The 115,343-nt window shown below is 67.6% G+C and carries 90 protein-coding genes and 11 pseudogenes (1 of these 101 running past the window's edge); 64 read left to right on the top strand and 37 right to left on the bottom strand.

Going from position 1 to position 115,343, the window contains the following annotated elements:
• Positions 1–874, bottom strand: partial view of a tyrosine-type recombinase/integrase gene (locus ACFY4A_RS23695; protein ID WP_390831338.1) — the start only. Its footprint begins 929 nt before the window's first position; only the first 874 of its 1,803 coding nucleotides appear in the window; it begins with the start codon at positions 872–874; its stop codon lies beyond the left edge, outside the window.
• Between the two features lie 330 nt (positions 875–1,204).
• On the bottom strand, positions 1,205–4,621 hold the full coding sequence (locus ACFY4A_RS23690) for a PQQ-binding-like beta-propeller repeat protein (RefSeq protein WP_390831337.1): 3,417 nt from the start codon (positions 4,619–4,621) through the stop codon (positions 1,205–1,207).
• 234 nt (positions 4,622–4,855) lie between these two features.
• Here ACFY4A_RS23690 and ACFY4A_RS23685 point away from each other — a divergent pair, with 234 nt between their 5' ends.
• On the top strand, positions 4,856–5,569 hold the full coding sequence (locus tag ACFY4A_RS23685; protein ID WP_390831336.1) for an IS6 family transposase: 714 nt from the start codon (positions 4,856–4,858) through the stop codon (positions 5,567–5,569).
• A gap of 443 nt (positions 5,570–6,012) precedes the next feature.
• Positions 6,013–6,621: a hypothetical protein gene (locus ACFY4A_RS23680; RefSeq protein WP_365429824.1), complete on the top strand. Its 609-nt coding sequence runs from the start codon at positions 6,013–6,015 to the stop codon at positions 6,619–6,621.
• A gap of 97 nt (positions 6,622–6,718) precedes the next feature.
• Here ACFY4A_RS23680 and ACFY4A_RS23675 read toward each other — a convergent pair.
• From ACFY4A_RS23675 to tap, 5 genes and pseudogenes are all read right to left on the bottom strand, one after another.
• Positions 6,719–7,956: pseudogene (locus tag ACFY4A_RS23675) on the bottom strand (IS701 family transposase).
• Between the two features lie 144 nt (positions 7,957–8,100).
• Positions 8,101–9,033: an aminoglycoside phosphotransferase family protein gene (locus ACFY4A_RS23670; protein ID WP_390831335.1), complete on the bottom strand. Its 933-nt coding sequence runs from the start codon at positions 9,031–9,033 to the stop codon at positions 8,101–8,103.
• A gap of 372 nt (positions 9,034–9,405) precedes the next feature.
• A complete protein-coding gene (locus ACFY4A_RS23665) occupies positions 9,406–9,699 on the bottom strand; it encodes a hypothetical protein (protein ID WP_390831334.1) in 294 nt (97 codons plus the stop codon).
• Between the two features lie 250 nt (positions 9,700–9,949).
• On the bottom strand, positions 9,950–10,483 hold the full coding sequence (gene tpg / locus ACFY4A_RS23660) for a telomere-protecting terminal protein Tpg (protein WP_390831333.1): 534 nt from the start codon (positions 10,481–10,483) through the stop codon (positions 9,950–9,952).
• Between the two features lie 12 nt (positions 10,484–10,495).
• Positions 10,496–12,733 (bottom strand): annotated as a pseudogene (tap, locus tag ACFY4A_RS23655) (telomere-associated protein Tap).
• A gap of 117 nt (positions 12,734–12,850) precedes the next feature.
• On the opposite strand from tap, the gene ACFY4A_RS23650 reads away from it, so the two are divergent.
• The 5 genes from ACFY4A_RS23650 (at position 12,851) to ACFY4A_RS23630 (ending at position 17,339) form a co-directional block, all read left to right on the top strand.
• Positions 12,851–13,111: a type II toxin-antitoxin system Phd/YefM family antitoxin gene (locus ACFY4A_RS23650; protein ID WP_390831332.1), complete on the top strand. Its 261-nt coding sequence runs from the start codon at positions 12,851–12,853 to the stop codon at positions 13,109–13,111.
• A complete protein-coding gene (locus ACFY4A_RS23645; protein ID WP_390831331.1) occupies positions 13,108–13,353 on the top strand; it encodes a type II toxin-antitoxin system RelE/ParE family toxin in 246 nt (81 codons plus the stop codon). Before ACFY4A_RS23650 ends, ACFY4A_RS23645 begins: the two co-directional genes overlap by 4 nt.
• Before the next feature lie 191 nt (positions 13,354–13,544).
• The gene (locus tag ACFY4A_RS23640) at positions 13,545–14,174 is read left to right on the top strand and encodes a hypothetical protein (RefSeq protein WP_390831330.1); all 630 of its coding nucleotides are present in this window, start codon (positions 13,545–13,547) and stop codon (positions 14,172–14,174) included.
• A gap of 547 nt (positions 14,175–14,721) precedes the next feature.
• Positions 14,722–16,284 carry a SpoIIE family protein phosphatase gene (locus tag ACFY4A_RS23635; RefSeq protein ID WP_390831356.1) on the top strand — a complete coding sequence of 521 codons (1,563 nt, stop codon included), beginning with the start codon at positions 14,722–14,724 and terminating at the stop codon, positions 16,282–16,284.
• Positions 16,285–16,811: 527 nt separating this feature from the next.
• A complete protein-coding gene (locus ACFY4A_RS23630) occupies positions 16,812–17,339 on the top strand; it encodes a DinB family protein (protein ID WP_390831329.1) in 528 nt (175 codons plus the stop codon).
• A 68-nt stretch (positions 17,340–17,407) separates the two neighbouring features.
• Here ACFY4A_RS23630 and ACFY4A_RS23625 read toward each other — a convergent pair.
• The 5 genes and pseudogenes from ACFY4A_RS23625 to ACFY4A_RS23605 all read right to left on the bottom strand — a co-directional run.
• Positions 17,408–17,608, bottom strand: a pseudogene (locus ACFY4A_RS23625) (sensor histidine kinase); the annotation flags it as partial.
• Positions 17,609–17,641: 33 nt separating this feature from the next.
• Positions 17,642–18,490 (bottom strand): ABC transporter permease, encoded by an 849-nt coding sequence (locus tag ACFY4A_RS23620; RefSeq protein WP_390831328.1) that lies wholly within the window; start codon positions 18,488–18,490, stop codon positions 17,642–17,644.
• Complete coding sequence (locus tag ACFY4A_RS23615) at positions 18,487–19,458, bottom strand: ATP-binding cassette domain-containing protein (protein WP_390831327.1); 972 nt, start codon at positions 19,456–19,458, stop codon at positions 18,487–18,489. Before ACFY4A_RS23615 ends, ACFY4A_RS23620 begins: the two co-directional genes overlap by 4 nt.
• A gap of 503 nt (positions 19,459–19,961) precedes the next feature.
• Positions 19,962–20,090: pseudogene (locus tag ACFY4A_RS23610) on the bottom strand (IS6 family transposase); the annotation flags it as partial.
• Between the two features lie 88 nt (positions 20,091–20,178).
• Positions 20,179–21,267, bottom strand: a complete 1,089-nt coding sequence (locus ACFY4A_RS23605) for an enoyl-CoA hydratase/isomerase family protein (RefSeq protein WP_390831326.1) — start codon at positions 21,265–21,267, stop codon at positions 20,179–20,181.
• Between the two features lie 22 nt (positions 21,268–21,289).
• Between ACFY4A_RS23605 and ACFY4A_RS23600 the strand changes: the two genes are divergently transcribed.
• The 3 genes from ACFY4A_RS23600 to ACFY4A_RS23590 all read left to right on the top strand — a co-directional run bounded on the left by ACFY4A_RS23600 (position 21,290) and on the right by ACFY4A_RS23590 (position 24,196).
• The gene (locus tag ACFY4A_RS23600) at positions 21,290–22,555 is read left to right on the top strand and encodes a CoA transferase (RefSeq protein ID WP_390831325.1); all 1,266 of its coding nucleotides are present in this window, start codon (positions 21,290–21,292) and stop codon (positions 22,553–22,555) included.
• 35 nt (positions 22,556–22,590) lie between these two features.
• Positions 22,591–23,970, top strand: a complete 1,380-nt coding sequence (locus tag ACFY4A_RS23595) for an amidohydrolase family protein (RefSeq protein WP_390831355.1) — start codon at positions 22,591–22,593, stop codon at positions 23,968–23,970.
• A gap of 82 nt (positions 23,971–24,052) precedes the next feature.
• Complete coding sequence (locus ACFY4A_RS23590) at positions 24,053–24,196, top strand: hypothetical protein (protein WP_390831324.1); 144 nt, start codon at positions 24,053–24,055, stop codon at positions 24,194–24,196.
• Positions 24,197–24,628: 432 nt separating this feature from the next.
• Here ACFY4A_RS23590 and ACFY4A_RS23585 read toward each other — a convergent pair whose 3' ends face one another.
• Together ACFY4A_RS23585 and ACFY4A_RS23580 are read right to left on the bottom strand one after the other, a co-directional pair.
• Entirely contained in the window at positions 24,629–25,483 is an 855-nt protein-coding gene (locus ACFY4A_RS23585) for an enoyl-CoA hydratase/isomerase family protein (protein WP_390831323.1), read from the bottom strand.
• An 80-nt stretch (positions 25,484–25,563) separates the two neighbouring features.
• A complete protein-coding gene (locus ACFY4A_RS23580; RefSeq protein WP_390831322.1) occupies positions 25,564–27,147 on the bottom strand; it encodes an AMP-binding protein in 1,584 nt (527 codons plus the stop codon).
• Positions 27,148–27,276: 129 nt separating this feature from the next.
• On the opposite strand from ACFY4A_RS23580, the gene ACFY4A_RS23575 reads away from it, so the two are divergent.
• Positions 27,277–28,830, top strand: coding sequence for an AMP-binding protein (locus ACFY4A_RS23575; RefSeq protein ID WP_390831321.1), 1,554 nt, complete (start codon positions 27,277–27,279; stop codon positions 28,828–28,830).
• A 21-nt stretch (positions 28,831–28,851) separates the two neighbouring features.
• Here ACFY4A_RS23575 and ACFY4A_RS23570 read toward each other — a convergent pair whose 3' ends face one another.
• Entirely contained in the window at positions 28,852–29,823 is a 972-nt protein-coding gene (locus ACFY4A_RS23570; protein WP_390831320.1) for an NADPH:quinone oxidoreductase family protein, read from the bottom strand.
• A gap of 202 nt (positions 29,824–30,025) precedes the next feature.
• On the opposite strand from ACFY4A_RS23570, the gene ACFY4A_RS23565 reads away from it, so the two are divergent.
• The 6 genes and pseudogenes from ACFY4A_RS23565 (at position 30,026) to folE (ending at position 37,119) form a co-directional block, all read left to right on the top strand.
• A complete protein-coding gene (locus tag ACFY4A_RS23565; protein ID WP_390831319.1) occupies positions 30,026–31,108 on the top strand; it encodes a Zn-dependent alcohol dehydrogenase in 1,083 nt (360 codons plus the stop codon).
• Positions 31,109–31,354: 246 nt separating this feature from the next.
• Positions 31,355–31,543, top strand: a pseudogene (locus ACFY4A_RS23560) (transposase); the annotation flags it as partial.
• Between the two features lie 336 nt (positions 31,544–31,879).
• A complete protein-coding gene (locus ACFY4A_RS23555; RefSeq protein ID WP_390831318.1) occupies positions 31,880–32,107 on the top strand; it encodes a hypothetical protein in 228 nt (75 codons plus the stop codon).
• A gap of 195 nt (positions 32,108–32,302) precedes the next feature.
• The gene (locus tag ACFY4A_RS23550; RefSeq protein ID WP_390831317.1) at positions 32,303–34,051 is read left to right on the top strand and encodes an amidohydrolase family protein; all 1,749 of its coding nucleotides are present in this window, start codon (positions 32,303–32,305) and stop codon (positions 34,049–34,051) included.
• Between the two features lie 157 nt (positions 34,052–34,208).
• Positions 34,209–35,708: an aldehyde dehydrogenase gene (locus ACFY4A_RS23545; RefSeq protein WP_390831316.1), complete on the top strand. Its 1,500-nt coding sequence runs from the start codon at positions 34,209–34,211 to the stop codon at positions 35,706–35,708.
• A gap of 766 nt (positions 35,709–36,474) precedes the next feature.
• Positions 36,475–37,119: a GTP cyclohydrolase I FolE gene (gene folE, locus ACFY4A_RS23540; protein ID WP_390831315.1), complete on the top strand. Its 645-nt coding sequence runs from the start codon at positions 36,475–36,477 to the stop codon at positions 37,117–37,119.
• Positions 37,120–37,603: 484 nt separating this feature from the next.
• Here the strand turns inward: folE and ACFY4A_RS23535 are convergent, their stop codons facing one another.
• On the bottom strand, positions 37,604–38,245 hold the full coding sequence (locus ACFY4A_RS23535; RefSeq protein WP_390831314.1) for a hypothetical protein: 642 nt from the start codon (positions 38,243–38,245) through the stop codon (positions 37,604–37,606).
• A gap of 924 nt (positions 38,246–39,169) precedes the next feature.
• On the opposite strand from ACFY4A_RS23535, the gene ACFY4A_RS23530 reads away from it, so the two are divergent.
• The 5 genes and pseudogenes from ACFY4A_RS23530 (at position 39,170) to ACFY4A_RS23510 (ending at position 46,328) form a co-directional block, all read left to right on the top strand.
• Entirely contained in the window at positions 39,170–40,861 is a 1,692-nt protein-coding gene (locus ACFY4A_RS23530; RefSeq protein ID WP_390831313.1) for a hypothetical protein, read from the top strand.
• 513 nt (positions 40,862–41,374) lie between these two features.
• Positions 41,375–42,589 (top strand): acetyl-CoA C-acetyltransferase, encoded by a 1,215-nt coding sequence (locus tag ACFY4A_RS23525; RefSeq protein WP_390831312.1) that lies wholly within the window; start codon positions 41,375–41,377, stop codon positions 42,587–42,589.
• A gap of 31 nt (positions 42,590–42,620) precedes the next feature.
• A complete protein-coding gene (locus ACFY4A_RS23520; protein WP_390831311.1) occupies positions 42,621–44,783 on the top strand; it encodes a 3-hydroxyacyl-CoA dehydrogenase NAD-binding domain-containing protein in 2,163 nt (720 codons plus the stop codon).
• A 75-nt stretch (positions 44,784–44,858) separates the two neighbouring features.
• Positions 44,859–45,997: pseudogene (locus ACFY4A_RS23515) on the top strand (CaiB/BaiF CoA transferase family protein).
• A gap of 166 nt (positions 45,998–46,163) precedes the next feature.
• The gene (locus ACFY4A_RS23510) at positions 46,164–46,328 is read left to right on the top strand and encodes a hypothetical protein (RefSeq protein ID WP_390831310.1); all 165 of its coding nucleotides are present in this window, start codon (positions 46,164–46,166) and stop codon (positions 46,326–46,328) included.
• Between the two features lie 54 nt (positions 46,329–46,382).
• Here the strand turns inward: ACFY4A_RS23510 and ACFY4A_RS23505 are convergent, their stop codons facing one another.
• Positions 46,383–46,898 carry an Lrp/AsnC family transcriptional regulator gene (locus ACFY4A_RS23505; protein WP_390831309.1) on the bottom strand — a complete coding sequence of 172 codons (516 nt, stop codon included), beginning with the start codon at positions 46,896–46,898 and terminating at the stop codon, positions 46,383–46,385.
• A gap of 183 nt (positions 46,899–47,081) precedes the next feature.
• Between ACFY4A_RS23505 and ACFY4A_RS23500 the strand changes: the two genes are divergently transcribed.
• Entirely contained in the window at positions 47,082–49,409 is a 2,328-nt protein-coding gene (locus tag ACFY4A_RS23500; protein WP_390831308.1) for a pyruvate dehydrogenase, read from the top strand.
• Positions 49,410–49,852: 443 nt separating this feature from the next.
• A pseudogene (locus ACFY4A_RS23495) lies at positions 49,853–49,951 on the top strand (transposase domain-containing protein); the annotation flags it as partial.
• A gap of 648 nt (positions 49,952–50,599) precedes the next feature.
• Here the strand turns inward: ACFY4A_RS23495 and ACFY4A_RS23490 are convergent.
• The gene (locus ACFY4A_RS23490; protein ID WP_390831307.1) at positions 50,600–51,397 is read right to left on the bottom strand and encodes a GntR family transcriptional regulator; all 798 of its coding nucleotides are present in this window, start codon (positions 51,395–51,397) and stop codon (positions 50,600–50,602) included.
• Positions 51,398–51,841: 444 nt separating this feature from the next.
• Here ACFY4A_RS23490 and ACFY4A_RS23485 point away from each other — a divergent pair, with 444 nt between their 5' ends.
• The 5 genes from ACFY4A_RS23485 (at position 51,842) to ACFY4A_RS23465 (ending at position 57,679) form a co-directional block, all read left to right on the top strand.
• On the top strand, positions 51,842–54,280 hold the full coding sequence (locus ACFY4A_RS23485) for a CaiB/BaiF CoA transferase family protein (RefSeq protein WP_390831306.1): 2,439 nt from the start codon (positions 51,842–51,844) through the stop codon (positions 54,278–54,280).
• A 260-nt stretch (positions 54,281–54,540) separates the two neighbouring features.
• Complete coding sequence (locus ACFY4A_RS23480; RefSeq protein ID WP_390831354.1) at positions 54,541–54,783, top strand: winged helix-turn-helix domain-containing protein; 243 nt, start codon at positions 54,541–54,543, stop codon at positions 54,781–54,783.
• A 918-nt stretch (positions 54,784–55,701) separates the two neighbouring features.
• Complete coding sequence (locus ACFY4A_RS23475; protein WP_390831305.1) at positions 55,702–56,661, top strand: alpha/beta hydrolase; 960 nt, start codon at positions 55,702–55,704, stop codon at positions 56,659–56,661.
• A 53-nt stretch (positions 56,662–56,714) separates the two neighbouring features.
• Positions 56,715–57,218: a DoxX family protein gene (locus ACFY4A_RS23470; protein ID WP_390831304.1), complete on the top strand. Its 504-nt coding sequence runs from the start codon at positions 56,715–56,717 to the stop codon at positions 57,216–57,218.
• On the top strand, positions 57,197–57,679 hold the full coding sequence (locus ACFY4A_RS23465) for a VOC family protein (RefSeq protein WP_390831303.1): 483 nt from the start codon (positions 57,197–57,199) through the stop codon (positions 57,677–57,679). Before ACFY4A_RS23470 ends, ACFY4A_RS23465 begins: the two co-directional genes overlap by 22 nt.
• A gap of 25 nt (positions 57,680–57,704) precedes the next feature.
• On the opposite strand, the gene ACFY4A_RS23460 is transcribed toward ACFY4A_RS23465, so the two are convergent.
• From ACFY4A_RS23460 to ACFY4A_RS23435, 6 genes are all read right to left on the bottom strand, one after another.
• On the bottom strand, positions 57,705–58,766 hold the full coding sequence (locus tag ACFY4A_RS23460; RefSeq protein WP_390831302.1) for a branched-chain amino acid ABC transporter permease: 1,062 nt from the start codon (positions 58,764–58,766) through the stop codon (positions 57,705–57,707).
• Positions 58,767–58,770: 4 nt separating this feature from the next.
• Complete coding sequence (locus tag ACFY4A_RS23455) at positions 58,771–59,646, bottom strand: branched-chain amino acid ABC transporter permease (protein ID WP_390831301.1); 876 nt, start codon at positions 59,644–59,646, stop codon at positions 58,771–58,773.
• Positions 59,631–60,518, bottom strand: coding sequence for an ABC transporter ATP-binding protein (locus ACFY4A_RS23450; RefSeq protein ID WP_390831300.1), 888 nt, complete (start codon positions 60,516–60,518; stop codon positions 59,631–59,633). The genes ACFY4A_RS23455 and ACFY4A_RS23450 overlap by 16 nt, the downstream gene beginning before the upstream one ends.
• Entirely contained in the window at positions 60,515–61,237 is a 723-nt protein-coding gene (locus ACFY4A_RS23445) for an ABC transporter ATP-binding protein (RefSeq protein ID WP_390831299.1), read from the bottom strand. Before ACFY4A_RS23445 ends, ACFY4A_RS23450 begins: the two co-directional genes overlap by 4 nt.
• A gap of 33 nt (positions 61,238–61,270) precedes the next feature.
• Positions 61,271–62,494 (bottom strand): ABC transporter substrate-binding protein, encoded by a 1,224-nt coding sequence (locus ACFY4A_RS23440; RefSeq protein WP_390831298.1) that lies wholly within the window; start codon positions 62,492–62,494, stop codon positions 61,271–61,273.
• Between the two features lie 597 nt (positions 62,495–63,091).
• A complete protein-coding gene (locus ACFY4A_RS23435) occupies positions 63,092–63,829 on the bottom strand; it encodes a TetR/AcrR family transcriptional regulator (RefSeq protein ID WP_390831297.1) in 738 nt (245 codons plus the stop codon).
• 143 nt (positions 63,830–63,972) lie between these two features.
• Here ACFY4A_RS23435 and ACFY4A_RS23430 point away from each other — a divergent pair, with 143 nt between their 5' ends.
• The 7 genes and pseudogenes from ACFY4A_RS23430 to ACFY4A_RS23400 all read left to right on the top strand — a co-directional run bounded on the left by ACFY4A_RS23430 (position 63,973) and on the right by ACFY4A_RS23400 (position 72,025).
• Entirely contained in the window at positions 63,973–65,316 is a 1,344-nt protein-coding gene (locus tag ACFY4A_RS23430; protein WP_390831296.1) for an amidohydrolase family protein, read from the top strand.
• Positions 65,313–65,624 (top strand): hypothetical protein, encoded by a 312-nt coding sequence (locus ACFY4A_RS23425; RefSeq protein ID WP_390729720.1) that lies wholly within the window; start codon positions 65,313–65,315, stop codon positions 65,622–65,624. Before ACFY4A_RS23430 ends, ACFY4A_RS23425 begins: the two co-directional genes overlap by 4 nt.
• 76 nt (positions 65,625–65,700) lie before the next feature.
• Positions 65,701–66,252: a hypothetical protein gene (locus ACFY4A_RS23420; protein ID WP_390729721.1), complete on the top strand. Its 552-nt coding sequence runs from the start codon at positions 65,701–65,703 to the stop codon at positions 66,250–66,252.
• Between the two features lie 86 nt (positions 66,253–66,338).
• Positions 66,339–67,889: an aldehyde dehydrogenase family protein gene (locus ACFY4A_RS23415; RefSeq protein ID WP_390831295.1), complete on the top strand. Its 1,551-nt coding sequence runs from the start codon at positions 66,339–66,341 to the stop codon at positions 67,887–67,889.
• A gap of 48 nt (positions 67,890–67,937) precedes the next feature.
• A pseudogene (locus tag ACFY4A_RS23410) lies at positions 67,938–68,357 on the top strand (SDR family NAD(P)-dependent oxidoreductase); the annotation flags it as partial.
• Between the two features lie 85 nt (positions 68,358–68,442).
• Positions 68,443–69,285, top strand: a complete 843-nt coding sequence (locus ACFY4A_RS23405) for an IS5 family transposase (RefSeq protein WP_390831294.1) — start codon at positions 68,443–68,445, stop codon at positions 69,283–69,285.
• Between the two features lie 604 nt (positions 69,286–69,889).
• Complete coding sequence (locus tag ACFY4A_RS23400; protein ID WP_390831293.1) at positions 69,890–72,025, top strand: SpoIIE family protein phosphatase; 2,136 nt, start codon at positions 69,890–69,892, stop codon at positions 72,023–72,025.
• Between the two features lie 134 nt (positions 72,026–72,159).
• On the opposite strand, the pseudogene ACFY4A_RS23395 reads toward ACFY4A_RS23400, so the two are convergent.
• Positions 72,160–72,429 (bottom strand): annotated as a pseudogene (locus ACFY4A_RS23395) (transposase); the annotation flags it as partial.
• A 60-nt stretch (positions 72,430–72,489) separates the two neighbouring features.
• On the opposite strand from ACFY4A_RS23395, the gene ACFY4A_RS23390 reads away from it, so the two are divergent.
• Positions 72,490–72,777 carry an SDR family oxidoreductase gene (locus tag ACFY4A_RS23390; protein WP_390831292.1) on the top strand — a complete coding sequence of 96 codons (288 nt, stop codon included), beginning with the start codon at positions 72,490–72,492 and terminating at the stop codon, positions 72,775–72,777.
• 434 nt (positions 72,778–73,211) lie between these two features.
• On the opposite strand, the gene ACFY4A_RS23385 is transcribed toward ACFY4A_RS23390, so the two are convergent.
• Positions 73,212–74,243 (bottom strand): 2Fe-2S iron-sulfur cluster-binding protein, encoded by a 1,032-nt coding sequence (locus ACFY4A_RS23385; protein ID WP_390831291.1) that lies wholly within the window; start codon positions 74,241–74,243, stop codon positions 73,212–73,214.
• 243 nt (positions 74,244–74,486) lie between these two features.
• Here ACFY4A_RS23385 and ACFY4A_RS23380 point away from each other — a divergent pair, with 243 nt between their 5' ends.
• Complete coding sequence (locus ACFY4A_RS23380) at positions 74,487–75,110, top strand: TetR/AcrR family transcriptional regulator (protein ID WP_390831290.1); 624 nt, start codon at positions 74,487–74,489, stop codon at positions 75,108–75,110.
• A gap of 26 nt (positions 75,111–75,136) precedes the next feature.
• Here ACFY4A_RS23380 and ACFY4A_RS23375 read toward each other — a convergent pair whose 3' ends face one another.
• Positions 75,137–75,880 (bottom strand): SDR family oxidoreductase, encoded by a 744-nt coding sequence (locus tag ACFY4A_RS23375; RefSeq protein WP_390730106.1) that lies wholly within the window; start codon positions 75,878–75,880, stop codon positions 75,137–75,139.
• Positions 75,881–75,978: 98 nt separating this feature from the next.
• Between ACFY4A_RS23375 and ACFY4A_RS23370 the strand changes: the two genes are divergently transcribed.
• The 11 genes from ACFY4A_RS23370 to ACFY4A_RS23320 all read left to right on the top strand — a co-directional run bounded on the left by ACFY4A_RS23370 (position 75,979) and on the right by ACFY4A_RS23320 (position 86,805).
• Entirely contained in the window at positions 75,979–77,181 is a 1,203-nt protein-coding gene (locus ACFY4A_RS23370) for an acyl-CoA dehydrogenase family protein (RefSeq protein WP_390831289.1), read from the top strand.
• Between the two features lie 62 nt (positions 77,182–77,243).
• Positions 77,244–78,215 (top strand): phosphotransferase family protein, encoded by a 972-nt coding sequence (locus ACFY4A_RS23365; RefSeq protein ID WP_390831353.1) that lies wholly within the window; start codon positions 77,244–77,246, stop codon positions 78,213–78,215.
• Between the two features lie 407 nt (positions 78,216–78,622).
• Entirely contained in the window at positions 78,623–79,375 is a 753-nt protein-coding gene (locus ACFY4A_RS23360; protein WP_390831288.1) for an SDR family NAD(P)-dependent oxidoreductase, read from the top strand.
• Between the two features lie 169 nt (positions 79,376–79,544).
• Positions 79,545–79,970, top strand: coding sequence for a carboxymuconolactone decarboxylase family protein (locus tag ACFY4A_RS23355; RefSeq protein WP_390726896.1), 426 nt, complete (start codon positions 79,545–79,547; stop codon positions 79,968–79,970).
• 15 nt (positions 79,971–79,985) lie between these two features.
• Complete coding sequence (locus tag ACFY4A_RS23350) at positions 79,986–80,897, top strand: fumarylacetoacetate hydrolase family protein (RefSeq protein WP_390831287.1); 912 nt, start codon at positions 79,986–79,988, stop codon at positions 80,895–80,897.
• A 5-nt stretch (positions 80,898–80,902) separates the two neighbouring features.
• Positions 80,903–81,532 (top strand): carboxymuconolactone decarboxylase family protein, encoded by a 630-nt coding sequence (locus tag ACFY4A_RS23345; RefSeq protein ID WP_390726898.1) that lies wholly within the window; start codon positions 80,903–80,905, stop codon positions 81,530–81,532.
• Positions 81,529–83,859: a CaiB/BaiF CoA transferase family protein gene (locus ACFY4A_RS23340; RefSeq protein WP_390831286.1), complete on the top strand. Its 2,331-nt coding sequence runs from the start codon at positions 81,529–81,531 to the stop codon at positions 83,857–83,859. Before ACFY4A_RS23345 ends, ACFY4A_RS23340 begins: the two co-directional genes overlap by 4 nt.
• A complete protein-coding gene (locus ACFY4A_RS23335; RefSeq protein WP_390831285.1) occupies positions 83,856–84,344 on the top strand; it encodes a nuclear transport factor 2 family protein in 489 nt (162 codons plus the stop codon). Before ACFY4A_RS23340 ends, ACFY4A_RS23335 begins: the two co-directional genes overlap by 4 nt.
• A 46-nt stretch (positions 84,345–84,390) precedes the next feature.
• Positions 84,391–84,936, top strand: coding sequence for a chromate resistance protein ChrB domain-containing protein (locus ACFY4A_RS23330; protein ID WP_390831284.1), 546 nt, complete (start codon positions 84,391–84,393; stop codon positions 84,934–84,936).
• A 62-nt stretch (positions 84,937–84,998) separates the two neighbouring features.
• A complete protein-coding gene (locus tag ACFY4A_RS23325; RefSeq protein ID WP_390831283.1) occupies positions 84,999–86,231 on the top strand; it encodes a cytochrome P450 in 1,233 nt (410 codons plus the stop codon).
• A 40-nt stretch (positions 86,232–86,271) separates the two neighbouring features.
• The gene (locus tag ACFY4A_RS23320) at positions 86,272–86,805 is read left to right on the top strand and encodes a VOC family protein (RefSeq protein ID WP_390831282.1); all 534 of its coding nucleotides are present in this window, start codon (positions 86,272–86,274) and stop codon (positions 86,803–86,805) included.
• A gap of 71 nt (positions 86,806–86,876) precedes the next feature.
• Here ACFY4A_RS23320 and ACFY4A_RS23315 read toward each other — a convergent pair whose 3' ends face one another.
• The gene (locus ACFY4A_RS23315; protein ID WP_390831281.1) at positions 86,877–87,008 is read right to left on the bottom strand and encodes a hypothetical protein; all 132 of its coding nucleotides are present in this window, start codon (positions 87,006–87,008) and stop codon (positions 86,877–86,879) included.
• 94 nt (positions 87,009–87,102) lie between these two features.
• On the opposite strand from ACFY4A_RS23315, the gene ACFY4A_RS23310 reads away from it, so the two are divergent.
• Complete coding sequence (locus ACFY4A_RS23310; protein WP_390831280.1) at positions 87,103–88,572, top strand: class I adenylate-forming enzyme family protein; 1,470 nt, start codon at positions 87,103–87,105, stop codon at positions 88,570–88,572.
• A 442-nt stretch (positions 88,573–89,014) separates the two neighbouring features.
• Here the strand turns inward: ACFY4A_RS23310 and ACFY4A_RS23305 are convergent, their stop codons facing one another.
• A complete protein-coding gene (locus tag ACFY4A_RS23305) occupies positions 89,015–90,007 on the bottom strand; it encodes a glucosyl-3-phosphoglycerate synthase (RefSeq protein ID WP_390831352.1) in 993 nt (330 codons plus the stop codon).
• Between the two features lie 122 nt (positions 90,008–90,129).
• On the opposite strand from ACFY4A_RS23305, the pseudogene ACFY4A_RS23300 reads away from it, so the two are divergent.
• Positions 90,130–90,330 (top strand): annotated as a pseudogene (locus ACFY4A_RS23300) (transposase); the annotation flags it as partial.
• A gap of 62 nt (positions 90,331–90,392) precedes the next feature.
• Here ACFY4A_RS23300 and ACFY4A_RS23295 read toward each other — a convergent pair.
• Entirely contained in the window at positions 90,393–90,815 is a 423-nt protein-coding gene (locus ACFY4A_RS23295) for an amidohydrolase family protein (RefSeq protein WP_390831279.1), read from the bottom strand.
• Here ACFY4A_RS23295 and ACFY4A_RS23290 point away from each other — a divergent pair.
• A complete protein-coding gene (locus ACFY4A_RS23290) occupies positions 90,765–90,995 on the top strand; it encodes a hypothetical protein (protein WP_390726966.1) in 231 nt (76 codons plus the stop codon). The genes ACFY4A_RS23295 and ACFY4A_RS23290 overlap by 51 nt on opposite strands.
• Before the next feature lie 1,218 nt (positions 90,996–92,213).
• On the top strand, positions 92,214–92,615 hold the full coding sequence (locus tag ACFY4A_RS23285; protein WP_390831277.1) for a Zn-ribbon domain-containing OB-fold protein: 402 nt from the start codon (positions 92,214–92,216) through the stop codon (positions 92,613–92,615).
• Positions 92,616–93,376: 761 nt separating this feature from the next.
• Here the strand turns inward: ACFY4A_RS23285 and ACFY4A_RS23280 are convergent.
• The gene (locus ACFY4A_RS23280; RefSeq protein WP_390831276.1) at positions 93,377–95,536 is read right to left on the bottom strand and encodes an alpha-galactosidase; all 2,160 of its coding nucleotides are present in this window, start codon (positions 95,534–95,536) and stop codon (positions 93,377–93,379) included.
• A 181-nt stretch (positions 95,537–95,717) separates the two neighbouring features.
• Between ACFY4A_RS23280 and ACFY4A_RS23275 the strand changes: the two genes are divergently transcribed.
• The 6 genes from ACFY4A_RS23275 (at position 95,718) to ACFY4A_RS23250 (ending at position 104,792) form a co-directional block, all read left to right on the top strand.
• A complete protein-coding gene (locus ACFY4A_RS23275; RefSeq protein WP_390831275.1) occupies positions 95,718–96,899 on the top strand; it encodes an ROK family protein in 1,182 nt (393 codons plus the stop codon).
• A gap of 2 nt (positions 96,900–96,901) precedes the next feature.
• On the top strand, positions 96,902–98,215 hold the full coding sequence (locus ACFY4A_RS23270; protein WP_390831274.1) for an ABC transporter substrate-binding protein: 1,314 nt from the start codon (positions 96,902–96,904) through the stop codon (positions 98,213–98,215).
• A gap of 20 nt (positions 98,216–98,235) precedes the next feature.
• Entirely contained in the window at positions 98,236–99,165 is a 930-nt protein-coding gene (locus ACFY4A_RS23265) for a carbohydrate ABC transporter permease (protein ID WP_390831273.1), read from the top strand.
• Positions 99,162–100,085: a carbohydrate ABC transporter permease gene (locus tag ACFY4A_RS23260; protein ID WP_390726913.1), complete on the top strand. Its 924-nt coding sequence runs from the start codon at positions 99,162–99,164 to the stop codon at positions 100,083–100,085. The genes ACFY4A_RS23265 and ACFY4A_RS23260 overlap by 4 nt, the downstream gene beginning before the upstream one ends.
• A 235-nt stretch (positions 100,086–100,320) precedes the next feature.
• Positions 100,321–102,192, top strand: a complete 1,872-nt coding sequence (locus ACFY4A_RS23255; protein WP_390831272.1) for an alpha-galactosidase D — start codon at positions 100,321–100,323, stop codon at positions 102,190–102,192.
• 182 nt (positions 102,193–102,374) lie between these two features.
• Positions 102,375–104,792 carry a glycoside hydrolase N-terminal domain-containing protein gene (locus ACFY4A_RS23250; RefSeq protein ID WP_390831271.1) on the top strand — a complete coding sequence of 806 codons (2,418 nt, stop codon included), beginning with the start codon at positions 102,375–102,377 and terminating at the stop codon, positions 104,790–104,792.
• 443 nt (positions 104,793–105,235) lie between these two features.
• Here ACFY4A_RS23250 and ACFY4A_RS23245 read toward each other — a convergent pair whose 3' ends face one another.
• From ACFY4A_RS23245 to ACFY4A_RS23235, 3 genes are all read right to left on the bottom strand, one after another.
• Complete coding sequence (locus tag ACFY4A_RS23245; RefSeq protein WP_390831270.1) at positions 105,236–105,502, bottom strand: hypothetical protein; 267 nt, start codon at positions 105,500–105,502, stop codon at positions 105,236–105,238.
• Complete coding sequence (locus ACFY4A_RS23240; protein WP_390831269.1) at positions 105,499–105,792, bottom strand: hypothetical protein; 294 nt, start codon at positions 105,790–105,792, stop codon at positions 105,499–105,501. The genes ACFY4A_RS23245 and ACFY4A_RS23240 overlap by 4 nt, the downstream gene beginning before the upstream one ends.
• Positions 105,793–106,039: 247 nt before the next feature.
• A complete protein-coding gene (locus ACFY4A_RS23235; protein ID WP_390831268.1) occupies positions 106,040–106,603 on the bottom strand; it encodes a peptide deformylase in 564 nt (187 codons plus the stop codon).
• A gap of 401 nt (positions 106,604–107,004) precedes the next feature.
• On the opposite strand from ACFY4A_RS23235, the gene ACFY4A_RS23230 reads away from it, so the two are divergent.
• The 3 genes from ACFY4A_RS23230 to ACFY4A_RS23220 are packed head-to-tail and all read left to right on the top strand — an operon-like array spanning position 107,005 to position 111,036.
• On the top strand, positions 107,005–108,456 hold the full coding sequence (locus ACFY4A_RS23230; RefSeq protein ID WP_390831267.1) for an FAD-binding oxidoreductase: 1,452 nt from the start codon (positions 107,005–107,007) through the stop codon (positions 108,454–108,456).
• Position 108,457: 1 nt separating this feature from the next.
• On the top strand, positions 108,458–109,639 hold the full coding sequence (locus ACFY4A_RS23225; RefSeq protein WP_390831266.1) for an FAD-binding oxidoreductase: 1,182 nt from the start codon (positions 108,458–108,460) through the stop codon (positions 109,637–109,639).
• A gap of 38 nt (positions 109,640–109,677) precedes the next feature.
• Complete coding sequence (locus ACFY4A_RS23220) at positions 109,678–111,036, top strand: (Fe-S)-binding protein (protein ID WP_390831265.1); 1,359 nt, start codon at positions 109,678–109,680, stop codon at positions 111,034–111,036.
• Here the strand turns inward: ACFY4A_RS23220 and ACFY4A_RS23215 are convergent.
• Positions 111,033–111,689 (bottom strand): GntR family transcriptional regulator, encoded by a 657-nt coding sequence (locus ACFY4A_RS23215; protein WP_390831264.1) that lies wholly within the window; start codon positions 111,687–111,689, stop codon positions 111,033–111,035. The two genes, ACFY4A_RS23220 and ACFY4A_RS23215, sit on opposite strands and share 4 nt — an antisense overlap.
• A 167-nt stretch (positions 111,690–111,856) precedes the next feature.
• Here ACFY4A_RS23215 and ACFY4A_RS23210 point away from each other — a divergent pair, with 167 nt between their 5' ends.
• Entirely contained in the window at positions 111,857–112,876 is a 1,020-nt protein-coding gene (locus tag ACFY4A_RS23210; RefSeq protein WP_390726922.1) for an alpha/beta hydrolase, read from the top strand.
• A gap of 43 nt (positions 112,877–112,919) precedes the next feature.
• Here the strand turns inward: ACFY4A_RS23210 and ACFY4A_RS23205 are convergent, their stop codons facing one another.
• Complete coding sequence (locus tag ACFY4A_RS23205) at positions 112,920–113,129, bottom strand: hypothetical protein (protein ID WP_390726923.1); 210 nt, start codon at positions 113,127–113,129, stop codon at positions 112,920–112,922.
• A gap of 353 nt (positions 113,130–113,482) precedes the next feature.
• Between ACFY4A_RS23205 and ACFY4A_RS23200 the strand changes: the two are divergent.
• Positions 113,483–113,683, top strand: a pseudogene (locus tag ACFY4A_RS23200) (ferritin-like domain-containing protein); the annotation flags it as partial.
• 336 nt (positions 113,684–114,019) lie between these two features.
• On the opposite strand, the gene ACFY4A_RS23195 reads toward ACFY4A_RS23200, so the two are convergent.
• A complete protein-coding gene (locus ACFY4A_RS23195) occupies positions 114,020–114,856 on the bottom strand; it encodes an alpha/beta fold hydrolase (RefSeq protein WP_390726924.1) in 837 nt (278 codons plus the stop codon).
• Positions 114,857–115,343 lie beyond the last annotated feature (487 nt).

Below are 115,343 nucleotides of genomic sequence, written 5' to 3'. Positions count from 1 at the left end.
CGCGGTCGAGCATGACGATCTCGCTGATCCGCCGCCCGGTGCGGGCCAGCAGCATCAGCACGTGCATGACCTGCGGGTCGCCGAGTCCGCCCTTCTCCTCCGGGCGCCCGAGGAGCTCGATGTTCGCCATGATCTGGCTGAGCTCGCTGTCACCGATGACGTACTGGAGGTCGGGGCGGACGCGGGGGCGCTTCTTGTCGCTGCGTCGCCAGAGCACAGTGTGGTGGGGCCCCAGTTGCAGCCAGCCGGGCTCGTTGAGGGCGCGGGCGGCGGTCTCCTGGTTGTCGTGCATGAAGACGTAGAACTGCTCGATATCGGTGATCAGGTCGGTGATCCGCAGCTGGGACAGGGGCTTGCCTCGGTTCGGCCCGCCGCGGGCCGGGAGCTGACACAGGTGGCTGCGGTAGTCGAGCATGAAGGCCCGCAGTGCGGCGGCGTCGTCGCATAGCCAGGGGCCTGGCACGGGCTGCTGTTCGAGGTAGTCGCCCAGGAAGCCGATGCCACCCCGGCGGGCCCGGGCGGTGGACCAGGTTAGTTCGCCGGTCTCCATGTGCACCTTCAAGTGCCACTGGAGCCCCCGCCGTAGCCAGAAGGGATTGAGGCTGTGGAAGGAAATCCGACCCGCCCCCTGCGGTTCGTGCGGGCGGCGGGGAATGCGAGGGTCGAGCCGCAGTCCCCAGGTCTCACGCTGCCACCACGGCTGCTCGTCGCAGGCCCACCACAGCATCTGGTAGCAGCGTCGCAGCACGCGCTCGATCGCCCGGCGGGTGCTGAGCGCCGGGAGTTCGCCGGTCCGGCGGGCGCGGGTGGCGGCCAGCGTCCGGTACCACCACTGCGGTGTCCGCTCCAGCAGCGAGACCGGAGCCTGGGGCATGGCCTGGAACGCGTCGTTCAGTCGTCACCAACCTGACATGCCGTCACTGACGCCCACCCACCGACACCAAACCAGCACATCGCACGTAACACAGCTCCCGGTCGACAGAGACAGACACGGGTCATCCCCTGGGGGCGGTGGCAGACCAGTGTCAGGTAGATGCCGGTTCGGGCGCGCAACTGCAGGAGGCGCATCGCGCGGCGGGCGGTGAGGCGGTGCGCGCGCAGCACGGTGGGCCGGGTGACGGGAAGGGCAGTGATGTGGTCCCGTTGGGAGTGGAGCGCCGCGAGTTGCCTCCCTTGGAGGGGGAGGCAACTCGCGGCGGGTTGATCAGTCCTCGCGCAGGTGGCGGGCGGCCAGTGCGTGGAGGGTGCCGTCTTCCGTAAGGGCGAAGACGTAGTCACCGCTGACGGTGAGCGCCGAGGTCACGCCGGAGCCGAGGTTGTACTCGGTCAGGAGCTTGCCGGTGGCACGATCCAGGACGAGCAGGCGGCCGTCGCGGGTGCCCGCGTACACCAGTTCCTTGGTTGCCAGGGCGTGCATCGTGGGCGATCCGGGACCCTCAGTGCACCCCCTGGCGACGTTCCACTTGTTGTCCAGCGGGCTCCTGCCGGGCAGGTAGCCGACCTTGGTCTCCCAGACCGGCTTGGACGGGTCGGCCGCGCTGGTGTCGTAGGCGCGGATGACGCCGTCACGGCTGGCGATGTAGGCAGTGCTGCCCCAGATCGCGGGGCTGGTCAGCGGGGCGGGGCCGTCCTCGCACGCCCCCGGAGCCTCCCAGCCGCCGCCCAAGGGGGACTTCCACAGCTCAGCACCGGTGCTGAGGTCGTGCCCGCGGACGCCGCTCTCCGTCATCGTCACCAGCTGCGGGTTGCCCGTGGCCGGGTCGGTCAGGGCCGGGGAGGAGTGGCTGCCGATGCCGCCGCCGGTGTCCTTCGCCCACAGCTGGCGGCAGCCGACGAGGTCCATGGCGACCACCGTGTTGCTGGAACCGGAGTGCAGGTAGGCGATGTCGGAGCCGGGCTGGCGAACAGCCGTGCTGTGGAACTGGCCCCAGCTCGCCGCGCCCCCGAAGCCGCCCAGCAGGTCGCCGGTCTTGGCGTCACGGCACTCGATCTTGCCCCAGTTCTGGTAGACGGCGACCGTGCGCGGCTCGGCCTTCAGGTCGAAGACGGTGACCGGACCACCGGCCCGGCCGTACCGGCGGACGGTGTCGCCGTGCTGCTGCTCGTCCTCGATCTTCTGCCAGACGACGTGGCCGTCCTTGGCGTCCAGCGCGTAGATCCGGCCGACGGCGGTGGTTATGTAGACCTTGCCGTCGTGGTAGGTCGGTGCCGACTCGGCGTCACCGTCCAGGTAGGTGCGCCAGATCTCGCGGCCGGACTTGATGTCGTAGGCCAGCATCATGTGGTGCGGCGAGTCGAACGCCCGGGAGGAGACGATCACCTTGCCGTCCGCCACGACCGAACCGTTGAGGTTGAACTGCTCGCCGGTGTTGGCCGCCCACTGCAGGTCGAGCTTGGTGCCCGGGTCGTCGCTGCTGTCGGAGCGGCCCGCCTCGTCGCGGCCCTGACGCAGCCAGTCCTGGCCGGTCTTCGGCGCGGCGATCTTGTCTTCGGGCACCACCGTGAAGGTGTTGGTGACGGTGGGCCACGCCTTGCCCCGCGTGTCGACCGCGGTCATCTCGGCCGTGTAGGTGCCCGGCTCCATGCCGGGGAGGTTGTCGCTGACCCGGGTCCAGGAGGTCCGGGCCTCCGGGCAGGGCTCCCGGGTGCCGCCGGGGGCCGTGTAGCAGTTCTCGATACCGGTCTTGCGGACCTTGGTGCCGAACTTCATCCGCTCCTGGTGCCAGGCGATGCGGCCGCGTGAGTCGCGGATGGTCAGTGAGGCCGTGTCCGGGGTGCGCCCGGCGTCCTCGGTGTACAGCTCGATCGGGATTCCGGCGCTGTCGCCGTGCACACTGTCCTGCGCGGGGCTGACCAGCGCGACCGCGTTGCGGACGGCGAACTGGCGGTGGGTGCCCATCACATAGCCGGTGTCCTCGTTGCGCTTCGTGTTCGGGTCGTCGTAGATGCCCTTGAAGTCGAGGATCTTGAAGTCCGGGTGGGAACCGTCAATGCCGTAGGTGCCCCCCTGGTTGTTGACCTCAACCGAGCGGTCGAAGGCGCCACGGCGGTACTCGGCCTGCTGGTTGTGGCCCGCGGCGAACATGCGCACGTCGTACTTCGACAGCTCGTCGATGGTCGGCTGCATGCCGGCCCCCGGACCCCACTTGGTGAACAGGGACCGGTGCGCGAAGACCATCACCTGCTTGCCGACGGCGTGGCGCTTGAGGTCCTCGCGCAGCCAGTCCAGCTGCGGCTTCAGGCCGCTGGAGTCGTAGTTGTCCTCAAGGACGACGATGTGACGGCCGTTGCGGTCGAAGCTGTACCACTCCGGGCCCATGTTCTTGCGCCAGTACTCCATGCTGCCGGCATAGCCCTGGGAGGTGGCGGTGCCGCCGAAGTCGTGGTTGCCGATCACCGGGTAGAAGGGCATGCCGAGCTTGCCCTCGGTCAGGCCCTTGCGCAGGATGTCGTAGCCGCCCTGACGCCGCGGCTCCGCTGCGTAGTCGGTGACAGTGTTGTCACCGGTCGTGATCGCCATCGTGGCACCGTCGACCTGGGACATCGCCTCGACCTGACCGGTCCAGTTCGGCAGGGTGGTACGCGCTGCGCCGTCCGTGGTGTTGCTGACCTCGCTGTCCGAGCTCATCAACCACTTTTCGGTGGGGTTGGCAGCGTTCTTGTCCTTGACGAGGGCGAAGTCGATGCCGGAGCCACCCTCCTCCGGGACCTTGTGGAAGAACTGCGGGACGTAGTCCTCGCGCAGTGCGGGGGTGTAGCCGTTCGGGGAGACGATGTTGACGATGTCGGTCTCCCGGCGGGTCGGGTCCATCTGCAGGCTGTACGAGCCGTCGGGGCCGGTCGTGGCCCAGACGGAGCCGTCGTTGACGTCGACCCCGGGCATCGGAGCCTCGCCGGCGTCGCGCTTGCCGTTGCCGTTGGTGTCCTCGAAGACCGTGCCCGTGACGGTGACCGTGTTCGCCGCTGCCTCCTGGGCGAGCGGCGCGGCCGCGGCCACCTGGGGAGCCAGACAGGACAGCGCCACCGCGCCGACGGTGGCCAGCTTCACCGGCTTGCGGTTGGCGCCGACCTTGGCGGCCAGCTGGGCGAGCTGGAGCCGCCCGGTGCGGATCTGCCACACCACGAGCAGCAGCGCGGCGGCCAGCGCGATGCCGAGCGCCACCACTGCCCACGGGAAGGTGGGGAGCGCGTGGGCACCCGATGCGTCCACGACGGGGGTCTGCGCGTTGGCGTCGGCCGTGGTGCCGTCGAACTCGGCGACGACCTGGGTCAGCCCGCCCTGCTTCAGCATGGCGCTCAGGTCGAGCTTGTCGACGTGGCAGTTCCACGCGAGCTCGACCACGACACCGCCGGGGACGCCGCCGGAGTCTCCGGCGACGCCGGAGCCGGTGGCGGGGCAGCTGGAGGTGCTCAGCAGGTGCGACGCCCAAGCGCCGGCGTTCTGCGGTGACACCACGTCACGGTGGACGATCAGCCGCCCGCTGGTGACGTCGTTCTTGGTGGAGACGACGAGTTCGCCGTGCTGCGGCGACACATGCGCCGCGGCAGGCTGCGCACAGAAGCCCAGGATCAAGGAGAGCAGCGCGAGGCCTAGACCAGCTGCTCTGCGTAGGAATCTCATGGACAAGGAAGCTAGCTTGACTGGACAGCCTGCCGGTTGGGAAAGAGCGATCTTCATCGAAGAGTCCATGGGAATTCATGCGAGGGCGCGTGAGGCCCGCCCATGGCGGCGCCGCCCGGCGTCGGTGAGCCGCATGAGGGCCAGCAACCCGTTGGGGGCGTAGCGAGGGCTCTGTCAGGTTGCCGAAGGGGCGTGGGAGGTTCTTGATGGTGATCGTTGCGGGAGGGGCCGGTCGTGGAGTCCGAGGTGTCGCCGTCGTACAAGGGGTATCGGTTCCCGGCCGAGGTGATCGGTCACGCGGTGTGGCTGTATCACCGTTTCTCACTCTCGTATCGGGAGGTCGAGGAGCTCCTGTTCGAGCGGGGCATCACGGTCTCGTACGAGACGGTCCGTGCCTGGTGCGCGACGTTCGGCCCCGCCTACGCCCGGAACCTGCGTCGCCGCTGGCCCCGCCCGGGCGACAAGTGGCACATGGACGAGGTGTTCATCAAAGTCAACGGGAAGAGGCGGTATCTCTGGCGGGCCGTCGACCAGGACGGCAACGTCCTGGACATTCTGGTGCAGAGCAAGCGTGATGGCCGGGCTGCGAAACGCTTCTTCCGCAAGCTGCTGAAGGATCTTGAGTACGTACCCCGTGTACTCGTCACGGACAAGCTCCGCAGCTACGGCGTCGCCCACCGCGAGGTCATGCCCTCGGTGGAGCACCGCAGCTCGAAGTACTTGAACAACCGTGCAGAGAACAGCCATCAGCCCACGAGGCAGCGCGAGAGGGCTATGAAGAACTTCCGCTCAACGGGTACGGCGCAGAGATTCCTCGCCGCGTTCTCAAGGATCTCGACACTCTTCCGGCCCCGCCGGCATCTAATCACAGCGAGTGACTACCGTGCCGAGATGACCGAACGATTCCGCCTCTGGAAGACCGTCACCGGCGCGGCCGCGCACGCCTGAGCACCGTGCACGGCACGGCACCCGAGCGCCATCAGTACGCCACAACTCACCTGCCACACACGCAACTTGACAAGGCCGTCTCCGTTGTTGCGTTGTCGGACCATCCGGTTGGTTTCCGCTGCGCTCTTCGAGATGCACGACGAATGGATCGCCTTACCTCGCCCCACCTCCCCGAAGGCGATATGGGTGATATCTACCACAAACTCTCTTTTGGTTCCTCCGCGCTACCCAACGCACCGAAATGCAACCGCCAGTTGATCCCCAACACCATGACGAGGGACACTACCTGGCGGATGCGTGTTCCCGACCGAGTGGCACTCGCTTCGGTATCCTCCCGTGCAGGTCATCGGAGGCCATTTACCCAAAGATTACTGGGCAGTTGACCTCAGGGTTTCGTGGTAGCGTCCTTGTTCGGAGGGACAGTGCAACCTGAAAGGGAAATCGTGAACACGGAGAAGATCGCCGCTCGCCGCCTCTCGCTGGAAGAGGTGACGAAGCTCGGCGTGAAGGACAGGCTCTTCGTTTCCGCCGACACGGCAGAACTCAAGCTTCCCGACTGCTATGTCCCTGCTTTTCTGACCAAGTCCGGTGAGAATTTCGAGGGCGGCTCGATCACGGCGAGAACCGTATTCCAGGAAGAGGTCTCCTGCCTTCCCGACGACGAGAATGAAGCCGGAATCTACTTGGCCGACGAGAACGGCTCGGTGACCATCGAGGTCCTCCAGTCCGCCGGTGTCGTGCTGGACCTGGCACTTTTCGTCCCTGGTGGGGACAAGGGGGCCCTCACGGCCCTTTACGCTGCGGCCCGGCAGGCGTTCGGCGCCGACATCGTGCAGATCTGGCGCCAGGGACTCAAGGAGGTTCCCGACGTGAAGGTCGACATCTTCGAGGAGCAGATTCCCCGGGGGCGCAAGGGGAGCGACAGCCCCAAGCGTGACCGTCGCGCGATCGACACCTACCCCACCCGTGCGGACTTCATCGAGTTCTCCGCGGGGTGGAAGCCGGTCGTTGAGATTCACAGGCCGATTGTTGACAACACCCCGACCATCTGAGGCGGCGTTACCTCTCGGTCTCGGCCTGAGGGAACGCCGAGAACGCATGCGCCGGACCCGGTCGCCCCCTTAGTACTCCAGCTGTAGATCGTGATCTTCATGTCTGAGATGCGGCTTGTCGCTGGTAATGGCTGGCGCGTGATCGCTGCTGATGGCGGCGTCGCCAGTCGGACCAGCCGAGTCGGTGGGCGATGTCGTGGAGGGGCTGGACGACGACCGTGATGAACAGGCGCTGGATCTCGTTGCAGGACAACGGGACCAGCGCGTCCGGGGCGGGGGTGCGAGCGTGTTCGTCAGCGCGGACCACGGCCAAGAAGGCGTGGGCGAGCATCGCCAGGGTGACCCAGCGGATCCACGAGGGATACCGGCGGACCTGGTGCTCATCGAGTCCGGCCAGCCCCTTCTCGGATTGAAAGGTCTCCTCGACCCGCCACCTTGATCCCGCGACCCGCACCAGAGTGGTCAACGGCACCGAATCGGGCGAGTAGCAGCGGTAGTAGGCCAGTTCGCCGGTAGTGCGATTGCGGCGGATCAGCAGCTGGTGATGGTCTGGGCGGGGATCGGCAAGACCGATGACGGCCCAGTCGTAGAACCGCTGCCCCTTCGCACCGCGTCCAGCCGAGAGCTTCTGCCAGGCCCGCTTCGGCACCTTCTTCACCAGGGCATCGGCGCGGAACGTGCCTGCGCCGGTGGTCACTTCGGCCGAACAGGCCACCGCGAGGACATAGCCGATGCCGCGTTCTTCCAGAGCCGTGCGCAGTTTCGGGTTGCCGCCGTAGACCTCGTCACCGGTGACCCAGCCCAGTGGTGTCCGGCGTCCAGGAAGCGTTCGATCATCATGCGGGCCAGTTCCGGCTTGGTCGCGAAGACGGTGTCCTCGCCAAGCCCCGCGGCCCGGCAGCGCTCCGGATCGCATGTCCAGGAGCGCGGGATGTACAGCTCCCGGTCCACCGCCGCGTGTCCCCGGGAGCCGGCGTAGACGAGGTAAACGGCGACCTGGGAGTTCTCGATCCGCCCGGCCGTTCCGGTGTACTGGCGCTGGACCCCGACCGTGTGCGTGCCCTTCTTCACATCGCCGGTCTCGTCGACTACCAGCACCGCCGCCTCGTCGTGGAGGTGCTCGACGACGTATTCGCGCACGTCATCGCGGGCGGCGTCGGCATCCCAGGAGGCCCGGCACAACAGATGCTGCATGCCGTGCGGGCTGGCCTCACCGGCCCACTCCGCGATCGTCCAGCAGTTTTTGCGCGGGAGGTCCGACAGCAGGCCGAGCACCAACCGCCCAGCCCGCAGGCGGGGTTCATAGCGGTTGAACCGGCCCGCGATCCGGCTCATGGCCACCTCGAACGCCTCCCGCCATCGAACGGGATCTATGCTGTGGCCTGCGGCCACCGTCTCTTCGTAAGTCCACACAACTCACGATGATCAACGGTGGCCGTACCTGTCTTCGCTCCCGCCCCGGCCCAGCGCGATGACGATCTACGGGCGTTCGGTGAGCAACTCCGCGAGACGGTCAGCGAATTCGGTGAGCCAGTCCAACTGTGGCCCGGCGCGAGCGATGCGGAATCCGTGGCGGCGGCCCCAGAACGCAGCCTGGACGGCATGGAACTGGGCCCAACGCTGGGCGCGTTCGCGATCGACTTCCGCGGCCTCGGCGAAGACGTCCAGAGTGCGGTGGACCGCCTTGCGCAGGTCGTCCGCCTCGAGGAGCGTCAACGCGCGCGACTTGAGGAGCGTGCCGCCGTCGTAAGCGGGATCTCCTGCATATCCCTTGGGATCGACGGCCAGCCATGGCTCACGGTCGGCACGCAGGATGTTCCTGGCGTGGAGGTCACCGTGGATGAGGGTGTCCGGCTGGACGCGGCCCATCTCGCGGACGGTCGCCACGGCGGCGTCCACCACGTAGCGCGACAGTGCGTGCGTCAGTTCCTCAGCGTCCTTGCGTAGCTGCTCCTCCCAGACATTGGCCTGCTCTTTCAGCCGGGGCAGGCCCGGCGGCGCGGGAATGGCCAGCCGGCGGCTGATCCGCCCTGCGACCCTCACAACCTCGTCGCCGTCGTCGACTCCGGCCAGAGTTGACGTATGGACCCGCTCAAGCAGCATTGCGAACCGCTCATCGTCACGCTCGTGCAGCAGGACCGCTCCGCGCCCGCCCCAAGCCGCGAAAGCATCCGGCTCGTGGACGTTGCCAGGGTGCGGAAATGACACCTTCAGCACAGCAGTACCTTCGGCCCGCTGCCGCACGGGGATGATGACCCCGACGCCCCCGTGCATGACCTTCCCGTCCGGCACGCACTCCCAGCGCCCCAGCAGCTCTTCCACGATCCTGGCCAGTCCGCCGAGCCACGCCGCTCCGGGCTCTCCTTCGCGCTCAATCGTGCTCTGCGCGAACGCCTCTGGTATCTCGATCACCCGGGCACCTTACGTGCCGGCCTGACGCCGCCGCCCAAGCCCGAGCCAGCCCCCCCCAGGCAGCCCCCCGACCATGAAGATCACGATCTACAGCTGGAGTATTAGCGGCCCAAGGAGCCGTCGGAAAATAACTCACGAACGCCGAACGCCGTGCCCCTCGATGACCTCGCGAGACAGCCCGCCTGACCAAGATCAAAGCCTGAAGTTATTCTGCGACAGCCCTCAGGGCTTCGGCGTAGTCGAGTGACGCCGCGTTCGGCTTCGCCGGCGCCCTGGTGGACCGCAGCGGCGCGGCGATCGTCTGGCCCCACCGCGCCGCGAGTATTTCCTGGGGGGCTTCCCAGGCCACCCAGTGGCCTGTGCCGGGAATGACTACGCTCCGCAGGTGGGTTCAGAGAAGGGCCGCTCTGCGGCAGCTGTAACACCCGCGAGGGCAAGGGCTCGCCGTACCACGTTCTCCGGCTCGAAGGTGGCGCGCTGCACCTCCTGGAGTGCCGCGGCTGCCTCGAACAGCGGACCCTGCCGCGCCGGTTCCACCTGGACGTGGTCCGCGCCCATCTGGAGCAGACCGAGTGGCACGGGCGCTGCCGCTGGCAGCCGTACGCCCGCGAGCCGGAGCACGCGCACGTTGTCCATCGGTTCCAGCTGGAGTGCAGCGGCTGGCACGCGCCTGGCAACTGGACGAAGGACGTCACGGCGTCTGAGGTGACCGCGCTCGTGCGGGCCTTCGTCGACGCGGCGCTCGCCGCGCAGGAGGGTCGGCCTGCTCCTGGCGCCACCACGGGTATTGGATGACCGGCGTGCGGCGGTGTCGTTGAGCACGGCATCGCGTGCATGAACATCCGACCCCCGCGGATACGCGAGCGAGCCCGGACCGATCGGTCCGGGCTCGCGGGCTGTTCGGGGCCCCCGGCTGCTACAGGTCGAACTCCAGGTGCTCGATGTCGGTGAAGCGGACTTCCTCCAGCTGGCCGGCGCGGCGGCCGTTGTCCTGGAAGTACACCTCCTTGAGCTGCTGTTCGGTGGCGCCGGCTTCCTGGGCGTCGAAGAGGCGGGCGGCGTACTGCGGCGGGAGGGCGACGGTCAGGTGCCGGATGCGGTCCTGGTCCGTCGACCCGATCGGCGCGGTGTAGCCCATGCGGGCACGGGTGTCGATGACGATGCCGCCGGTGGTCGCCGCCTTCTGCCGGGCCTTGGCCCGGATCTGCGGTTGCCATCGCTTCTTCACCTCGCGCTCCAGGCGGGCTGCGAGGTCCGGGCGGGGCTTCTTGATCTGGTCCTTCACGTACCGCTCGACGGTGCGCTGGGAGATGCGCAGCATCTGGGCGACCGCCTTGGTGCTCTTGAGCTGCTTGACCAGGTACCGCATCTGCGCGGGCGCGCTCTTGGGTGCCGGGCGGGTGAACGCCTTCTGCACCGCGGCGTCCAGGCCGTCCCCGAACAGGCTCATTGTCGGCCTCTCCTACTCTCCGTTGTCGACGTCGGTGACGGTGCCGTCCTTGATGTAGCGGGCGAGGTTGAGCTCCGGGGCGTTGAACCGCTCGCGGACCTCTTCGCCCCACAGGACGGACTGGGTGCCCTCGTGCTTGACCAGGCCGGGGTTGATGCCGAGCTTGAAGCCGCCGGGCAGCGGCTTGCCCTCCCGGTAGGGCAGGAAGTCCAGCGGGCTGGTGCCTTCGGCCGCGTAGACGACGCAGTCGGACAGGATCGCGACCGGGTACTGCCCGGTGAACGCCGCGTGCTTCACGATCTTGCGGTGCAGGTTGATCCGGGTGCGGGAGATGACCGCCGCGCGGATGTCCGGCCGTCACGTCGGCCGGGACAGCGCCCGCCACGGCTCACCGGGGCGCCAGCCCTCGCCCCGGGGCCGCTCGCGCAGCTTGCCCAGGCCGCCCTTCACCGTCGCCTTGACCGCCGAGACGACGATCGCCAACTCCGGGTCACGTTCCTTGTAGTCGTCCATCGCCGCGAGGAAGTCGGCCGGCGCCATGTCCGCGTGCACGCCGAGGTCGGCCATCGTGGCGAGGTAAGCATCGCGCAGCCGGTTGTACCAGCCGTCCAGGTAGCGGCCGTTCTCCCGCCGCACCCACCCCTCCAGCGGGCGCACCTCGTAGCCGAGCTCCACCGCGTACGCCACGGTGGGCGTCGCGTACCAGGCCGGCCCCTCCGGACGGTCACCCTTCGGCGTGAACGGGCTGGGCAACAGGCTGCCGTCCAGCTCCACCCACTCCTTGCCGACCTTCACCTTGGACAGGTCGACGTGGGAGAGGTCCACCAGCCACGAGCCGGGCAGCTTCGGGTCGAAGACCGGGTTCGTGACGTGCGTCGGCGCTCCGAGGCCGACGGGCAGGCCGTTGGCGCCCGCCGCGAAGGCCATGTTCACGTCGATGCCGATCAAGTGCCGCAGGGTGCATTCGGCGTCTGTCATCGGCCGCGCCCAGTCGTACGCCTCCTCGAACAGCTTCTCCGCCGGGCCACGGACGTGGAAGCGCGGCAGGTCCTTGAGGAGCGGGTGTCCGTCGGGGGCCTCGCACGGTGCCGGGTCGACCGGGTCCTTGCCCAGGGAGCCGGGGTTGTGCTCGGAGTGCCGCTTGCCGTCGGCGTCCGGCTCGGAGGCACGGGTCGCCGGATGCAGCGCGGTCATCAGCTCCAGGCCGGTCACCGCGGTCGATCCGCGCGGCGTCATCACCCGGGACGCGTACACACCCAGGACGCGGGCGAGTTCGGCTGGCGGGAGCTGCCCGGCCGAGCTCCAGTGCCGGGTGTCCAACGCGTGCCACGACGGGATGCACAACTGCACGCAGGCCCGCTCCGAACCCTGCGCGGGGCGGTAAATCCGCGCCCACGGGCCGAACCCCCGCTTCGTCAGCTTCCAGTCGGCGCGGGCCAGCTGCTTGATGACCTTGTGGTCCTCCGGGATCCGCCCGGCGAGCCGCTCCTCATCCGTGAGCGCGGCCGGGAGGCCGTAACGCTCCAGCGCAGCCTCGGTCAGCACGAGCAGCGGGTCGGCGTCCTTGCCCGGCCCGGACAGCTTTGGCTGACCGAGCCGCGCCTCCTTGAGTGTCCATTCCACCAAGGCCGGGATGCTCTTGGCAGGCACGTCCAGGACCAGGCCCCCGGGGCAGTACGCCAGCACCTGCCCGTCCTCGACGTCGACGACTGCGAGCGGTCCGTTCTCGAAGCGCGGGTCGGTGCCGCCTGCCGGGGTGCCGGCCGGGGCCGCCTTCTTTACGCCCGGGCGGCGCGACGTCGACGTACTCCTGGTGGTGCGCGGCGGACGCGGCGCGGCCTGCGGAGCAGTGGCGGGAGCGGGGGCGGTCTGAGTGTTCTCGTGTGCAGTTATGGCCGCAGCCTCGGAGGCTGGGCCTGCGGACAGAGCCTGTTCTGCCGGGGCGGGCGTGCCGGTGAACGTGGCCGGCACCGGCGCGGCCGTCGACTCCGGCGCAGTCGTGGGTGCGGGGTAGAGCTCCGCGAGCTGCTTGAGCAGCCGGGCGTATGCCTCGCGCTCCGGACCGCGCGGCTCGGTCGGCTTCTTGATCGACTCCCAGCCGGACACCGTGGCCCGGCGCACCTTCAGCGCGGCGGCGACTTCGTCCAGTGTCAGGCCGTGCGCCTGACGCAGCCGCTTGCGCTCCTCCGCGGGCGGCAGCGGAGAGCGGGATGCGATCAGCGCGTCGACCGCGTCGAACAACTCGGACATAAAACACCTCCTGATTACCCCCCCATGAACCGTACACATCACGCACTTTTACCGTACGGATCGCGTACGGAACGTGTTCGATGGCTGAGAAGTGCACACTTCCGTAAGGTAGTGTGCATGACGGAGACGACCTACTCGATCGTGGAAGCCCGCGCCCGCCTGGGCGCCATCGCACGCGAAGTCAGCGCCACCCGCGAACCAGTCGCCATCACCGACCACGGACAGACCGTCGCCATACTGGTCAGCCCCGCCGACGCCCTGGAACTGCAGGAGCTGCGCGCGCTGACCGCCTACCGCACCCGCCAGGCCCGCGGCGAAGACGCCGGCGTCCCGCACGACGAGGCGTACCGGCGTGTGTTCGGCGGAGCTGAGGCGTGAGCTACGAGGTCATCTGGGAGCCCGAGGCCCTCGCCCAGGCGGAGCGGTTCGCCAAGGACGACCCCGACGGGGTACGGCACGTGTTCACCGCCGTCGACCGCCTTGCCGACAACCCCCGCCCCGACGGCGCGTTCGGCAGCGCCGACCTGCTCCGCATCCACATCGGCGCCTACCGCGTCATGTACGAGATCAACGACCAGCAGATCCGCGTCAGTGTCATCCATCTCGGCCGCGTGCGCTGACCAGGCCCGCCCATTCGTGCGCCAGGCCAGGGCCCAGTCACGCCCCTGGGACACCTGTCCTTACGTCAAGCGGCCGTAACCGGGTGTCACGGTCAGGCAGAGGGGCGCCGCCTGGTGCCGCCGCCGCTTCCGTTCAACGGGATCAAGGTTTCCAGATGAGCGCCCTTGACCCAGGAGCCCAGCAGGTCGCGGTGCAGGGCCACGATGTCCTGGCGCAGTGCCAGGGCCTGATGGCGCTGGGCGGCGACCCGAACGACCGGCACACAGAGCTCTATCGGGAGCGTGTCCGGTCTGTGGACCCCCTGCCGGAACTGCTCGACGAAGGACCGATGCCGAAGTTCCGGCACGATCTTTACACCGAGCGCACCGGCAGACGATCACCGCAGGACCGGAGCAGAGTACGGCGCGACTGGCCTCCAACAACGAACTTGATGAGTTCGGCATCGATTCTCGGGATCGACCTGTACGACGAGATTGTGCTGAGGAGCCGAACCTTTGTGCAGGACGGCAAACCCACGGTCTTGGCGCTGAACATGATCCACATGCGGGCCCTCGGCTTCCGGGCCGCTCTGCCGGGGGAGGAGACGTCCTTCAAGCTCACGCCCATGGACGACCGGCGACGGGCTCACCCGCCACGTCCGCGCGTTCGGGAGGATGATCACCGAGGTGACCGGCTCCCGCAGTGGATCGAGGCGGTCCGCGCCGACGACCTGCCGAGTCTCGTTCAGCAGGGCGAGGCTGTCCAGATCGTCCCGCAGCGAGGCCGAAGACGGCGAGCCGGCACCGTGTTGCTCAGCTGCCACTTGGGGTGCGCTGAGTGACGACATGTACCTCGACATACGCCGACACGACCGCCTCGGCGGAGTGATCCACGGGTACCAACACGCTGCTTGACCTGCCCGGACGTGATTCTCGGCACGCACACGGCGGCAACTGGGACAAAGCGCTCTGATGCCGGTGGCGGATGGGGAACTGTCGTGGCAGAGCGATCCCTGGGGGATAACGATCAGCACGCCGGGGGGCTGGTTCACGCTGTGTTCGCCGCCGCGCCCGTGCCCATGGCTGTGGTCGCGCTCGACGGCCCGGAGCCGTCACGGATCGTGCTCGCCTCGCGGAGTTTGGGAGACCTGCTGGGGCGGCGTGAAGAAGAGCTGGTCGGGCAGTGCCTGACCGACCGATCTCGTCCAGCTGCATGCCGGAGAAGTCGATTCGCTGAGAGCGCTGGCTGCAGGTGAGGACGCCTCGGCCATCTGCACGGCGAGGCGGCAGCCGGACGGTGCGGCATTGGCCCTGGAGCTGAAGGCGGAGTGTCTGCCGGGCGAACGCGCTCGTGCCATCGTACAGCTGTATGACGCGACTGAACGCGAGATGGCCGAGCGATCGCTGCGCAAGGACATCCGCTGCCTGCAGGACATCGTGGACCACTCTTCGGCGCTCATCTTTGTCAAGGACGCTCACGGCCGCTACCTGCTCGTCAACAAGCAGTTCGAGCGCAGATACGGTCTCCCGCGCGAGCAGGTGTGCGGAAGGACTGACCTCGACCTTTTTCCCCGTGAAACCGCTCTGGCGTACATGGAGCATGATTCCGAGGTGCTTGCCAAGAATCAGGCGTTCGAGGGAGAGGAGCCCGTGACAGGCATCGGTATGGCCGGTACTTTGCTGTCGCTCAAGTTCCCGCTTCGCGATGCATCGGGGCAGCCATACGCCGTCGGTGCCATTTGCACCGACATCACCGATCGCAAGCGGGCCGAAGCCGCCGCCGAGGAAGCACGCGCCGAAGCGGAGCGGGCCAACGCCGCCCTCACTCTCCAACACAGCCTATTGCCGCAGGGGCTCCCCGAGCAGGTCGCCGTCGAGGTCGCTGGGCGCTATCTGCCGGCCAGCTCGGATGCGGGGGTCGGCGGTGACTGGTTCGACGTGATCCCGCTCTCCGGCGCTCGGGTCGCACTCGTGGTCGGAGATGTGGTCGGCCACGGCATCCATGCGTCCGCCGCCATGGGCCGGCTACGCATGGCTGTGCGCACCCTCGCCGAAGTCGATCTGGCCCCTGATGAGCTGCTTGCGTACCTGGACGACCTGGTCATCCGGCTCAGCACCGGGCCGGAATCCGAAGCCGAGGCGGCCGTCACCGACCTTGGTGCCACGTGCCTGTACGCGATCTACGACCCGGTGTCCGGAAGGTGCTCGATCGCCAGCGCAGGCCACCCCTCACCCGCTCTGAGGAATCCCGACGGCACGGTGGACATTCTGGACCTGCCCGCAGGCCCGCCACTGGGCGTGGGCGGGTTGCCGTTCGAGTCCATCGAACGCGAATTGCCCAAGGGAAGCCTCCTCGCGCTCTACACCGACGGGCTGGTCGAGGCCCGCAACCACGACATCGACGTCGGCATGCAGACCTTGTGCACTGTTCTGGGCGATGCCCTGCCCTCGCTCGAGACGACCTGCGACCGTGTCCTGAAGGCGCTGCTCGCGGAGCGGCGGCCGACCGACGATGTCGCGCTACTCATCGTTCGTACCCGCATGCTGGACGGCGATCAGGTCGCCACGTCGCAGGTCCCCTCTGACCCGGCCGTCGTTGCCCGGGCCCGGTCTTGGGCGACCCATCAGCTCTCCGCATGGCACCTGGACGAGCTGGCCTTCATCACCGAACTGGTCGTGAGCGAGTTGGTGACCAACGCGATACGCCACGCTGCCCCGCCCATCCAGTTGCGACTCATCAGGAACCACAATTTCATCTGCGAGGTCTCCGATGCGAGCAGCACCGCCCCGCACCTGCGCCGGGCCCGCATCCTCGATGAGGGCGGACGCGGACTGATGCTGGTCGCCCAGCTCACCGGGCGCTGGGGCACGAGGTACTCCGGCCTCGGCAAGACCATCTGGGTCGAGCAGTCGCTCCCCGAGGGGGCTGGAGATCTGGGCGGAGACCCCTGACGGCGAGGACGGCCTGCCCGCGCATGGCGGCTGGACCGCGCCGGCAGTCCGGCCAACCTGTATGAGGTCGTGCACCGTCAGTGGCCCGCGACCGCCTTGTGCCCGTCGGCTTCGACGCGTCGGCCCCGCTCGGAGTGCCGCCGCCGAGCGGGCGCGGGACTCGGCGTGGCAGCGACGCCCTCGAAGTGGCGAATCTGCAGACCCAAAGATCGTGGGCGTCTTTCCTCAAAGCGCGACGCTCATCGGTCACCTCGCAGCCCCCGCGGGACGAGCCCGGCCCGGGCGCTTCGTCCTCGTCTCGCCGGTTTGGGCGTGGCTCCGCCATCCGGTCGTGGAGAGTGGCTGTGTCAGTTTGCGAGGGAGTCTTTTGGAGGCGATTTCGGGAGTCACCTCGTAGGGCTCAGCAAGATCAATGTCAGTGAGTTTTGAGTTTTGATGTCACTGGCTCGCTGGGAGATGGGCGAGATTCGTGTTCGTCGCCAGCAGAGACGGTCATGGGCCGCGGCTGCTGCTGCCAGGGTGTGCTCATGAATACGACACCGGATGGACGGCCGATCCCGCCCGCGCATGCCGACGAGCGCGCCATGCTGGAAGCATGGCTGGACTTTCACCGTGCGACTCTCGCCCTGAAGTGTTCGGGCCTCAAAGATGATCAATTACGGCTTGCTGCGGCGTCGCCCTCGTCGATGACGCTGCTCGGTCTTGTTCAGCACATGGCTGAGGTGGAGCGCAACTGGTTCCAGCGTGTATTCGCAGGTCAGGACGTGCCTCCTGTCTTCGGGGAGAACAACGTCGACGGCTTTGCCCTTCAGCCGGAACGTGGGCTCGACGAGGCGATGGCTGCGTGGCAAGCGGAGGTCGCTCGAGGGCGTGAGCTGATCGCTGAAGTATCGCTGGACGACTCAGGCCGCCTGTCCGAACAGGAAGCGGGTCACGTCGCTGATCAGGGAGTCTCCCTGCGCTGGATCATGGTGCACATGATCGAGGAATACGCACGTCACAACGGTCATGCCGACCTCATCCGCGAGCAGATTGACGGAACTACCGGCGCATGAGAGGTGCTTGCGCGGTCGGAAGGACCGCGCCAGCACCCGGCAATCCCTCTCAGCCGGCGGCGGCCTGCTCGGCGCGGGCCGTCGCCTTCCCCGTTGATCACGCCGACCGCGTGTAGCAGGTCCGGCAGACAGAACAGTAGGAACACCAGGACCACCACCGCGGCATCCAGCACCCACGGACGTGCCCGGTCGGCGCGCCGCAGCCGCTGGCCCGCCCGGCCGAGCCGGGCGACCAGCGGCCCCATTGCGCCGAGGTCGTCAGTGGTCATGGAGTTCACCGGACCATGATGCGGTGCCAGTTCTCAGACGTCGCTGCGCACCAGCCGGTACGCCGCCCCGGCCAGCGCCAGTGCCGTCCAGCCGAGGAAGACCACGAGCCCTGCGGCGGGCGACAGGGTGGTCGAGTCGTGGGTCAGGGCGAAGATCGACTCACCGGCGTGGCTCGGGAGGTAGGGGTCGATGTCGCCCTGCCACGAGGTGGGCAGCAGGGAGATCAGTCCGGGTACGAGCATGAGGGCCGCCACCAGGACCGAGATGCCGCTGGCCACGGACCGCAACAGCGCGCCCAGGGCAGTGCCGATCACCCCGACCAGGCCCAGGTAGAGCCCGGCGCCCAGCAGGCTGCGTACGACGCCGGCCTGGCCGAGGCCCATGGCGGCGGGCGTGCCGGACACGATCTGGCTGCCGACGAGGAAGGCGACGAAGGAGCCGACGGTGGCGATCAGCAGCGCTACCAGCCCGTACACCGCCGCCTTGGACCACAGCACGGGCAGTCGGCGCGGCACCGCGGCCATGGTGGAGCGGATCATGCCGGTGGAGTACTCGCCCGCCGTGACCAGCACGCCGAGCACGCCGAGGGCCAGCTGGGCGAAGTTCGTGCCAAAGAGGGACAAGCTCACGGCCGTCGAGGAGGCGAAGCGGTCCATGTGCCGGCCGGAGTCGATTCCGGACTTGTAGCGGCTCGCGGCGATGACGCCGAAGGCGACGAGGAAGAGCAGGCCCAGGCCGAGGGTGATCCAGGTGGAGCGCAGGGACCAGAGTTTGGCCCACTCCGAGGCCAGCACGCGCCGTCCGGTCACCCGGTAGGCGGGCCGGGCGGGCGCGGACCGGGCGGTCTTCGGGGTTTCGGGGGTTGCCGTGAGGGTGCTCATGCCGCGCTCCCGGAGGTGTCGGTGCCGGAGGTATCGGAGGCGGTCGTGGTGCCGGTGCTGGTCGTGGTGCCGTGGTACTCGACGGCGTCCCTGGTCAGTTCCATGAAAGCCTCCTCCAGCGACACCGCCTTCGTGGCCAGCTCGAACAGGGGGATCCCGTGCTCGGCCGCCTTCAGCCCGATCTCGCGGGCGGTCATCCCGGTGACCTGGAGTTCCTCGGAGCCGATGCGGCCGGTGATCTCCACGCCGGGCCCGGCCAGCACGTCCCGCAGCTTCGACGGGTCCTGCGTCGCCACCTGTACGGTGTCGCCGCCGGCCTCGCGGACCAGGTCCCGTACGGTCGTGTCGGCGAGCAGCCGGCCCCGGCCGACGATGATCAGGTGGTCCGCCACCAGCGCGACCTCGCTCATCAGGTGCGAGGAGACGAACACGGTGCGGCCCTCGGCTGCGAGCGCCGTCAGCAGGTTACGGATCCACAGGACGCCCTCTGGGTCGAGGCCGTTGACAGGCTCGTCCAGCATCACCGTCTGCGGATCGCCCAGCAGCGCGGCGGCGATGCCGAGCCGCTGCCCCATGCCGAGGGAAAAGGCACCGGCCCGCTTCTTGGCGACGCTGCCGAGACCGGCGAGTTCGACGACCTCGTCGACCCGGCGGCGCGGAATGCCGTGGGTCAGCGCGAGCGCCCGGAGGTGGTTGTAGGCCGAGCGGCCCGGGTGGATCGACTTCGCCTCCAGCAGCGCCCCGACCTCCTGGAGCGGCGCCTGGTGGCGGGCGTAGTGCCTGCCGTTCACCGTGACGGAGCCGCTGGTCGGCGCGTCCAGCCCGACGATCATGCGCATCGTCGTGGACTTCCCGGCCCCGTTGGGCCCGAGGAAGCCGGTCACCGTCCCGGGCTTCACGGTGAAGTCCAGACCGTCGACGGCTGTCTTCTCCCCGTACCTCTTGGTGAGCTGCTGTGCGTCGATCATTCGCTTTCTCTCTTTCGGACTGCGGCGTCCGGCACGCCTGACGCCTCCTTCGCAACGCTAGGACCGGATGTTGCGAATCCGGTGGTACCGAGGACGGAAGAGTGCCGGGCAGGTAGTACCGGGGTACTACGACCCAGCCCTCGGCCGCGCAGACTGGCGATGGCCGCAGGACGGCCTTCCCCGGCCCGGTTCATGCCCCGGCCGACAGTCCGCAACAGGGGTGATCGCGACCACGACCGTGGGCTGAGCCCGCAAGGCCTCCGCGGCATCAGGACCGAAGCGCCGGGTGAGGTGCTGGGGATGGGTGCGTCAGGGCGTTGTGCGGCGGGGTTCCGGCTTTCGTGCTCAGGAGGGCGCTGTCACGTTGTTGGGTGGGTGGATCTCTGACGGCGGCGCTGTCGCGTTGTTGGGTGTGTGAGTGTCTGATGGCGCTGTCGGGGCGTGGTGGGCTTGCCCTTCGGGCCTGGCCAGGCCGTGGTGGACCGGCCGGCAGCGCCGGTGTCGCCGCGCTCGAGCATCAGCTCCTCGACCTCGTGGAAGCTGAGCGGGAAGCGGAAGTACAGCCACACGCAGTGCGCGATGATCTCCACCGGGTACCGATAGCCCTTGTGCGACGGCGACGCGGACGACACGAGCGAAACTCCCCGGCACGATCAACTCCAAGATCATCCCAGGCCGGTCAGCCAACGTGACAACGCCCCGCCAACCCGAGGCTGCGGTTCAGACGCGGGGCAGGTCGACCGGGCTCAGCTCATCGATCAGTCCCCAGCTCAGCGCCCGGTCGGCAGTGAGGCGGCAACTGGTGAGGACGAGGTAGAGGGTGCGCCAGCGGCCGATACGGCGGGGAATGCTGACTGTGCCTCCGGCGCCCGGGATCAAGCCCATGCGCAACTCGGGCAGGCAGAACAGGGTTGCCGGGTCGGCGACGATCCGGGAGGCGAAGGCGGACAGTTCGATTCCGGCCCCGATGCAACTGCCGTGTACGCGGGCGGTGACCCGGTCTCGCAGCTTGTGCAGCGGTCGGGCGGCGCCACCGTGGATGCGGATCAGGTGAGCGGTAGCCAGGTCGGAGGCAGCTCCGAATTCGCCGAGGTCACCGCCGGAGCAGAAGGAAGGTCCGTTGCCACTCAGGACGACACGGGTAACGGTGTCGTCTAGCAGGGCGAGGTCGAGCGCGGCGACGAGGGCGTCGCGCAGTTCTCGGCCGTAGGCGTTGTGCCGTTCGGGTCGGTTGAGGGTCACGCGCAGCACGTCCTCGTCCCGGTACAGGAGCACGGGTGTGACAGGGGCGGGCGGCGGTGGCGGACGGTGGCCACGTGCGCTCAGCCAGCGGGCGAAGCCGCGTCCGGCCAGTAGGGTGGAGTAGGCGAGCGACTCGGCGTCGAGAGCCTGGCCGACCGTCAGCCGTGGGCCGGTGCGCAGTTGGCGGCCGAGGATGACGGCCGCCTCCGGGTTGTCCGCGGCTGCGCGCCTCAGGGCGTGGGCAGTTGCCTCGGGGTCGTCCACGCCGACCAGGCGGCGATCGGCGCCGTCGGCGGGCGCGAGGGTCAGGTCCAGCGCGTCGAGCAGCTGGGAGGTTGGGTGCGCGTGATCGGCTGACGGGCCAACCGTGCGGGTGAGGCCGACCAGCAGGCGGTCGCACTCTGCGGCCTGCCGCACCGCCTGGCGCAGCGCGGTGCCGTCGGCGGCCGACTGATCCAGGTCGACGATGACCAACGGTTCGTCGACAGCTCCGTCCTCGGTGAGCAGATCCGCCTGGGCCGCCCCTGCGGCCAGGTCCTCGACGCGGATCACAGTTGGAACCAGCACCCTGCCGTTCTACCATCCGGGCATGATCACATGGTCGCCGGAGTCTCCCGCAGAACTGACGGGCGCCTGGGCTCGCAGCGGGGCGATGTGGCTGACCGGCCACCGCACCGGGGCGCCGCTCGTGCCGGTGGGCGAGGCGGCTTCCCTGGCTGCGTGGTTGGCCGCGCACATTGAGCAAGCCGGTGCCGAGGCGGGCCGTCCGGTGCGTGTGGACGGAGGGCGCCTGCTGGCCGAGCGGGCGGCGCTGACCGGCGGCACTCGTCAGGGGCGGGTTTCTGTGGGCGGCGGGTGCCAGCTGCTGCCCACGGCGGACGGCTGGGCGGCGGTGTCCTGTGTACGCCCGGACGATCCGGAGCTGTGGAGCGCGCTGATCGAGCACGAGCTCGACGAGCGGCTGTGGCAGCGGCTGGCCACCTGGCTGGCTGGGCACACCAAGGCCGAGCTGGAGGAGCGGGTGACGCTGCTGGGGCTGGCCGCCGGAACGATACAAGGCCTGCCGGAAGCGGGCACGGCCCGGATGCCGCGGCCGGGTCGGCCCCGCTCGATGCGGGGCATGATGGTCGTGGACTTCAGCGCACTGTGGGCTGGCCCGCTATGCGCGCACCTGCTGGGCCTGGCCGGCGCAGAAGTGATCAAAGTCGAAGTGCCCTCGCGTCCGGACGGCGCGAGATTCGGCAACCAGACCTTTTACGACCTGCTGCACGCCGGGCACCGCGCGGTGGCCCTGGACCCGGCCGATCGCGCCGGGCGGGAGGCACTGCACGCGCTGGTGCGCACCGCGGATGTGGTCATCGAGGCGTCCCGTCCCCGGGCACTGGCCCGGTTCGGCCTGGACGCCCTGGAGGAAGTGGAGCGCGGCTGCACCTGGGTGTCGATCACCGCCTACGGGCGGTCCGTTGACCGCGTGGGGTTCGGCGACGACTTGGCCGTGGCCGGCGGCCTGCTGGCCCGGGACGACCAAGGGGCGCCGACCTTCTGCGGGGATGCCATCGCCGATCCGCTGACCGGTCTCACGGCTGCCGCGCTGACCATGTCCGAACCGGAAGGCAAGGGCGGGGTGCTGTGGGAGGTGGCGATGGCGGATGTCGTGGCGGCGACCGTGCGCGGGCACGCAGCCCCGATGGCGCACGTGGTGCCATCCGGATACGGCAACGGCTGGGAGGTGGACACCGGAAGGGAGCTGGTATCGGTGGCAGCGCCGGTGGCTCGGACACCCACCGGCACCGCGCCCGCTCTAGGCGCGGACACCGGCCTGGTCCTGCGACGGCTCGGGATCGCTGCACCGTGACCGGACTATTGATCCGCGGCGCCGAAGTCGACGGAATGCTATTGGATGTCCGGATCGGCCACGGCCGGGTGCTGGAGACAGGCCGCGCCCTGCCCCGCGCAGGTGGTGCGGAGCAGTTGGTCCGGGCACACGGCGGGGCACTAATACCAGGGTTGGCGGACCATCACCTGCACCTGTTCGCCACTGCGGCCGACCTCGCCTCCACCTCGTGCGACCCCGCCACCGTCCGCGACAAGGAGGGGCTGGCGCGGGCACTGCACCGCGCCAGCCCCGATCGGCACGGCTGGATCCGGGGCGTGCGCTACCACGAGTCCGTCGCGGGAGAGCTGACCGCGGCCCGGTTGGACGCACTGCGCGGCGAGGTGCCAGTGCGGGTACAGCATCGCAGCGGTGCCCTGTGGATGCTCAACTCCCGTGCCGTTGCCGCAGTCAGGCTGGCCACAGCGGATCACCCTGGAGTGGAGCGAGACGCCACCGGCCGCCCGACCGGGCGGCTGTGGCGAGCCGATGCATGGCTGCGAAACCGCCTGCCGCCCGGTGACCCGCCCTCGCTGGCCGGCTTGGGCCGACAACTGGCCCGATACGGAATCACCACCGTCACCGACGCCACCCCGAGCCTGGATGCAGCCACAGTCGCGGCCATCACCAAGGCCATGGCCTGCGGCGAACTGCCACAACGGGTGCACCTGCTCGGCGAACCGCTCAGCAGCCACACCCCGGCCCCCGAACAGCCAGGACCGAAGTCCGGGCCATGGAAGATCGTCCTCGCCGACTCGGCACTGCCCGGCTGCGACGAACTCGCCGAGACCATCGGCACCGCTCACCAGGCCGGTCGTCCGGTCGCCGTGCACTGCGTGACCCGCGAGGCGCTACTACTGCTTCTGGTGGTTCTGGAAGAGGTCGGCACCCTGCCCGGCGACCGGCTGGAACACGCGTCCCTCACGCCCCCCGAAGTCCTCCCCACCCTCCGGCGCCTGGGCCTACGAGTGGTGACCCAGCCGGGCTTCCTCGCCGACCGCGGGGACGACTACCGACATGACACGCCCGCCGACGAGCACGGCGACCTGTACCGCTGCGCCTCCCTGCGCGCGGCCGAAGTGCCGCTGGGTCTATCCAGCGACGCGCCCTACGGGCCGCTCGACCCCTGGGCAGTCATACGAGCCGCCGTACAGCGGCGGACCGGCTCGGGTACGGTGCTCGGGCCCGGCGAACGCCTCACCCCCGCCCAGGCGCTCGAAGGCTATCTCTCCCCCGCGCAGCGGCCTGGGGACCCACCGCGCACCATCCGTCCGGGAGCACCAGCCGACCTAGTACTGCTGCACGCTCCCCTGGCACAGGTACTCGCCTGCCCGGATGCCGAAATGGTACGACTGGTGTTGATCGGTGGAAACCCGGCGCTGTCGACGGTCACGTAATTCCCCACGATCTGCCTGATCAGCGTCACGTGAGTTCCCACCCCCGTGGTCAGGGCGCAAGCTCGGCGGCACTCTGTACTCGGTGCCCTGGAAGCTGATCGGAGGCCGCGTCGATGTCCGCTGCGCCGCCACCATGGTGCAGCTCTTCCGCGAAGGAGAACTGGTCAAGGCCGCAGAGCACTTGAGCAGGGCAAGCGCACCGACAACAACGACTACCCGCCCGTGAAGATCGCTTTCCAGATGAGGACGCCGATCTGGTGCCTCGGTCAGGCATCCCCGGTCGGGGGACCCGGCCGGGAGGTGATCGACCAGCTCCTGGAGGTCGATGCCCGCGACCAGCGCCGCGCCGCCCAGGGGGTCCTGAGACTGCGGAAGAAGCCCTCGGCGGCGTCCACAGACACGGGCAGCAGCCCGATCGGAGCCACCTCCCCAAGGGACAGTGGGCTTCCCCACCTGCACACCTTCGTGAACGGCCTGGATCTCGGCCGCGCCGCCGTCGTAGCGAAGATCGGCGCACGCGGCCAACGGGTCAGCGCTCACGGCAACCTACTCCTGCTACGAGGGGCTTCGGCTGGAACACGAACCTGATCCGGCTCGTCGATGCGAACCGGTCCGCGTGAGGAACGACGTCGATCCCTGCGTGGGAGCACATGGTGGTTCAGGTCGGTTCGTGCTGGTCGACGCCATAGACCGCGCGCCGTGCTGTGCCCGTGTAGTTCATGGCGCTCTGCTCCTCGAAGTCCCGGGCGTAGGCGTTGATCCGGTACTTCGCTTCACGCTTCTCCAGGAACGCGCGGTCTCCTTCGTCGAAGTCGACCGAGTGCATGTGCTCGTCCCAGTACCTCTCCCAGAGTGCCTTGACCTCTGCCGACATCGGCCGGTCGGCATGTTTGCGAAGCAGCTCCCGATGCCGCCGAATGATCGCGGGCGGGAGTACGAGGAGCTTCTGGGCCCATTCCCTGGCCGTGTCGAGGAGTTGGTCGTCCGGGACGACGGCGTTCGCAAGTCCCAGCTCGTACGCTCGCCGACCGCTCATCCGGTAGCCCAGCGCGATCTCCATCGCGGCCGCACGCGGCAGACCCAGGTTCCAACCCAACTCCCACGCGCCCAGAAGGCTGCGCTGAACCTCGGAGAGCTCGAAGACGGCGGACTCGGCGCAAATCACGAGATCGGGGAACGCGAGTGCGAGCAGCATGCCTCCGCCGAACGCGTAGCTGTTCACTGCGGCGATCAGTGGCTTCGCGAGTTGGCTGTAGTAGAACAGGTCAGGCGACGGGAAGCCGGCGTCGTGCGGCCCTTCGGCGTCCCATCGGGTCTCCTTGATGTCCCGGCCGGCGCAGAAGTTGCCCTCACCTGTCAGGATGCCGACCGCCACGTCCGTGTCCTCCTCGAAGGCCTCGTACGCGGCGCGAAGGTCCCTGCACAGTTCGCGACCGAGCGCGTTGCGTCGCTCCGGACGCCGGAGCGTGATGACGGCCATCGGGCCGTCCTTCTCGTATGTCACGTACGCCATGTTCACTCCAATCCAGCAGCTTGTAATGACAAGTTGGCACATGGGTCGGGAGCGGTCAAGGGACGTCGATGACGACGCGCTCAGAGACCGGTCATCGCGCTGAACAGCTGCGATCCGGGGTAGCCGCCACCCCCGTAGTCACGATCGAGTGACTCGTAGTCGATTCCCGCGCCCTTGACGGGCAGCGCCGGAGCGAACTGGATGACGCGCGGGACCTTGTACGCGGCAAGGTGCTGGCGCCCGTGCTGCACGAGCTCTTCGGGAGTTGTCTTCATGTCCGGCTTCACGACGACGATCGCTTTTACCGTCTGCCCGCCGGCGTCGGCGGCCGGAACGCCGATCACGCCGGCGTTCGCCACGGCCGGATGGCGGCGTAGGCAGGCCTCGACTTCGGCGGGGTAGATGTTCTCGATGCCCGACTTGATCAGTCGACCCTTGGGGCCGAGGAACGTGATCGATCCGTCGGTCTCCCTGCGACCGAGGTCGTTCGTCCAGTGCCATCCGTCGTGCTGGCGGAGGCCGTTGAGTTCGGGGCGTCGAAGATAACCGGTCATGATCTGCGGTCCGCGGACCACAATCTCGCCGATTTCGCCGGGTGCGACTTCGCGCCCGTCCTCGCCGAAGAGCCGCAGTTGGGCGACCGGGCTCGGCCGGCCGTGCAGCCCGGCCACATCGGCTGCCGCCGTCGTGATGAGACCGGCGACCTCGGTCTGCCCGTACAGCGAACTGTCGTTCGGACGATGGAACGGGTCGAGCGAGGTCATCGCGCTCCAGTCCGCGTTGCCGGGGCGGGAGCGGAGAGACGAGAGGTCGTGTTTCGCGTCCTTGTTGAACGCGATCACTGCGCTGAGTGTCGGTTCCATGATGAGGGCGCCCATGCACCGGTACCGCTCCACCGCTGCGCAGATCAGCTCAGGATCGGCGCGCGGAACGAACACATTGGTCCCGCCCAGGTGCAGGGTGGCGAGGGTGTTCCACAGCACACCCATGCGGTACATCGGGCCACAGTTGAGATAGACGTACTCGTCGTTGATGCCGGTCCGGTTCGCGATCACCAGCCCGTGCAGCATGATGCCGAGCTGGCTGAGGAGCGCCCCGTTGGGCCGGCCGTCGAATGCGCCCGTGTACATCAGCAGGAGTGGTTCGTTCGGGTCTACGTAGTTTTCCGGGTCATCGGCAGGGGCGTCGGCCAACAGGCCGTCGTAGGAGTCCGCATCGGTGCCGTCGTGCTGTATCCACCTGGCTCCGCCGTCATGGCGTTCCCGAACGGTGACGACCTTTCGCTCGAGCTCGGAGGACTGCCAGAACACGATGCCCGGTTCGACGTCGTCGATGATGAACCTCAACTCGTTCGCTCCCGCCTGCCAGTTCACCGGACACACGACTGCTCCGCACTTTGCCGCTGCCAGGACGCACTCGAGCAAGCGATGCGAGTTCTGGCCGAGCCAGACGACACGGCCACCGCCGGATACGCCTGATGCGCGAAAGACGTTGGCCAGCCGGGTGACTCGGTCGTCCAACTCCGGGTACGTGAGCCGCTCGCCGGCGTCGCTGACAACCGCGGTGTGATGTGGGTAGCTTCGCCGATTCTGTCGGATGACGTCGCCGAAGGTCAGCGAATGGATCAGCCGATGGCCGTCGTCGATACCGGCGTCAGTAGTCATGTCCGGGACTCCCTCACGGTCGGCCTGGTTGCAGCGTGCATCACGCGAAGGGTGCGGGACGCAGTCCTGCTCAATGATACGAACACTGGTAGTATATTGCCGGTTGCCTCGTGAAGGGAGCAGTGAAGAATGGCCGACAGGCTGCGGACACTTCCTGAGACGTTGGCGTGGCGAGCGGGGGCGAGTCCGGATCGGGTGTTCTTGCAGACGACCGACGGAGCAACTGTCACCTATCGCGAACAGCACGAGGCCGCCTTGACGGTCGCCGGTGCGTTGCAGGAAGTGGGCATCAAGGCCGCCGACCGAGTCGTGTCCCTGCAGAACCTGCATCCGGCCGCATTCGCCAACTGGCTCGGCATCGCGTACCTGCGCGCGTGGGACGTGCCGGTGCACACCGGTGCACGCGGCGACACCCTCAACTATGCGATTCACAACGTGGAAGCCGAGACCGTCGTCGCCGACAGCGTCTTCCTCCCGCAGCTCGCTGAGATCGCGCATGAGCTTTCGCAGGTGCGTCTGGTACTGGTCACCGACGACGGACCGATCCCCGACCTGCCGTTCGAGGTCGTTCGACAGTCCGAGTTGACCGGCGCGAAGCCACTCGAGGATCCCGATCCGCCGAAGCCGTGGGACGTGGCGACCGTCGTGCACAGCTCCGGCACGACAGGCCCGGCGAAGGCGATCATCGTGCCGTGGGGGTCGCTCGACGTCCAGGCCGTGCGCATGTGGCCGATGGAGGACCTCACCGAGGACGACGTCTTCTACACCTACGCGCCGACGTACTACACAGCGTCGAAATGCTTTCCCGAGATGATGGCGATACTCGGCGCCCGTTGCCTGCTGCAGCCCCGACTGCGGATCGAGACGTTCTGGGACGATGTGCGAAAGTACGGCATCACGACCTCGATCGTCTATCGGGAGCAGGCGGAGTTCCTGCTCAGGCAGCCGGAGGCCCCGCAGGACGGGCAGACCTCACTGCGGAACGTCATGATGATCCCGGTCTCGCCGCTGCACCGGGAGTTCCGGGAGCGATTCGGCGTCCGCGTCTGCACCGGCTACGGCCTGTCCGAGGTCGGAAACATCACGACGTCGGCCGGCTGGAACACCGACAACTGGGCCAGTGTCGGCAAAGTGACGGCGGGCGCACCCGGCTGGCAGCACCGCGTTGTCGACGCATTCGACTACGAGGTCGCGCCGGGTGAGGTCGGTGAGCTGGTCGTGCGCGCGGACGAGCCGTGGTCCGTGAGTCTGGGGTACTACAAGATGCCCGAGAAGACCGCTGCCGCGTGGCGCAACGGTTGGTTCCACACCGGCGACGCGGTGCGCGAGGAGCCGGACGGCGCCATCCACTGGGTCGACCGCTTCTCCGACCTGCTGCACCGCAGGGGCGTGGCCATCGCCTCCTACGACATCGAGCGCTACCTCCTCGCGCACCCGGAGGTATCCGAATGCGCTGCAGTTTCCGACAACACCGGGCCTTCCGACGAGGACATCCGTGTCTTCGTGGTGCGAACACCGGACGCGACGATCTCGATCGAGGACCTGCGAGCATTCGCAGAATCCAGCATGCCGGGCGAACTGGTGCCGGAGCACTTCGAGTTCATCGACACCCTGCCGCGTACGCAGGCCAGCAATCGGATCCAGAAGGCGACGCTGCGCGCGCGGGCGGCTGGTCGGGTCTGAGGTCGGAGAGACCGTGCCCCACTACGGGACGAGCACGGTCTTTCCCACGGCGCGGCGGTTCAGCAGATCGGCGAGAACGACTCCGGCGTCGTCGAGCGGCCGCTCGAACGGCGCGACCGGGTGCAGGGCTCCTTGAACGACAGCGTTCACCATCTCAGCCACCAGCGACACGTTGGCCTGCGGGTGTCGGGTCACCCAGCTGCCACGCTCGACACCGATGACGCTGCGGTTGCGCAGCAGGACGAGATTCAGTGGAATCCGGGCAATACCTCCCGGGAATCCGACGACCAGAAAGCGCCCGTGGAAGTTGAGCGCGCGCAGTGCCGTCTCGGACAACTCTCCACCCACGACGTCGTACACGATGTCGACGCCGTTGCCGTCGGTGAGATTCCGGGCGGCCGCCTTGACGTCCTCGGTCAGCGGGTCCAGCGCCGCCTCGGCGCCCATCGAGAGAGCGAGTTCGCGCTTCTCGGCGGAGGACGCGACGGCGATGACCCGAGCTCCGAGCGACCGGGCCACGTCGATCGCCGCCAGGCCCACGCCGCCGCCGGCGCCGGTCACGAGTACCACCTCGTCCGGTCGCACCACCGTGCGTCGAGTGAAGGCGAACCACGCCGTGCCGTAGGCCTGGAGGAACGATGCGCCGCGGGCGAAGTCCAACTCTGCAGGTAGCCGCACCAGCTTGGTGTCGTCGGCCAGTGCAAACTCGGCGAAGCCGCCGCCGGCGGCGGCGGCGAAGACCCGGTCGCCGGGGCGCCATTCGGTGACGTCCGCGCCGACTGCTTCGACGACACCGGCGACCTCGCCTCCCGGTACGAACGGAGGAGTCCGCGGGAACTGGTACTTGCCTGAGACGATGAGCGCATCCACGAAGCTGGCGCCGGCCGACCGCACCGCGATCCGAACTTGTCGTGCACCAGGATCCGGCACCGGGCGATCCTCAACGGCGAGGTTCGCCACGGGCCCCAGTTCACTACAGACGACAGCGCGCATGCGCCTATCGTACCCGATAGACTAGCAGCGTTCGTTTTCTACTCGGGGTCGGCTGCGGCCCACTTGTCGGTATGAGTTCGGGATACTTGACGGTACAAGGGAAGCACCTTACATTACGGCCACCACGCGGTGTGTCCCCTCGGCTGCAACCACCGTGTCGGCGGCCCGTCACCGCTGAGAGGTCGGGATGAAAGCTGCACTCATGTTGAAGCCCGGGTCGCTGGATATCACCGACGTCGCCGTCGACAAGCCACTGCGAAACGAGGTGTTGGTCCGTACCCTCGGTTCCGGTCTCTGCCACAGCGACCTGCACGTGATCGATGGCGACTACGGAGCGGCCGGGCTGGATGCGCCCGGAGGCATGCTCTTCGGCCACGAAGTCTCAGGGGTTGTGGAAGCGGTCGGCGAGGACGTCACTTATGTGCGGGCCGGCGATCATGTCGTGACTTTCCCGCTCCAATACTGTGGGCACTGCGAGTACTGCCTGCGTGGTATGCCCACTCTGTGTGCGGACTCGCCGGGTTCCCGCCCCGCGTCGGCCCCCCCGCGGTTGACCCGGCAGGGTCGGGCCGTATTCCAGTTCAACAACCTCGGCGGCTTCGCAGAGCAGTTGCTGGTGCACGAGCACGCACTGGTGAAAATCGACCCCGAGTACCCGATGGATCGCGCGGCGATCATTGGCTGCGGTGTGGCGACGGGATTCGGCGGCGTAGTCAACACTGCCGCGGTGCGTGCCGGCTCAGCTGTCGCGGTTATCGGCCTGGGAGGGGTCGGGCTCGCAGCCGTGCAAACCGCGTCGCTCGTGGGTGCCAGGCAGATCATCGCCATCGACACAGAAGCGGCGAAGCTCAACCTGGCGCTCGAGTTCGGCGCTTCCGACTGCGTCGATGCGTCATCGGTCGACCCGGTGGACGCGGTGCTAGAGCTGTCCGGCGGCGGGGTGGACTACTCATTCGAGGCGATCGGCCTGAAGACCACGGTCGAACAGGCGCTACGCATGGTGCGCCGAGCAGGGATCGCAACTGTCCTCGGCATCGCCGTCGGGCAGCACATCGAACTGGACGGCGGACTGTTCGTCTACGAGCGACGTCTGCAGGGCAGTCTGATGGGTTCATGCCGGCCACGCATCGACCTGCCGCGCATCATGGAGCTTGATTTGGCCGGGCGGCTCAACTTGCAGGGGTTCATCGATCGGCGCATTGCGCTTGAGGAGATCAACAACGGCTACGACGCGATGCGTCGCCGCCAGATCGCCGGGCGCCGGGTGATTACGTTCTCTCAGTAAGCTTGCCGTTTAAGGTCCGCCCGTGGTCAGCTCGGTGAGCTGACCACGGGCTTCGTCGTTCTGCAGACAGCAGGGCGGCCTTTGCGTGATCATGTCTTCTCGCTGAAGTCGGCGTTGATCACAACAAAGGCCGTGAGGGTGAGTCCGCTGGACGATGCCGCCCACGTCGAGTCCCTGACCGTGTTGTCCCGGTTCCGAATGATCTCGGGGGTGGTAGCTGCGGGCCTGTGGATCTGGGGGTCCGGGGTGGCGCGGCCCAAGCCGTGGGAGGTTGACGACGAGCTGTGGGCGGTGATTGAGCCGCTACTGCCGAAGGTGGAGCGTCGGATGCGGCATCCAGGCCGCAAGCGGCATCCGGACCGGCTGGTGTTCCAGGGCATCCTGTTCATCTTTCACACCGGCATCGCCTGGGAGCACCTCCCGCAGGAACTCGGCATGATCGGCGACCCTGCGCATGGGCGACGGGTCGCAAGCGCTTCTGGTACCGGGGGGCTGCCCGGTGCAGCGCTGGATGACCTCGGCCTGACGGCGACCGCCAACGGTGACACGACCGTAGTGCCATTGCTCAAGGCGCTGCCGTGGGTGGGCACATGGCCGCTTCGGGCCCGACATGGGACTGGCGGTCACTGACGTACGAACAGTTCGATCGGCTGCTTCGCGCACGCGCGGCGTGAGTTCGCCGCGATACCGCTCCCGCAAGGGAGGACTCACTGCTAAAGGTCGGTCGAGTCGCGAACGAGGTCGGCTACGTACGCTGTCATACGGCCTTTCATGGCGCGCACTGTCGGCCACTGCAACATCGACAAGGTCGGTACGGCGCTGACCAATCCGCTCGGCGTGCTTCGAGCCTGGACGGAACTGGGCGCCGAGCCGTCGTCGGTCCTGCCGATGAAGGTGGACGCCGGGTGGTGTGGTGTCCCTGTCCCGTGCGGTATGTGCCTGCCCCCTGGTGGCCCGCTACGAGGTGGCGATCCCAACGTCGCGACCAGCTTCCGTTGAACTGACCCCTTCGGTCCACCACCGTTCGGTCAGCGGGCAGGAGGCTGGCACGTAACTCCTGTGACGACAGTGCCTGTACGGACAGGTAGCGTGCATCTTGCCACCCGAATGTCCCCAAACTTAACGCGACCTCTTGCACCTTGTACGTACAGGTTTTAACGTCACCCGCAGCACTCTCTGGAGCGGGAGGATCACATGGCGGAATTCGACACGATCATTCGCGGCGGCACCGTCGTCGACGGCACCGGGTTGCCGAAGTTCGAGGGAGACATCGGCATCAGGGACGGGAAGATCGCCGCGATTGATGGGCTGCGCTCGTCGACCGCGGAGAAGGTGATCGACGCGGACGGCCTGATCGTCGCACCGGGCGTCGTCGACGCCCACACCCACTACGACGCCCAGGTGTTCTGGGACCCGTACTGCACGATCTCCGGTTGGCACGGCGTAACGAGCGTCGTCATCGGCAACTGCGGCTTCGGCTTTGCACCGTGTCGCCCCGAGGACCGCGATCGCTCGATGCTGTCGATGACCCGCAACGAGCAGATCGGGCTCGAGGCGATGCAGCAGGGGATGCCTTGGGACTGGACGACGTTCGCGGAGTACCTCGACTCTGTGGAGCGTACGCCCAAGGGTGTGAACGTGCTGAGCTTCGCCCCGCTCTCGCCCTTCATCATCTACGCGATGGGCTCGTACGCCGAGGCGAAGAAGCGCCGCCCGAACGAGAAAGAGCTGAAGGCGATCTGCCAGCTGCTGGACGAGGCCATGAAGGCCGGGGCGTGCGGCTGGTCGGTGCAGCGCATGGGCGAGCACTCGATCCAGCCGGACTTCGACGGCACTCCCATGGTCACCGACATCATGACCGACGAGGAAGGGTACGCCTTCGCGCGCGTACTGAAGGAGCGCGGCGAAGGGACGATCCAGCTGACCTACGCGCCCTCCGGTGACAAGAACGCCGAGGACTTCTTCGACCTGCCGGCCGTGGAGTACTGGGTGGAGAAGCTCGCCGAGTATTCCGGCCGCCCGGTTCTTCACAACACGCTCCTGGCGATCGACGGCAAGCCGGATGTCCACCGGCACTCGATCGAATGGCTCAAGCAGTGCCACGACAACGGGCTGAGCGTCTACGGCCACGCGGACACGAATCGGAACTTCCAGCAGTTCAACTTCGAGACCTGGAACGGATTCGACATCGCACCGGCGTGGAAGGCCGGACTGATGGGCAGCCCTGCCGAACGCCTGGCGAATCTGCGTAACCCCGAGATCCGCGCGAAGATGCTGGCGGACAAGCCCTGGCTTGCGAGCATTGAGGGCATCGGGCTCAAAATCGAGCGGATCGAGGTGCTCGCCACCGGCGGCTACCCCGCCCTCGACAAGTACGTGGGGAAGAACCTCGGCGAGATCGGGGCGGAGCAGGGCCGTGATCCGCTTGAGGTGATGCTCGATCTCGCCGTCGAATCCGAGCTGCAGGTGACCCTGCGCACCCCCATCGTCCATGCGCCGAACGCCGAGTACATCGCAGAGCTGCTCCGCAGCGGCCACGCGCTCCCCGGCATCTCGGACGGTGGCGCGCACATGAAGTACTTCGTAGGCGGCGGGTACAGCACCGATCTTCTGACCTGGATGGTCCGGGACACGGGGCTGCTCAGCCTTGAGGAGGCGCACCACTACCTCTCGGCGCTGCCGGCTCGCGTGAACGGTTTCAAGGACCGAGGGACTCTGACCGAGGGACAGGCCGCGGACATCATCGTGTACGACCTCGCCAGCCTGAAGCAGGTTCCGGAGGGCCTGTTCGAGACACGCAACGACCTGCCCGGCGGCGACTGGCGTCGGGTGCGCTGGGCGGAGGGGTACCACTACACGATCGTCAACGGTCAAATCACCTTCAAGGACGGCGTCGCCACCAACGCCCACCCGGGCAAGCTCCTTCGCCACGGCCGCGCCTGACCGACGGCGAGCGGGTCTCCCCGCCACGTCACCAGTGCGAAGACGAAGACGAATGCACATCGGTGCCGGGGCAGCCCCGCGCGCTCTGCTCACGTCCGGAGCTGGGCGCGCGGGGAGACACCGTGGCTGATTCGGCCGAACTCAAAGGAGAACGAGCATGACGCTGCTGAACGACGCGGCTGCACCTGTTCGTCACGCGAACCGTTTCTACATTGGTGGGGAGTGGGTCGCTCCCTCATCCGATTCCGCGTTCGACGTGATCGACTCGAGCACGGAGCAGCTGTACTTCCAAGTGGCTGAAGCGCAGGCCCCGGACATCACGCGGGCCGTCGATGCCGCCCGCCGGGCGTTCGACGAGGGGCCGTGGCCGCGCCTGACCCATGCTGAGCGGGCTGAGTATCTCCGAGCTATGGCGGCCCAGTTCAGGGACCGTATCAAGGACTTCGCGCAGATCTGGCCGCGGGAGTCGGGTGTCATCCACACGGCGGCGCTGCATGTGGGTGAAGCGGCCGCGGGTATGTTCGAGTACTACGCGGAACTCAGCAGCACCTACCCGTTCGAAGAACCGGTGATGCCGACGGCTGGTGGCGAGTTCGGACTGTTGGTACGCGAGCCGGTGGGCGTCGTCGGGGCGATCGTTCCATGGAACGGCCCGCTCGGACTGATCGCGGCCAAAATCGCGCCGGCACTCCTGGCAGGCTGCACGATCGTGCTGAAGTCCTCGCCGGAGGCGCCCGGCGAAGGGTATGTCGTCGCCGAGATCGCCGAGGCTGTGGGGTTGCCACCGGGGGTGCTCAACGTGGTCACAGCCGACCGGGAGGTCTCCGAGCTGCTCGTCCGCGACCCGCGCGTCGACAAGATCACTTTCACCGGCTCGACGGCAGCCGGACGCCGCATCGCGTCACTGTGCGGTGAGCGCGTCGCCCGTGTCACCCTCGAACTGGGCGGCAAGTCGGCGGCTGTGGTGCTCGACGACTACGACGTCGCAGCGGCAGCCGCCGCGATCGCCGGCCAGGAATGCTTCCTCTCCGGGCAGGTGTGTTCTTCGCTGACGCGCGTCGTTGTCACGAAGAGGCAGCACAACGATCTGGTCGAGGCGCTGGCATCGATCTTCTCTGGCATCCAGGTCGGCGACCCGTTCGACGAGGCGACGCAGATGGGACCACTTGCACTCCAGCGCCAGCGCGATCGGGTCGAGGGCTACATCGCCAAGGGCGTGGATGAAGGTGCGAAGCTCGTCACGGGCGGTCGGCGCCCTCAGCATCTCGACCGCGGCTGGTACATCGAGCCCACGGTCTTCGGGCAGGTCGACAACCGGTCCACGATCGCGCAGGAGGAGATCTTCGGCCCGGTGCTGAGTGTCATCCCGGTGGAGGATGAAGCGGAAGCGGTCGCAGTCGCCAACGACACGATCTACGGGCTGAATGCGTCGGTCTTCACCGATGACGTCGATCGGGCTCGGCGAGTCGCCCGTCAGATCCGATCCGGGACGGTGGGCCACAACGCGTGGCGTTCGGACTTCGGTGTGTCCTTCGGCGGGTTCAAACAGTCAGGAATCGGGCGCGAGGGCGGCAAGGAGGGACTACTGCCCTTCCTCGAGACGAAGTTCATCGTCCTCGAGGGCCGCCCGACGGGATTCGAGGACTCGGTCGTCTGATCACCGGAACGCAGGACCGGCGCGCCGTGGGAACGCCCGGACGCGCCGGCCTCCCGGGATAACACAGGGCTGGAACGCAGAGCTGGTCGATCGGCTCTCGCTGATCGCTGACCGTTCGCCTGCGAGAACGACTGATTCTATGAAAGAAACGGCTGATGGAACACACCCACGCGAGGTGGTGACCGACATGAAGGCACACCGAATGGCAGGCTGTCCGGATTGGTGCTGCTTGGCTCACAGCAGTGATTCGCCGATCTCACACGAGGCGCGTTCCATCGAAGTTCCTGTTGGCTTCGGCAAGGATGGGGGGCAGTTCTTCGAGGTAAGGGCCGTTCAATACCTCACCGAAGATTCCGGTACCACCCACGCTTGCGAACCTGTTCCTTTCGTGGAGTTCGCCCACCACGTCAATGGCCGGTACAGCTTGATCAACATGTCGACTACCCAAGCACGGGCGCTTGTTGATGCCCTACTGCGCAGCATTGACGCCGCAGACTCCGCCACCGGTACAGACCGGCATCAGCGCAAGTCCTCCCAGTACTCCGGAAGTAGAACGTGACATTCGAGCTTCTGGGTCAGCTTGGGGCTACTAGCGGGGTTTGGCGAACATGCCTCGCGACGCATGTTTGGGCAGCCTGGTGGCGACCACCTTCCCTTGCTGGGTTCGGTGGCGGTGAGGACTCGGCCATGAGGCGGCGGCCGAGAGCTACCCCATCAAGATCACGATCGTCAAGCGGAACAGGTACGAGGCGTCGAGGATATGAGCATGGCGAAGTCAAGCATGGCAGGGAAGAAGTTGAACGCGGCCGCGCCTTCTTCAGGACTGCGCGTGGTGCACGGTCGCGGTGTGCCCGATCTCGACGCTGCGGAGCGGGCGGTCAGAGACCTCTTGGTGGCGCTTGGGAAAGACCCAGCCAGCGAGCACCTCGCCGATACACCCCGGCGTGTTGCCCATGCTTATCGTGATTTGCTGACGCCGCGAGATTTCGATCTCACAGCTTTCCCCAACGACGAGGACTACGACGAGCTGGTACTCGCTTGCGATATTCCTGTCTATTCGTTGTGTGAACACCACATTCTGCCGTTTCACGGAGTGGCGCACGTTGGATACCTCCCCGGCGAACGAATCCTGGGGTTGTCGAAGCTCGCTAGGACGGTTGAGCTCTTCTCTCGTGACCTGCAGGTGCAGGAGCGACTGACGAAGCAGATCGCGGACTGGTTGCGGGACCATCTCGCTCCACGGGGCGTTGGGGTCGTCATTCAGGCGGAGCACATGTGTATGACGTTGCGCGGAGTCCGTGCCCCCGGTTCGCGCACTGTTACATCAACCATGCATGGCGTCCTGCGGGATGACGCGCGCTGTCGCGCGGAGTTCCTCGCCTTGACCGGGATGCGCACAGCAAGACAATGATCACGATGCTGAACAAATCAAGAATGAGCGCAAGGTTCCGTGCTGCTCGTCCACCCCACTCTGCAGGCGCTGCCTCATCCGGACACTCAACGAAAGCAGGACACCGTAGAGTTGAACGGTCAGGGAACGCACGCCGGTGAAGGCCGCTATGTCCGTGCGGGCATGAAATCGGCGCCCACTGCACCACCCGCCGCCGCGAATGCAGGGTTGATGACGGCTGGTATGCCGATTGTTGTTCGTGTATCGGCTATGAAGGTCTGCTGCCGCCCGAGCTAAGGCACTACGACCTCCCAGGACACAGTTGGCGACGTTGGCGGACGGAGAACCGATGACGGTCATGGGCAGCGTCGGCACGGACGTTTGCTTGCACGAAGCGATCGCTGCCTATCAGACCGGCTACCGGCCGTGGATCGTCACCGACGCCTGCGCTTCCATATGCCACAGCACTTCAGGGGGGTGAGGCTGCTCCATGAGTGTATGGCGATCAGCCTCCAGGGGCTGTTCTGCTGCTGCCCCTGTGCGCGAAGCGGCGAGCGAGGTGGCAAGGCTCATCCGTGTGGTGCTCGCTACCAAGCCGGCGCAGTGCTTCCAGCGCGGCACAGAGTGTGGGGGCCGGGTTGGTCCAACCGCTGGGGATGGTGAGGCGGAGCCGCTGATGCGGTTCTTTCCCGGTGCGTTGCGCCCGACAGTCGACCACAGGGACCAGGCCGAGTTCCATGCTGTGCAGCAGAACCGGTTTTCCAGCTCTGACCATGGTGATGAGTTCCTGGCGTGCCACGGGTCCGAGCCGCAGGAGGCGCCGTCTGCCGGCTTTGGAGTGGACGCCGGTGACGATGAGGCCGTCGAGGGGCTCAGCGAGCTTCGGCCACTGCGCGAAGTAATCGGCGTTCGAGCCGAGGGCGGTGCAGTAGTGGAGCAGCTCGACGCCCCGCGGGAGGAGGTCTCGGATGCTACCGAGACGATGTTCCCAGTTGGGGCGGTCGAGGAATCTGGGGGGCGCGCTGAAGTAGACACGGGCCGGTTTTTCGGGGAGACGGACGGCCGCGATCTGTCGCATCGCTTCGATGTACCCGCGGCGTCGTGCGGGCGGTGCGTAGCTGTCGATCGGATGGTCGGGCGTGGTCATGAAGGCCAGGAGGCCGTGGCCCTCTTGCGCGTAACGACGAGGCTCTCACCCGATGTGCGACTGGCGGTGTGTCAGGGAGTTCTGGGCCAGCGGCGACACGGTTCGCGGCGGGGTGCCATGGTTGCATACCGTAAAAGTAGAGTGATCTCGAATTTCGCCCATACGGCTTTGTGTCCCGCAGCCTTGAGCAAGCTGCGGGGCGAAACGCGACCTCATACCTGTGGAGGTCACGTCGTGGATCAGGCCACCCGTACTCTCCGACAGGCACACAACAAGGCACCCGCCGTAGCAGCGATGACATGCGCATCGCTCCGGTCGGGTGCCTTCTTTTTCCCCAGTCTTCCGCGCTGGTCCGGGCGCGGGTACACCTCTGCCCCGGCAGGGGGCGAGATGGCGTAATCGCGAATGGCGGTGCCCGCTGAGCGGGGCTTCGAGCCGCCGGGACGCCCGGCCACCTAGGTGAGCGCAATCACCTCGGCTATGGCGCCCCATCTTCCACCGGGCGGGCTTAGCAGGCCCTCCCGAAGGCTCTGTCCGTCCGGTTAGCGGCCGGCCGAACAGTTCGATCTTGGTTCTCCGCGAACCAACGAAGCGCCAGAGGCGGCTTCGTCATTTCCTCCTCCACACGTGAAGGAAAGCAAGAGACATGTTGCAGCATGCTGCTGCCTTTTTCCAGCCCGTCTATGCCCGACTGGCGGCAAGTGCGCCGTCCATCCGGTCATACTCCTCGTCTCAGCACGCCAACGCGCCAGCTCTCCGGCCGCTCACGCGTACGTCGGCGGACGTTTCCCTTTCCCACGCTTGGGGCCTGCGGTGAGCCCCGCATCGACAGCCAGTGCTCCGGTTCCGTCGCAGCGCTGTGAGGCCAGGGCTGCAGCGGGCGTACCGGTGCGACGTCAGCGGGTGCGGGTGCCGTGGCGGCTGGTGTCTTCGCCCCACTACCAGGACGTCACGCTGTCGGTGTACGTGAAGATCGCCGCACTGGCTGCGCGGCCGGAGGGATGCCAGGCTAAGACATCGACGATCGCTTCATACCTGGGGCTGTCGGTGGCGTCGGTCGATCGCGGGATGAAGCAGCTGCGCCGTCCTGGCCCGGACGGTGTGGTGGAGCTGCGTTCGGAGCGGCGGACGCTGCCGGGGGGCCGAGGTCAGTCGGCGCTGCGAACGGTGCGGCCGATGACGCGTGCGGAGACGTTCGTGTGGCTGCCGGTTGCGGCTGCTGAGGACCTCACCCCCCGGCAGCTGCGCGCGTACGCGCTGATCCTCTTCACGGAGCAGCGGGGCATCGCGCTGACCGAGGGGGAGCTAGCGGCAGGACTGCGCCACCACTCCGGGGAGAAGGCCGGCCAGGCGATCTCGGTGACGGCGGCCGGGGCGATCGTGGACGAGCTGGAGGCGGCGCGCTGGGTGACAGTACGAAGGCGGGCCGGGGCGCAGGGGCGGCACCGGTACATCGCGCACGACATCGCTCCGGCGCCCGTGCAGTCCACGCCCGACGTCGTCCCTGAGGAGCCGGGGAGGGCCGCGAACGGGACCTCCAATGAGACGGATCCTTCCCAAGTTGGTGAGGGATCGGGTTCGCCAGTTGATGAGGGATCCCTCGCGTATGAGGAATCACCTAAGACTGATCGACCAGAGGACGGGCGTGCGTTTCTCGCACCCGCCGTAGGCGAGGTACCGGTAGGTATGTGCGCCGGGGTTGTGTATAACCCCGCTGGCCAGACGCTGCCTACTGAGGCCGACGGTGGTCTCGCGCTTCCCGCGGGTGGAAACAGCCAACAACCCTCCCCGAAGTCCGAGAACGAACAGCGCGGCAGCAGGGACGGGGGGCCCACCCGTCCGTCGTACACCGGTCCGCAGCTGGCCATGAGCGCGCAGATATACGCCGTGCTGGAGCCGGTGCACCTGCTGCTGAAGCGGGCGAACAACGACTTCGTCGTGCGGAAGATCGCCCGTGAGGTGGGCCGTCAGCTGCGGCAGGGCATGACCGCCGAGCGGCTGCGCTACCGGCTGACTGCCCGGTTCGCCGGCGTGATGCTCTCGGACGTCCGCGACCCGGGACGGTGGCTGCTCGGGCTGGCGCTGCCGCGCTGGGGCTGCGGGCAGCTGGACTGCGAGTCCGGCACGACGTGGTCAACCGGCCGCCGCTGCAACGTATGCGCCGAGGGCGTCGCCGACCGCGCCGCGGCCCGGCAGCGTGCCAAGCGTGTCGGGCACGGCCTGTGCCCAGAGCACGGAATCCGTCCCGACCCAGTCGGCACGTGCAGCGTCTGCGAGTTGGACGACGTCATCCGGCGCCCTGCCGCGGCTCCGGTTCCGGCGCCGCGGGAGCCCGAGGGCCCGGCGCGTGACTACTGCGGTGACTGCGGCGCCCGGATCTTCCTGACCGGTCACGCCATCGAGGACGGCCTGTGCAAACCCTGCCGAGAGGATGCCGCTGCCCTGGCCAGCACCGCGCCCGCGAAGCTTGCCGCCCCCGCGCGGCCGGATACCTGCTCCGGCATGGACGGCAGCGTGCCGTGCGGCCGCGCGGCCCTGCCGTCCCGCAACGTCTGTGCCCGGCATCGCGTCCAGGAACTGGCTGCCCTCCGGGACGGCGTGGAGGTGAGCGCGTGATGCGTGTTGCTGGGCGCGCTGCCGTTGAAGCGGCATAGTGCCCTAGCAGCCAGCGAGATGGCGGGGCGTCAGTCCGAGAGAACTTGGGCGGGAATCTTCTCCTCGATGAAGTCCCCCTGGCCGCCGGGTGCTGAGCAGGGAGTGCCGGGCGGCACGGTCAGCCACGCGGCGCGCGTGGGCCAGGACCGTGATCAACTCGATTCCGTCCGCCATACGCAGTGACTCCATGAGGCGGAGTAAGTCATGCTGGGACAAGGCCATCGCGTCACCTCTCACGTCAAGGAACAACCCCACCTGGTGAGTTGCGCGAACTGCCTCATGACCAGGAGCTGTCCCGAGATCCCTGCTACACCGCACGGCGGGACGCCATCGTGGCGCGCGGTACCTGTCGTCGACCGGTGCTCGACAAGTCGGTCGCGATCAAAGCAACACCACGGTGATCCATCGACTTCTGCACCAAGACGCTCATCTGCGGCTCGCTGTGAGCGGCACAGGCCAGAAAGGAATTTGTGTGTGACTGTCGAGGCGTTTATCTACGATGCGATCCGCACACCCCGGGGCCGGGGCAAGGAGAGCGGTTCGCTGCATGGCACGAAGCCGGTTTCGCTTCTCGTCGGGCTCATCGATGAGCTGCGCAAGCGAAATCCAGGTCTCGATCCGGCCGGGGTCGAGGACATCGTCCTCGGTGTCGTCAGTCCGATCGGTGAGCAGGGCGGGTGCATCGCACGGACGGCGGCGCTGGCCGCCGGCCTGCCGAACACCGTCGCCGGATTCCAGCTCAACCGTTTCTGCGCCTCCGGGCTGGAGGCGGTCAATGTCGCTGCCCAGAAGGTTCGGTCAGGTTTCGAGCAACTGGTGATCGGCGGTGGCGTCGAATCAATGTCGCGGGTGCCGATGGGCTCCGACGGTGGCGCAATGATGAACGATCCGGCCACGGCCTATGACACGTACTTCGTCTCCCAGGGCACCGGTGCGGACCTCATCGCCACCATCGACGGGTTCTCCCGTGAGGACGTGGACGCCTACGCGGTCCGCTCCCAGGAACGCGCGGCGAAGGCCTGGGAGGGTGGGTACTTCGGAAGCTCTGTGGTTCCCGTCGTGGACCAGAACGGGGTCACGGTGCTCGACCGCGACGAGCACATGCGGCCCGGCTCCACCATCGAGAGCCTGAGTCAGCTGCGCCCCTCTTTCGCAGCCCTCGGGGAGGCCGGCGGGTTCGATGCCGTGGCGCTGCAGAAGTACCACTGGGTCGAGAAGATCGAACACGTCCACACCGCCGGCAACTCGTCGGGCATCGTGGACGGCGCGGCGCTGGTACTGATCGGCAGCGAGCGTGCAGGCAGGGACTTCGGCCTCGTACCGCGCGCCAGAGTGGTGGCGACCGCCACGTCAGGTGCCGACAACACGATCATGCTGACCGGGCCAACCCCGGCCACCGAAAAGCTGCTGGCCCAAACTGATCTGACCGTCGACGACATCGACCTGTTCGAGATCAACGAGGCTTTCGCGTCGGTGGCGCTGAAGTACCAGAAGGACTTCGCCATCCCCGACGAGAAGCTAAACGTCAACGGCGGCGCCATCGCCATGGGACATCCGCTCGGAGCGACCGGTGCGATGATCCTCGGCACCATGGTCGACGAGCTCGAACGGCGCGACGCCCGCCGCGCGATCGTGACGCTGTGCATCGGCGGCGGAATGGGTGTGGCGACCCTTATCGAACGAGCCTGATTCCCAGTCGGAAAAGGAAGAACTCCAGACAATGAGTGAGAGCACGATTCGCTGGGAGTCCAGTGCCGACGGCATCGTTGTGCTGACCATGGACGACCCCGCCCAGTCCGCAAACACCATGAACGCCCGTCACGTGGCGTCGATGCGAGCCGCCATCGATCGCCTCGAAGCCGAGAAGGGCTCGATCACAGGCGTGATCATCACCTCCGCGAAGAAGACCTTCTTCGCCGGTGGGGACCTCAACCACCTGCTGGCGACCACGAAGGAGAACGCGGCGGAGCTCTTCGCCAGCACCCAAGGGATCAAGGCGGATCTCCGCCGGCTGGAGACCCTCGGCAGACCCGTGGTCGCGGCGATCAACGGCGCGGCGCTCGGGGGAGGCCTCGAGATCGCCCTCGCGACCCACCACCGCATCGCCCTTGCGGGACGAAGCACTCAGATCGGGCTCCCCGAGGTGGGCCTCGGCCTGCTGCCAGGCGGTGGCGGCGTGGTGCGCACGGTCCGGCTCCTGGGTGTTCACAAGGCCCTGACGGAGGTGTTGCTGCAGGGCCAGCGGATGGGCCCCGCGAAGGCACTGGAGTTGGGCCTCATCGACGAGGTCGTCGGGAGCCCGGAGGACCTGCTCGACGCCGCTCGCAAGTGGATCCTCGTCAACCCCGACGCCGTACAGCCCTGGGACCTCAAGGGGTACCGCATACCCGGTGGTACTCCAGCGAACGCGAGCTTCGCGGCGAACCTTCCGCTCCTGACGTCCAATCTTCGCAAGCAGGTCAAGGGCGCCAACCTGCCAGCGCCGCGCGCCATCGTGGCTGTAGCGATCGAGGGCAGCCAGGTCGGCTTCGACACCGCCTCGACCATCGAGACGCGCTACCTCACCGAGCTCGCCACCGGACAGGTCGCGAAGAACATGATCAAGGCATTCTTCTTCGACATGAATCACATCAAGTCCGGCGGATCGCGCCCGGCGGGCTACCCCAAGCACACGGTCCGCAAGGTGGCGGTCCTCGGCGCGGGCATGATGGGCGCGGGCATCGCGTACGTCTGCGCCAAGGGCGGCATCGAGGTGGTACTCAAGGACGTCACAATCGACGCGGCGAACCGGGGTAAGGGCTACTCGGTCAAGCTCGTCGAAAAGGCCGTCTCCCGTGGCACGATGCCCCGCAAGAAGGCGGACGAGCTCCTGGCCCGGATCCACCCGACCGAGGTCTTCGACGACGCGTCGGGCGCGGACTTGGTCATCGAGGCCGTGTTCGAGGACCCGGCGGTCAAGCAGAAGGTGTTCGGCGAGATCGAACCGGTAGTGGCCTCCGACGCAGTGCTGGGTACGAACACCTCGACCCTGCCGATCAGCGGGCTCGCGGCCAGTGTGAGCAGGCCCGAAGACTTCATCGGCATGCACTTCTTCTCACCGGTGGAGAAGATGACTCTTCTGGAGATCATCGTCGGGGAGAAGACCAGCGACGCCACCTTGGCGAAAACCATCGATCTGGCGCAGCTGATCAGCAAGACACCGATCGTGGTCAACGATCGCCGCGGCTTCTTCACCAGCCGGGTCATCATGAGGTTCGTCGCCGAAGCGCTCGCCATGGTCGGCGAGGGGTTGAGCCCGGTGTCCGTCGAGCAGGCCGGGCTGCAGGCCGGCTACCCGGTAGCTCCCCTCCAGCTCCAGGACGAGCTGACGCTGACGCTGGCGCGCAAGGTGCGGGAAGAGACCAAGGCCGCCGAGCTCGCCGCCGGCAACGCCTGGTTCGACAACGGTTCCGAGGCCGTCGTCGACCGGATGATCGACGAGTTCGACCGGAAGGGACGCTCCTCGGGGGCGGGCTTCTACGCCTACGAGGACGGGAGGCGGGCAGGACTGTGGCCCGGGCTGCGGGAGCACTTCCGCGAGCCCGGCTACCAAATCCCTTTTGAGGACATGAAGGAGCGCATGCTCTTCTCCGAAGCGATCGAAACGGTGAAGTGCTTCGACGATGGCGTGCTGTGTTCCGTCCCCGACGCCAACATCGGCTCGATCCTGGGCATCGGCTTCCCGGCCTGGACCGGCGGCGTCATCCAGTACATCAACGGCTACGAGCGCGGCCTCGCAGGATTTGTCGCACGAGCCCAGGAACTCGCGGCCAAGTACGGGCCGCAGTTCAAACCTCCGGCCAGCCTGATCGCGAAGGCCGAGGCCGGCGAGATCTTCGAATAGTCCCAGTTCTCCCGTCGCGGTGGCCGGGGGGGTGGAGCCGTGCCACCGCGACGACTCCAACGGAAGGAGAGACCCATGACGGGCCCCGTTGAAGGCGTGCGGGTGGTCGACTTGGCGGGACTCGGGCCGGGGCCGTTCTGCGGGACGCTGCTGGCCGACCTGGGCGCCGATGTGGTTCGTGTCGACAGGCCCGGGGGTGGCCCTGGTGACGGCGTCGCGCCTGGCGCACGACCTGCTCAACCGGGGTAAGCGGGCAGTCGTCGTCGACCCGCGCCCGGAGCGCGGACTGGAGACTGTCCTGCGGCTCGTGGAGCACGCCGACGTGCTGATCGAGGGGTTCCGACCGGGCGTGACCGAGCGGCTGAGCCTCGGACCGCAGGAATGCCCCTCGCCCGCCATCCGAAGCTTGTGTACGGGCGGATGACAGGGTGGGGAGAGACCAGACCACTGGCCCCCACCGCCGGGCACGACATCACCTACATCCCGATCACCGGTGCGCTGGCCCTCATCGGTCGACCGAACGGGCCGCCGCAGGTCCCGCTCAATCTTCTGGGCGACTTCGCAGGTGGCTCGCTGTACCTGGTCGTGGGCCTGCTTGCCGCTCTGCACGAGGCAGCGCGTCCGGTCGCGACCAGGTCGTCGACGCCGAGGCCGTGGACGGCAAGGGCCACCTCGCCACCATGATCTACGGGATGAGAGGCGCGGGCGCCTGGCAACCTCAACGAGACACGAACCTGCTCGACACCTGGGTGCCGTTCTACAACGGGTACGAGACGTCCCACGGCGGGTACATGGCGGTCAGCCCGATCGAGGCGAAGTTCTACGCCGAGTTCGTCCGGCTTCTCGGCCTCGACCCGGACGCGCTGCCCGCGCAGACGGATTCGCAGCACTGCAACACATTGCACGCCGAGATTGCCAATACCTTCGCTCAGCGTACGCGGGAGGAGTGGACCGTTGTGTTCGACGGAACCGATGCCTGCGTCGCGCCCGTGCTCTGCCTGGCCGAAGCGCCCGATCACCCGCACCTGGCAGAGCGCGAGACCCTCCTGATCCAGGACGTAGGTGCAGCGGGCCCCTGCTTTGCGTTCTCGCGCACCCCCGGCGGTGCTGGGACTTCAGCAATTCGGGGAACGCACACGCAAGCGGCCCTGTCCGACTGGGGTGTCGACGACGTAGACGATCTGATCAAGCAGGGTGCCGCGATCCAGGCCTGAGCGAGGGCCAAGCACATGCGTTGGGCCACACGAAACAGGTGAACGACATGCCCAAGTGCATCATGACCGAGGCCGAATTCGGTCAGACGCGGGTCACGCGCCATAAGGCCTGCCGGTAGGACGCCGGTGACGATCAGCCTGGCTGGGAAAGGGGCTTCACCAGAGCATGCGCCAGGTGACCAGCGCGGGCCCTGTCCGCTCAGCTTGCTACGCGTCCATTCCGCAGGGCACCCGCGAGCGCCGTGAAGAGGTACGGATGCTGGCCGCCGATCTCGCCAGGGAGGCCCGTTGCTGCGCGGTGAGGCTGCTGAGGGGGCGCGCCCCGCTGTAGGCCTCTCAGGGCCCATCCCCCGGCCCCGCGACCGGCCCGGCTCGGAGTGCTCGCTCAGATGCTCGACTGGAGGTCGGGTTCGTTCGGGTCGGCGATTCGGCAGAGTAGAGGGGTGATGCGATAGTCGACGAGTTCGCGCATGACCAGGGCGGTGTTGGTGCGCTCGACCCCGGGGATGGCCAGGATCTGGCCGGCGATGCGATAGAGGTCGTCGGCGTCGGCGGCGACGACGTGCACGAGCAGATCGATCGGCCCGCTGACGCCATGCACCTGGAGTACCTCGGGGATCGCGGCCAAGGCCGTGGCGACGTCGTCCAGCCTGCGCTGGGTGACTTGGGTCGTGACGTAGGCGGTCAGCGTATACCCGAGGGCCTTGGGGTCGATCCGGCGATCGAACGAGACCAGTCCGCGGTCCTGTTCGAGTCTGGCCAGCCTGGTCTGCACGGTGTTGCGGGACAGCCTGGCGTGCTCCGCCAGGGCGATGGTGGTGGCCCGGGGATGGTCGATCAGAGCGAGGAGCAGGCGGGCGTCGGTCGGGCTGATCCGGTCATGGTTTTGCACAATGCTCACTTCCGAAGGGGTGCACTGATGCTTGAAGTGCATTCTGCTCAATTTCTTACGCTGTGATTGTGCATTTAATGCCATCGTGATGCTATGAGCGGCAACCAGTGCACACATGGAGTGCACGTCTGTCACCTCGCCGAGGTCCGGGCAGAGAAGGCCCACTCTGTACCGCCGCCGAAGGAATCACAGATGACCAGTACCGCGCCCACCCCGCTGCAGCCCGAAGCCGGCTCCCTCGATGTCCTACGGGATATCGAGGATCGCGTGTTGTGGTTGTCGACCGCGATGATCCATCACGCGAACCAGGTGCGGCCGAATCCGTCCGGCCTGAAGGTAGGGGGACACCAAGCCTCGTCCGCGTCGATGGTGTCGATCATGACGTCGTTGTGGTTCTGGCATCTCAAACCCGAGGACCGCGTCGCGGTGAAGCCGCACGCCTCACCGGTGTTGCACGCGATCAACTATCTGCTGGGCGAATTGGACGAGGCGTACCTGCCGAGGTTGCGGGCATTCGGCGGGCTCCAGAGCTACCCGAGCCGGTCCAAAGACCCCGACCCGGTGGACTACTCGACCGGGTCGGTGGGGATCGGTGCCACCGCCCCGATCTGGGGTGCCCTGGCCCGCCGCTTCGTGGAGCACACCACCGGCGGCGCTGGCACCGGCCGGCAGTACTCGCTGCTCGGTGACGCCGAACTGGACGAGGGCGCGGTATGGGAGGCGATCCTCGACCCGGGCATCGCCGAACTCGGCGAGATCGTGTGGATCGTCGATCTGAACCGCCAATCGCTGGACCGGGTGGTGCCCGACATCGCCGCTGATCGCCTGCAAGGGATGTTCGCTGCAGCCGGCTGGCAGGTGCTCACCCTGAAGTACGGCCGACTACTGGAGGAGTTGTTCGGCCGCCCCGGCGGGAACGCTCTGCGCACCCGCATCGACAGGATGCCCAACCCCGAATACCAGCGCCTGCTGCGCTGCACCGCCGACCAATTGCGGCAACGGCTGCCCGGTCAGGGACCGCTGCGCGAGCCGATCAGCGCACTGGTGGCCAGCCTGGACGACTCGACCCTGCTGGCGGCCATCGGCGACCTCGGCGGCCACGACCTGCGCGCGCTCGATCAGGCGTTCGCCTCCATCGACGACACCCGGCCAACAGTGATCTTCGCGTACACGGTGAAGGGCTACGGCCTGCCCTCACGCGGCCATCCACAGAACCACTCCTCGCTGCTGACTACCGAACAGATGCAGGAGCTGGCCGACAGGCTGGGCACGGACCTTGAACATCCATGGAATCGGTTCGCCACCGGTAGCTCCGCTGAACGAGCATGCGCGGACAGGTCCCAGTGGCTGCGCCGCCCGGACCTGTCGCCGCAGCCGCCGCCTGAGCTACCGACCGACCTCGGCCGCACCCCGGCCGGAACCGCGACGACTCAGGCGGCGCTGGGCCGGGTGCTGATGGACCTGACCCGTCAGGCGCCCCAGGCGGCCCGGCGGGTGGTGACGGTCAGCCCGGACGTCAGCTCCAGCACCAATCTGGGCGGCTGGGTCAACAAGGTCGGGGTCTGGTCTGCCCGCGAGCGGGTGGACTGGTTCGCCGACGACGCCGAGACGATCCTGCACTGGCGGGAAAAGCCCACTGGCCAGCACATCGAGCTCGGCATCGCCGAGACCAATCTGGTCGGCCTGCTCGGCGAGCTCGGGGCCACGTGGAGCCGGTGGGGACAGCCGCTGCTGCCGATCGGCGTGATGTATGACCCGTTCGTCGAACGCGCCCTGGAACCATGGTCGTTCGGCATCTACGCCGGCGGCCAGTCGATCCTGGTCGGCACCCCCTCCGGAGTGACCCTCGCACCTGAGGGCGGCGCACACCAATCGATCACCACCCCCTCCATCGGCATCGAACAACCTGGCTGCATCAGCTACGAACCCGCCTTCGCGATCGACCTCGAATGGACACTGCTCGCCAGCCTCGCCCGCCTCGGCAAACCGGGCGGAAGCTCGGCCTACCTAAGGTTGTCCACCCGGCCTGTCGACCAGACCTTCGCCGCGGTACCGACCGACCCGGCGGCCAGGGAGCGCCGCAGGCGGCAGGTCGTCGCCGGAGCTTACCCACTGCGGCGCGCCGAGCACGCCAAGGTCACCATCGCCGTGATGGGCGCGCTGATACCCGAGGCGCTCGCCGCGGCCGAACGGCTGGCGCAGGCGGACATCGAGACCGACGTCGTGTGCGTGACCAGCCCCGGCCTGCTCTTCACAGCACTGCAAGCGAGGCAAGGCCGACAGGAGGGCCCGAGCTGGATCCTCGACCAGGCCTTCCCCCCTTCGCGGGCCACGCCGCTGGTCACCGTCCTGGACGGTCACCCGCACGCTCTGGCGTTCCTGGGTAACATCAACCAGACGCCCACCACCTCACTCGGCGTTACCCGGTTCGGCCAATCCGGAACCATCGACGACGTCTACCACCACCACGGCATCGACACCGACAGCATCATCCGCGCCACCCTCGACCTCCTGGAATAGGCATGCCGAGGACGGCGCGGTCATATCGGTATCAACGCCAGTGCGTTAGGGCTTGCAGATCAATAACACGCTGATTCCGGTTCTGGGAGCCGTGGTTGTGACAGCACGGTGTGGACCTGCGTAAACCGCGATGTCGCCCATACTCCGTGGCACCGTGCTCGCCCTCCTGCCCAACCGACCCATGCAGGTCGGCGGCCCGCATACCACATTTGAGGGGTCTGCAAGCGGAACCGGCGTGTTGTTTCGAGACGCGCCCTTAAGGATGTGTGCACCTGTCAAGAGGGCGGGAAATCTGGTAGTTCGCAGGTGTCAAAGTCTTTGCGAGTGTCCCGGAGGTCCCGTTGCCGCAGAATTGTGTCAGCGTCAGTCCGGCGCGACAGCCCTGGACGTGTACGCGCCTGGCCATCTGGGCGAGTTGACCGAGATCATCGGCCCCCGAGTCGGTCGACGCGGTCCTGGCGGGCACCGGTGTCCGCCAGCAGCGGCTGCTCCCGGCGCGCGTCGTGGTGTACTTCGTGCTGGCCCTCGCCTTCTTCGAGCGCTCCTCCTACAGGCGGTATGGGCCAAGCTCACGGCGGGACTGGGCAGCGTGCCCGTGGCCCACCCGTGCGACTCGTCGCTGGCCCATGCCCGGCGCCGGCTGGGAAGCGGACCGTTGCGCCACCTGTTCTCGATCCTGGCCGGACCAGTGGCCGACCACCGCCAGTCCTGCGCCTTCTGCCAGGGCCTGCGCCTGGTTGCCGTGGACGTTACGTGGTGCTGGCACTGCTCGTGGTTCCCCTTCGAGCCAGGATCATATGTCCGGCTTCAGGGACTCCACGAAACCGGGGTCAACTCACTGCATCCGGTCCGCAGTCACTTGCCGGCACGCTCCGACAACGTCCAGCCGTTCTTCTTCGGCAGCTCCGCCAGCAGCCCCTCGATGAACTGCGCAAACACCGCCTGCGGCTCTGGCCGGTTGAACAAGTACCCCCAACAAACCGGCCAACGCGACCAGTTCGGCATCCCACCCGGCTATCGGCACAGCCGTCACACCAGCATCATGCCCGGTCAACGACGCCGGGCGGACGCCGCCACAAGATCTCCGGTTCTACCACGAGGATCAGTACTTCGCACTCACAAGCAGCGACAGACGACTTGGGCAGGTCGGTTTTCAGTCAGCTGCTCGTTTGCGCCTGCGTCCACGGCCCTTAGGAGGGCGAGACGACGTTGAAGCGATGGAAGAGGCTGAACCGATCTGCCGGATAGACCTCGTCGGTAAGCTCTAGCAACCCGATCTTCTCGGCGTAGAAGCGGTGGATCACTCGCAGGCCGGGCTCGCCAGGTTCGCACCCCAGCCGACGGGCTATCGCAGGCGGAATGAGTATCGCTGACGAGGTCTGATCTATGTGGGACAGCGCCAGACCGTAACTGGCGCAGATCGGAGCGAACAAGGCGATTGAGGACGGGCCGTGCAACGAGTCGACGATCTCGCTGTACGGATGCCTGATATACACGGTCGTGAACGCGATGGGCCGGCGCTGGACCTGCCGCGGCGCAAACCCGGCCAGGCGACCACCTGTGGCCCGCTCCCAGTGCAGGCCGGACGCGGAGCGATACATCTCCGGATCGCTGATGTCCAGCTCAGTAGCCGTCTTGGCCGACATACCCCGCTTGTTCGGGCGGTAGTCGACGATGTTCTCGACGGCATACTGCCGTGTCTCCTCCTCCGACCCGAGCGACAGGGTGTATCCGCGCAGTTCCGCTGCGATTACCTTGCGCACCGCACCTCGCTGGCGTGAAACGAGACCTTCGAGTTCGACGAGCCGAAACGCCTCACGCACGGTCGTGCGGCTGACGCCGTACATCTCACACAACTCGTTCTCGGACGGCAATTCGTCCCCGACGCGAAGCTGGCCGCTCTCGATCGCACTGATCAGAGCCGCGGCTATCTGCCGATACCGCGGGATGTTCTCGTTCCAGGGCGACTGCCAGTCGTCGGACGACAAGGGCCGGCCGACCTTTCGGCCTTTCCGGCCCACCTCAGCGGAATCGTTCCCTGCTCGGGCACGGTCACCAGGCGATGAAGGCATTGCCTCAGTATGCCGCAGCGCGGACCCATTTCGGCTCACGGCAGAGAGTGCCGGGGCCAACGAAAGGAACCCGCGCCGAGCAGCGGAAGCGTCCGGCGGGTCGTGCCTGGAGTGCATACATGAACCTCCGTCGTTGCATCGCAGGTAGCAGGACGCCGGTCGGTCTTGACCGTACCGGGCGACCATGCAACATTAACACTTGTCATTACATGGCTGAGTGGGCCATTGAGACATCTCGCCGACGAGAATGACGCACTACAGCCGTGATCCCGGCGGCCTGCACGTCCCGCATCGACATTGGAGCGGGCACCTAAGTCGTCTGACTGGTAGTGACAAGTCACGTGGACGAATCGCGTCTCCATGGAAGGTGGCCTGATGAGCATGCCGTCTGTCGGAGCCCTACCGCTCCACGGTGTACGTGTGCTGGAGATGGTGGACAAGGCAGAGATGTGCGGCCGGTACCTTGCCGACCTCGGCGCGACGGTCATCAAGCTCGAACCGCCGGAGGGTTCGCCGTCTCGCCGTATGGGGCCGTTCCACGACGGGGTGAGCATCTCGTTCGCGGTCCGGAATGCCAACAAACAGGGTCTAACACTCGACCTGGCGGATACCACCGACCGTGGCCGATTCGAGGCGATGCTGGACACGGTTGACCTCTGGATCGAATCGACCGCGCCGGGCTCGCTGGCCTCCGTGGGCCTCTCCATCGCCGGGCTTCGCGCGCGCCACCCGCGGCTCGTTGTGCTCTCGGTAACCGACTTCGGCCAGACCGGGCCCTACCGCGATTGGGTCGGGAGCCCATGGGTGCACACGGCGATGTCCGGATGTCTGAGCCGGTCGAGGATCGGCGACCAGTACCCCCTCATGCCACCCGCCGCTCTGCCGGCCGAGGCGGCGGCCGTCCAGGCCTCATTCGCGGCGCTCGTCGGGCTGTGGAACGCCATGGAGACGGGAATGGGCGACCATATCGACTTCTCGCTCCTGGAAGCGACCGGGCAGATCCTCGATCCCGCCATGGGTATGGCCGGCACTGCGTCGGCCGGGGCCGATGTGGGCGCTGCCGCGGCAACGTCAGCCCGCCAGCGTCCAGTGCTGGACATGTATCCGGTCTTCGAGTGCAGTGACGGATTCGTGCGGGTGGTGCTGCTCAGTCCGCGGCAGTGGCGGGCGATGCGCTCTTGGCTCGGCGATCCGGAAGACCTGATGGACGACGCTCTGGATGCGATCTTCACACGATTCAAGCGGGTCGACGAGATCCGGCAGCACATCAGCCTGCTGTTCAAAGGCAAGTCGACGGCAGAACTCGTTCAGGAGGGCCAGTCCCGCGGCGTGCCCTGCGCACCGGTGCTCACTCTGGGGGAGGTCATCGCGGCCGAGCATTACGTCCAAAGGCAGGCGATAGCGCGGTGTGAAATTTTCACGGGACTGGACGCGAAAATCCCGACCGGGTTCGTCGAGTTCAACGGGCGTCGCCTCGGGATCCGGATGCGTACGCCCGACGTCGGTGAGCACAACGCATCACTCCTGGCGGAACTGACGGATGGCCGAGCGACAGGGGCGCCCGTTGCCACCACGGGCGCGGGCGGCCGCCGACCACTCAGTGGAATCCGGGTGCTCGACCTCGGCGTCATCGTGTACGGAGCCGAGATCGGACGGCTCTTCGCGGACCTCGGTGCCGACGTCATCAAGGTCGAGAATCGCGCCTACCCCGATGGGGCACGGGTTGCCCGGGGCGGGATGATGAATGCGAACTTCGCGTCGGGACATCGGGGCAAGCGCAGCATCGGGCTCAACCTGCGCAGCGACCGCGGAAAGGCACTGTTCACGGCACTCGTTGCCGAGTCGGACCTCGTCCTGTCCAACTTCAAGCCGGGAACGCTCGAGGCGCTTGGGCTCGGCTACGACACCTTGGCCCAGGTCAATCCCGGCATCGTGATGGTCACGAGCAGCGCGATGGGAAGCACAGGCCCCTGGGCGCGCTGGATGGGCTACGGCCCGCTGGTCCGATGCGCGTCCGGGCTGTCCAGCCTGTGGCGGTACCCCGAAGGTCCCTCGGCGTTCGCCGACGGCAGCACCGTGTATCCGGACCACTACGCCGCCCGTGTCATGGCTGCGGCCGGACTGGCTGCACTCATCGCACGGCGCCGTACAGGTCTAGGGGCGCACGTAGAAGGGGCACAGGCTGAGGCGATCCTCGTGCAGCTTTCCGAATTGGTCGCGCTCGAGAGCCTGCAGCCCGGCGCGGTCAGCGCGAAGGGGAACTACAGCGACGAAGGTGCCCCCTGGGGCGTCTACCCATGCGCGGGCAGCGACGAGTGGTGCGTCATCACCGTGCGCAGCGACGAGGAGTGGGCACGTTTCTGCGACGTGACCGGGCTGGCCGACCTGGGCGATGAACCGGCATTGCGTACGACGGCGGGGCGCCTGCGAAACCGGGAGCGAATAGACGCCCGTGTCGGCACTTGGACATCGAATCTTGACCCACGAGCCGTCCAACACCTCCTGCAGGCGGCCGCGATCCCTGCCGGAGCCATGGCGAGGGTGACGGAACTGGAGGACGACCCCCATCTGTCCGCGCGCGAATACCTGAAGAAGCTCCGGCAGCCAGGGTTCGGACCTCTCACTGTTCAGAACGCACCGTTCTTCTCCGAACGCATGGACCCGCCGCGGCAGGTGCCGGCGCCCGAGTTCGGCGAACACACCCGCGAAGTCCTGACCGAGGTGCTCGGCCTTGCTCCCGACGAGGTTCAACGGCTCATCGAAGAAGGTGCCGCGGAGGAGGGGACAGAGCGCCGCTGATAGCTGTTGTGACAGACTGACCGTGCAGGTATGACGGTTCAGGTCGTGATCTCGGCCGACTCGCGCTCCCCGTAGACGTCCTACCGACCTTCCCGTTGAGTTGTCGGGGGTGATATCGCTAAATCCCTGCGGTACACCGTGGCCATGACATGGTCTCACTCCGCAGGGTCGGGCCGCGCGGGAGGGGGTGCGCATGCTGGCCGCCGACGGCTTTCCGCAAGGCGAGAAGAACACGCTGATCGCGAAAGAACTTCGGGTCACTGTCCGGTCCGTGGAGCGGTGGCGCAGCTCCTGGTGCGAGAGAGGACGACAGGAACTGCGTCCTTCGTGGAACGGCCGAGCGGCCCAAGGCCGACGACCGTGACTTCGCCGTCCTCGAGCCACTGCTGCTGGAAAGCGCGACGGCTCTGGGCTGGGCGGATGAACGGTGGACGCTCTCGCGCGTGCAGCTGCTGATCGCGGACCAGTTGGGGGTAACCCTGTCGATCCGCGGAGTCTGGTAGTTGATGCGGCGACACGACTGGCCCTGACAGCAGCCTGCCCGGCGGCCGGCCGAGCGGGATGTGGCGGTGGATGTGGGGGGAAGGGGACCTGGCCGCGCGCAAAGCCACCACGGCGGCGTTCGGGGCGGCATGGCTGGTCTTCGAGGATGGTGCCGCTGTCTCGATGACGTCGCACCGCGCACGCACCTGCTCACCGAGAGGCGGCACACCTGTCGTGCAGTTCAACAGAGCCTCCCCAAGGCCGCGTCACGATGGCCGCCCTGTCCTGCTTCAAGGCAGGCGAACGCAGCCGGCTCATCTACCGTCCCCGCATCCAGAGCCACCATCGAGGTGCTCACCGAGGGTTCACCTGGCAGCCGTCCGAAGCGGCATGTGCCGCTGCCAACGCCAGCCACACCTCGTCGACGGATGCCTCGCCGACACCGGACTCAATTACCTCGACAACTCAACGGGGAAGCGTCAGTAGGGACAGTTGGAGTCGAGGGCCCTCGGCGCGCTCTCCTGGCGTGTTTCGAGGTATTGCCACATTGCTTGCGGCCCCTGGACATGTCGGGACAGGTTAGCTCGGGTAGAACCGAGCGGGAGCCGGCGGTCATCTACTTGACAGCACATGACGTCTACATAAAGCTATCAGTGCCAGTTAAGGGTGTTCAGAACGACCCGACGCCCGTATGGGGGCCAACGACATGACCGACAGGTATGCACCGGTCGCACCCGGGTCAATCACGGCGGCGCCTCGCCGGGCGGCACGGCCGTACTCCTGCAACGGATCCGTCCTGCCCGGGTGCAAGTCGCCTGCAACGTCGGCGTCATGGTCCTGCAGCGGACGGCCGATGGGCGACAGAGCCGACTGCCAGTGGCTGCAGCCGGGCGGCAGGCTGAACGCGCTTTCCGCGCGTCGCGACTGGAGTTCATAAGATGCACCCGCACCCGACGTTCGACCCGCAGCTCGCTGAATTGCTCCCGGCGCTGGAGGGATTCGTGCCGGTCCAGATGACGGCCGAGCGAATCGAGCACTTCCGCTCCCTCTCCATGCCGACCATCGGCCAGATCATCGGCGATCGGGCCGTGACCTCGGTGGATCGAAAGATCACCGGCTATGGCGGCGCCGAGATCCTGGTCTCGATCATCTCGCGCACGGATCACCGGGAACCGGGCATTGGGATCTACAACATCCACGGCGGTGGCATGGTGATGTGCGACCGCTTTGCCTCTGCGGCAGCCTTGGTGGGCTGGGCCCTAAAGTACGACGCGGTATGTGTGACCGTGGAGCATCGGCTCGCGCCGGAGCATCCCGATCCCGTCCCTGTCGAAGACTGCTATGCCGGGCTTGAGTGGATGGCCGCCAGTGCCGCGGAGCTGCTCTTCAAGCAGGACCAGATCGTGATCTACGGCGGAAGCGGCGGTGGCGGCCTGGCCGCCGGGACCACGCTGCTCACGCGCGACCGGAGCGGTCCGAAGCTCGCCGGGCGACTTCTGCAGTGTCCGATGATCGACGATCGCAACGAGACGGTGTCGTCCCGCCAGTACGAAGGCGTCGGGATCTGGGACCGCACCAGCAATCTCACCGCGTGGACCGCGGTGCTCGGCGAGCGCCGCGGCACGGACGACGTGTCGCAGTATGCGGCGCCGGCCCGCGCCACCGACCTCAGCGGGCTGCCGCCGACGTACATCGACGCGGGCGCAGCCGAGGTGTTCCGCGACGAGGACGTAGCCTATGCCAGCGCGATCTGGGCGGCCGGTGGGGACTGCGAGCTGCACATATGGGGCGGCGCCTTCCATGGCTTCTACGACATCGCCCAACGGTCCGATCTCGCCCGTGCTTGTCTCGCCGCTCGTGACGCGTGGCTGGAGCGGCTGATCCGACGGATCGGCTAGCGACGTCTCGCGGGGCGGAATCACCGCGCAGTGAGTAAGGAGAGTGTGTGCCTGTGAATTCAGCAGCTGATCTGTCGCTGCTCGTAGTCCGTGTCTCCGTCGCGATCGTGTTAGTCGCCCACGGCTACAACCACATTGCCCTCGGCGGGAGGATGGCCGGTACGGCCCGCTGGTTCGAGGGCCTCGGGATGAGGCCGGGCATCCTGCACGCCTGGTTGGCCAGCCTCACCGAGGTGGGCGCCGGGACGTTGCTCGCTCTCGGCGCCGTTACGCCGGTGGCCTGTGCCGGGATCATCGGCACGATGGTCGTCGCCTGGGTCACGAACCATCGCCAGAACGGCTTCTTCATCTTTCGGCCCGGTGAGGGCTACGAGTATGTGATGACCCTGACGTTCGTCGCGGTCGGGCTCGCCGGCGTCGGCGCGGGTAGGTGGTCCGTCGACCGCGGGCTGGGCTGGTTCGATCCACCTGGCTGGCCAGGCCTCTTGACGGCGACGGTTCTCGGATTCGGCGGTGCGGCCGCACTGCTGGCCACGTGCTGGCGACCCGCGCGATGATCATCCAGCCGTATTTCCACCTGGGCCTATCTGTGGCGAGCGTCGACGAGGCGATGGCCGACCTCGCGTCGACGGGAGTGCAGTGGCGAGACGTCCTCGACTATCCGCTGTGCGTTTTCCACGGCGGTCGTACTACCGATGTCCGCGTCCGATCCGTGTACTCCTCCGGGCCTTCGCCGGCCATCGAACTGTTCACCGCCGGGAAGGGAACGCCACTCGATCCCTTGATGGAAGGTTCGCGGTTCCACCACATCGGTGTGTGGACGGACGCCTTCTCTGCTGACGTCGCCGACCTGCAAGCACGCGGATGGGAGCTCGCGGCAACTGTCGCGGACGACCGAGGTCGACCGAGCCGGTTCGCACTGCACCGGACACCGTTCGGCTTCTATCTGGAGGTGGTGGACCCGCGGTGGGCGGGCCGACTGCTGGGTGATCTGCTTCCTGAAGAACTGCGAAAGTAGGCGTAGCGCAGCGGCCTGCCTTCGATCAAGGCGTCGTCGACCGATTCCGTTGTAGCCGCGCCAGCATCTGCGCCGCTGCCTTCGGCCATCCGGCGATGCCGTGCCTCGAGAACAGAACGAAGACGATGATGAGGGCGCCGAACACGACCTGTGCGATCTGCGGGCCGTGGAGGGCAGCGGTCGGCGAGGGGCTGAAACGGCTGACTGCGTTGGTCGAAATGGTCGACAGCGATATCACGACTCCGGCACCGATTGTGCCGCCCCACAGCGAGTCGAGACCACCGATGATGATCATAGCGATGTAGGAGACTGCGAGAAGCAGGGTATAGCCCTCGACCGAGACGCTGCCGGTCAGGTATTCGGTGATGCCACCCTGGGCGGCAGTCGCCGCTGACGTCCCCATGAACAGCACGAGCTTGGTCCGGGCGACCGGTATGCCCATCACTGCAGCGACCGTCTCGTGGGTTCTGATGAGCCGCAAGGCGCGGCCCGAGCGGGCGGTGAGTAGGCGGGACATCAGGACGGTGGTGGCAGCGACGAGCCCGAACAGCACCCAACTCCAGGCGCGTTGCTGGTCGAGCAGGCCCAGGTGACTGAACTTCGGGCTGACCTGGAAACCGCCGGCACCCGCGTCCTGTGCGTTGGCCTGGTACTCATTTGCGACGTACAGGGCGATGAAGTGGACGGCGAGCGTGGCGAGGGCAAGGTACAAGCCTTGGATACGCAGGGCGGGCAGGCCCACCAGAAGTCCTACGGCGGCCCCGATGGCCGTCGCCGCGATGATGTCGAGCGGAAACACGATGCCGAGCCGATGCGCCCAGACGGTTCCGAACGCTCCGACCAGTAGAAAGGCGGCGCTGCCGATCGAGACCTGACCGGCTGTGCCCATCAGTAGGTTCAGCGCAGAGGCGCCGATCGCGGCGAGCAGGCAGAGGTTGAAGACGTACAGGTCGGACGAGGACGCCCGCGTGGTGAAGTACAAGGTCACCAGTGCCATGACGGCGATACCGCCCAGGAGCTCGGGCCGGCGTTCCCGCCGCATGCGTCGGGCCCGTAGGTGCGTGGCGATGCGAGTGAAGATCATCATCTGCTCAGAGCCTCGTCACCTGCCGCATGCCGAGGATGCCGTGCGGCAAGAAGAGCAACACGACCAGCAGCGCCAGGTAGGTGATGACATCGGTGAGTTGGCCACCCGCATACGTCGTCACGAATCCCTGTAGCACGCCTACGCCGATGCCGCCGACGATGGCTCCGGCGATGCTGTCGAGTCCGCCGAGGAGCATCGCCGGAAAGGCGATGAGCGCGACGTTCGACAGCGACGGGCTGACCACGTTCTGGATCCCGTAGGTGATACCTGCGACGCCCGCGAGCACGGCGGCGATCGCCCAGGAGACCGTGTACAGGCGAGTGACCCGAATGCCGCCCTGGCTGGCAAGCAGGGGATTCTGTCCTGCCGCCCGGATCATCGTCCCCACATGGGTGAACTTCAATCCGGCGGCGACCGCAAACGCCAGCAACAGGGAGAACACCAACAGCACGATGCTGGCTCTGCTGATTCGGGCTCCGGCGAGTTCGATCACGCCGTCGGGCAACAGCGGGACTCTGATGGAGTACTGGTTGAAACCAAAGAAGATCGCGACCAGCCCCTGCAGGATCGAGGACAGGCCGAGCGTGGCGATCACCGGAATGAAGACGGGCGCCCCGACGAGCCGCTTGAGCACAAGGCGGAAGAAAACCACTCCGATGACAGCGACTACGAGCAGGCCTGCCAGAACGGCAACCCACAATGGGGACGCCTGATCGGTCTGCCATCGCGCGACGAGGAAGGCGGGTATCAGCATGAACTCGCCGTGGGCGAAGTTGAAGGTGTGCGTGGATCTGAACGCGAGCACCAGTCCCAGCGCGACCAGCGAGAGTGTCCCGCCCAACGAGAGGCCACCCACGAGGGATGTCACGAGCCGGTCCATGTGGCGTCCTCGTTCTTTCCCGCCGGGGATGAGCCGGCGTCCACAGGGCGACCGACGACGGCCGCCCGGAAGGTCTTGGAGTCCAGTACTTCGGTCGGCGTTCCGGACGCGATTGCGCAGCCGGCAGCCATGCCGATTGCTCGATCGGCGACGCGCCTGACGAGATCCATGTGGTGCTCGACGACTACGACGGTGACCCGTCGTTCAGCGCGCAGACCCGCGAGGAGTTCTTCCACGGTTCTGCGGTCGGACGAGTCCAACCCGGATGTCGGCTCGTCGAGCAGAAGAAGTCGCGGCGCGCTTGCCAGCGCACGGGTGATGTCGATGAGCTTTCGTACTCCGTACGGCAGACCCGCCACGGGTTCATCGCGTACGTGAGCCAGGCCGATTCCGGTGAGCAGTGACACGATCTGGTCGCGGACTCCGCGCTCACCCTTCTTGACGCGCCAGGGCCGGACCATCTGGTCGAGCGTTGAGTAGCCCATGTGCAGGTAGGCCCCGGCGAGCACGTTCTCGAGTGCCGAGGCCTGCTCGATCAAGCGTGGCTCCTGGAAGCTGCGCGCCAGGCCGAGCCGAGCGAGGTTCGTGGGCGAACGCCGGGTGATCGGCGATCCGTCGAACGTCACAAGTCCGTGAACCGCCCGGCCCAGCAATCCGCCGATGGCGTTGAGCAGCGTCGTCTTGCCCGCGCCGTTCGGCCCGACGATCGCAGAGATCTCGCCGCCCGGCACGTCGGCACTGACGCTCGACAGCGCTCGGACGCCGCCGAAGGAGACGGTCAGGTCGCGGATGCTGAGGGGACCAGCGGCGTCGTGAGCGCTACCGGCGAGGCGCCGTGAGCTGCCTACGGTGATCAGAGGTTCCGAGGTCATTCCACTGCCTCCACATAGCCGGCCGCGAGGATTTCAGTGCCGCGGAACATGTCTGACCGGCCGGACACGGTCGTTCGACCATCCCGGAGCAGATAGCAGTAGTCGGCGACGTCGAGCGCCAAGGCCGTGCTCTCGTCGACCAGGAGCACCGCTGTGCCCTGGCGGGCTACCTCGGCGACAGTGGCGAACAGTGGTTCTTGCACACTCACATGCAGTCCGAGCGTCATCTCATCCACGATCAGCAGGCGGGGTTCGAGGAGCAGACCGCGGGCGAGCGCTAGCATCTGCTGCTGTCCTCCGCTCAGACGCCCGGCGAGCTCGCGCCGCCGCTCGGCGAGCATCGGGAACAGCTGGTAGACACGATCGAATGCGTCGGCGCGGCTTCTCTTCGGCGGCAATCGGCCCAGCGCGTGCAGGTTCTCGGCGACCGTAAGGCTCGAGAAGACCTTGTCACGCTCCGGCACGGAACCGACACCCAGCTGACTGGTGACGTGTGGTTCACGCCCGGCGACGTTCGTCCCATCGAGTTCGACGAGACCCCTGACGCGGGTGCCTTCCGATTTCAGGAACCCGCTCACCGCGCGCACCGAAGTGGTCTTCCCGGCGCCGTTCGGCCCGAAGAGGGCCACGACCTGGCCGGCGCCGACCGAGAAGGAGATGTCCGAGACGCCGACAGCGCCATTCCGGTATTGCACGCGCAGACGTTCCACCCGAAGCATTGGGCTACTCCTCGCTCAGGCCGGTACGAGGGGTCACTGGTTGAATGCCGGGAGCCGAACCACATCGCCGGCCGGCGACGGCGCGCCATGCACCGGGTCCCAGCGGAAGATCCTGATGGCGCTGCCCGCTACGTGATCCGTCAGGGAGAGGTCGATCGGTCCGAAAGTCGAATCGTCCGGCGGAGTGAAGTTCCGGACGCGTTCGAGCTCCGCCGTCAGCTTGGTCGGCGTGCACGTGTCGCTGCAGGACGTGATCGCCCGACCGACAAGGGCGGCCGCCGACCAGCCCTGAGCGAAGTTCTGGTTGTGCACGTTCTGCGCCAGGTCGAGTTTCGATGCTGCTGCCGCGAGTGCCGAGTCCGCTGTCGGCTCCGGTGAGTCGAACGTTGCGTAGTAATTCGGCAGATCGACCGCCTTCATCAATGCGAAGGTCGTACCGCCGTTGAACTGCAGCAGCGGAATCCTGGTCAGGCCCGCCTCGGCGAGCGCCTTCGCCATGGTGACCGCATCATTCCCAATGCCGAAGACGAGAACGCCTTCTGGACGGGCCCTGGCGATGTTCGCGGCTTGACTGGCGAACGACGCAGCACCCGTTGTCATCTTCTCGTCCGCAACAACCTGGTACTGCTGGTCCTTGGAGCGGTCCTTGATGACGGCGGCGTCCGCCTCGATGGCTGCGGAGACGCTGCGTGCTATCGCTATGCGCCTTCCCTTCAGGCTGTTGACGAGCTCGCCCATCTTGTAGACCATGCCGTCGACAACCTGATTGCCAGCTGCGCCGATGGTGAAGAACCATTTCTTCGGAGCCTTCGTGCTGCCATCGCCGTTCAGGGTGGGAAGCGTGGTCGCATTGATCATTGGAATGCCGGCCGCGTCCAGGATGCTCTGCGAGCCCAGCACGCTGGAACTGATCGTCAGTCCCACCATGGCGATCGGGCGCTGTTCGACGGCCTGGCGGAATGCGGCCTGCGCGGCTCCGGCGTCGGATCGTGTGTCGATGGGCTCCCTGACCGTGAGGTGGTGCCCGCCGGCGGTGTAGTTGATGCTCTTGAAGTACGCCCGGGCACCGTCGGCGAAGGCGGAGCCCAGGGCGCCGACAGCGCCGGTCAGATCAGCCGGGATCGTTATGACGTAGGAGCCGTCAGAGCCCTTCTGGGTGTCTGCCGAATTGCCGCCGCTGCTCGTGCACGCGGCCACCTGAGCGATGAGGATCAGCGATACGCCAGCAATGCCGAATCTGCTGGTCGGACGGGTCATGCGCCGTTCTGACACCATTGCTCTCCTCGGTCCTCGAAGAAAACAGGCCTTCGGGCTTGGGCCAGCTGCGGAGTGGCAGAGAACCAACGGTCTGATGTCGCAGCTTCATGCAGCACACGAGCGAGGCGATGCTCCTCGTGTGTCCGTCAGCGCTCACCGATGCGGATCCGACGATGCCCTGTCGACTGCACCGTCACGCTATGCGCGAGATCTCCGCGAACAGCTATCGCCCGGCACCGCCCGCACCGGCCTCCGGGCCGGGCGGATACCGCTCAGCGCTGTGGCACCGCGCAGCCCCCTCCGCCACGCGATACCGACCGCGTGCCTTTGCTCACGCGAATTTCCTTGGTCTGAACTTTACCTTTGGTGAAAGGGTGACTCGAAGGGTCAAGCGGTAACGATGTGAGACCCCCCGGCTGGGTGTTCACCTCGCCCTGCGGGCCTCGAAGAGGTGGCGGTAACTATCAGCGATAGCTTATAGGAGAGGCGACTTGTGTCAAGCGCGAAGTGTTCGGGCAGATGACCGTCGTGGTAGGTCGACGCGGTTCGGTACGCGGCCGCATCCGCGGCATGTCTGCGCGGGCTCTCGGGCGGCTGCTATCGCGTCGAGCGGCGCGGCGTGCGTCGTCCGGGTGTCGCCGGTGTGCAGTCTCCTGCAGTCTCGCGCGGTCGGGGTGACGCGGCATCGGCATTGGCATCGGTAGAGGGTGCGCCGGACCGGCTCGCCCCGGCGGTCTCGAGCACCGATTCGATGATGCTGGCAGCCACCGTCTCGAACATCTGGTGCGAGGACTTCCGCTGGCGCTCTGCGGCCTTCGATAGTGCGGGGTAGACCTTCGTCATCTCCGGGTCGATCGAGGATGCGGCCGGATCGGTCGCCTCGCGCACTGCGTTGCCGATGGCCCATCGCTCAAGCGACTCGTGCAGTAGGAGTACGTCCTCCACCGGAATGCCGCCTTCGATGAGACGGGCCGTGACCGCCTCCCGGTTGGCGATGCCAAGCGACGGGTGTCGAATCAGGACCGGAATCAGATTCGGGTTGGCAAGGAGTGCATCGCGCAGCGCGACGACCCCCCATAGGAGCAACTGCTGGGGGGTGACGTCCTTCTCCAGCATGCGCTTGGGTACCCGCGTAAGGGCATACTCGGCGACCGCAACGATGATGTCGTCCTTGTCGCGGAAATGGTTGTAGAGCGATGCGCCCTTGACTCCGAGATCGGCAGCGAGGCGACGCGTCGTCAGCGCTTCGAGCCCCTCCTCGTCGACGATCTTCAGGGCCGCCTTGATGATGCGCTCACGAGAGAGCAGCGGGATCTTCGGTCGGCCTGGCGTCACGCAGGTGAGTCTAGCAGCGCTGCTCGTTTATCCCGGCCTCCGGTAGGCCGGCGCAGGGGGCTTCGCATCGTGCACCGTAGGTGATAAACTAGCAACGATAGTAATGACCAAGTGGTGCGCCCCGGGCGACGATGGAGGAAGAGATGACGGTCGTTCAGGATGTGGCGTCACCGGCGGCCGACCAACGTCTCCTGATCATCTCGGCGGACGCTCACGTCGGGCCGCGCCTGGTCGAGGACCTCCGCCCGTATTGCGAAAAGCGCTATCTCGAGGAGTTCGACGCCTTCGCGGCGAAGATCGGTCCCATCCCCACCGAACCCGATGACATCGTCGCTGCGATGCGCGAGCGTGGTATCGGCCGGGAGCTGACTGCGGCAATGGCCTGGAACCAGCGGAGTGAGGGCCACTACAACCCGGTCGCTCGACTGCACGACATGGACAGTGACGGCATCGCGGCAGAGGTGCTGTTCCATGGAAGCCAGAACTTCGTCCCGCTCCCGTTCGACGCGAACAGCCTGTTCGGCAACATCCAGAGCGTCAACACGGGGGAGTTCGAGCTGCTCGCGGCGGGCCGACGCATCTACAACCGGTGGCTGGCGGACTTCTGCGCGAGCGCTCCCGGGCGGTTCATCGGACTGGCACAGCTGCCGATATGGGACCTCGAAGCCAGCATCCGAGAGGTCGAATGGGCGGCCTCCGCCGGCCTCGGCGGCATCAACTTCCCGGCTGCCGACGCGCCCGGCATGCCGCCGCTCGACGATGAGCTCTTCGAAACCTTCTACGCGACATGCGCCGAATACGAGCTGCCGCTCACGACGCATATCAGCGCTGCACCCCCGACCCACCGGTACTGGAAGAGTCCGTACGGCGGCGCGATCGGTCTGATGGATTCCGGGTGGTGGTGTCGCCGCTCGCTGACGATCCTGACGCTGATGGGCGCATTCGAGCGGCACCCGGGCCTGCGCCTGGTCCTGACCGAGCATCCGGGGGCTTGGCTCGTCGACGCGATGGAAGAGCTGGACTCCATCTACGACTACATGCAGAGCGGTCCGCTTCGCGCCAATCTGCCGAGGCGGCCGAGTGAGTACATCCGCGAGCACGTCTGGATCGGCGCGAGTTTCCAATCGAGGCCTGAGGCCGAAGCCGCGGTCGGGGAGGGTTACAGCGAGCGCCTGATGTGGGGCTCGGACTACCCGCACGCCGAAGGCACCTGGTGCTACCAGGAGGACGAGGACGATGTGCACATGACGCACGTCGCCATCGCCAACACCTACCACGACCTGCCGCTCCGTGAGGTGCGTGGCATGCTCGGCGACAACGCCCTCCAGTGCTACACGCGCCTGGATCGCGTCCATCTCGGCGCAGTAGCCGAACGGATCGGGGCGCCGCGGCCCAGCGAGGTCCTCAGGGCTGGGCTGGAGCCGAAGACAGAGTTCCACAACAGGAAGACGAGCATGGCCTTCCGCACGAAGGGGCATTGGGCATGACCGGCGAGCTCCTGAAGCCTGGAATCCGGCTGCGCAGCGTCACCTGCGACACCCAGGTGATCGTCGTCCGCGCCCCATCGACCGCGCAGGACCTGCGGTGCGGCGGCGTGCCCATGACCCGCGACTTGGACAGTTGCGATCCGCAGCCGATCGTTGCCGCGTTCGCCGGCGGTGCTGAGCTTGGCAAGCGGTACACCGACGGCGCAGACCTCGAGGTGCTCGTGACCAAGCCCGGTCAGGGCACGCTGTCAATCGGTTCCGAACCTATGTCGATCCAAGGTCCTAAGCGGCTGCCGAGCTCCGACTGAGCTCGGCCGGTCCGCAACGGCGTCGTCGTCGAACGCCGTACCCCTTTCCTGCCTGAGCAACAGCGGAGGCTGCACAGTGGATACGTACTCGATCGCGGCACAAGAGCTGTACCTGAGCTTCGATGGGCAAGGCGACACCTCATGGCGGATCAGCAAGCCGCTGCCCGGCGAGTCCAACACCTACGACATCGAATCGCTCGGCCTCACCGCACTCGAGCCCGGCCAGCCGAGCCCTGACTCGCCCGGCCTGCGCTACCGACGGACAGGGCGCCCGGCTCAGGGCCGGCTCTCGAATCGCCCGACGCTGGGACTGATGATCACGCTGCTCGACGCCAAGGATCGCGACGACGTCGACGCCGTACAGTCCCTGCGCAACTGGGCGGACTTCGTCCACATCCCGCCGCTCGCCACGAGCGGGACGCCGGGTCTGACGCTGATCAGTCCCTACGACGTTGTCGGGGACGGCCCCTTGTACATGCATCTCCTGGAGTTCGACTGCGATCCGGACGACGGATCGAAGGCGATGACCAAGCGGGTGTCGGAGCAACTCGACAAGCCGCAACTCGGTGCGTTTCTCAACCATCCGCAGAAGGCGCGCGCGTTCGGCGCCACTTTCGTCCCGAAGTGACGGCGCCCTTGAGATTCGGGGGAACAGCTGCAAGTCAAGTGGCACCGGTGAAGCGGTCCGTCCCCGCTCCGAGTTAGGACAGAGTCATGAGCAGCGCCACCAGAACCGGGACAGCGCACGACGCGGGCGCGCCGGTCGAGCAGTTGGCACCGATCCCGGACCGCGTGCTGACGTTTCTCTCCGACGGCGTCAAGCCTCTCTTTATCGACGGCGAATGGGTCGACTCGGCCTCAGGCGAGACGTTCGAGTCGGTCAACCCCTCGACAGGTGAGGTCCTCGCCCGGGTCGCGGCCGGCGGCGTCGCGGACGTGGACCGTGCGGTCGCCGCGGCACGGCGGGCACTGGACGGTCCGTGGAGCCGGATGACGCCGGCACAGCGCCAAGCCGTGATGTGGCGCCTTGCCGATGCGTTGGTCGACCACGCCGAAGAGCTGCGGTTCCTTGAGGTTCTCGACATGGGCTCGCCGATCGGACCGAATCCGCGCACCCGGGTCGAGACCTGTGCCGAGGTGCTGCGGTATTTCGCCGGCGCGGCAACCAAGATCCATGGCGAGACGATCCCGAACTCGATCGGGCCCGACATCTTCTCGTACACGGTGCGCGAACCGATCGGTGTGGTGGCCGCGGTCGTACCGTGGAACGGTCCGATCTCCAACGCGCTTTGGAAGATCGCGCCGGTTCTCGCCACCGGCTGCACGATGGTGTTGAAGCCGGCCGAGCAGGCACCCCTGGTTGCCGTGAAGCTCGCCGAGATCATGCAGGAGGTCGGCATACCGGACGGCGTGGTGAACGTCGTCAACGGCTTCGGCGAGTCGGCCGGCGCGGCACTGGTGAACCACCCCGGCGTGGACAAGGTCTGCTTCACCGGGTCGACGGCGACCGGGCAGTCGATCGTGCGGGCCTCCGCCGGCAACCTCAAGCGCGTCACGCTGGAACTCGGCGGAAAATCCCCTGACATCGTCTTCGCCGATGCCGACCTCGACCGGGCATTCCCTGCCGCTGCCATGGGGGCCTTCTGGAACTCCGGCCAGGCCTGCATCGCCGGCAGCCGCGTGTACGTCGAGCGGCCGATCTACGAGCAGGCCATCGAGAGCATCAGCCGCTTCGCCGCCGAGCTCAAGGTCGGCAACAGCCTCGACCCGACGACTCAGATCGGTCCGCTCGTGTCGGCCGACCAACTCGACAGGGTGACCGGCTACCTGCGTATCGGCCGGGAGGAGGGCGCGCAGTTGGCCGTCGGCGGGCACCGGATGACCGTGGGCAAACTCGAGAGCGGCTACTTCGTGGCCCCGACGGTGTTGTCCCATGTGCGCGACCACATGCGCGTCGCCCGTGAAGAGATCTTCGGCCCGGTGATGTGCGTGCTGCCGTTCGACGACGTCGAGGAGGTGCTCACCCGCGCGAACGACACCGTGTTCGGGCTCGGGAGCGGGGTGTGGACCCGGGACCTCGGCAGAGCGCACCGGGTCATCCGGCGCCTGCAGGCCGGCACGGTGTGGGTGAACACGTACCTGCTCGGTGACCCGGCCGTGCCGTTCGGCGGCTATAAGATGAGCGGCTGGGGCCGGGAGAACGGCCTGGCAGCGCTCGACGGCTACTTGAACACCAAGTCCGTGTACATCGACAGCCAGCCCTGACGAAAAACGGCCGCGCCGTACGGCACACCACGCGGTCAGTTCGCTGCCGCGGGTGGGGTTGTCCTCGTCGCGGATGTGGACGATGCGGGTGGGAGATCCACCGTCGAGAGCATCCGCTCCGCCGGTGGGTCCGCCGAGTACCAGTGTGCCGATGTCTCGGACGAAGTACAGGTGGAGGCGCTGGTGGCCCGGGCGGTCGACCAGTTCGGCGGTTTGCATTGTGCGTTGAACAACGCTGGTATCAGCATGCCCCGTACACCGCTCGCGCAGATGAGCGTGTCGGACTGGGACCGGCTCGTCCGGGTCAACCTCACCAGCGTCTTTCTGTGCATGCGCGCCGAGTTGCGGCACATGACCGCACACGACGGGGGCGTCATCGTCAACACGGCTTCGACGGCCGACCTGCGGCCGCCACCGGGGGTGGGCGCATACGCGGCGTCCGGTCTCACTAAGAGCTCGCGCAGATAGGCGGCGTGGGCAGCCCCGGCAACAAGGTGGGAACAGGTCCCGGTGATCATGGAGTTGCGACGCTCTGTGACCACTGGGGAGATATGTGCCCGTCCTTCCATCATGGCTGACCGACCCGCTCTGGGATCAATTCGCGGCACTGCTGCCCAAGCGCCCTGCGGTCGATCCGGCCCACCCTCTGGGTTGCCACCGCCGCCGTATCAGCGACCGGATCGTGTTCGACAAGCTGCTCCAGCTCCTGCGGTTCGGCTGCTCCTACCAGGCGGTCTCCGACACGACCTGCTCGGCGACCACGATCCGCAACCGCCGCAACGAGTGGATCCGGCTCGGCGTCTTCGCCCGACTCAAACAGATCGCGCTTGAGTCCTACGACCGGATCGTCGGGCTCGTGCTCGACCAGATCGCCGTCGACGACTCCATCACCAAGGCCCCGGGCGGCGGAGAAGCGGCCAGGCGCTCGCCGGTCGACCGCGGCAAACAGGGCCTGACACGCTCCGGCATGACGGATGGCTATGGGATCCCGCTCGGCAGGGTACTCGCCGGAGCGAACCGCCACGACTCTCCGCTGCTGGCCCCGACCCTGGACCTGCTGGTGGACCTGGGACCGCTGCCCGAGGCCATCACCGTGCACCTGGACGCCGGCTACGACTCGGACAAGACCCGCGCCGAACTCGCCGCGCGCAGTCTGCACGGCCGCATCGCGCACAAGGGCGAGAAGGTACCGATCCAGGCGAGCCAGCGGTGGCACGTCGAGCGCACCCACGCCTGGCAGAACGCCTTCCACCGGCTCGCCCGCTGCTACGAACGCCGTGTCGCGGTCATCGACGCGTTCTTCGACCTCGCCGATACGATCATCACCGTCCGTAGCCTGCTCCGCAGGGCGTGGACGACCCACCGCTGGGACAACCGTCCGAACCGCCGCCCATGAGCGAGTGCCGATCTACGCAGCGTCCGAGTGCAGCAGTTTGGGCATCTTGATGCCGACATGATCGGTACGTATGCCTGCCGACGTATAGGTACGGCCGCCACCGCCCCGGTGGACGTGCGCAGCACGTCGTCACGGCAATAGAGCATATTTTCCCTATATGGGCGACGATCGGTATATGGGTGACGATCGGTGTGGCTGGTGCGGAGCTCCACTGCCGGAGTCGGCAGGCCCGGGTCGGCGGTATTGCCGTCAGGCGCATCGGCAGGCGGCCTGGCGAGCCAGGCGTCGCTGGCAGGCGGCGGCGGAGGCGCGGCAGGCGCTGGTGTTCGCGGAAGCGGATCTCCTGACGCAGGTGCAGGCCGCAACCCAGCAGGCGAGCGACTCGCGCCCGGGGCGAGGAGCGGAGGGCTGCCATGTTGCCGCCGTGGCGGAGGTGCCCGGGCTGGCCGGGCAGCTGGTGCGCTGTGCGGTGTTGGCGGACCGACGAACCGGGGCGAGCTGGGCGCAGATCGGTGCTGGCCTGGGCATCAGCGCGGAGGCGGCCAGATGCCGCTTCAGGCGCCTGGAGGGATCCCTGCCTGGTGCCGCTCGGGAGGGTGAGAGCATGAGGGACCTTGCCGGCTTCGGCACTGGCACAGGCTCCGGCACGCACCTACTCTGCGCCGCTTTGGACCAGTTCATGCAGGAGACAGGCGCCTCCGGGGGCCTGGTATACCTGCTGCCGCCGGGCGAGCGGGTGCTGCGGCTGGCGGTGCTGAGGGGGGTTCCCCGGCAGATCGCCGCGCACTGGACGCAGGTGCCGCTGGCGGCCCGCACCCCGGCGACCGACGCCGTGCGCGAGCAGCGTCTGGTGTGGATAGGCGGCCAGGAAGAGATGGCGCGGCGCTACCCGCAGATGGCGCTCGCCCTGCCCTACCCCTTCTCGGCGGCCGCTGCCCCGATCACCACCGGCACCACTGTCTGGGGCGCCCTGGTGGTGCGGTGGCCCAGCTCGCATCCATCGGCGCTGACCCGACACGAACGCAACGCGGTCCGTACCTCCTGCCGCCGCCTGGGCCTTCTCCTGCGGCAGGCCGCCGACAGCGGCCACCCGCTGCTGCCCGGGTCCGAGCCGCAGGTCCTGGCCCCCCTGCGTGCCCGCGCTCGCGGGCCGACCCAGGAGGCGGCAGCGGCGGACTTCGCCGAGCGCCTGCCCGGAGGATGCTGCACCTTGGACCTTGACGGCCGGATCACCTTCATCACAACCACCGCAGCCGACCTCCTCGGCGCCAGCGCCGTCGACCTGCTGGGCGTCCTGCCCCGGCAGGTCCTGCCGTGGCTGGACGACCCAGTCGTCGAGGACCGCTACCGGGCCGCGGTGCTCAGCCAGGAGGCCACCTCCTTCACCGTCCTGCGCCCACCGGACCGGTGGCTGTCCTTCCACCTGTACCCGAACGTCTGCGGCATCAGTGTCCGCATCGCCCCGGCCTCCCCGGCCCCTGCCTCGGAGACGTCAGAGGTTCTGCACCCCGCACCGTCGGCCGCACCGGGTCGGTCGACCGCCCACCACCTCCTGATGCACCTCGCCGCCACGCTGACCGAGGCCGTCGGGGTCATGGACGTGATCGCCCGGATCGATGACCTGGTCCCGACCGCCTTCGAGGCCCAAGCCCTCGCCCTGATGATCGCCGAGGAGGGCCGGCTGCGGATCATCGGTTACCGCGGCTACACCGCCGAACTCATGGACCGCTTCGACGGCACCCCCCTGGCCTCGGACACTCCTGCCGTGCGTGTCCTAACCAGCGGCGTCCCCAGCTTCTACGCCACCTTCGAGGACCTCAAGCGCGCTCATCCCCCCGCCGTCCTGCAGGACGGCAAGGCCGCCTGGGCCTTCCTGCCCCTGATCACCTCCGGCCGCCCCGTCGGCTCGCTGGTCCTCGCGTACGACCGGCCGCATCCCTTCACGCCCGAGGAACGAGCTGTCCTCACCTCGACCGCCGGGCTGATCGCCCAGGCCCTGGACCGCGCCCGGCTCTACGACGCCAATCAAGCTCTCGCCCACAGCTTGCAAGCCAGCCTGCTGCCCCAAGCACTGCCCCGCGTCCCCGGCCTGGACGTGGCCACCCGCTACCTCCCCACCGCTCACGGCATCGACGTCGGCGGCGACTTCTACGACCTCATTCATCTCGACACCGACCTTGCCGCCGCAGCAATCGGCGACGTCCAAGGCCACAACGTGAACGCCGCCGCCCTCATGGGGCAGGTCCGCACCGCAGTCCACGCCACCGCCGGCGCATCGCCCGGCCAAGTCCTCGCCCGCACCAACCGCCTGCTCACCGACCTCGACCCCGGCCTGTTCACCAGCTGCCTCTACGTCCAGCTCGACCTGGCACGCCACCGCGCCCGCCTGGCCACCGCCGGCCACCCGCCCCCACTCCTGCGCCACCCCGACCTACACGCCGAGATCCTTCCGCTGACGCCCGGGCTCCTGCTCGGCATTGACCCCGCCGCCGACTACCCGGAGACCGACATCCCCCTACCGCCCGGGGCCGTGCTCGCCCTGTACACCGATGGACTCGTCGAAACCCCCGGCATCGACATCGAGGACGCCACCGCCGACCTCGCCGCCCAGCTCGCACAGGCCCGGGACCAGACCCTGGACGCCCTCGCCGACACCCTCATCCACCACGCCCAACGGCCCGCCCCCCGCAACGACGACATGGCCCTGCTCCTCATCCGGCCTCAACAACACGGCCGCTGACACCAAAGGCCCGCCCGGCTCGGCGGGGCTCCTGTCTCCGCCCCGCCGACGCCGCCGGGCTCGGTGAAGCATGCCTCCCTTTCCGAGCCCACCGCCGATCGGAGCCGGTGGAAGGCGTTCTGCCAGAGGTGCGCGATCTGTTTGAGTCGGGCGAAGACGCCGAGCCGGATCCACTCGTTGCGGCGGTTGCGGATCGTGGTCGCCGAGCAGGTCGTGTCGGAGACCGCCTGGTAGGAGCAGCCGAACCGCAGGAGCTGGAGCAGCTTGTCGAACACGATCCGGTCGCTGATACGGCGGCGGTGGCAGCCCAGAGGGTGGGCCGGATCGACCGCAGGGCGCTTGGGCAGCAGTGCCGCGAATTGATCCCAGAGCGGGTCGGTCAGCCATGATGGAAGGACGGGCACATATCTCCCCAGTGGTCACAGAGCGTCGCAACTCCATGATCACCGGGACCTGTTCCCACCTTGTTGCCGGGGCTGCCCACGCCGCCTATCTGCGCGAGCTCTAAGACCGCGGCCGGGGAGCATGCGGGTGGCCGGGTGCGCATCAACGCGATCTGCCCGGGCGGCACCGACACCCCGCTGCTGCGGGCATCGATCGGTCGCGATGCCGAGGTCGGCGACCGGTGGGCAACGCGGCCGATGTCGACCGCGGACGACGTGGCCGCCGCTGCCCTGTGGTTGTGCTCGGATGCGGCACGTTCGGTGTCAGGCGTCGCGCTGGTCGTCGACCGCGGCGCGATGTTCGCCTGACGGTCGTAAACAGCTACCAGCTGGGGGACCCGTCGAGCCTTGCGCCGGATCACCCTCCGAGTTTTACTATCACTGTTAATTTATTGGCGCGAGGGGAATCTCGTGTGAGCGCCCCCTGGAGAGCGGAGCCGCACGGTGGCGACGGACGGGCTTACGGGAGATGGCGAGGGAGCTGCCTTTCCCCTCCGGTCCCCGCGCCACCGACCCGGCGTTCATGGACGAGGTGCGGACCATCACCAGCGGTACCGCGAGCGGCTCGGTGGCGGCGGCGAGCTCCTCGCCCGCGCGATCCTCGTGCTGTGCCATCCGGGCCGGCGGCCGTAAGCCAACCGCGCTGATCCTCACCGCTGACGCGCGCACCGATGGGTCGCGGCTTCCCTCCGGGCGAGGCGGCGACCCATCGGTCTTCCCAGCTCAGCGGTAGTTGCTCGCGGCTACTCGTACTCGACCGTCACGGACGGCGTGTCTGGCACCCCCTGGCAGGTGAGGACGTAGCCCTCGGTGACCTCTTCCTCCGTCAGCGCGTCGTTGACGCGCATGGTTACCGTGCCCTCGGTCAGCTTGGCCGTACAGGTCGCGCAGTTGCCCGCCTCGCAGGAGAAAGGCGGGGCGAGCCCGGCGCGCCTTGCGCTCTGTAGCAGCGTCTCGTTCGCTTGCCGCGGCACCGACACCCGCTTGTTGCCGAGCAGGATGGTGATCGTCCCCTCCGTGGCCGCCGGAGGTTTGGTTGGGGTCGGGGCCTGACGCGGCGGGGGCGGTGGCGGGACCTGCCCCCCGCCGAATCGCTCGCTGAAGATACGTCCCGACCCCTGCAGCGCCGACTCCACGAGCTCCATGAAGGGCTCGGGTCCACACACATACGCGTCCGCCTCCATGTCGGCGCCCACGAACTCCTTGATGTCCGCCGCGTTCAGGAAGCCCCGCTCGTCATCGAGATGGCGCACGACCGTCAGGCGCCCCGGATGGCGCTCCGCCAGTTCGGCCATGCCCTCGTAGAAAATCGCCGAGGGCCTGTCGCGGTCGGCGCACAGCAGCCGGACCCGGCGGTCGGTGCCGGTGAGCGCGCTCTTGGCGAGGGAGAGGACCGGCGTGATACCGCTGCCTCCGCAGAAGCCGAGGAGCGGCGTGTCGGCGAGGGCCGGACGCAGGCAGAACTGACCGCGCGGCTCGGTCAGTTCGAGTTCATCGCCCTCCATCACGTGGTCGTGCAGCCAGTTCGAGACCTTGCCGCCGGGGACCCGCTTGACGGTCGTCATCAGCTCGTCGTCGGTCTCCGGGGCGCTCGACATCGAATAGGACCGCAGCAGGTGCCGGCCGTCCACGCGGACCCGGAAGATGCAGAACTGCCCGGCTCGGTACGACAGCGGCCCTCCGTGCGGGGCGAGCACGAACGTACGGGTGTCGGCGGTCTCCTGGGTGATCCGCGTGACGGTCGCACGCCGGAACAGCGGGAAGGGGGTCGGCATTGCGGCCTCTTTCTGGTGTGAAGTTCGTTCGTCGGACGCGAGATGGGACCTTCTCTGCAGGGCGACGGAGTTCCCCTTCTGAGGAGGAACGTTGCGAAGGCCGGCGGCCGGTGTGATCATCTTGCTGATCAAGGTCGGCGCCTTCACCGACGTGGGGTTCAGTAAGATGTCCGAGTACGTCGACGCCGCGAAGGCGTTCGCCTCCTGAGCAGATCGCCCTCGTCGGTGTGGAAAACTTCTGAGATGGCCTCCCCCAAAAAGTCGACTGGTCGGCAGCGGCTGCCCACCGACGAGCGCCGCGCCCAGCTCGTCGACATCGCTAGCCGGCTGTTCCGTGAGCACGGCTACCACCACGTCGGTATGCGGGACATCGCGGATGCCGCAAACGTCAAATCTGCTTCTCTTTACCACCATTTCCGGTCGAAGACCGATCTGCTCCAGGCCATCGTCGAGTCGGTCTCCGAGGACTTCATCGCGTCGCAGGAGCCGTTCGCCCGAGCAGCTCGGGACGAGGAGCAATGCAGTGGCGAGTTCCTGGCGGTCCTCCTGCGCAGGCAGATCATCTACCTCTGCGAGCACGCCGACGCTTTGTGGGTGGCCGATCGGGAGATCAACTCGCTGCCGCCTGACGTCATCGCGCATGTCCAACGCTCGCGGCGTCACTACCAGCGGACGATCGCTGCGCTGATCGCTGACGGAATCCGAAGCGGCGAATTGCGGTCCAGCGCGCCGGACCTCGTCGCGCTCGCGGCACTGGACATGGTGAACGGCGTGAGCCGTTGGTACAGGCCGGGACGTGGCCGCTCCGTCGAGCAGGTGGCCGACGACTACGTCGCCTTGATCATCAAGGACCTGCTCGGTGGCTGACTTGAGCCGGGGGGACGACGGCACGGTCAGATGAGTGACATGCCGCCGTCGATCACCAGCATGCTGCCCGTGATCCAAGAACTGCTCCGGGTGGAGAGGAACAGGGCGGCGGCTGCTACGTCCGAGGGCTCTCCGATCCGGCCGAGTGGTGTCTTCGAGCGCACCTCGGCCTCGTGTTCCTCCCAGAGAACGCGCGCCATGTCCGTGCGAACGATTCCCGGAGCAATGCTGTTGACGCGGACGCGCGGCGCCAACTCGACGGCAAGTTGCCGGGTGAGATGCAGAAGCGCAGCCTTGGTGGCGTTGTAGTAGCCCAGGCCAGGCTCCGTGACCAGGCCGCCGATCGACGCGACGTTCACGACGACGCCCTCGCGCGCACGACCGAGTCCGGCCGCCACGGCCGCCTGAGTCCAGAGTAGCGGAGCGGCTTGGTTCGCCTCCGCAGTCACCGCGAGCTGTTCGGCCGAGATCTCGAGCAAGGACCCGAAGTGCGGGTTGACAGCTGCGTTGTTGACGAGAATGTCGATCCCCCCGAATCGCTCCACCGCGAGCCTCATGGCGTGCGCCGGAGCATCGGCGTCGCGGACACTCGCCGCATACCAGGTGGCCCGCTCGCCCAGCTCGGCCGCCGCCGCCCGCAACGACTCCTCGCGCCGGGAAACGATCACGACATTCGCTCCGGCAGCTACGTAATGCGCCGCAATCGCGTGACCGATTCCCCGGGAACCGCCGGTCACGACGGCAGTACGACCTTCGAGTGACTCGATCACGCCTGCTCCTGCGAGAGATGTCCTGGACGGCACGGCACCCCACACCATAACCTAACGACGGATAGGTTAGTAAGCCGCTACTACAGCGCGAGGACGGAATGGATCTCACGCCGTCAGCCCGCAGCGCAGAGCTGCGCCGTCAGTTGATCGAGTTCATGGACCAATGGGTGTACCCGGCGGAGGCCACCTTCGACGACCAATGGCGGGAGACCGGTAAGTACCCGTCCGTCATGGAGGAGCTCAAGACGCGGGCGCGGTCCGCCGGTCTCTGGAACCTGTTCCACCCCCATCCGGACGAGGGAGCGGGCCTCACCAACCTTGATTACGCACCCCTGGCCGAGATCATGGGCCGATCGCTGATCGCTCCCGAAGCATTGAACTGCAGCGCGCCGGACACCGGGAACATGGAACTGCTATCCATGTTCGGCACGCCGGAGCAGAAGGCCCGTTGGCTACGGCCGCTTCTCGACGGGACAGTCCGCTCGGCTTTCGCCATGACCGAGCCCGACGTTGCATCGAGTGACGCGACGAACATCGCCACCCGCATTACCCGAGCCGGCGACGAGTACGTCGTGCATGGCCGGAAGTGGTGGGTGACAGGCGCTGGCCACCCCGCCTGCGCGTTCTTCATCGTCATGGGCAAGACCGATCCGAGCGCCGCGCGGCACCGGCAGCAATCGCAGATCATCGTGCCGGCCGATGCCAAGGGTGTGCGAATCGTCAGGCCGCTGCCGCTGTTGGGATACTGGGCACCGGAGACCCATTGCGAGGTCGAATTCGACGACGTTCGCGTACCGGCCGCGAACCTGATCGGGGCGCCGGGTGACGGCTTCGCCATCAGTCAGGCGCGGCTCGGGCCGGGGCGGATCCACCACTGCATGCGATCCGTCGGCGCGGCAGAGCGAGCTCTGGAACTGCTGTGCCGCCGGGCGCTCGCTCGGGAGACATTCGGTAAGCCCCTCGCCGCGCGCGCGAACATCAGAGACTGGATCGCTGAGGCCAGGCTGGAGATCGACATGCTGCGGCTCCTCGCCCTGCGCGCCGCCTGGCTGATGGACACGATCGGGAACAAAGCCGCGGCCGTAGAGATCTCCGAGATCAAGATTGCCGCGCCGATGATCGCCGGCCGAATCATCGACCGGGCCATGCAGGTGCACGAGGCTGCCGGAATGAGCGATGACCATCCGCTCGCCCGGCACTATGCGGTGCAGCGGGCACTGCGGTTCGCGGACGGGCCGGACGAGGTGCACAAGATGGCTCTGGCGCGCGGCGAACTGCGCAAGTATGCGACGGTGACCTGATCGTGGCGGTGCTCGGTTCGCGGGTCGGCTCGCCGGAATGGAGCCGACGTCTCGCAGCCTGGATGAGACGACAAGGGTGCGCTGGCTCGGCCCCTACCAACATTCGGTCGATCAACGGAGGCACGCAGAATCTCCTGATCCGGTTCGTGTTCGGCGAGTCCGAGTACGTACTGCGCCAGCCGCCGCGGTCGGTTGCAGGTGGGCCGGAAATGATCGCACGGGAAGCTCGAGTCCTCGGGGCGCTAGCCCGGACGGACGTGCCGCACGCTACGCTCGTGGGAGCCGAGACCGAACCCCATGTGCTCGGCGAGCCCTTCTTGGTGACGGCCTTCGTCACCGGCTTCAACGCCGTCGACGAACTTCCGGTGCCTGTCCGTGGCAGCCCGGCGGCGCAGCGCGAAATCGCATTCGCGGCCGCGGAGACCGTGGCAGGTCTCGCGAGAGTGGATCCGGCCGCCGTAGGTCTGTCCGATTTCGGCAGACGTGCCGACTGGGCGCAGCGCCAGGTCGCTCGCTGGACACGCACGCTGGACGGCTACCGGGCAATCGCCGGATACCGGGCAGATTCGCTGACCGCCGCGTCCGCCGTTCACATGAGGCTCACGCGATGCTACCCGCGCGAGCAGCGGTTCGGGTTGCTGCACGGCGATCTGCACTTCGGCAACATGCTCGTCAGACCCGATGGACGCCGAATTGCCGCGATCGTCGACTGGGAACTCGCCACGCTCGGCGACGTGCGCCTCGACCTCGCGCATCTTGTCGTCACCTGGCCTGGGACGCTGACCTCCTGGGCGTCGGCAGATGGTTGGACCTGTACGGACAGCATTGACGCCGTTGATCGCTACGCTGAACTAGCCCCTCGGGGGCTCGAGGACTTCGCGTGGTTTCGATGCCTGGCCGCCTATCGGATGGCGGTGCTGCTGGAAGGCAGCTTGGTACGCAGCCTCAATGGAAGTGGTGACCCGAGTACCGGGCGGCGCCTGCACGCAATCGCCGAAGAACTGCTCGACCGCGCTCTCGAACTCCCCTCGTGACAGCAGCGCCTGATGGGTGCATCATGTCTCGAGACGCCAACTGGTACGTACAAGTGAGTCTCTCGACGACCTGATGGCGGATGGCCCCAAGGCGTCGTCCGGCGGTCGCTGCTTCGTGACCCCGGCCACCATCGAACTCGAACCAGCGCCGACAGCTGCCGTATCAACGGTCGGTCTGCCGGCCGGACCAGAAGGGCAATGGTGTGCAGAATGAGTGCGCGACCAACCGCCGACACTGACGACCCGCGCGTCGAACTGACCACCCATGTTCGTCGACATCCTCGCCCTCTTCGTCCTGGGGCTCGGCAGCGGCGCGAACGTCACGACGAGGTCCGGGTGGCGTGCCTGCCATCCGACACCGTGGTGTCCGAAGCCCAAAGCCCCCTGAGGCAGAGAAGCGCATCGACGTGAGTACCGGTTCCTTCAACGGCAAGGTGGTGCTCGTAACAGGTGGCGGCAGCGGTATCGGCCAGGCTGCCGCCCGGCAGTTCGCTGCCGCGGGTGGGGTTGTCCTCGTCGCGGATGTGGACGATGCGGGTGGGAGATCCACCGTCGAGAGCATCCGCTCCGCCGGTGGGTCCGCCGAGTACCAGTGTGCCGATGTCTCGGACGAAGTACAGGTGGAGGCGCTGGTGGCCCGGGCGGTCGACCAGTTCGGCGGTTTGCATTGTGCGTTCAACAACGCTGGTATCAGCATGCCCCGTACACCCCTCGCGCAGATGAGCGTGTCGGACTGGGACCGGCTCGTCCGGGTCAACCTCACCAGCGTCTTTCTGTGCATGCGCGCCGAGTTGCGGCACATGACCGCACACGACGGGGGCGTCATCGTCAACACGGCTTCGACGGCCGGCCTGCGGCCGCCACCGGGGGTGGGTGCATACGCGGCGTCCAAGCATGGCGTCGTCGGTCTCACTAAGACCGCGGCCGGGGAGCATGCGGGTGGCCGGGTGCGCATCAACGCGATCTGCCCGGGCGGCACCGACACCCCGCTGCTGCGGGCATCGATCGGTCGCGATGCCGAGGTCGGCGACCGGTGGGCAACGCGGCCGATGTCGACCGCGGACGACGTGGCCGCCGCTGCCCTGTGGTTGTGCTCGGATGCGGCACGTTCGGTGTCAGGCGTCGCGCTGGTCGTCGACCGCGGCGCGATGTTCGCCTGACGGTCGTAAACAGCTACCAGCTGGTGGACCCGTCGAGCCTTGCGCCGGATCACCCTCTGAGTTTTACTATCACTGTTAATTTATTGGCGCGGCAGTGAGCGACAGACTGCGCGGACCGCAGTGGCGACCGGCCGTGTCACGGGCCGCCGAGCGCGAGGAGAGCCAGTACATGAGGACGGACAAGAACGGCGGCCGGGAGATCCGGCTGCTGATGCAGGGCAAGAAGGCCGACACGTTCGAGAAGATTCAGCGGGCCCTCGATCCGGAGATGTTCGAATGGACCGAGGAGTTCAACTTCGGAACGGTATGGACCCGCCCTGGCCTGGACTTCGACACCCGGATCCTGATCGCCATCACGGCGCTCGCCGTGCAGAACGGCCCCATCCGCAACTACCTGCACGGAGCAATCCAGGCCGGCATCGACCCGAAGCGGGTCCACGAGGCGCTCGTGATGCTCACGCCCTACGCCGGATTCTCCACGGCGATGGACGCGCTGCAGGTCTGGGGTGATGTCGTGCGCTCGGAGCGGCGGCGAGGAACAGTCGTGGACTGCCCGGTGACGGACATCGACATCGAGTACAAGAAGCCCACCTGACCGAGCTGGAGCCACATGCGAATCGGAAACCTCGGCGGCCGCGCCGTTCTCGTTCGAGGGGATGGGGCGATCGACATCGCGACGAGCTCGAACGGGGCGTTCGGGCCCGACCCGCAGCAAATCTACGAGAGCTGGCCGGAATTCCGCCTGTGGGCGCCACGGGCGAAGGGGGTTTTGGCGCCCGTCGACCCTGAACGCCTCGGCCCACCGGTGCCGCGACCGCGGCAGATCTTCGCCATCGGCTTCAACTACCTGGATCACTCGGGCGAGGCCGGTGCCGAGGTGCCGCGGCATCCGACGGTGTTCACGAAGTTCTCCTCGTCCCTCACAGGGCCGCACGCGACCGTCGCCCTGTCCTCCGGCATGCTGGCCGACTGGGAGGCCGAGCTCGTCGTCGTGATCGGCACTGGCGGCCGCAACATCCCGGTGCAGTCGGCGTGGGAGCACGTCGCCGGGCTCACGGTGGGACAGGACCTGTCGGACCGCAGGTTGCAGATGCGCAAGCCGGCGCCACCGCAGTACTCGCTCGGCAAGTCGTGGCCGGGATTCGGTCCGATCGGCCCGTACGTTGTGACGCCCGACGAGCTCGCCGACCCTGACGATCTCGCGATCGAGTGCCTACTCGGCGAGGAACGGGTCCAGGCGAGCCGGACGAGCAAGTTGCTGTTCCCGGTGCCCGAGCTGGTCGCGCGGCTCTCGCAGACGCTGACGCTGTTCGGTGGAGACCTCATCTTCACCGGCACGCCCTCCGGGGTGGGTGCGTTCCGCACGCCGCGCCGGTGGCTACGGCCGGGTGACGTGCTGACCTCCACGGTCGAAGGCGTCGGCGCGATCGTCACCGCGTTCATCTCCGAGGACCGCGAGGCCGGTTCGCGCGAGCGACGGGTCGCCGGGAAAGCCTCTGCCTCTGGCACGGAGCGGGAGTGACAGCCATGTCGGACGACACGGTCGACCAGGCCCTCACGAGGCTGCCGCGTTCCGGGCCGGTGCGTGCTCCCAACCACCGCGTGTTCGCACGTCGCACGAGCCAGGACACGGACGGCGACGTCAGCCGCGTCCTCGGAAAGCTGGAAGCGACCGGCCAGAACTATACGGTCCTCCAGGTGCTCGCCAATGCGTCCGTCCTCTTCCGGCCATTTGTTCTCCTCTCAGACGCGCTGAACAACCATTCGGTGATCCCACCGAATGTCCGGGAGGCGGTGATCCTTCTGATGGCTGCGCGCGGCGAGGTGCAGTACGAATGGGCCGAACACGTGCCGATGGCCCGGGAGGCCGGTCTGACCGACTCCCAGATCGCCGCCCTGGCTGAGGGGTCGTCCCCGCCGTCGCACCTGTTCAGCGCCGCGCAACTGGGTGCGCTCGCCCTCACGGAGGAATTGTCACGCGGTGCGGGCGTCGCCGCCGACACCTGGCAGCGCGTCAGCGCCGAGTGGGGGGAAGCCGGCGCGCTCGAACTGATCGCCATCGTCGGCTGGTGGGGCGGGTTTGTCCAGACCATGCTCGACGCCTTGGGTCTCATCTATCCGGACGACGGTCGTCCGGGCCGGAGGCCGCGATCATGAGCGGCGCGATGCTGGCCGGGTTGTGCGTCATTGATATGACCACGGGAATCGCCGGACCGATGGCAACTCGCCTGATGGCCGAGTACGGCGCGGATGTGATCAAGGTCGAGCCCCCGGGCGGAGACCCGTTCCGAGACACATCTCTGTTCGCCACCGCCAATCGCGGCAAGCGCGGGATCACGCTCGACCTGCGCTCCGCGCCGGACCGGGCCCGCCTGGACGACCTCCTCGCAAATGCGGATGTCCTGGTACACGGACTGCGTCCGGGCAAGGCGACCGAACTCGGTCTGGACGACGAGACGCTCACGACCCGCTTCCCGCGCCTTGTCGTCTCAGCCGTACTCGGTTACCCGGCTCTGCACCCCGATGCCGACCGGCCGGGCTACGACATCCTCGTCCAGGCGCGGTCGGGCGCGATGGACGAGCTCATCGGAAACCGCGCCGGACCGATCTTCATGCGCCTGCCGCTTCCCAGTTGGATGACTACGCACCTCGTCACCGCCGGAGTGCTGGCCCGACTCGTCGCGCGTGATGCCAATGGCCGTGGCGGGTGTGCCCACACCAGCCTGCTCCAGGGCATGCTGGCGACTCTCATGCCGGTGTGGAACCGCGCCGAGCGGCCGAGTACCGCTCTCGCCGAGAAGATCCCGCTGACACGAGGCGGCGAGGGGATGCTCCGCTGCATGTTTCAGTGCGCCGACGGTGAGTGGATGCAGATCGCGACGCTGACGGGATACACCGAGCACCCGCTCGTCATCGAGACGATGCTCGAAGCGGGTCACGACTTCATCGCAGTGGACGGCTGGGCGCCGACCGATGAACAACTGGCGGTGTACCGGGACGTCTTCCGTCGTCGGCCGCGTGCCGAGTGGATCCGGGCCTTCGACGAGGGGGACGTGCCGGTCGGGGCGATCGAGCCGCTCGGCTCTGTGTTCTCGGACCCGCAGGCTATCGCGAACGGGTACGTCGTCGATGTCACCGACCCGGTGTGGGGCCGGGTCAGGCAGGCCGCTGCGCCTTTTCGGGTGGAACCGCCGGCGACGGTGCGCGGTCCGGCTCCGCGACTCGGTGAGCACGACGGAGTCGCGCTGGGCGAGTGGTCACCCCGGAGGCCGCAGGTGCTGAGTGGAAAGCCGGTCCGCCGGCCGCTCGAGGGGGTCCGCGTCCTGGATCTCGGGATGTATGTCGCGGGCCCGAGCGGGCCGTTGCTGCTCGCCGATCTCGGCGCCGATGTCATAAAGGTCGAGCCTGCCCGCGGCGGCGACCGGGTTCGGAACTTCGAGACCTTGTACGTAGGTGTGAACCGTGGGAAGCGCTCACTCGCCATCGACCTGACGGACGAGCGCAGCCGGCCCGTGTTGGAGCGGCTCATCAAGTCTGCGGACATCGTGCACCACAATCTTCGGCTGCGTGCGGCGAGCAAGCTCGGTCTCGACTACGAGACCGTGCACGCGATGAATCCGCGCGCGGTGCTCTGCCACGTGAGCGCGTACGGACACACCGGTGAGAAGAAGGACTGGCCCGGCTACGACCCTACGGCCTCGGCCGCGTCAGGATGGGCCCTCGAATCGGGCTCCCGCACCGGTCGGCCGGTCTGGTACCGCTTCGGAGTCTGGGACGTGCAGTCCGGGATGGCATCGGTGATGCCCGCCTTGATGGCTCTGTTGCGCCGTAACGTCACCGGAGAGGGGGCATTCGTCTCGGTGTCGATGCTCGGCATCGCGGCGCTCACCAACAGCTCGACCATGCTCCTGGAGAGCGGGCGCCTCGCCCCGTACCCGGCGATCGACGACGAGCAGACCGGCCTCGGCCCTGGCTACCGCATCTACCGGTTGGCCGGTGACGACTGGGTAGCGGTGTGCGCGTTCCGGGACGGTGATCGTGCCGCACTACGCCGCATCGCGCGGGTGGACACCGACGAACAATTGCCGGCCGCGCTCGCCGATCGGGACGCCGAGTGGTTCGTCAAGGAGCTGGATGACGCCGGCATTCCGGCCGAACGCGTCGTGCGCGATCACGAGCAGGAGTTCTTCGACGCCGAGGTTCGCAGGGGCGGGCTCGCGACGAGCTACCAGCACGTGCAGTACGGCCGGCTCGAGCAACCCGGAGCGTTGTGGGAGTTCTGCGACCTCGACCTTCAGCTCGATGTCCCGCCGGCCGTCGTCGGGCAGCACACCGTCGAGATCCTCGGTGAACTCGGCTATTCGCGCGAAGAGATCGACGAGTTGGCGGCCGCCGGCCTCGTACACCATTGGCCCGGGACGGCGATGGAGGAGACCACCGCGGACGAGCTGCCTCGGACCGAACCAGATGGAGGAGTGAGATGACCAGCGGCCCTTTGGCTCAAGACGATCGCGAAGCGATCGAACGCACCATCACCCTGTACAGCCATCTCGTCGACTTCGGACGCTACGACGAGTGGGGAGACCTGTTCACCGAGGATGCTGAAGCCGCGACGGTCGGTGGCATTCAGGTGTGGGGCGACGGGTCGCCCCAGCGCACTCCCCGCGGACGTCAGGCCATCGTGGACTTCGTGCGCGGCAACGTCGAACCGATGCGCGAGAAGGGCGTCCACCTGATGCACATGCCCGGCAAACCGGTCATCGAGCTGGACGGGGACAGCGCCCGCGCATGGTGGACCTACGTGGTCGTGGCGACAACGGCCGATTCGATCAGTGTCGCAGCGACCGGCCGATACCACACCGAGCTGGTCCGGGGCAGCGACGGTCGCTGGCGATTCCGCACGCGAACCTGCGTGGAGACCGGCGGACCCCTCCCCGACGGCGCGCTGCGCGAGCCGCCGAGCCGGTGACCGTCCCGATGCCGATCGCCAGTCCTGGGAGGCCATGGTGAGGTGGGTGACGCGATCGCACCTGCATCTCGACCGTGCCGCGACGCCGTGGCTCATCCGCCGGTTCATCGATCCCGACGCGTCGTTCGAGTTCGTGGGCTGGCACCCGCAGACCGAGCTGCCGGACGGTGCGATCCCGTTCGGAGTGCCCGGCGTGGAGCTCAGCGCGCACGACGAACACGGCACGACGTTCGAGAAGGTGATGCGCAAGTTCGACCTTGAGGACCGGGCGCTCTGCGAGATGGCGGCGATCGTGGCGGCGGGGGTGCGTTGGGCGCTGCGGATCGATCCTCCGGACGGGCAGCCGCCCGCTCATGCCGCGCTGGGCCGAGCCCTGGACGGGCTCGGTACCGCTCTGGGTGTGTTCAACAGCGACGAGGACATCATTCGCATCTCAACGCCGCTGTATGACTCGCTCTACGTCCTGTGCCAGATGGCGGTACTGAGCCGCGCGGAACAAAAGGCCGCTCCGCGCGATCCGGTCGGCCGCCGGGCGTACTGGCGCGCGCGTCTGATCGATCCCGCCTGGCGGATGACTCCACCAGAAAACTAGCACCGGTAGCATTAGTGGGCCGGCCAACGCCACGGCGCGCGTCGGCCTCGCGAGGAGCCTCGATGACAAACACGATCGATCAGGGTCTGTACGACGCCTGCCCGTACCCGTACTACGAGCAGCTGCGTTCCGAGCCAGTCCGCGAACAGCCGGGCATCGGCTACGTGGTCTCGCGGCACGAGGACGTCCTGATGGTGTTGCGGAACCCGGACACGTTCTCGGCCGCGTTCAACCCCGGGTTCGGCTCGTCCCGGCTGACCCTGAACGAGCGGCCGCCGTCGGTCGACAAGATCATGGCGGAGGGCTATCCGGAGTGTCCGGCTCTCGCACACACCGACGGAGAGACCCACAAACGTCATCGCGGCTTCGTCAACCGCGCGTTTACGCCTCGCCAGGTGGCCAAGGTCGAGCCGATGATCCGCTCGGTCGCGAACGACCTCATCGATCATTTCATCGACCGCGGGCGGGCGGAGATGCTGAGCGAGTTCAGCGGCCCGCTTCCGCTCACCATGATCAGCGACGCGCTCGGTCTGCCCCGCGAAGACCTCTCGTTGTTCAAGGAATGGACCGAGGCGCTACAGGGCATCCGGGCGCGCGTGGTGCCCGAGGCCGAGTTCATCGGGCGGGCGCACAAGTGGGTCGCGTTTCAGCGCTACTTCGGCGCGGTCGTCGAAGACCGCCTCGCCAACCCCCGCGACGACCTCGCCTCGGCGATCCTGCGGGCCGGCAACGCCGGTGAGACCCCGCTCGAGTCCGGCGAACTGATGAACATCTTCGTTCAACTGATCCTGGGTGGGAACGAGACGGCCGCCAGTACCTTCAACTCGGGGATGCTCACCCTGGCCCGCGACGCCGGGGTCCAGGAACGGCTTCGCAATGACCCCGCACTGATCCCGGATTTCGTCGAGGAGGTGCTGCGCCGGGACTCGCCGGTGCTCGGCATCCCGCGGATAGCGACGAGGGACACCCGCATCGGCGAGGTCGACATCCCAGCAGGATCGCGTCTGCTCGTGCTGTTCGGCTCCGCCAATCGCGACGACTCGGTCTTCCCCCACTCCGACGACTTCGAGCTCGAGCGGGAGAATGTCCGCTCGCATCTTGCCTTCGGCATCGGGATCCACTTCTGCGTGGGCGCCCCGCTGGCACGCGCCGAACTGCGCATCGGGTTCGAGCAGTTGCTGTCCCGACTCGGCCCCTTCAGCCTGGCGCCCGGGTTCGAACCCAACTACATCGGCGGCCCGCTGGGCCATCGTCTCGAGCGCTTGGATCTGCAGTTCACGCCCGGCGGGCACTGACAAGTCACGCACGACCGTAGGCAAAGAAGGGAAGGACGCCATGGCTCCTCCGCTGAAATTCGCGCACGTCGTCTACCGCACCAACGACCTACCGCGGCTGCGGCACTGGTACCAGACAATGCTTGATGCGTCCGTCGCCTTCGAGAACGACTTCATCTGCTTCCTGACCTATGACGACGAGCATCACCGTGTCGCCATCGTCAGCGACCGGAAGTTCGTACCACCGGGTCGGCCGCGCGCCGTCGACCACGTTGCGTACACCCGGCGTGACCTGCGCGATCTGATCGACACGCACGACCGGCTCAAGGCGGTGGGTATCGAGCCGTACTGGACGGTCAACCACGGACCCACGACGTCCTTCTACTACCGGGACCCGGATGGGAACGGCGTCGAGTTCCAGGTCGACAACTACGCACGGATCGAGGAGCTGAACCAGTTCTTCCGCTCGCAGTACTTCGAGGACAACCCGATCGGCATCGACGTCGACGTCGACGACCTGCGCGCCCGGCTCAACGCCGGCGAGCCGGTCGAGTCGCTCCTGTTGCGGGCCGACGTGGCAGCCGCGACCAAGTGAGACAGCGGGGGCAGCGCCACACGTGAGGACAACCCGATCGGCATGGACGTCAACGACCTGCGCGTCCGGCTCTACGGGGCGCCGACGTCGACGCGGAGCTGTTCCCGCTCGATGACGAGGCCTACAGCGTCGTCGGCGATAGAGCGGTGCCGACGGGCAAGGAAGAGGTCGCGGGCCTGGGTGTGAGCGAGTGTCCGGAACACGCGTTGCGGACCGTTCCGTAATCCAGCGCGCCGACGAGGCGGATCGGCGGCAGGCCACCGAGGAGTTGTCATGGGTATCGAACTACTGCTGGACATGGCCGTGGACGGCTACGGGGAACGCATCGCGATCGGATCGCACGACAACGGCTCGAGCTACGTCGACCTTGCGGCGCTGAGCCGAGGCGCGGCGACCATTGCAACCGAGCACGGTGCCACCCACATGGCAACCGTCGCTGTCATGGGGCCGCTCCTGCCGATCGTCCTGTTCGGCAGTTCGTACGCCGGCGTGCCGGCCGTACCACTGAACTATCGACTCTCGACTCCGGCGCTGGACGAACTGCTTGCCACGCTCGAGCAGCCGCTCGTCATCGCAGACGCGGACTTCGCCGAGGCGCTGCGACGGCCCGGGCGCAGTCTGCTCACCACCGAGGAGTTCTTGGCGAAGGCACTGGCGGCGGAACCGGCCGATCCGGCCGACACGACCGACGACGATCCGGCCGTCCTGCTGTTCACCAGCGGTACGACGAGCAGGCCGAAGTGCGTCGTCCTGACGCATTCCAATCTCGTCTCTTATGTTCTGGGCACGGTGGAGTTCGCCGGCGCAGGCATCGACGAGAGCCAGCTGGTGACCGTGCCGCCGTACCACATAGCGGGTGTCGCGTCGGCGCTCACCAGTACCTACAGCGGTCGCCGGGTCGTCCATCTCCCGCAGTTCTCGCCGGCTGGTTGGCTGACCACCGTGCGGCGCGAATCCGTCACCTCAGCCATGGTCGTCCCGACGATGCTCGCCCGAATCGTGGACCACCTGGACGGCAAGCGTGCCGACGCGCCCAGCCTGCGGGCCCTCGCCTACGGCGGGGCGCGGATGCCCGCCCCCGTTCTGGAACGCGCACTCCATGCCTTTCCCGAGGTGGATTTCACGAACGCGTACGGATTGACCGAGACATCGTCAACCATCGCCGTCCTCGGCCCCGAGGATCACCGCCGGGCGATCGTGTCGAGCGAGCCCCGGATGCGTGCACGACTGGGCAGCGCGGGCCGTGCGGTGGCGGGCGTGGAGATCGGCATCCGCGATGCCGACGGAAGCCTGTTGGCGGCCGGGGCGGTGGGGGAGATCGTGGTTCGTGGTCCGCAGGTGTCCGGAGCCTACGTCGGGCTCGGGAGCGTCCTCGATGCCGACGGCTGGTTCGCCACCCGCGATCGGGGATGGCTCGACGAGGACGGCTATCTCTACGTCGACGGCCGGAGCGACGATGTCATCATCCGCGGCGGCGAGAACATCGCGCCTGCCGAGGTTGAAGACGCCTTGGTGCGGATGGCGGGCGTACAGGACTGCGCTGTATTCGGCCTGCCCGACGACGAGTGGGGTGAGCGGCTGGCAGCGGCTGTCGTCGCCGAACCGGGGCAGGAGCCCACGACGGACGAGGTGAGGTCCTACATGCGCAGTCGGTTGCGTGGCTCGCGGACCCCCGACGATGTCTTCATCGTCGACGCGCTGCCGTACAGCGCCACTGGCAAACTGTTGCGCCGCCGACTCGTCGCGACCTTCGCCCGGGCGGAGTGATCGCAGTCCGCTCTCCTGCACATCGGCCGGCCCGCTGCGTCGGCCGGCTGCGCTGGGACGCTTCCTAGACGATCAGGTCGAGCGGGCGCCGATGTCGAGTGGACGTCGATCTGGTGAGGTGGCGCCCTGTCATCGGGGACTACTACGAGCCGGGCCCGTTTCCCGACGACATCGTGGCGAGATGCCTCTCTCGAAGCAGGAAGATCTTGGTCGGTCTCCCGCTTCTACCAGGGGCCCCGTTCCCGTGTCTGTGCCTCCAGCGAAATCCGCAGGTTGACGCCCACCGCAAGCCGCTAACTACGCGGCATTGCCTGATCACCGGCATCCTTGACCAGAAGGCCGCCCCAGCGAGGAACTCGCAGCGCTGTACGCCCAGCGCTGGGAGATCGAGAGGTTCCTCCAGGGCATTGAGTCGTTTCCGCGGTGAACCGGTCACGGCCTGTCAGGCCGAGGGCACGGACTTCGCGGGCGGTCGTTCGATGAGTTGCGCGTGACGATCCCTGGACTGGATCACCCCGTCTCCCGAGACGTACTGGCGCAAGATCACCTCATCGGCTGCGGGCCTGTCCAACGACCGAGACCAGGCCGCCGCCATGATTTGCGTCGCCATCGCACCGAGATCCAGCAAAGCCTGGTGTCGATGTGTGCGGCGGCCGAGATCCACCTGGGCTATCGCGTCCGTGCCGGCGACACGAACGGTGTCGATTAGAGCGGCCAGCTCGACGGCGTAGCCGGTGGGCACCGGCAACGACTCGAACAGCGGACGACGGATCGCCCACTCGCCCGCGAGAGGCTGCACCACACCCGCGAGCTCCGGATACAGCAGGGCGATCAGCGGTCGTGCCACCAGTTCGGTGACGCGTCCTCCTTCGTACGCCGCGACCGTATTGCCTGAGCGGTAGGGACGCTCGTAGAAGCCTTTGACCATAGACACAGCGGGTTCTGTCAGCAGCGGACCAAGCAGGCCGGACACGAAATGGGTGTCCCAGTCCACGAGGTCGGCGTCCATGAAGACGAGCAGATCTCCCTTGGTGACGAACGTCGACTTCCACATCGCCTCGCCCTTGCCTGGGTGGGTACCGAGGTCCGGACGGATATCGCAGCAACGATGCACGATCGCCCCGGCGTCAGTTGCCACGGCATAGGTGTCGTCATCCGAGTCGGAGTCGATCACGATGACCTCGTCGAGCAACGCGACTGTACCCACCAGCGTCTCGCGCACCCGTGAGACGACTTGGCCCACCGTGGCCGCCTCATTGTGGGCCGGGACCACAAGACTCACCGACTGCCCGGTCGCCTTCTTGGCAGCAACGAGCTCCGCAACCGTCCATTCCTGCCAGTGGTGGGTGCGACCAGCGAACCAGTCCTCCGTCTCCCGACGACCATTCCCGCGAGTAAGTGATCCGAGGTGAGTACCCTGCTCGCATGAACTCACCAAACCCGACCGATCGGTCAACCACGCAGACGCACAGTTAGGAAGCTTCACCGGCGTGCGCTCCCTGACCGTTCAAATCTCCGGCGTCCTGCTTTCGTTGAGTGTCCGGATGAGGCAGTGAGCTGACGGATAAGCAATGGGCGGTGTTGGAACCGCTGTTGCCTGCGGGGAAGAAGCCGGGGCGGCCGCCGATGTGGACGCGGCGGCAGTTGATCGACGGCATCCGGTTTCGGGTGCGTACCGGGCGGGACCTGCCCGCCGAGTACGGCCCGAGGGGGCGGGTGTACGACCTGTTCCGCCGCTGGCAGCGGGACGGCACCTGGCAGCGGATCTTCACCGCGCTGCAGGCCCGGGGCAGATGCCAACCACCTGATCACCTGGGACATCAGCGTGGACTCCACGGTGTACCGGGCGCACCAGCACGCCGCCGGGGCGCGGGAAAGGGGGAGCTGCAAAAGGAGCCGTCTGGCGGCGTCCAGGCGGAGCCGGCCGACCACGGGCTCGGCCGCTCGCGCGGCGGGCTGACCACCAAGCTGCACCCGGCTGTCGAAGAGGGGCAGAAGCCCATGTCCCTCGTGATCGCGGCAGGGAAGCGGGGTCCTCCACCGGGATGACACTCAGCACCGGGCCTGCGGGTCATCGACAGCATCGGCCAGCGACACGACGCAAAGCAGTTGCCGATGACGACGCTCGTTACGCCGTGCCAACCCGAGATCGTGCAGTACGGGTCCCAAGACACCTGGGCGTCGTAGTGGGTGTGGGCGTCGACGACGCCCGGTGCGACGATCAGGCCGTCCGCGTCGATCACTTCTCCGCGGTCGACGAGCGCAGCCTGTCAATCGTGGCGATCTTCTCGTTCCTGATGCCGATGTCTCCCTCGAACTTCGGCAACCCGATGCCGTCGCGACGGTGCCGCCGCGAAGGATCGTGTCGAATTCGCCATGTGAACCTCCCGCTCCAGAGGGTTCTGCAGGTGACCAAAGGTTAGGCCTGTAGATACAAGCTGCCAAGATGTCGGCTAAAATTTGGGATTTTCAAGAAGGGGAGAAACGGTTGCTTGTCCGTACAAGGTCTGTCAGGGGAACTGCGTGTCAGCCATCTGTCCACTGACCGAACGCCAGCGGGCCGAAGGAGTCAGTTCAACGGAAGCTGGTCGCTACGTTGGGATCGCCCCCTCGTAGCGGGCCACCCGGGGGTTGGCACATACCGCACGGGACAGGGACACCACACCACCGGCCTCCACCTTCATCGGCAGGACCGACGAGGCTCGGCGCCCAGTTCCGTCCAGGCTCGAAGCACGCCGAGCGGATCGGTCAGCGCCGCACCGACATTGTCGATGGGTAATTGCTGAGGGCGGGGCCCGGCGTGCCGGCAGTCTGGGGGGTGTCGGGCACGGTTGGGCTCCTTGCTCAGCGGCCCGCACCCTCGGGTCAGCCGGGATGCGGGGCCGGATGACTGTGCAGCAGTGTGGGGGTGCGGGTCAGCGTGCCCTGGTGCGCCGGACCCAAGTGCTGCGGCGGGCCGTGAGCCAGAAGCACGTGTACAGGAGGGTCAGGGTCGTGGTGAGGGCCGCTTACGCATGTAGACGGGTTTCCGACCGCAGGTCGGGCGCCCTGGCGGCCGCAACGACAGACGCGCGCGGCGGGCTGGTCAGGTACCCGCGCACCACCCGCCTGGCACGGGCGGCCGGTGGGCGGGGACTCGCAGCCTGGTCAGCGTGTGCGCGGAGGACGGCGTCGGTCGGTGGGCGTACGAGGAGGCTTGTGCCTTCTGCCCCGACGGCACCCCATTCCACGCCCTCGGCAGGTAATCCCCTGGCAGGCCGCGAGCGTCCGAACCGGCACTGCACAGTGTGCAAGGCCAGCGGTGAAGGCTCGTGTGGGATGCTTCCGGCGACTCCCCCGCCGCCCTCGCCGCGCCCGTCGCCCCGGCCGGGCGGGTAGCCCGGCGGGCATCGGGAGGAGGACGTGGTCGTCGTGGTGTCGCGGCGCGGAGCGCCGTTGTGGCGGGTGCCGCGGGAGATCGAGACAGCACTCGCGCACGGCCCGCCGTCCCCGGCCCCCAACAAGTGATGGTACGGAGTTCCTTTACTTGCGGCACTGAGTGCCATAGCCTGTGCCGTGCACGGTGGCAGCGCGACCGCACACACGGGCGCACGGCTGCCCCGCACGCGGAATTTCCGGCCCAGCGCAGGGAGTTGACCAGCGTGTACCACCACTCAGGAAACGCCGCTCATCCGGCGGGCAGCTCCGCGACCGGCCTCCTCGAGCCCGCAAGCCACGAGCCGGAGGCCCTGTACTTCCAGCGCTGCACCTGGTGCGGAACGGCCATGTACCAGCGGGTGCTGTGTCCGGCCTGCCGAGGCAGCGACCTGCGGCCCGAGCGCAGCGACGGCACCGGCACCGTCCGGCGCTCCACCGTCGTGCACCGCTACACCCCCGCCGCGCGCAATGTGTCGCTGATAGAGATGGACGAGGGGTTCGTCGTCCGGGGCCGGGTCATGGGCGCGCTCATCGGCATCCACGGCAGCCGGGTGCGGCTGTCTACCGCGCGGGACCCGGTACGGGGCGAGCCCGTCTTCAAGTTGCTGCACGAGTACCGCGCGTGAGGTTGCCGACCGTCCGTGTGCGGCGGTGAGTCAGGACAGCAACGACCTGTCCGGCAGGACGCGGGCCTCGAGCGGTTCCCGGGCTCCGGCCTGCTCCTCGCGGGGCCGAGGGCCAGCGCCAGGAAGGTAAGCACCACGCACACGGCGTAGACACTGCTGGACCATGCAAGCAGTTCAGGGTACGGACTGGTGTGCGCGGGCCCGCCCTCCCCGCGGATCAGACGCGGCACGAGCCGGAAGACGGTGACCAGCGCCCACATGACGAGGGTGACGCGGCTGAGCCGGCGCCGCCGGCCGGGGCTATGGGCCAGCCAGATCATCGGGCACGCACCAGACCCAGTGGTGGCTCCAAGAGATGCGACACACCAGCAGCCGGTACAGTTCCACGGTCACCAGAACGCAGCGGGTCGGTGGTCAGCGGACGGGCACACGTCGGAGTGAGCAGGCACGCGCATGACGGGCACGTATGCATGCCATGGGTGAGCACTCGCGCTCAGACGGCCGCCCCGTCGCTGGCGGGCCGTCCTCAGGCTGCCTGATGGCCCCTCAGTATCCCCGCGAGCTGCGCCCCTGCCATCGCCCCCCGGCAGTAAGGCGGGCGCAGGTCCCGATGATCAGGGAGTTGCGACGCTCTGTGATCACTGAGGAGACCTGTGCCCCTTCTGTCCTCATGGCTGGCCGAACCGCTCTGGGACCAATTCGCGGCGCTGTTGTCTGCGCGACCTCTTAGGTCGGCATCAGCCCTGACAGTGTCCAGGGACTCATGATGTCCAGGAGCCGGTGCCGTCGGCCGCCACGTCGTCCACCCTGATCAAGTGCAGGGAGGTACTGGACCAGTCCCCGACCGGCAGTTCGGGCGTGATCCCGTACCCGGTCAGTACGGACGCATGATGCACGGCGCCGGTAGCGGCGTCCCGGTAGCGCGCGGCGGGATCCAGGCCGGCGAGCCTGAGGACGGGGCGCGGCGTGCCGTGGCGGGGTGCCCGCTGCCACACCAGCACGAAGACCTCCCGGCGGTCCCTGGTGGTGTACTGCACGGCGGTCGGTCCGTCGTCGACGGGGCCGCGCAGCCGGTACTGGGTGCCTTGCTGCACGATGTGACGGACCTTCTTGTACTCCGCCACCAGATCCGCGCCTTGGGCGAATTCCCCGGGTGTCCAGTGTGCGAGGTCGCCGCCTACCGCCAGGACCCCCGCCATCGCGACATGGAAGCGGTAACGCAGCGGCACCGAGCGGCCGGTGAGCTGGTTGGGCACATCCGTCACCCAGGCCGCCATCACCCGTGCCGGGTAGATCTGGCCGAAGCCGTGCTGGATGGAGACCCGGTCTACCGCGTCGGTGTTGTCGGACGGCCACGCCTGGTCCGTACGGGAGAGGATGCCGAGGTCGACGCGGCCGCCACCACCGCTGCACGTTTCGATCCGCAGCCCGGGGTGGTCCGCACGCAGGCGGTCGATGACGCCGTAGAGGTTGTGCACGTACTGCGTCCACAGAAGGTCCTGGCCGTCTTCACGGGCGGGCCAGCCGGCCTCGCTGAAGGCGCGGTTCATGTCCCACTTGAGGAAGTCGATCCCGTTGTCCGCGACCAACCGGGTCAGCCATCCGTACGCCCACTCGGCGATGTCGTCACGCGCGAAGTTGAGCACCAGTTGGTTGCGCAGTTCCGTGCGGGTGCGGTGTGGGAGGTGCAACACCCAGTCGGGGTGTGCGCGGTAGAGGTCGCTGTCCGGGTTGACCATCTCGGGCTCCACCCACAGGCCGAATTGCATCCCGAGCCGGTGGACCTCCTCGACCAGCGGCCCCAGCCCCTGGGGGAGCCGCTTGGAGTCCGGTGCCCAGTCGCCGAGACCGGCGGTGTCGTCGCGGCGGCCTCGGAACCAACCGTCGTCGACGACGTAGAGCTCCACGCCCAGCTTCGCTGCCTGGGCCGCAAGCGCCTTCTGACTGGCCTCGTCGACATCGAAGCCGGTTGCCTCCCAGGAGTTGAACAGCACGGGGCGCGTCTCGTCCGGGTGCGGGAGCACATGAGCCAGGACGTACGCGTGCCAGGCGCGGCTCGCCGCACCGAAACCACCGTCGGTGTACATGGCCGCGAAGCGCGGGGTCGCATACTCCTCGCCCGGGCCGAGTGGAAGTTCCGCTCCGTCATGCCCCGCTCCGCCCGTGAAGGACGCACGTCCGTCGGGCGTGCGCTGCACGATGAGGTGCCAGCTTCCGCTCCAGGCCAGGGCCGCGCTCCACACCTCTCCCCGGTCCTCGGTGGCGTCACCGGCGTCCAGCATCAACCACGGGTTCGCGTGGTGGCTGGTGATGCCTCGCCGACTGGTGAGCACGGTCTCGCCGTGCGGAACCGGCTCCCGGTGCAGCAGGCCCTCCGCCGACCACTGGCCCGTGACATGGCTGATCCGGTAGTCGTCGCGCGGCGACAGCGTCCAAGCGGCCGAATCCGCGCGCAGCACAGCAATCGGTTGCTGCCCGGCATTGCGCAGCACGGTCCAACGCTCGATGACATCTGTGTCGTCGTGGACACGGTAGTGGAGGGTGACCGCCAGCGGGTGGTGGCGGTCACGGAACTCCAGGGCGAGTTCCGTCGTTCCGGGCGCCGACTCACTGATTCGGTGGCCCAGGGGCGCCCACTCGAAGGCACGGGTGCCGTTGGTGAAGCGCACCCGGAGGGACGGTGCTCCGTACCGGGCCCCACCGTCGACCGGCAACTCCTCGCCGGCCGGGGAGCGGCCCTCGAAGCTGCTGATCTCCCCCGCATCAGGACGCACGAGTTGGCCGGCCGCTGCAAGGGGTAGCCGAGGTCCCCAAGCGACGTGACAGGGCGCTCCCGTGTGATCGATCCGCATCGCGTACGACGTGCGCGCAGTGGAGAGCAACCAGACACCGGAGGCCGGGTCGAAGGAGATCGCAGACATGGATCCTCACGTTCGGAGAGTGCCGCACAGGAGCAGTGCGCAGCCAACTCTGCCTTGGATCACGTGTCAACACCCGGTCACTATCTAGGTTTTCCAGGCTGACTGCGCGAAACTCACGTGCTTCAAAAGAGGCGTGCTTTTTTCATTGACAGCGAAAAAGAACCCCCCTAGGTTTCCGGCCATGCGCTCGACCCCCTCCCCCGAGGCGACCCCGCCGATGACGCCGGCTGCTTCCCTGGTCTTCACAACCCTGCTGTCCCACGGTCCGCTCACCCGGGCCGAGACGGGGCGGCGGACCGGGCTCTCCCCGGCCGCCGTCACCAAGGCGGTCCGTCCGCTGATGGAGCTCGGTTATCTGGCCGAGGGCGTGGACGAAGGGGCGCGGCCCGCTGTGGGACGTCCGGCCAGCCTGGTGTGGGTGGAGGCGGGGAGGGCGATGTTCATCGGGATCAAGGTGACAGGCGACGAGATCATCGCTGTGCTGGCCGACCTGTGCTGCCGTATCCGGATCGCCCGGTGCGTACCGCTCACGGGCCGCGAACCTGACACAGTGCTCCCCGCCATCACCTCCCTGGTACAGGAGTTGCTCACTGAGGCCGACGGATTCGGTGTGCCGGTACGGGGATTGGGCCTCGCGATCTCGGGAGACGTGGACCGCGCAAACGGAGTCGTCCGCTACTCGCCCTTCCTCGAGTGGCGGGACGTACCACTCGCCGAGATCGTCGGGACCGCGACCGGGCTACCGGTCACGGTCGACAACGACGTGCGGGCGCTCACGGTCGCCGAGCATTGGTTCGGGGCCGGAGTCGGACTCTTGAACTTCGCCTTGGTGACCGTGGGCGCCGGCATCGGCTGTGGCCTGGTGGTGCACGGGCGGGTGGTGTCGGGCGCGCACGGCGTGGCCGGCGAGATCGGGCATCTGTCCCTCGACCCGCTCGGCCCGCTCTGTCACTGCGGTAACCGGGGGTGCGTTGAGGCGATCGCGGCGGACCCCGCGATACTCCGCGCAGTGCGCGAGGCCACGGGCAAGGACGTGACCGCTGCAAGCGAGGCGCTGGACCTGGCCCACAGCGGAGACCCCGATGTCCGAGCGGTCTACGCACGGGCCGGCGAGGCCATCGGCAAGGCCATCGGCTCCTTGGTGAACATCCTCGGTTCCGAGCGGGTGATCATCTCCGGGGAGGGCCTGGCCGCCTACGACCTTTTCGCCGAGGGTATCCGCGACGCGTTCGCCGCGTCCGCCTTCGGTACCGCTTCGCAGTGCGACGTGATGACACGTCCCCTGCCCTTCGAGGAGTGGGCGCGTGGGGCCGCGGCCACCGCGATCCAGTCCTTCATCGGATCAGACACGTACGAGGAGTAGCCATGACGCCGCAGATCCGCAGCTCTCGGACCGCCGCAGGACCCAGCCGCAGAACGGTGCTCCAGGGGCTGTTCGGTGCCGGGGCCACCGCCCTGGCCGTGCCCGCTCTTGCCGCCTGCGGCTCGGGGGCCGGGTCCGACCCCAAGACGGTGACCTTCGGATCGAACGGCGGGGACGCCACCCCGAAGAAGGCCTACGCCGCGGTGACGGACGCCTTCCAGAAAGACAGCGGCCTCACGGTCAAGACGAACGTCGTCGACCACGACACCTTCCAGAAGAGCATCTCCACCTACCTCCAGGGCACCCCGGACGACGTCTTCACCTGGTTCGCCGGCTACCGCATGCAGTACTTCGCCAAAAAGGGCCTGGCCAGCCCCATTGACGACGTATGGGCCAAGATAGGCGCCGGCTACAGCGACGCCACCAAGCAGTTGTCCAAGGGCGAGGACGGGAAGTACTACTTCGTGCCGCTCTACAACTACCCATGGGCCGTCTTCTACCGTAAGAGCGTCTTCCAGCAGCACGGCTACCAGGTCCCCACCAACTGGAGCCAGTTCATCGCGTTGGCCAAGCAGATGAAGAAGGACGGCCTCTCGCCGATCGCCTCGGGCTACGGCGGCGGCGACAGCTGGAGCATTCTCGGCGCCTTCGACTACCTCAACCTCCGCGCCAACGGCTACGACTTCCACATGTCCCTCATGAGGGGCCAGGTCGCCTGGACGGACGCTCGCGCGGCCAAGACCATCGGCCTGTGGCACGAGCTCGCCCCCTACTACCAGACCAACGGCGGCGGCCGCTCCTGGCAGGACGCCGCGCAGTCACTGCTCGACAAGAAGTCCGGAATGGCGATCATCGGCCTCTTCATCGGCCAGCAGATCACCGACGACTCCCTCCGATCCGACATCGACTTCTTCCCCTTCCCGGAGATCGACCCGGCCTACGGTCAGGACACGGTCGAGGCGCCGACCGACGGTTTCATGCTCAGCCGCAGGCCGAAGAACCTCGACGGTGCCACCAAGCTCCTCGAGTTCCTCGGCGGCGCGAAGGCCGAAGGCGTCTACATGGGCATCGACCCGAGCAACGTGGCCGTCAACTCCGGTGCCGGAACAGGTTCGTACAGCGCCCTGCAGAAGAAGGCCGCCGAACTCATAGCGAGTGCCCAGCACATCACCCAGTTCGGTGACCGCGACAGCGATCCGGGATTCATCTCCACCGTGGTCGAGCCCGGCTTCACCGAATGGTTGAACCACCCCGACAACGGCTCGGCCCTGCTCAAGAAGATCGAGTCACAGCGCTCTCGCTTCTTCACGGCCTGACCCTACCGGAGGGGTTCACCATGTCCTCCGTGCGCACCGCGCGTCGGTCTCCGTCGCTCGCACACCCTCGTCCTCGCCGGCTCGGTCCTGGTGACCGCCTCTTCCTTACCATTGCCGTCGGCATCCCGCTGCTCGCCCTGCTGGCCTTCGTGTGGCTGCCGGCGCTCGCCTCCGTCGGCCTGTCCTTCACCAGCTGGGATGGCCTCACCCTGTCCGACATCCATTGGATCGGGCTGGGCAACTACCACGAGATCTTCACCAACTACCCGCCGTTCTGGCCGGCCATCCGGCACAACCTGATCTGGCTGCTGTTCACGGCGCTGCTGCCCACCCCGTTCGGGGTCTTCCTGGCCTACCAGCTCGACCACAGGATCCGTTTCACCCGCGTCTACCAGACCGCAATCTTCATGCCGATGGTGCTGTCCCTGGCGGTCGTCGGCTTCATCTGGGAGATCATCTACAACCCCGACACCGGCCTGCTCGACGGTGTGATCGGCCACCACATCAACTGGCTGGGCGATCCCAACCTCAACCTGTGGGCCGTCCTGGTCGCCTCCGGGTGGCGGCACGCCGGCTACATCATGATTCTCTACCTGGCCGGCCTGAAAGGCTTCGACCCCGCCCTGAAGGAGGCGGCAGCGCTCGACGGCGCCAATGGACGCCAGACCTTCATGAGAGTGGTGCTGCCGGCCCTGAAACCGGTCAACATCATCGTCCTGGTCGTCACCCTCATGGAGTCACTGCGCGCCTTCGACGTCGTCTACGTCCTCGGCGGCGGTACCGGAAGCAAGCCCGGCATGGAACTGCTGTCGCTGCTCATCACCGACAACATCATCGGCGAGTCCAGCCACATCGGATACGGGTCCGCGCTCGCGGTCATCCTGCTCATCGTCTCCCTGGCCGCAATCGGGACGTTCCTCGCCCGGACATTCCGCAAGGAGGACCAGTGACCACGACCGCCGCACCACCGGCCCGCCGGTCACACCCCTCGCGGACGCATCACACCGCGGGCTCCGCAAGGCCGAAGCGGCAGACCGGACGCCACATCATGCTCGGCGGCATAGCGCTGCTGTGGCTCGTGCCGCTGCTCTGGGCCGTGTACACCTCCCTGCGTCCGTATTCCGACACCGCCCGGCACGGGTATCTGTCCTGGCCGCACAGCATCGGCCTCCGGAACTTCTCAGACGCCTGGAACCAGTCCGGGATGCCACATTTCTTCTGGAACTCCGTACTCATCACCGTTCCGGCAGTGCTCGGCACCCTGCTGTTCGCCGCAGCCGTGGCCTTCTTCGTCTCGCGGTTCGACTTCCGCTGGAACGTCGCTCTGCTGATGCTCTTCACCGCGGGAAATCTGCTCCCCGCGCAGGTCTTGATCACGCCGCTGTACCGGCTGTACCTTCTCGTGCCGCTGCCTGCGTGGATGAGCGATTCGCTGCTCGTCTACAACTCCCTATGGGGCATCATCTTCATCCACATCGCCTACCAGAGCGGCTTCTGCACCTTCGTGCTGAGCAACTACATGAAGACGATCCCGAAAGAGATCTTCGAAGCCGCTCTCGTGGACGGTGCCTCGGTGTGGAGGCAGTTCTTCCAGATCGTGCTGCCGCTTTGCCGTCCGGCGTTCGCGGCACTCGCAACCCTGGAATCCATCTGGATCTACAACGACTTCTTCTGGTCACTCGCGCTGATCGAGACGGGTGACAAGCGCCCGATCACCTCCGCACTGGCCAATCTCCAGGGCGCTTACTTCACCAACCCCAACCTCATCGCGGCAGGTGCTCTCATGACCGCGATCCCCACACTGCTGGTGTACTTCGCGCTCCAGCGACAGTTCATCAGCGGCCTCACCATCGGCTCGGGCAAGGGCTGAGCCGCCGACCCGACGCCCCGACCGCCGGTTGCCGGTTGCCGGTTGCCGGTTGCCGGTTGCCGGTTGCCGGTTGCCGGTTGCCAGTTGCCGGTTGCCGGTTGCCGGTTGCCGGTTGCCCGACCGCTTCCCCCCCGGCGTCCTGTCCGGAACACCCCGCCCCTGCCCGGAACAGCGCCCGTCCCCCAGCGGGTGCAACCGCGCGATTCCGCTCATCCCACCCCCAGGAGGCAGACCCATGCGGTCACCCTCGTACAGAGCTCTGCGCGGAGCCCTCGCCGGCTCCCCACGCCACACCATGAGAGTCATGCTGGTCCTGGCCGTCACGGCCGGGCTCGCCACAGCGGTCCCGGCCGCCACCCGGGCCACGGCCGCATCCAAGTCCACGACCGCAGCCGTCACCTCGGCTGCGACCACGGCGGACGTCACTTCCGGCATCGCGGCCAAGCCGTTCATGGGCTGGTCCAGCTGGAGCATGCAGTCCTCCCAGTACCCGGGCCTGAACCCGAACGGCAATTACAGCTACCTCACCGAGGCGAACGTCCTGAAACAGACGGACGCCCTCGCCACCACGCTGAAGAAATACGGCTACAACCACGTCAACATCGATGCCGGCTGGTGGATGGACAAAAACTGGACGACCGAGTTCGACCAGTACGGCCGGCAGACGCCCGACCCGGTCCGATTCCCCCACGGCATGAAGTCGGTCGCCGACCACATCCACTCCAAGGGCCTCAAGGCGGGTATCTACCTGCCCGTCGGCCTGGAGAAGGGGGCGTACGGCGACGGCAAGGTGCCCATCTGGAACGCCCCCGGCTGCACCACCGCGGACATCGTCCACCCGGACCTGCGCACCACCAACGGCTGGGACAGCGCCTACAAGCTGAACTTCGACAACCCCTGCGCGCAGAAGTACATCGACTCGCAGGCGCGGATGCTCGCGGACTGGGGCTACGACTTCCTGAAGTTGGACGGGGTGGGTCCGGGCTCGTTCAAGTCCGGTGACAACTACAACAACGTCGCGGACGTCGCCGCCTGGCACAAGGCCATCGCCGACACCGGGCGCCCGATCCACCTCGAGCTCTCCTGGTCACTCGACATCGGTCACGCCGCCGACTGGAAGAAGTACTCCAACGGCTGGCGCATCGACACCGACGTCGAGTGCTACTGCAACACCCTGGTCACCTGGGACAACTCGGTCAAGGGCCGGTGGGACGACGCGCCCGCGTGGAGCGGCAAGGCAGGCCCGGGCGGCTGGAACGACCTCGACGCGATCGATGTCGGCAACGGGGCGATGGACGGCCTCACCAACGCCGAACGGCAGAGCTACATGACCCTGTGGGCCATCAACAAGTCGCCCCTGTTCACCGGTGACGACCTCACCCAGCTGGACAGCTACGGTCTCTCCCTCCTGACCAACCAGGAAGTCATCGCCGTCGACCAGAACAACTCGCCCGTCGCCCGTCCCGTCAGCCCGATGGGCGACGAGCAGGTCTGGGGAACCAAGAACTCCGACGGCAGCTACACCATCGCCCTGTTCAACCTCGGCAAATCGCCGGCCTCCGTCACCGCCAACTGGGCGTCCTTCGGGTTCACCGGCGCGGCCTCCGTGCGTGACCTGTGGAACCACAAAGACCTCGGGACGTACAAGAACAAGATCGCCGCGACGCTGCCCGCACACGGCTCCCGGCTGTTCACCGTCAAGGCCGTCGGCGCGCCGCTGGCGACCACCACCTACGAGGCGGAGTCCGCGAACAACACCCGGACCGGCAACGCCGCCGTCGCCCCATGCGACTCCTGCTCCGGCGGCAAGAAGGTCGGCAACCTCTACCTCGACAGCAAGCTGCAGTTCAACGACATCACGGTGAAGAAGGACGGCATCTACCCCGTCAACGTCGCCTACGTCAGCGGAGACCCCCGCTCGGTGACCGTCTACTCCAACAGCGGCAACGGAACCAGCCTCAAGTTCCCCTCCACGGGCGACTGGGGCACGGTAGAGACCATCAGCGTCGAGTTGGCGCTGAAGGCGGGCTCCAACACCATCACGTTCGACAGCGGCTGGGACTACTCACCCGACATCGACAGGATCGACGTACCCAAGTCCGCCTGACCCCTTCCGCGGGCCCGGAAGTGACACGACCGGGCCCCGCACCCGGCGACCGCGCCCGAACCCCCGCACGGTCCCGCGGCATCCGGGCGTGCCCACGCCCGGCGTATTCGCCTCACACAACGCCCGTCGACATGTATGTGTCGTCCCCGCATGCGCCGTTCCCCGGACATGGAGTGCACAACGTGGACACCCAGCACACCGAAACGCGCGACAACCAGCCCAGCCGAAGGGGCTTCCTCACCCTCGCCGCCGCAGCCGGCACGGCCGCCGCCCTCGGCGGTCTGCCCGCCTTCACCGCCTCCGCGGCCCCCCAGCGCCCGACCGACTCGCCCCCGCTGTCCGCGGCCGCCGCCGCGAAGAACCAGTTGTGGTGGCAGGCTCCCGGCTCCTCCAACTCGATGATCCAGCAGGGTCTGCCGGTCGGGAACGGGCGCCTCGGAGCGCTCGCGAGCAACGACCCCTCCAGCGAACTGCTGACGATCACCGACGCCACCCTGTGGACCGGTGGCCTCAACGACACCCTGCAAAGCGACGGCCAGTTCCCCTACGGCCGCGACGACTTCGGCTCGCTGACCCTGCTGGCCGAGCTGACCGTCGACATCCCCGGCCACGACCTGGGCTCCGTCGACAACTACCGTCGCACTCTCGACCTGGCCCAGGGCCTCGTCAGCGCCTCGTACGACCTGTCCGGCGTCACCTACCAGCGACAGATCTTCGCCAGCCGTCCCGACGACGTCATCGTCCTGCACTTCTCCCGGCAGGGCAGCGGCACCTACACCGGTACCGTCTCCCTCACCGGCACGCACGGCGAGTCCACCACCGCCGACAACGCCGGGCGCTTCGCCTCGTTCGGCGCCTCCTTCGCCAACGGCCTGAAGTACGGGGCCGCCGTCACCGCGTACAGCAGCGGGGGCACGGTCGCCGTCAACGGTACGGCGATCTCCTTCAGCGGCTGCAAGGACCTCACTGTCGTGGTCAGCGGCGGCACCAACTACGCGCCCGAAGCGGCCGCCGGGTTCCGTGACCCGACCGTGGACCCGGAGCGCCTGGCGCGGACCAAGGTCCTCGACGCGGCCGGCCACTCAGCGAGCACCCTGCTGCACACACATGTCGCCGACTTCCGCCCGATGTTCGAGCAACTGGACATCGACCTCGGCACGTCGTCCGCCGCACAGCGCAAGCTGGACACCTGGCAACGGGTGCAGGCACGTCACCGGGACGACGTCCCCGACCCGGAGCTTGAGGCCGCCTACCTGCAGTTCGGCCGCTACCTGATGATCTCCGGGTCGCGCGGCAGCCTTCCGATGGGCCTGCAGGGGCCGTGGCTGGACGGCAACGACCCGGACTGGATGGGCGACTACCACACCGACATCAACATCCAGATGAATTACTGGATGGCCGACCGCGCGGGCCTGTCCGGCTGCTTCGACGCCTTCACGGACTACTGCCTCGCGCAGCTGCCTTCCTGGACGGACGTCACCCAGCGGCTGTTCAACAGCCCGACCAACAGGTACCGCAATTCCAGCGGCAAGATCGCCGGCTGGACCGTGGCCATCTCCACCAACCCCTACGGCGGAGGCGGCTGGTGGTGGCACCCGGCCGGTAACGCCTGGCTCTGCCAGAACCTGTTCGAGCACTACGAGTACACGCAGGACGGCGCCTACCTCGAAAAGATCTACCCCCTCATCAAGGGTGCGGTGGAGTTCTGGGAGGCACGCCTCATCACCACGACCGTCACCGACGCCTCCGGGGCTTCGCGCGAGGTCCTCATCGCCGACAGCGACTGGTCGCCCGAGCAGGGTCCGCTCGACGCCAAGGGCATCACCTACGCCCAGGAACTGGTCTGGAACCTCTTCGGCAACTACCGCACCGCAACCCAGGTACTCGGCAAGGACACCTCCTACAGCGCGTCGATCGACGGTCTGCGCCAGCACCTGTACCTGCCCGTGGTCAGCCCCAAGACCGGCTGGCTGGAGGAGTGGATGTCGCCCGACGACCTCGGCGAGACCACGCACCGGCACCTCTCCCCGCTCGTCGGCCTCTTCCCCGGCGACCGAATCCGCCCGGACGACTCCACGCCGAAGGACATCCTCGCCGGCGCGACCGCCCTGCTGACCGCCCGCGGCATGAACAGCTTCGGCTGGTCCAACGCCTGGCGCAGCCTGTGCTGGTCACGGCTGAAGAACGCGGAGAAGGCCTACCAGCTCGTCGTCAACAACCTGAAGCCGTCGGCGGGCGGCAACAACGGCACCGCGCCGAACCTCTTCGACATCATGGATATGGGGCAAGGCCGCGGCATCTTCCAGATCGACGCGAACTTCGGCACCCCCTCCGCGATGATCGAGATGCTGGTCTACTCGCGGCCGGGCCACGTCGAGCTGCTGCCTGCACTGCCCGCCGCGTGGGCGGCATCGGGCTCGGTATCCGGCGTCGGCGTCCGCGGCGGCTTCGTCGCCGGCCTCAGTTGGAAGAACGGCAAGGTCACCCGGGTGACGCTGAAGAGCGTCGGCGGTCGTGACACGACCGTCTTCGCCGGCAGCACCTCACGGAAGATCAGCCTCAAGCCCGGTGAATCCGTCACGCTGGACAACCTCGGCTGAGGCCGGCTCGTCACACGTGACCGGACGGCCGTCCGGCTCGCTTAGCGACGCCCTGCGGCAAGCAGCGTCGCGGCGCTGATCGTGGCGGTCAGGTCCAAGCCCCTGACCGCCACATCAGCGGCGTATGAGCAGCCTTCGACGCAGCCCCACCCGTACGACATGTCATTCGGTGACTGTCCTCCTGTCCGGAATCGGTCCATCCCTGACCGGCAGCCGGACCAGGTCACGGTCCCCGCCGGGACGCGGATTCATGGAGTCCGTGGCATGCAGCGCGTCTTCACCGGGTGGACGGTGATGCCGCCTCCTGCGCCCCGCGTAGCACCTCAGCCAGAGCCGGTGAGCCCAGCCCGCCGCGGACGACGAGAAGAGCGGAGATCGACGATGTCCCCCAACAACAAGGACCTGCCCGTACCCCCGCGGCGGTCGCCGCGGTGATCGGGCTGCTACGGACCTGCGATCAGCCAGAGGATGAGGCACGCATCCAGATCCTGGCTGTAGCGGTAGACGACGGAGATCCCCCGGCCGCCGGTCTGCTCGGGCAGCAGCTCGACGACGCGGGACTCGCTGCGCGGGTCGGCGTCCGGCAGGCCGCGGCCTTGCGCGGGGTCGTCTTCGAGTGAGCGGCGGACGCTCTCGACGGCGGCCCGCTCGGTCGGGGTGAGCTCGGTGAGGATCTTCTCGGCGGAATCGCTGAAGAAGGCGTGGGTCACCTGGCGGCCTCGGCGAGCTTGCGGCGGAGTTCTTCCTCGACGTCGCCGGTGGTCCGGGCGAGCGCGGCCATGCCCTCGGTGCTGTACTTCAGCGCGATGCGGTGGCGGTACGCCTGAGCGACCTCGCGGACGCGAGTGAGGTCGTCCAGGTCGATCCCGTCCAGCTCCTCCTCGAACTTCTCCCGGTCTCCGGGGAAGCCCCACGTCGACAGCGCCTCGCGCAGCTCCCTGAGCGTGCGCATGGGCGGGCGGAACTGGCTGGCGCCGGGGTACTCGGGCTGCGCCGTCACGGTGACCTCCTCGTGGTCGCTGCCTACGACGCTACTCGGTAACGACGCGCCATGGGGAGAGTCCCCCGACGGTGGCAGCATCGGGGTGGCGACTCCCGGGCAGCGCCCTGAAGATCCTGTCAGGGTGCGGCGCCACGGGGGCGCCGCACCGCACCCTGCGACCAGCGTAGCGACGTACCGCTCCCCCCGGCCGGTTTTGTGCGGTCGGGTCCTTCGTCGTGCGGGCACCGGCAGCCCGCTTCCTGAGTTAGGGGTCATATGCCCAGGCCCGGCCGGTCTGCCGGTACTGCTCGACGGGGATGAGTTCGACGCCGGGCTGCATTCGGCTCAGGTACAGCATCCCGTTGAGGTGGTCGATCTCGTGGGCGACGAGCCGGGCAAGTCCCCGCTCGTACACCGTGGTGAGGGTTGCGCCGATCGAGCCTGGTGGTCTCGACGGTAATGCGCAGGGGACGGGGGACCATGCCGCGGACGTCGAAGAAGTTGAGGCAGCCTGCTCGTCGGTGTCGTCGGAGGACTCGGTGACGCGGGGGTTGACTAGCACGATGGCGCCGGCGCCCTGCTCGGCGGGCTGGACGACGGCGGCCGCGCGGCCGATGCCGATCTGCGGGGCGGCGATCCCCATCCCCTTGGCGAAGGGGTGCACCTGGGCGATGCGCTCGATGGAGGCGAACAGCGCGTCCACGGCCTGTTCGGCGGCCTCCTGCCCGGCGGGCAGGTCGAGGGTGCGGACCGCCTCGGTCAGGACGGGAGCACCACGCTGGACGATGCCGAGGTTGCGCATCTGCTCGCTTGGCCGGACCTCACTCACCTGAACTCCCCTTGATTCATGTCCTGTTCGAGCCGGGGCTCGTTGAATCTCAATGACCTGTCAAGTGCCGGAAGGCGCGGGAGTCTCAGCCGCTGGCTGGGGCGGCCGCTGGGATGAGTGTGTAGGGGCGGTGGTCGCGGAGCATCGCCCAGAGCACATCGACGCGCGGCGGGCGAGGGCCAGGATGGCCTGGACGTGGCGGAGGCCCTCGGCCCATCGAGCCGTAGCCCGCCCCTCATCCCGCCCACGAGACCGCTGCCTGGGCGAAGCCGGCCACGGCGTGCGTCAAAGCTTGTATCTCAGTTGTGTCTTGACGGCCACCGACCTCGCGTCTATGTTTCCGTTTCATGAAGTCGCGGTTCCATATTGTGGAATTCCACTCAGGGTGAGAGGGGGACGAATTGCTGACGTCGGTCATCATCACTGAGTTCGAGGAAGCGCTCGGTGCCGAGGCTGTGGTGACCAATCCGGTCGCCCTGCGCTCGTACGAGTGCGACGGGCTGACCGGCTACCGCGTGACACCCGCGCTGGTGCTGCTGCCCAGCACCCCGGAGGAGGTGTCGGCCTGCGTCTCCATCTGCGCCCGGGAGGACATCCCCTTCGTCGCGCGTGGCGCCGGCACCGGTCTGTCGGGCGGGGCCCTGCCCGTGGCCCAAGGTGTGGTCATATCGGTGCAGCGGTTGCGCCGCGTGCTGAGCATCGACCCCGACAACCTTCGCGCCGTCGTGGAGCCCGGGGTCACCAACGCGGACATCAGCCGCGCCGCCGCCCCTTACGGACTGTACTTCGCCCCTGACCCATCCAGCGGCCAGGTGTGCACCATCGGTGGCAACGTGGCGGAGAACTCCGGCGGCGCCCACTGCCTCAAGTACGGCTTCACCGTGCACCACATCCACACCGTCGACGTCGTCCTGCCCGATGGCAGGCTGACCCGGCTCGGTTCCCACGCCCCGCACCAGGCGGGCTACGACCTGCTGGGTGCGTTCATCGGCTCGGAGGGGACCCTCGGCATCGCCGTCCGGATCGAGGTACGGCTGCTGCCCAGACCTGCCGCCTGGCGCACCCTCGTCGCCGACTTCGATTCCCTGGAGGCCGCGGGTGACACGGTCACCGACATCATCGGCGCCGGCATCGTCCCCGCCGCGATCGAGATGATGGACTCCCTGTCCATCGAAGCTGTCGAAGCCGCCGTAGCCGCCGGCTACAACCGCGATGCCCGCGCAGCGCTGATCGTGGAACTCGACGGCCCCCATCAGGAGGTCGCCTCCCATTTCGCCGAAATCCAACGACTGTGCCGCGACCGCGGCTGCACGCATCTGCGCGTGGCGGCCGACGCGGACGAGCGTGCAGCAATCTGGAAGGGCCGCAAGGCCGCCTTCGCGGCGGTCGGTCGGATCAGCCCCGACTACCTGGTCCAGGACGGTGTCGTCCCCCGCACCCGGCTCGCCGAGGCACTGACGCGGATCGCCCGTCTCGCCGACGAGGCCGGACTGCGCGTGGCCAACGTCTTCCACGCCGGTGACGGCAACCTCCACCCCCTGGTGCTCTACAGCGAGGCCGCCGGCCAGCACGACCGCGCCGAACACCTGTCAACCTCCATCGCCGAACTCTGCGTGGAACTTGGCGGCTCGCTGTCGGGCGAGCACGGCATCGGCACCGACAAGGCCTGCTCCATGCCGCGCCAGTTCACAGCCGACAGCCTGGCGACCATGCGGCGACTGCGCACCGCGTTCGATCCCCACGACCTGTGCAATCCGGGCAAGGTGCTGCCCACCCCGCGTCTGTGCGGCGAGCGTCCGGGCCCCTACCAGCCACACCCGCTGGAAACCGCCGGTGTGATCGAACGGATGTGAGGTGACCGTGTCCATCTCCGGTACAGAACTGCACTCGTGTCCTGCCACACCGGCGGAGTTGCAGACCGTCCTCGCCGACACCACTGCCAGCCACCCCAAGGTCCGTATCACGGGGGCCGGTACCGCGGTGGAATGGGGAGCCCAGCCCCTTCCGACCGATCTCGTCCTGGACACTCGTGCCCTGTGCGGCATCGTCCGCTACAACCCAGCCGACATGACCGTCGCCGTGCGGGCCGGCACCCCCCTGTCCCACCTGCAACGCGAACTGGCCGCGCAGGGGCAGCGGGTCGCCTTCGACGCCCCCCGCGCCGAGGTGGGCGCGACGATCGGTGGCCTGATCGCCACCGCGGACGCAGGTCCTGCCCAGCAGGCCTACGGCACACTGCGGGACCTGGTCATCGGCATGACGATCGTCCTCGCCGACGGCACAGTGGCCCGAAGCGGCGGGCATGTCATCAAGAACGTCGCAGGATACGACCTGGCCAAGCTCTTCCAGGGTTCCCTCGGCACATTGGGTGTGGTGGCCGAAGTCGTCCTGCGGCTCCACCCGTTGCCCCGCGCCAGCGCCACCCTGCGACTGACCCGCACCGCCACGGATGCCGTCGCTCTGGGCCGGCGCGTCATCGCTGGGGCCTTGGAGCCCGCCGCCTTGGAGTGGTGCCGGGACCAGCTTCTGGTGCGCTTCGAAGGAGGACGGGGCGGTGTCGATGACCGCCTAGCGGCCGTGGCCCGGCTGGCCGGGGAACCGGGCGACGTGCTGCGGGGCGAGGAGGAGGCCGCGGCATGGCAGCTGGTGCACGAGGTGGCACTCGGCCGCCCCGACGACACCGTACTGCGCATCGGCACCTTGCCCGGCCAGGGCGGTCGGATCATCGAGGTGGTCGAGGCCCTGGCAGCCCGCTGCGCCGTGGAGGCCGACGCCACCACCAGTATCGGCGTCGGTGCTCACACCGTGCGGCTCTGCATGGGGGACCCCGCCGCCCGTGCGCGGTTCCTCACCTCGCTGCGGGCCGAGGCCGCCGGTCTCGACGCTCTCGTGACCGTGCGCCGCCGCGACGGACTGCCCGACGGCACCGATGTCTGGGGCCCTCCCCCTCCCACTGTGCCCCTCATGCGCGCCATCAAGCAGCAGTTCGACCCAGCAGACCGTTTCGGCGCCGGCCGCCTGGCGCCCTGGCTGTGATCCCTGCCAGGCACCACCTCGAACTTTTTGGAGAGGTCATGAGTGAGACCACCGACCCGCCGCGGCCGGGGACGAGTTCCTTCGACGACCGCAACCCGCCCGCCCGCGATCTGCTGGACGACTGCGTCCACTGCGGCTTCTGCCTGCCCACCTGCCCGACCTACGTGGTCACCGGTGAGGAGATGGAGTCCCCCCGTGGCCGCATCTACCTGATGGACCTGGCGGCCAAGGGGGAAATCCCCCTCGACGACGCGTTCGGCTCCCGCATCGACTCCTGTCTGGGCTGCCTCGCCTGCACCACTGCCTGCCCTTCGGGCGTCCAGTACGACAAGCTGATCGAGGCGGTCCGGCCGCAGCTCGAACGCAACGTTCCCCGGACGACCGCCGACCGGCTCTTCCGCGCCGTGATCTTCAAGCTCTTTCCTCACCCGGGCCGCCTGCGCCTCGCTGCCCTGGGCGGCATCGCCTACCAGAAACTGGGCATCCGCGCCCTGCTCCACCGGCTCGGAGTGGTCCGCCGCCTGCCCGCGCGCCTACGGGCGCTGGAGGCACTGCTGCCCCCGGTCACCCTCTCGGACCTCGTCCGCCGTACGCCGTCCTACGTCGCCGCCACGGCCGTCACTCCGGCCAGGCTGCGTGTGGGGCTGCTGGCCGGCTGCGCCCAGCGGGTCTTCTTCGGTGACGTCAATGCCGCGACCATTCGGGTCCTGGCGGCCGATGGCTGCGAGGTGTACGTGCCCCGGGACCACCAGTGCTGCGGCGCCCTGAGCATGCACGCCGGGCGGGAAGACGATGGGCTGGAGCACGCGCGCCGTACCATCGACATGTTCGAGCGCTACGACCTCGACGTCGTCGTCACCAATGTGGCCGGGTGCGGCTCGACCTTGAAGGAATACGGCGCGCTGCTGGCCGATGACCCCGACTACCGGGAGCGGGCCGCCGCGTTCTCGGCGCGGACCCGCGACATCAACGAACTCCTCGCCGAGCTCGCGCCGTTGGCCACGCGCCACCCCCTGCCCCTGCGCGTCGCCTACCACGACGCCTGCCACCTTGCCAACGCACAGCGCATACGGTCCCAGCCCCGCCAGGTCCTGCGTGCCATCCCTGACTTGGAGGTGGCCGACATCGCCGAAGCGGAGATCTGCTGCGGTTCAGCCGGCATTTACAACCTGGTCCAGCCGGAGAAGGCCGAGGAACTCGGGCGGCGCAAGGCCGCCAACCTGCACAATGCGCGGCCTGAGGTGATCGCCACCGCCAACGCGGGCTGCCTGTTGCAGATCCGCCGCTACATCGGCGAGGACGTGCCGCTGGTGCACCCGGTTCAGCTGGTCGACGCATCCATCCGCGGCGTCCACCCCTTCCACGACTCGGCGGGACGACGGCACACGGATGGTTAGGCCAGGCCCAGCGCCTCCCGCGTACTGGCGAGATGGGTACGAACGGCCGCTTTCGCCCGGTCGGCGTCGCCCGCCTGTACAGCGTCCGCGATCTCGGCGTGCTCGGCCAGGATCGTCTTGCTCCGTCCTGGGTCGGCCACCACGGAATCGGCGATCATACGGACCTGACGGTCCCGCAACGACCCGTAGAACTGCGAGAGCAGAGGATTGCCGGTGGCCGTCAGCAGACTCGTGTGGAACAGCCGGTCCTGCTCGAGGAAGGCATTGAGGTCCGCTGTGCCGAGTAGTTCGCGTTGGCTCTCCAGATGTTCGGCGAGTTCTCCTTTCAGAGCCTCACGTGCCCTGGCCGTGCCGCCGGCCAGCTTCTCTACCGCGAACTGTTCAAGGACCGCGCGAGCCTCGAGAACAGCCTGGACCTCGCCGGCGGAGACCGGTACCACGAGGGCGCCGCGCTGCGGGTACAGCCGGAGCAGACCCTCGGCCTCCAGACGTAGAAACGCTTCCCGTACCGGGGTCCGGGACATCTGCAGTTCCTTGGCGACGTCACCCTCGCTGATCAGATCGCCGCCCCCGTACGCACCACACAGCACCTGGCGCTTGACGTGATCGTAGGCTCGGTCCTTCGCCGCCTGCCTAAGACTGTTGACCACCACACCTCCTGCACGTCACTTCCGGTGAGATCCAAGTCCTGTTCATCATAGATACCAGCCGTCTGCGGGCTGCCACCCAGGCCCCACTCTTTGGCAGAGGAGTCCGTGCAAGACATGACGCCTCGCACCGGACACGCCCCCGGACGGAAACCCGGCCAAGAGAGGTTTCGATGGATTCGACCACCCCTCCCCCACCGCGCAACGGTGAGCGGAACGCACCACCGGTCCCGTTCGACACGGAACTGTCGGCCGTCCTGGACGGCCTGGGCGCCCTGCTGGACGCCGAACCGGCATCGCCGGCCGATGTCCCTCGGTGGCGTGCCCTCCTTTCCGAGGCGGCCCCCGACCCGACGCTCGAGGAGCTGCGTGGTGACGGGGGCTTCGAGGTGCGCGAGCGGCGTGCGCCGGGGCCCGATGGTGCCCCCGATGTCCCGCTGCTCATCGCCCGCCCCACCGGACTGGCCGACGGTGCTCCCGTCATCTACCACCTGCACGGCGGCGGCATGATGAGCGGAACCAGCCGCACGGGCGTTCAGGGCATCCTGCGCGAATGGGCGGGGCCGCTGGGACTCGTCGTGGTGTCCGCCGGCTACCGCCTCGCTCCCGAATACCCCTATCCCGCGGGCGTGGAGGACTGCTACGCCGGCCTGGTCTGGGTCGCACGGCACTGCACGGAGATCGGCGGCGACCCGTCGCGGATCGTGGTGGCCGGCGGCAGCGCGGGCGGTGGGCTGAGCGCCGCCGTTGCGCTCATGGCCCGCGATCGGGGCGGCCCCCGGCTCGCCGGGGTGCTGGCGATGTGCCCGATGCTGGACGACCGCAACGACACGCCGTCAGCGCGGCAGATGGCCGGCCGCGGGGTGTGGGACCGGCACGCCAACGAGGTCGGCTGGGCATCCCTGCTGGGCAAGGCCCACGGCACCGACGAGGTTCCGCCCTACGCGGCGCCCGCGCGCGCCGGCGACCTCTCCGGCCTGCCGCCTGTCTATATCGACGCCGGTGCGGCCGAGACGTACCGCGACGAAGACGTCGCCTTCGCCACCCGCGTCTGGCAATCCGGCGGAGATGCCGAGGTGCACGTCTGGTCGGGCGGCTTCCACGGATTTGACCAGATCGCGCCGGACGCCACTATCTCCCGGGAAGCCAGGGAGGCCCGTGTCCGCTGGCTGCGCCGTGTCCTCGCACGCTGACCCCGCACGGCGCGGAACCGGTGGAGGCGAGGTCATGCGACGCTCAGCAGTCTGGCGAGGCGACGCGCAGGAGGCGGCTGACCCCATTCGCGAAATTAACCCGGCTGTGGGCCGGTTCGCGGTCCTGGAGGGCCTCGGTGTCAGCCAGGGCACGGCCGGCGTAGGACCAGAGCCCCGCCGTGACGACGATCGACGGGGAGACGAGTTCTTGGGCGAGTGGGTCCGGCAGCTCGGCAGCGTACTGTCTCGGCAAGGCCGCGAGCCTGCTGCGAGGGGTTGGGCCAGGAACGACTTCACTACTGTTGCTGAACAAGCCACCACCCCGGTCACAGGCCCGACCACAGCTGGTCACAGCATTGCGCAGCCAGTTGAGCCCTGCCGTGCCGGTCAATGGCCAGACTGCAGGTGCTCCGGCCCCGGCCGTCGCGTATCAGCGCCCCCGACCTTTCCGGGTGGGCCAGGTAATAGGCGGCCGAGGCCGTACTGCGCATCCCGGCGGCGTGGGCGAGTTGCCGCGCCCGACGGGCCCTCGCCCCTGTCTTCGATCCACCGCCGGAAAAGCGCAGGATCTCTTCTTCCCGCTCGGTCAGATGCTCCGGGCGCCGGTTCAAGCTCCACCTGCTGCTCGACAAGCACGCCGAGGAACAACTCGGACCGGTCGACACCCTCGCCGAGCGCGTCCAGAACCTGGGGTGCGCGACCGTCGGCGACCTCCGGCACGTCGCCGAGATCACCGCGATCCCCCGCCCGCCGGACGGTGTCGAGGAGGTCCCCGCGATGTTCTCCCGGCTTCTGGAGGAACACGAGATTGCACCTCCCCCCATTACGTCTCCGGCTGGTGCACGACGACCCTGCACCCCCGTTGCGCGGGCAGATACGCAGGGACCGCGTGCTGCTGCCCGTGCCACGGGTCGACCGCCGTTGCCGAGTCAGCCCCCATGTCGGGTGAGACGGCGATGAGTGCGGTTCGTTTCGAGTGATGGTTCGACGGTCAGCTCCCTGACGCCCCGCCCCAACCCCACGGGCCCGCCGGTCCCCACCCGGCGGGCCCGCCCGTCACCCCGCGAGATCCCCACCCGCAAACACACCGATGACCCTCCTGGCCACCAGTCACGGCAAGCGCCGTTGCGGTAAGGCGGGCCGTTACTTGGCCAGGAACTCAAGCAGTGCCTTGTTCACCTCATCCGCATGGGTCCACAGCAGCCCGTGCGGCGCACCGTCGATCTCCACGTAGTCGGCGGAAGGAAGAGCATCGTGGAAGAGGCGTGCCGTGGCTTCGACCGGCAGGATCCGGTCCCCCGTGCCGTGCAGGATGAGCGCCGGCACGTCGATCTTGGGAATGTCCTGACGGAAGTCGGTGCCCCAGGTGAGCGGGGCGGCCGCGGCAGCGTGGGCGCCACCGCCGGCCGCGACGTTCCAGCTGTTGCGGACCGCCTCCTCGCTGATACGTGTGCCCAGGTTCTCGTCCAGGTTGTAGAAGTCCTGGTAGAAGGAGGTGTAGTAGGCGTACCGGTCGGCCTTCACCGCGTCGGAGACACCCTGGAAGAACTCCGCCGGCGCCGCGCCCTGCGGGTTGTCGTCGCTCTTGATCAGACAGGGCTCCAGGGAACCGAGGAAGGCGACCTTGGCGATGCGCGAGGAGCCGTAGGTGCCCAGGTAGCGCGCGGCCTCGCCGGTGCCCATGGAGAAGCCGACGAGCACGGCGTCGCGCACGTCCAGCGTCTCCAGCACAGTGTTGAGGTCGGCGGCGAAAGTGTCGTAGTCGTACCCGGTGGAGGGCTGGCTGGACTGGCCGAAGCCGCGGCGGTCGTAGGTGATCACCCGGTAACCGGCCGCCAGCAGCGCCGCGGACTGCTTCTCCCACGAGTGCCCGTCGAGCGGGAAGCCATGGATGAGGACCACCGGCTGCCCGGTCCCGTGGTCCTCGTAGTACAGATCGATGTCGGCGGTGTTCTCCTGGCCTACGGTGATGAACGGCATGCTGACCTCGTTTCGAAACGTGGCGAACTGAACTGGAGTTACGGAAGCCAAAGGGCTCGTCGGCGTCGCGCCGCCGACCCGGTGGCAAGCCCCGGGGGGAAACGGCCTCGCCGCCGTGGCGCTCGGCTTCACGAGTACAGACTCGTACGAACACGCTCGCCCACGCATCCGTACAATGACTCAACTTCGGCGCTTCCCATACGACCTACTACATCGCCGTCTTCCCGGCTCAATGTGCCTTACGTCGAGAAACGCTGGGTTCGCGTGACGGCCTCCGGGATGATGCATCCGGTCAAATGACTGAAAGAGCTGCCGTCAGAAGCCGTTATCAAAGCGATCTTGCAGCTTGAAGATCGGACGGGAGTGCGGGTCTCGCTCCCGTTCGGATGATCCGGACTGGTCAGCGCATGAGGGAAGGGCCTCCTGCGTAGCTCGGAGATGTCGAGTCACCAAGCACTCAGGAGGCCCAGGTGCCACAGTCTTCCGC

Source organism: Streptomyces sp. NPDC001292 (genome assembly GCF_042896465.1).
Classification (GTDB): domain Bacteria; phylum Actinomycetota; class Actinomycetes; order Streptomycetales; family Streptomycetaceae; genus Streptomyces.
This window is presented reverse-complemented; position numbering and strand designations above follow the sequence as displayed.

Bases quoted from the DNA above. Each gene is read 5' to 3' on its own strand.
- ACFY4A_RS23280 (WP_390831276.1), bottom strand. From the start codon at position 95,536: ATGTCTGCGATCTCCTTCGACCCGGCCTCCGGTGTCTGGTTGCTCTCC.
- tpg (WP_390831333.1), bottom strand. From the start codon at position 10,483: ATGAGCCTGTTCGGGGACGGCCTGGACGCCGCGGTGCAGAAGGCGTTC.
- ACFY4A_RS23570 (WP_390831320.1), bottom strand. From the start codon at position 29,823: ATGCGCGCTGTCGTCTGTAGTGAACTGGGGCCCGTGGCGAACCTCGCC.
- ACFY4A_RS23335 (WP_390831285.1), top strand. From the start codon at position 83,856: ATGACCAGCGGCCCTTTGGCTCAAGACGATCGCGAAGCGATCGAACGC.
- ACFY4A_RS23365 (WP_390831353.1), top strand. From the start codon at position 77,244: ATGAGACGACAAGGGTGCGCTGGCTCGGCCCCTACCAACATTCGGTCG.
- ACFY4A_RS23620 (WP_390831328.1), bottom strand. From the start codon at position 18,490: ATGAGCACCCTCACGGCAACCCCCGAAACCCCGAAGACCGCCCGGTCC.
- ACFY4A_RS23595 (WP_390831355.1), top strand. From the start codon at position 22,591: ATGCTATTGGATGTCCGGATCGGCCACGGCCGGGTGCTGGAGACAGGC.
- ACFY4A_RS23370 (WP_390831289.1), top strand. From the start codon at position 75,979: ATGGATCTCACGCCGTCAGCCCGCAGCGCAGAGCTGCGCCGTCAGTTG.
- ACFY4A_RS23255 (WP_390831272.1), top strand. From the start codon at position 100,321: ATGCGGTCACCCTCGTACAGAGCTCTGCGCGGAGCCCTCGCCGGCTCC.
- ACFY4A_RS23510 (WP_390831310.1), top strand. From the start codon at position 46,164: ATGCGCCAGGTGACCAGCGCGGGCCCTGTCCGCTCAGCTTGCTACGCG.
- ACFY4A_RS23575 (WP_390831321.1), top strand. From the start codon at position 27,277: ATGGCCGACAGGCTGCGGACACTTCCTGAGACGTTGGCGTGGCGAGCG.
- ACFY4A_RS23380 (WP_390831290.1), top strand. From the start codon at position 74,487: ATGGCCTCCCCCAAAAAGTCGACTGGTCGGCAGCGGCTGCCCACCGAC.
- ACFY4A_RS23220 (WP_390831265.1), top strand. From the start codon at position 109,678: ATGAGTGAGACCACCGACCCGCCGCGGCCGGGGACGAGTTCCTTCGAC.
- ACFY4A_RS23345 (WP_390726898.1), top strand. From the start codon at position 80,903: ATGTCGGACGACACGGTCGACCAGGCCCTCACGAGGCTGCCGCGTTCC.
- ACFY4A_RS23535 (WP_390831314.1), bottom strand. From the start codon at position 38,245: ATGACCACGCCCGACCATCCGATCGACAGCTACGCACCGCCCGCACGA.
- ACFY4A_RS23445 (WP_390831299.1), bottom strand. From the start codon at position 61,237: ATGCTTCGGGTGGAACGTCTGCGCGTGCAATACCGGAATGGCGCTGTC.
- ACFY4A_RS23485 (WP_390831306.1), top strand. From the start codon at position 51,842: ATGGAAGGTGGCCTGATGAGCATGCCGTCTGTCGGAGCCCTACCGCTC.
- ACFY4A_RS23565 (WP_390831319.1), top strand. From the start codon at position 30,026: ATGTTGAAGCCCGGGTCGCTGGATATCACCGACGTCGCCGTCGACAAG.
- ACFY4A_RS23650 (WP_390831332.1), top strand. From the start codon at position 12,851: ATGACGGAGACGACCTACTCGATCGTGGAAGCCCGCGCCCGCCTGGGC.
- ACFY4A_RS23690 (WP_390831337.1), bottom strand. From the start codon at position 4,621: ATGAGATTCCTACGCAGAGCAGCTGGTCTAGGCCTCGCGCTGCTCTCC.
- ACFY4A_RS23550 (WP_390831317.1), top strand. From the start codon at position 32,303: ATGGCGGAATTCGACACGATCATTCGCGGCGGCACCGTCGTCGACGGC.
- ACFY4A_RS23455 (WP_390831301.1), bottom strand. From the start codon at position 59,646: ATGGACCGGCTCGTGACATCCCTCGTGGGTGGCCTCTCGTTGGGCGGG.
- ACFY4A_RS23520 (WP_390831311.1), top strand. From the start codon at position 42,621: ATGAGTGAGAGCACGATTCGCTGGGAGTCCAGTGCCGACGGCATCGTT.
- ACFY4A_RS23210 (WP_390726922.1), top strand. From the start codon at position 111,857: ATGGATTCGACCACCCCTCCCCCACCGCGCAACGGTGAGCGGAACGCA.
- ACFY4A_RS23460 (WP_390831302.1), bottom strand. From the start codon at position 58,766: ATGATGATCTTCACTCGCATCGCCACGCACCTACGGGCCCGACGCATG.
- ACFY4A_RS23320 (WP_390831282.1), top strand. From the start codon at position 86,272: ATGGCTCCTCCGCTGAAATTCGCGCACGTCGTCTACCGCACCAACGAC.
- ACFY4A_RS23615 (WP_390831327.1), bottom strand. From the start codon at position 19,458: ATGATCGACGCACAGCAGCTCACCAAGAGGTACGGGGAGAAGACAGCC.
- ACFY4A_RS23270 (WP_390831274.1), top strand. From the start codon at position 96,902: ATGACGCCGCAGATCCGCAGCTCTCGGACCGCCGCAGGACCCAGCCGC.
- ACFY4A_RS23580 (WP_390831322.1), bottom strand. From the start codon at position 27,147: ATGACTACTGACGCCGGTATCGACGACGGCCATCGGCTGATCCATTCG.
- ACFY4A_RS23500 (WP_390831308.1), top strand. From the start codon at position 47,082: ATGACCAGTACCGCGCCCACCCCGCTGCAGCCCGAAGCCGGCTCCCTC.
- ACFY4A_RS23195 (WP_390726924.1), bottom strand. From the start codon at position 114,856: ATGCCGTTCATCACCGTAGGCCAGGAGAACACCGCCGACATCGATCTG.
- ACFY4A_RS23440 (WP_390831298.1), bottom strand. From the start codon at position 62,494: ATGACCCGTCCGACCAGCAGATTCGGCATTGCTGGCGTATCGCTGATC.
- ACFY4A_RS23400 (WP_390831293.1), top strand. From the start codon at position 69,890: ATGAGGGACCTTGCCGGCTTCGGCACTGGCACAGGCTCCGGCACGCAC.
- ACFY4A_RS23600 (WP_390831325.1), top strand. From the start codon at position 21,290: ATGATCACATGGTCGCCGGAGTCTCCCGCAGAACTGACGGGCGCCTGG.
- ACFY4A_RS23340 (WP_390831286.1), top strand. From the start codon at position 81,529: ATGAGCGGCGCGATGCTGGCCGGGTTGTGCGTCATTGATATGACCACG.
- ACFY4A_RS23310 (WP_390831280.1), top strand. From the start codon at position 87,103: ATGGCCGTGGACGGCTACGGGGAACGCATCGCGATCGGATCGCACGAC.
- ACFY4A_RS23475 (WP_390831305.1), top strand. From the start codon at position 55,702: ATGCACCCGCACCCGACGTTCGACCCGCAGCTCGCTGAATTGCTCCCG.
- ACFY4A_RS23385 (WP_390831291.1), bottom strand. From the start codon at position 74,243: ATGCCGACCCCCTTCCCGCTGTTCCGGCGTGCGACCGTCACGCGGATC.
- ACFY4A_RS23635 (WP_390831356.1), top strand. From the start codon at position 14,722: ATGGCCGAGCGATCGCTGCGCAAGGACATCCGCTGCCTGCAGGACATC.
- ACFY4A_RS23415 (WP_390831295.1), top strand. From the start codon at position 66,339: ATGAGCAGCGCCACCAGAACCGGGACAGCGCACGACGCGGGCGCGCCG.
- ACFY4A_RS23425 (WP_390729720.1), top strand. From the start codon at position 65,313: ATGACCGGCGAGCTCCTGAAGCCTGGAATCCGGCTGCGCAGCGTCACC.
- ACFY4A_RS23545 (WP_390831316.1), top strand. From the start codon at position 34,209: ATGACGCTGCTGAACGACGCGGCTGCACCTGTTCGTCACGCGAACCGT.
- ACFY4A_RS23275 (WP_390831275.1), top strand. From the start codon at position 95,718: ATGCGCTCGACCCCCTCCCCCGAGGCGACCCCGCCGATGACGCCGGCT.
- folE (WP_390831315.1), top strand. From the start codon at position 36,475: ATGGCGAAGTCAAGCATGGCAGGGAAGAAGTTGAACGCGGCCGCGCCT.
- ACFY4A_RS23450 (WP_390831300.1), bottom strand. From the start codon at position 60,518: ATGACCTCGGAACCTCTGATCACCGTAGGCAGCTCACGGCGCCTCGCC.
- ACFY4A_RS23325 (WP_390831283.1), top strand. From the start codon at position 84,999: ATGACAAACACGATCGATCAGGGTCTGTACGACGCCTGCCCGTACCCG.
- ACFY4A_RS23355 (WP_390726896.1), top strand. From the start codon at position 79,545: ATGAGGACGGACAAGAACGGCGGCCGGGAGATCCGGCTGCTGATGCAG.
- ACFY4A_RS23585 (WP_390831323.1), bottom strand. From the start codon at position 25,483: ATGGCGTACGTGACATACGAGAAGGACGGCCCGATGGCCGTCATCACG.
- ACFY4A_RS23350 (WP_390831287.1), top strand. From the start codon at position 79,986: ATGCGAATCGGAAACCTCGGCGGCCGCGCCGTTCTCGTTCGAGGGGAT.
- ACFY4A_RS23630 (WP_390831329.1), top strand. From the start codon at position 16,812: ATGAATACGACACCGGATGGACGGCCGATCCCGCCCGCGCATGCCGAC.
- ACFY4A_RS23555 (WP_390831318.1), top strand. From the start codon at position 31,880: ATGGCGCGCACTGTCGGCCACTGCAACATCGACAAGGTCGGTACGGCG.
- ACFY4A_RS23265 (WP_390831273.1), top strand. From the start codon at position 98,236: ATGTCCTCCGTGCGCACCGCGCGTCGGTCTCCGTCGCTCGCACACCCT.
- ACFY4A_RS23430 (WP_390831296.1), top strand. From the start codon at position 63,973: ATGACGGTCGTTCAGGATGTGGCGTCACCGGCGGCCGACCAACGTCTC.